Annotated in this window: 76 protein-coding genes and 1 riboswitch; of the genes, 42 read left to right on the plus strand and 34 right to left on the minus strand. The window is 72.8% G+C overall.

What is annotated here, in order from left to right; all coding sequences use genetic code 11:
* The first annotated feature begins 144 nt into the window (after positions 1-144).
* From ACZ6QO_RS25595 to ACZ6QO_RS25605, 3 genes are all read left to right on the plus strand, one after another.
* Entirely contained in the window at positions 145-525 is a 381-nt protein-coding gene (locus ACZ6QO_RS25595) for a SchA/CurD-like domain-containing protein (protein WP_465854139.1), read from the plus strand.
* 112 nt (positions 526-637) lie between these two features.
* Positions 638-1,174 carry a hypothetical protein gene (locus ACZ6QO_RS25600; RefSeq protein WP_465854140.1) on the plus strand — a complete coding sequence of 179 codons (537 nt, stop codon included), beginning with the start codon at positions 638-640 and terminating at the stop codon, positions 1,172-1,174.
* A 27-nt stretch (positions 1,175-1,201) separates the two neighbouring features.
* Positions 1,202-2,191 carry a tyrosine-type recombinase/integrase gene (locus ACZ6QO_RS25605; RefSeq protein WP_465854141.1) on the plus strand — a complete coding sequence of 330 codons (990 nt, stop codon included), beginning with the start codon at positions 1,202-1,204 and terminating at the stop codon, positions 2,189-2,191.
* A 78-nt stretch (positions 2,192-2,269) separates the two neighbouring features.
* Here ACZ6QO_RS25605 and ACZ6QO_RS25610 read toward each other — a convergent pair whose 3' ends face one another.
* A complete protein-coding gene (locus tag ACZ6QO_RS25610) occupies positions 2,270-2,821 on the minus strand; it encodes a GNAT family N-acetyltransferase (RefSeq protein WP_465854142.1) in 552 nt (183 codons plus the stop codon).
* A 425-nt stretch (positions 2,822-3,246) separates the two neighbouring features.
* On the opposite strand from ACZ6QO_RS25610, the gene ACZ6QO_RS25615 reads away from it, so the two are divergent.
* On the plus strand, positions 3,247-3,909 hold the full coding sequence (locus ACZ6QO_RS25615) for a lysophospholipid acyltransferase family protein (protein ID WP_465854143.1): 663 nt from the start codon (positions 3,247-3,249) through the stop codon (positions 3,907-3,909).
* A gap of 87 nt (positions 3,910-3,996) precedes the next feature.
* Complete coding sequence (locus ACZ6QO_RS25620) at positions 3,997-5,631, plus strand: penicillin-binding transpeptidase domain-containing protein (RefSeq protein WP_465854144.1); 1,635 nt, start codon at positions 3,997-3,999, stop codon at positions 5,629-5,631.
* A gap of 143 nt (positions 5,632-5,774) precedes the next feature.
* Here the strand turns inward: ACZ6QO_RS25620 and ACZ6QO_RS25625 are convergent, their stop codons facing one another.
* Entirely contained in the window at positions 5,775-6,053 is a 279-nt protein-coding gene (locus ACZ6QO_RS25625) for a DUF3040 domain-containing protein (RefSeq protein ID WP_465854145.1), read from the minus strand.
* Between the two features lie 137 nt (positions 6,054-6,190).
* Here ACZ6QO_RS25625 and ACZ6QO_RS25630 point away from each other — a divergent pair, with 137 nt between their 5' ends.
* The 9 genes from ACZ6QO_RS25630 to ACZ6QO_RS25670 all read left to right on the plus strand — a co-directional run bounded on the left by ACZ6QO_RS25630 (position 6,191) and on the right by ACZ6QO_RS25670 (position 18,694).
* Positions 6,191-7,225 carry an Rv2578c family radical SAM protein gene (locus ACZ6QO_RS25630; protein WP_465854146.1) on the plus strand — a complete coding sequence of 345 codons (1,035 nt, stop codon included), beginning with the start codon at positions 6,191-6,193 and terminating at the stop codon, positions 7,223-7,225.
* A 138-nt stretch (positions 7,226-7,363) separates the two neighbouring features.
* The gene (locus tag ACZ6QO_RS25635; RefSeq protein WP_465854147.1) at positions 7,364-7,504 is read left to right on the plus strand and encodes a hypothetical protein; all 141 of its coding nucleotides are present in this window, start codon (positions 7,364-7,366) and stop codon (positions 7,502-7,504) included.
* A gap of 240 nt (positions 7,505-7,744) precedes the next feature.
* Entirely contained in the window at positions 7,745-11,452 is a 3,708-nt protein-coding gene (locus ACZ6QO_RS25640) for a S41 family peptidase (protein ID WP_465854148.1), read from the plus strand.
* Between the two features lie 453 nt (positions 11,453-11,905).
* Positions 11,906-13,366 (plus strand): arabinofuranosidase catalytic domain-containing protein, encoded by a 1,461-nt coding sequence (locus tag ACZ6QO_RS25645; protein ID WP_465854149.1) that lies wholly within the window; start codon positions 11,906-11,908, stop codon positions 13,364-13,366.
* A gap of 553 nt (positions 13,367-13,919) precedes the next feature.
* On the plus strand, positions 13,920-14,942 hold the full coding sequence (locus ACZ6QO_RS25650; protein ID WP_465854150.1) for an ABC transporter ATP-binding protein: 1,023 nt from the start codon (positions 13,920-13,922) through the stop codon (positions 14,940-14,942).
* The gene (locus tag ACZ6QO_RS25655) at positions 14,942-15,667 is read left to right on the plus strand and encodes an ABC transporter permease (protein WP_465854151.1); all 726 of its coding nucleotides are present in this window, start codon (positions 14,942-14,944) and stop codon (positions 15,665-15,667) included. Before ACZ6QO_RS25650 ends, ACZ6QO_RS25655 begins: the two co-directional genes overlap by 1 nt.
* A gap of 21 nt (positions 15,668-15,688) precedes the next feature.
* Positions 15,689-16,843 carry a sensor histidine kinase gene (locus tag ACZ6QO_RS25660; protein WP_465854152.1) on the plus strand — a complete coding sequence of 385 codons (1,155 nt, stop codon included), beginning with the start codon at positions 15,689-15,691 and terminating at the stop codon, positions 16,841-16,843.
* A gap of 26 nt (positions 16,844-16,869) precedes the next feature.
* Positions 16,870-17,475 carry a response regulator gene (locus ACZ6QO_RS25665; RefSeq protein ID WP_465854307.1) on the plus strand — a complete coding sequence of 202 codons (606 nt, stop codon included), beginning with the start codon at positions 16,870-16,872 and terminating at the stop codon, positions 17,473-17,475.
* Positions 17,476-17,671: 196 nt separating this feature from the next.
* The gene (locus tag ACZ6QO_RS25670; RefSeq protein WP_465854153.1) at positions 17,672-18,694 is read left to right on the plus strand and encodes a pyridoxal-phosphate dependent enzyme; all 1,023 of its coding nucleotides are present in this window, start codon (positions 17,672-17,674) and stop codon (positions 18,692-18,694) included.
* On the opposite strand, the gene ACZ6QO_RS25675 is transcribed toward ACZ6QO_RS25670, so the two are convergent.
* Entirely contained in the window at positions 18,668-19,606 is a 939-nt protein-coding gene (locus ACZ6QO_RS25675) for an SGNH/GDSL hydrolase family protein (protein ID WP_465854154.1), read from the minus strand. The genes ACZ6QO_RS25670 and ACZ6QO_RS25675 overlap by 27 nt on opposite strands.
* A 233-nt stretch (positions 19,607-19,839) precedes the next feature.
* On the opposite strand from ACZ6QO_RS25675, the gene ACZ6QO_RS25680 reads away from it, so the two are divergent.
* Positions 19,840-21,069, plus strand: coding sequence for an isochorismate synthase (locus ACZ6QO_RS25680; RefSeq protein WP_465854155.1), 1,230 nt, complete (start codon positions 19,840-19,842; stop codon positions 21,067-21,069).
* A 194-nt stretch (positions 21,070-21,263) separates the two neighbouring features.
* On the plus strand, positions 21,264-22,004 hold the full coding sequence (locus ACZ6QO_RS25685; RefSeq protein ID WP_465854156.1) for a GntR family transcriptional regulator: 741 nt from the start codon (positions 21,264-21,266) through the stop codon (positions 22,002-22,004).
* Here ACZ6QO_RS25685 and ACZ6QO_RS25690 read toward each other — a convergent pair.
* The 3 genes from ACZ6QO_RS25690 to menB all read right to left on the minus strand — a co-directional run bounded on the left by ACZ6QO_RS25690 (position 21,971) and on the right by menB (position 25,240).
* Positions 21,971-22,624 carry a DedA family protein gene (locus tag ACZ6QO_RS25690; RefSeq protein ID WP_465854157.1) on the minus strand — a complete coding sequence of 218 codons (654 nt, stop codon included), beginning with the start codon at positions 22,622-22,624 and terminating at the stop codon, positions 21,971-21,973. The two genes, ACZ6QO_RS25685 and ACZ6QO_RS25690, sit on opposite strands and share 34 nt — an antisense overlap.
* A 61-nt stretch (positions 22,625-22,685) precedes the next feature.
* Entirely contained in the window at positions 22,686-24,341 is a 1,656-nt protein-coding gene (gene menD / locus ACZ6QO_RS25695; protein WP_465854158.1) for a 2-succinyl-5-enolpyruvyl-6-hydroxy-3-cyclohexene-1-carboxylic-acid synthase, read from the minus strand.
* Between the two features lie 77 nt (positions 24,342-24,418).
* Positions 24,419-25,240, minus strand: a complete 822-nt coding sequence (gene menB / locus ACZ6QO_RS25700) for a 1,4-dihydroxy-2-naphthoyl-CoA synthase (RefSeq protein WP_465854308.1) — start codon at positions 25,238-25,240, stop codon at positions 24,419-24,421.
* Between the two features lie 142 nt (positions 25,241-25,382).
* On the opposite strand from menB, the gene ACZ6QO_RS25705 reads away from it, so the two are divergent.
* The 3 genes from ACZ6QO_RS25705 (at position 25,383) to ACZ6QO_RS25715 (ending at position 28,838) form a co-directional block, all read left to right on the plus strand.
* Positions 25,383-26,516, plus strand: a complete 1,134-nt coding sequence (locus ACZ6QO_RS25705; RefSeq protein ID WP_465854309.1) for an AMP-binding protein — start codon at positions 25,383-25,385, stop codon at positions 26,514-26,516.
* An 82-nt stretch (positions 26,517-26,598) separates the two neighbouring features.
* Positions 26,599-26,943 carry a hypothetical protein gene (locus tag ACZ6QO_RS25710; protein ID WP_465854159.1) on the plus strand — a complete coding sequence of 115 codons (345 nt, stop codon included), beginning with the start codon at positions 26,599-26,601 and terminating at the stop codon, positions 26,941-26,943.
* A gap of 443 nt (positions 26,944-27,386) precedes the next feature.
* Complete coding sequence (locus ACZ6QO_RS25715) at positions 27,387-28,838, plus strand: RNA polymerase sigma factor (protein WP_465854160.1); 1,452 nt, start codon at positions 27,387-27,389, stop codon at positions 28,836-28,838.
* A gap of 138 nt (positions 28,839-28,976) precedes the next feature.
* Here ACZ6QO_RS25715 and ACZ6QO_RS25720 read toward each other — a convergent pair whose 3' ends face one another.
* Complete coding sequence (locus ACZ6QO_RS25720) at positions 28,977-29,354, minus strand: hypothetical protein (protein WP_465854161.1); 378 nt, start codon at positions 29,352-29,354, stop codon at positions 28,977-28,979.
* Positions 29,355-29,537: 183 nt separating this feature from the next.
* Here ACZ6QO_RS25720 and ACZ6QO_RS25725 point away from each other — a divergent pair, with 183 nt between their 5' ends.
* Together ACZ6QO_RS25725 and ACZ6QO_RS25730 are read left to right on the plus strand one after the other, a co-directional pair.
* Positions 29,538-30,164, plus strand: coding sequence for a TetR/AcrR family transcriptional regulator C-terminal domain-containing protein (locus ACZ6QO_RS25725; protein ID WP_465854162.1), 627 nt, complete (start codon positions 29,538-29,540; stop codon positions 30,162-30,164).
* A 326-nt stretch (positions 30,165-30,490) separates the two neighbouring features.
* Positions 30,491-30,691, plus strand: coding sequence for a DUF5999 family protein (locus ACZ6QO_RS25730; protein ID WP_465854163.1), 201 nt, complete (start codon positions 30,491-30,493; stop codon positions 30,689-30,691).
* Positions 30,692-30,694: 3 nt separating this feature from the next.
* Here ACZ6QO_RS25730 and ACZ6QO_RS25735 read toward each other — a convergent pair whose 3' ends face one another.
* Positions 30,695-31,288, minus strand: coding sequence for an alpha/beta hydrolase family protein (locus ACZ6QO_RS25735; RefSeq protein WP_465854164.1), 594 nt, complete (start codon positions 31,286-31,288; stop codon positions 30,695-30,697).
* A gap of 81 nt (positions 31,289-31,369) precedes the next feature.
* Between ACZ6QO_RS25735 and ACZ6QO_RS25740 the strand changes: the two genes are divergently transcribed.
* Complete coding sequence (locus tag ACZ6QO_RS25740) at positions 31,370-31,753, plus strand: hypothetical protein (RefSeq protein WP_465854165.1); 384 nt, start codon at positions 31,370-31,372, stop codon at positions 31,751-31,753.
* Between the two features lie 77 nt (positions 31,754-31,830).
* Here the strand turns inward: ACZ6QO_RS25740 and ACZ6QO_RS25745 are convergent, their stop codons facing one another.
* The 9 genes from ACZ6QO_RS25745 to ACZ6QO_RS25785 all read right to left on the minus strand — a co-directional run bounded on the left by ACZ6QO_RS25745 (position 31,831) and on the right by ACZ6QO_RS25785 (position 43,858).
* On the minus strand, positions 31,831-32,895 hold the full coding sequence (locus tag ACZ6QO_RS25745) for a ferritin-like domain-containing protein (protein ID WP_465854166.1): 1,065 nt from the start codon (positions 32,893-32,895) through the stop codon (positions 31,831-31,833).
* 581 nt (positions 32,896-33,476) lie between these two features.
* Complete coding sequence (locus ACZ6QO_RS25750) at positions 33,477-34,295, minus strand: tetratricopeptide repeat protein (RefSeq protein WP_465854167.1); 819 nt, start codon at positions 34,293-34,295, stop codon at positions 33,477-33,479.
* A gap of 102 nt (positions 34,296-34,397) precedes the next feature.
* Positions 34,398-37,256, minus strand: a complete 2,859-nt coding sequence (gcvP, locus tag ACZ6QO_RS25755) for an aminomethyl-transferring glycine dehydrogenase (protein WP_465854168.1) — start codon at positions 37,254-37,256, stop codon at positions 34,398-34,400.
* A 169-nt stretch (positions 37,257-37,425) separates the two neighbouring features.
* Positions 37,426-37,551, minus strand: a riboswitch (glycine riboswitch).
* Between the two features lie 194 nt (positions 37,552-37,745).
* Positions 37,746-38,369: a MerR family transcriptional regulator gene (locus tag ACZ6QO_RS25760; protein WP_465854169.1), complete on the minus strand. Its 624-nt coding sequence runs from the start codon at positions 38,367-38,369 to the stop codon at positions 37,746-37,748.
* 146 nt (positions 38,370-38,515) lie between these two features.
* A complete protein-coding gene (locus tag ACZ6QO_RS25765) occupies positions 38,516-38,986 on the minus strand; it encodes a bifunctional nuclease family protein (RefSeq protein ID WP_380846055.1) in 471 nt (156 codons plus the stop codon).
* Between the two features lie 131 nt (positions 38,987-39,117).
* Positions 39,118-39,801 carry a transcriptional regulator FtsR gene (ftsR, locus tag ACZ6QO_RS25770; RefSeq protein WP_465854170.1) on the minus strand — a complete coding sequence of 228 codons (684 nt, stop codon included), beginning with the start codon at positions 39,799-39,801 and terminating at the stop codon, positions 39,118-39,120.
* A 12-nt stretch (positions 39,802-39,813) separates the two neighbouring features.
* Positions 39,814-40,317: an FHA domain-containing protein gene (locus ACZ6QO_RS25775; RefSeq protein WP_380846061.1), complete on the minus strand. Its 504-nt coding sequence runs from the start codon at positions 40,315-40,317 to the stop codon at positions 39,814-39,816.
* Between the two features lie 365 nt (positions 40,318-40,682).
* On the minus strand, positions 40,683-43,184 hold the full coding sequence (locus tag ACZ6QO_RS25780) for a sugar phosphate nucleotidyltransferase (protein ID WP_465854171.1): 2,502 nt from the start codon (positions 43,182-43,184) through the stop codon (positions 40,683-40,685).
* 95 nt (positions 43,185-43,279) lie between these two features.
* Entirely contained in the window at positions 43,280-43,858 is a 579-nt protein-coding gene (locus ACZ6QO_RS25785; RefSeq protein WP_465854172.1) for a CDP-alcohol phosphatidyltransferase family protein, read from the minus strand.
* A 273-nt stretch (positions 43,859-44,131) separates the two neighbouring features.
* On the opposite strand from ACZ6QO_RS25785, the gene ACZ6QO_RS25790 reads away from it, so the two are divergent.
* Complete coding sequence (locus tag ACZ6QO_RS25790; RefSeq protein WP_465854173.1) at positions 44,132-44,722, plus strand: class I SAM-dependent methyltransferase; 591 nt, start codon at positions 44,132-44,134, stop codon at positions 44,720-44,722.
* Between the two features lie 81 nt (positions 44,723-44,803).
* Entirely contained in the window at positions 44,804-45,985 is a 1,182-nt protein-coding gene (locus tag ACZ6QO_RS25795; protein WP_465854174.1) for an acyl-CoA dehydrogenase family protein, read from the plus strand.
* A gap of 60 nt (positions 45,986-46,045) precedes the next feature.
* Here ACZ6QO_RS25795 and ACZ6QO_RS25800 read toward each other — a convergent pair whose 3' ends face one another.
* Positions 46,046-46,732 carry a gamma-glutamyl-gamma-aminobutyrate hydrolase family protein gene (locus ACZ6QO_RS25800; protein ID WP_465854175.1) on the minus strand — a complete coding sequence of 229 codons (687 nt, stop codon included), beginning with the start codon at positions 46,730-46,732 and terminating at the stop codon, positions 46,046-46,048.
* Positions 46,733-47,286: 554 nt separating this feature from the next.
* Between ACZ6QO_RS25800 and ACZ6QO_RS25805 the strand changes: the two genes are divergently transcribed.
* The 3 genes from ACZ6QO_RS25805 to ACZ6QO_RS25815 all read left to right on the plus strand — a co-directional run bounded on the left by ACZ6QO_RS25805 (position 47,287) and on the right by ACZ6QO_RS25815 (position 49,016).
* The gene (locus ACZ6QO_RS25805) at positions 47,287-48,510 is read left to right on the plus strand and encodes a globin domain-containing protein (RefSeq protein WP_465854176.1); all 1,224 of its coding nucleotides are present in this window, start codon (positions 47,287-47,289) and stop codon (positions 48,508-48,510) included.
* Positions 48,511-48,582: 72 nt separating this feature from the next.
* A complete protein-coding gene (locus tag ACZ6QO_RS25810; protein WP_465854177.1) occupies positions 48,583-48,705 on the plus strand; it encodes a hypothetical protein in 123 nt (40 codons plus the stop codon).
* Positions 48,706-48,710: 5 nt separating this feature from the next.
* Positions 48,711-49,016, plus strand: coding sequence for a ubiquitin family protein (locus tag ACZ6QO_RS25815; RefSeq protein ID WP_465854178.1), 306 nt, complete (start codon positions 48,711-48,713; stop codon positions 49,014-49,016).
* 7 nt (positions 49,017-49,023) lie between these two features.
* Here ACZ6QO_RS25815 and thyX read toward each other — a convergent pair whose 3' ends face one another.
* The 5 genes from thyX to ACZ6QO_RS25840 all read right to left on the minus strand — a co-directional run bounded on the left by thyX (position 49,024) and on the right by ACZ6QO_RS25840 (position 55,396).
* Positions 49,024-49,734: an FAD-dependent thymidylate synthase gene (gene thyX / locus ACZ6QO_RS25820; RefSeq protein WP_465854179.1), complete on the minus strand. Its 711-nt coding sequence runs from the start codon at positions 49,732-49,734 to the stop codon at positions 49,024-49,026.
* Between the two features lie 72 nt (positions 49,735-49,806).
* The gene (locus ACZ6QO_RS25825) at positions 49,807-50,559 is read right to left on the minus strand and encodes an ABC transporter permease (RefSeq protein ID WP_465854180.1); all 753 of its coding nucleotides are present in this window, start codon (positions 50,557-50,559) and stop codon (positions 49,807-49,809) included.
* Entirely contained in the window at positions 50,556-51,542 is a 987-nt protein-coding gene (locus tag ACZ6QO_RS25830) for an ABC transporter ATP-binding protein (protein ID WP_465854181.1), read from the minus strand. The genes ACZ6QO_RS25825 and ACZ6QO_RS25830 overlap by 4 nt, the downstream gene beginning before the upstream one ends.
* 76 nt (positions 51,543-51,618) lie before the next feature.
* On the minus strand, positions 51,619-52,968 hold the full coding sequence (locus ACZ6QO_RS25835; protein ID WP_465854182.1) for an amidohydrolase family protein: 1,350 nt from the start codon (positions 52,966-52,968) through the stop codon (positions 51,619-51,621).
* Positions 52,969-53,263: 295 nt separating this feature from the next.
* A complete protein-coding gene (locus ACZ6QO_RS25840; protein ID WP_465854183.1) occupies positions 53,264-55,396 on the minus strand; it encodes an anthranilate synthase component I in 2,133 nt (710 codons plus the stop codon).
* A 328-nt stretch (positions 55,397-55,724) separates the two neighbouring features.
* Here ACZ6QO_RS25840 and ACZ6QO_RS25845 point away from each other — a divergent pair, with 328 nt between their 5' ends.
* The 3 genes from ACZ6QO_RS25845 to mctP all read left to right on the plus strand — a co-directional run bounded on the left by ACZ6QO_RS25845 (position 55,725) and on the right by mctP (position 59,392).
* Positions 55,725-57,320 carry a CocE/NonD family hydrolase gene (locus ACZ6QO_RS25845; RefSeq protein ID WP_465854184.1) on the plus strand — a complete coding sequence of 532 codons (1,596 nt, stop codon included), beginning with the start codon at positions 55,725-55,727 and terminating at the stop codon, positions 57,318-57,320.
* A gap of 237 nt (positions 57,321-57,557) precedes the next feature.
* A complete protein-coding gene (locus ACZ6QO_RS25850) occupies positions 57,558-57,788 on the plus strand; it encodes a DUF3311 domain-containing protein (RefSeq protein WP_465854185.1) in 231 nt (76 codons plus the stop codon).
* Complete coding sequence (mctP, locus tag ACZ6QO_RS25855; protein ID WP_465854186.1) at positions 57,785-59,392, plus strand: monocarboxylate uptake permease MctP; 1,608 nt, start codon at positions 57,785-57,787, stop codon at positions 59,390-59,392. The genes ACZ6QO_RS25850 and mctP overlap by 4 nt, the downstream gene beginning before the upstream one ends.
* A gap of 94 nt (positions 59,393-59,486) precedes the next feature.
* Here mctP and ACZ6QO_RS25860 read toward each other — a convergent pair whose 3' ends face one another.
* A complete protein-coding gene (locus ACZ6QO_RS25860) occupies positions 59,487-60,113 on the minus strand; it encodes a TetR/AcrR family transcriptional regulator (protein ID WP_465854187.1) in 627 nt (208 codons plus the stop codon).
* A gap of 226 nt (positions 60,114-60,339) precedes the next feature.
* On the opposite strand from ACZ6QO_RS25860, the gene ACZ6QO_RS25865 reads away from it, so the two are divergent.
* The 4 genes from ACZ6QO_RS25865 to ACZ6QO_RS25880 all read left to right on the plus strand — a co-directional run bounded on the left by ACZ6QO_RS25865 (position 60,340) and on the right by ACZ6QO_RS25880 (position 65,843).
* Positions 60,340-62,112 carry a serine/threonine-protein kinase gene (locus ACZ6QO_RS25865; protein ID WP_465854188.1) on the plus strand — a complete coding sequence of 591 codons (1,773 nt, stop codon included), beginning with the start codon at positions 60,340-60,342 and terminating at the stop codon, positions 62,110-62,112.
* Between the two features lie 203 nt (positions 62,113-62,315).
* Positions 62,316-63,185: a hypothetical protein gene (locus ACZ6QO_RS25870; RefSeq protein WP_465854189.1), complete on the plus strand. Its 870-nt coding sequence runs from the start codon at positions 62,316-62,318 to the stop codon at positions 63,183-63,185.
* A gap of 20 nt (positions 63,186-63,205) precedes the next feature.
* Positions 63,206-64,315 carry a hypothetical protein gene (locus ACZ6QO_RS25875; RefSeq protein WP_465854190.1) on the plus strand — a complete coding sequence of 370 codons (1,110 nt, stop codon included), beginning with the start codon at positions 63,206-63,208 and terminating at the stop codon, positions 64,313-64,315.
* A 55-nt stretch (positions 64,316-64,370) separates the two neighbouring features.
* Positions 64,371-65,843, plus strand: coding sequence for a serine/threonine-protein kinase (locus tag ACZ6QO_RS25880; RefSeq protein WP_465854191.1), 1,473 nt, complete (start codon positions 64,371-64,373; stop codon positions 65,841-65,843).
* Here ACZ6QO_RS25880 and ACZ6QO_RS25885 read toward each other — a convergent pair.
* Together ACZ6QO_RS25885 and ACZ6QO_RS25890 are read right to left on the minus strand one after the other, a co-directional pair.
* Positions 65,838-66,749: an AraC family transcriptional regulator gene (locus ACZ6QO_RS25885; RefSeq protein WP_465854192.1), complete on the minus strand. Its 912-nt coding sequence runs from the start codon at positions 66,747-66,749 to the stop codon at positions 65,838-65,840. The genes ACZ6QO_RS25880 and ACZ6QO_RS25885 overlap by 6 nt on opposite strands.
* 9 nt (positions 66,750-66,758) lie before the next feature.
* Positions 66,759-67,595, minus strand: coding sequence for an alpha/beta fold hydrolase (locus ACZ6QO_RS25890; RefSeq protein ID WP_465854193.1), 837 nt, complete (start codon positions 67,593-67,595; stop codon positions 66,759-66,761).
* 284 nt (positions 67,596-67,879) lie between these two features.
* Here ACZ6QO_RS25890 and ACZ6QO_RS25895 point away from each other — a divergent pair, with 284 nt between their 5' ends.
* Both ACZ6QO_RS25895 and ACZ6QO_RS25900 read left to right on the plus strand, forming a co-directional pair.
* A complete protein-coding gene (locus tag ACZ6QO_RS25895) occupies positions 67,880-69,190 on the plus strand; it encodes an AAA family ATPase (RefSeq protein WP_465854194.1) in 1,311 nt (436 codons plus the stop codon).
* Between the two features lie 137 nt (positions 69,191-69,327).
* A complete protein-coding gene (locus tag ACZ6QO_RS25900; protein WP_465854195.1) occupies positions 69,328-70,134 on the plus strand; it encodes an SDR family NAD(P)-dependent oxidoreductase in 807 nt (268 codons plus the stop codon).
* 58 nt (positions 70,135-70,192) lie between these two features.
* Here ACZ6QO_RS25900 and ACZ6QO_RS25905 read toward each other — a convergent pair whose 3' ends face one another.
* From ACZ6QO_RS25905 to ACZ6QO_RS25920, 4 genes are all read right to left on the minus strand, one after another.
* Positions 70,193-71,311 carry a 5-methyltetrahydropteroyltriglutamate--homocysteine S-methyltransferase gene (locus ACZ6QO_RS25905; RefSeq protein WP_465854196.1) on the minus strand — a complete coding sequence of 373 codons (1,119 nt, stop codon included), beginning with the start codon at positions 71,309-71,311 and terminating at the stop codon, positions 70,193-70,195.
* A gap of 26 nt (positions 71,312-71,337) precedes the next feature.
* Entirely contained in the window at positions 71,338-71,886 is a 549-nt protein-coding gene (locus ACZ6QO_RS25910) for a hypothetical protein (RefSeq protein WP_465854197.1), read from the minus strand.
* Between the two features lie 125 nt (positions 71,887-72,011).
* Positions 72,012-72,944 carry a Ppx/GppA family phosphatase gene (locus tag ACZ6QO_RS25915; RefSeq protein WP_465854198.1) on the minus strand — a complete coding sequence of 311 codons (933 nt, stop codon included), beginning with the start codon at positions 72,942-72,944 and terminating at the stop codon, positions 72,012-72,014.
* A gap of 90 nt (positions 72,945-73,034) precedes the next feature.
* Complete coding sequence (locus ACZ6QO_RS25920) at positions 73,035-74,642, minus strand: MDR family MFS transporter (RefSeq protein WP_465854199.1); 1,608 nt, start codon at positions 74,640-74,642, stop codon at positions 73,035-73,037.
* A 127-nt stretch (positions 74,643-74,769) separates the two neighbouring features.
* Between ACZ6QO_RS25920 and ACZ6QO_RS25925 the strand changes: the two genes are divergently transcribed.
* Together ACZ6QO_RS25925 and ACZ6QO_RS25930 are read left to right on the plus strand one after the other, a co-directional pair.
* Positions 74,770-75,339 (plus strand): TetR/AcrR family transcriptional regulator, encoded by a 570-nt coding sequence (locus tag ACZ6QO_RS25925; RefSeq protein ID WP_465854200.1) that lies wholly within the window; start codon positions 74,770-74,772, stop codon positions 75,337-75,339.
* Between the two features lie 155 nt (positions 75,340-75,494).
* On the plus strand, positions 75,495-77,132 hold the full coding sequence (locus tag ACZ6QO_RS25930; RefSeq protein ID WP_465854201.1) for a sensor histidine kinase: 1,638 nt from the start codon (positions 75,495-75,497) through the stop codon (positions 77,130-77,132).
* An 18-nt stretch (positions 77,133-77,150) separates the two neighbouring features.
* Here the strand turns inward: ACZ6QO_RS25930 and ACZ6QO_RS25935 are convergent, their stop codons facing one another.
* On the minus strand, positions 77,151-79,253 hold the full coding sequence (locus ACZ6QO_RS25935; RefSeq protein WP_465854202.1) for a beta-galactosidase: 2,103 nt from the start codon (positions 79,251-79,253) through the stop codon (positions 77,151-77,153).
* 189 nt (positions 79,254-79,442) lie between these two features.
* Here ACZ6QO_RS25935 and ACZ6QO_RS25940 point away from each other — a divergent pair, with 189 nt between their 5' ends.
* The 4 genes from ACZ6QO_RS25940 to ACZ6QO_RS25955 are packed head-to-tail and all read left to right on the plus strand — an operon-like array spanning position 79,443 to position 83,582.
* The gene (locus tag ACZ6QO_RS25940; RefSeq protein WP_465854203.1) at positions 79,443-80,759 is read left to right on the plus strand and encodes an ABC transporter substrate-binding protein; all 1,317 of its coding nucleotides are present in this window, start codon (positions 79,443-79,445) and stop codon (positions 80,757-80,759) included.
* Positions 80,756-81,685: a carbohydrate ABC transporter permease gene (locus ACZ6QO_RS25945; RefSeq protein ID WP_465854204.1), complete on the plus strand. Its 930-nt coding sequence runs from the start codon at positions 80,756-80,758 to the stop codon at positions 81,683-81,685. The genes ACZ6QO_RS25940 and ACZ6QO_RS25945 overlap by 4 nt, the downstream gene beginning before the upstream one ends.
* The gene (locus tag ACZ6QO_RS25950) at positions 81,685-82,572 is read left to right on the plus strand and encodes a carbohydrate ABC transporter permease (protein ID WP_465854205.1); all 888 of its coding nucleotides are present in this window, start codon (positions 81,685-81,687) and stop codon (positions 82,570-82,572) included. The genes ACZ6QO_RS25945 and ACZ6QO_RS25950 overlap by 1 nt, the downstream gene beginning before the upstream one ends.
* On the plus strand, positions 82,572-83,582 hold the full coding sequence (locus tag ACZ6QO_RS25955) for a LacI family DNA-binding transcriptional regulator (RefSeq protein WP_465854206.1): 1,011 nt from the start codon (positions 82,572-82,574) through the stop codon (positions 83,580-83,582). Before ACZ6QO_RS25950 ends, ACZ6QO_RS25955 begins: the two co-directional genes overlap by 1 nt.
* Positions 83,583-83,679: 97 nt before the next feature.
* Here the strand turns inward: ACZ6QO_RS25955 and ACZ6QO_RS25960 are convergent, their stop codons facing one another.
* From ACZ6QO_RS25960 to ACZ6QO_RS25970, 3 genes are read right to left on the minus strand one after another with little or no spacing between them, the layout of a single operon-like run.
* On the minus strand, positions 83,680-83,883 hold the full coding sequence (locus tag ACZ6QO_RS25960) for a hypothetical protein (protein WP_465854207.1): 204 nt from the start codon (positions 83,881-83,883) through the stop codon (positions 83,680-83,682).
* The gene (locus ACZ6QO_RS25965; RefSeq protein WP_465854208.1) at positions 83,880-84,188 is read right to left on the minus strand and encodes a hypothetical protein; all 309 of its coding nucleotides are present in this window, start codon (positions 84,186-84,188) and stop codon (positions 83,880-83,882) included. Before ACZ6QO_RS25965 ends, ACZ6QO_RS25960 begins: the two co-directional genes overlap by 4 nt.
* Positions 84,188-84,694 (minus strand): MauE/DoxX family redox-associated membrane protein, encoded by a 507-nt coding sequence (locus ACZ6QO_RS25970; protein WP_465854209.1) that lies wholly within the window; start codon positions 84,692-84,694, stop codon positions 84,188-84,190. The genes ACZ6QO_RS25965 and ACZ6QO_RS25970 overlap by 1 nt, the downstream gene beginning before the upstream one ends.
* Positions 84,695-84,801: the final 107 nt, after the last annotated feature.

The raw sequence follows: 84,801 nt of genomic DNA on the forward strand, positions 1-84,801 counted from the left end.
CCCCCCCCCTCTCTCCCCCCCCCCCCCCCCCCCCCCCCCCCCCCCCCCCCCCCCCCCCCCCCCCCCCCCCCCCCCCCCCCCCCCCCCTCCCCCCCGCCAGCGTGCGGCGCCGCCCGGCGCCGCCGACAACGACGGAGGTATCCGATGCCGTACGCCATGATCACCTTCCGGGTGAAACCCGGGCACGAAGAGGAGCTCGCCGAGCTCTTCGGCGACTCCCCGCCCCTGGAGTCGCCCGTCGTCACCGACGAGCACGGCGAGGAGACCGCCCGGCTGCTCGGCACGGGGGTCTTCGTCAAGGACGACGTGCTCGTACGGCTCATCCACTACCAAGGCGACTTCGCCGGCATCGCCCGGCACCTGGCCTCCCAGCGGCACGTGCACACCATCGAGAAGGGCATCGTGCCCTTCCTCGCCGACGCGCGCGACACCGGCACCACCGAGGGCTTCGCGGCGTTCTTCCGCGACGCGATGATGCGCTGCGTCACGCAGTCGTCCAGCGAGACGCACGCGACCCCGCTGTGAGGCCGGCCAGGGCGTGCGCGGCAGGACCCGCACGCCCGGCCGGCGGTCGCGGGCGGTACGCACCTCTCCCGGGACCGCCCCCACGCACCCGGCGGCGCGAATGGAGCAGACCATGTCCCATGACGACGGCATCGACGTATCGGAGGCCGTGGAGCGCGAGACCGCCGGCCTGCTGGCCCAGGCCGACCGGCTGGTGGAGGCCCTGGCCGCCCGCGCGGGCCTGGACGCGGCGCGCTTTCGCTGCCTGGCCGTGCTGCGCCGCCACAGCCCGCTGCCACTGAGGCGGCTGGCGGCGCTGAGCGGGCTCACCGAGCGGGAGGCCGCCGACGCGGCGTCCCGCATGGAGCGCGACGGCCAGGTGACGCTGCGCGCCCGGCGCGAGGACGGCGAGCCGGACGAGACGCGCGCCGGACGCGGCCACGGCGGCGCCCGGACCGCCCGGCGCGCCCAGGTGCTCGTCCGGCTGAACTCCGCCGCGGACCCCGCCTGCCTGGAACCGGCCCTGCGCGAGCTGCGCGAGGCCTGGTATCCGCTGGTCAGAGGCCGATGCGATGATCTGACGCTCGTCGCGGGGTTCATGGCGCGCAGTCGCAGGCTGACCGACCTGGTGGGCACCATGCGGCGACCACCCGAGCCCTTTACATTGTAGATTCCATGCCGCCGGTAGGATCGGCGCGTGGACGTCCCCGCCGTACCCGACGACGGCCTCGGCGCCGTCACGCCCGCGGGCGATCCCTACGTGGTCTACCTCGGCGCCCTGACGGGCGCCGAGTCCCGCCGCACGATGCGCGGCTGCCTCGACAGGGTCGCCCGCGTCATCACCGGCGATCCCGGCGCGACCGGCGCCGGGCAGCCCTGGCACCTGCTGCGCTACGAGCACACCGTGCGCATCCGGGCCATCCTCACCGAGCGGGGATGGTCGCCCGCCTACGTCAACAAGCACCTGGTGGCGCTGCGCCGGGTCATGCGCGAGGCCTGGCGGCTCGGCCTCATGACCGCCGAGGACTACCACCGCGCCGCCGACCTGCCCCCCCTGGCGCACACCCGGCTGCCGGCCGGGCAGCATGTCCCGCCGGAGGTCGCCGGGGCGGCGCTGGCCGCCTGCGACCACGACCCCTCCCCCGCCGGAGCCCGCGACGGCGCCCTGCTGGCCGTGCTGTACTCCACCGGCTGCCGCCGCGCGGAGGTCGCCGGGCTCGCCCTGGCCGACTACGATCCCGCCTCCCGGTCGCTGCGCGTGCGCGGCAAGCGCGACAAGGAGCGCCTGGTCTACCTGACCGCCGAGGCGGTGGCCCGCACCGAGGCCTGGCTGGCCGTGCGGGGACGAGACCCCGGGGCGCTGTTCTGCCCGATCAACAAGGCCGGCCGGCTGCGCGCCCCCGCCGGGCGCCCGGCGCCGATGACGGGGCAGGCGATCGCCGACATCGTCGGCCGCCGCCTGGCCGCCGCGGGCGCCGCCAAGCGCACCCCGCACGACTTCCGGCGCACCTTCATCGGCGAGCTGCTGGACGCCGGGGTCGACCTGGCCACCACGCAGGCGCTGGTCGGGCACGCCTCTCCGGTCACCACCGCGCGCTACGACCGCCGGCCCGAGAGCCGCCGCCGCGAGGCCGTCGACCGGCTGCGCATGCCGGACGCCCGTCCCCTGCGCCCGGGCGCGCCCTGACACCGCCCCCCGGTCCGTTCGATCCCGCCCATCAGCCGCCGGGGCCGTCGTGGTGTCCGCGGGCCGGCGCCGGCGTGCTCAGGCCTGACGGGCACGCCAGGCGGCGGCGTCCAGGCGGTAGAGCACGTGACGGCGCAGCGGGCTGCCCGGCTCCACCAACGGGTGGTCGAAGTCGTCTGCGGGGTCTCGCGTCATGCCGAGGCGGCGCATGACGGCCTGGGAGCGCAGGTTGGTGGTGCTGGTCATGGACACCACCTGTGTCAGGCCGGCCGGGCCGAAGGCGTGGTCCAGGCTCGCCGTCGCCGCCTCGGTGGCGTAGCCGTGCCCCCACGCCTTGCGGGCCAGCCGCCAGCCGACCTCGACCGCCGGGGTGAAGTGCGCCTCGAAGCGCGGAACCGCCAGGCCGGTGAACCCGACGAACTCGCCGCTGCCCGCGACCTCCACCGCCCACAGCCCGAACCCGTGCTCGTCGAAGCCGGCCATGATGCGCCCGGCCATCGCGTCGCTCTCCTGCCGGGTCAGCGGGGCGGGGAAGTGCTCCATCACCTCGGGGTCGGTGTTCAGCTCGGCGAAAGGCCGCAGATCGTCCTCGCGCCAGCGCCGCAGGATGAGCCGCTCGGTCTCCAGCATGGTCCCCATTGTGGCGCACGGACGTCCCACCCCCTTCCGCCCCGGGGCGCGGGGGCGCCGACCGGCCCTTTCGCGGGGGCGGAGCCGCCGCGGCCGAGGGGTCCAGGGGTCCCCCTGGAGCGGGACGGGGTTCGGCCACGCTGACCTCGCGGGTGTCACGAGTGTGCTTAACTGTAAGCAGCCGATGTGGTTTGTGTCCCCCGGGCCGCAATTACCGCCTTCACGGAATACCGTTCGGCTGGAGCCGTGTTGTGCCTCTCGCCGAGGAGGCGACCGCCACATCGGCCTAAACGAAGCGCCCCGCAAGCCAGCCTTGCGGGGCGCTTCGTTGTACCACGATGTAACAGTTTGTAGGCGGGCGTAACACAAGGTTGTCCATCTGGGCCGTATGGTGGGCATTGGCCGTCCGCACACCGGGAGAGTCCGTGCTGTATCGCCTCACAAAGATCGTCAGCAGTCCCTTCCTGCGCCTGTTGTGGCGCCCGGAGGTGACCGGCGCAGGGAACGTCCCCTCCTCGGGGGCCGCCATCCTGGCCTCCAACCACCTGTCCATCCTGGACTCGGTGTTCCTGCCGCTCATGCTGCCCAGGAAGGTGACCTTCGTCGCCAAGTCCGAGTACTTCACCGGCAACCGCCTGATGGCCATGTACATGCGCGGCACCGGCCAGGTGTCCATCGACAGGCAGAGCGCCGCCTCGGCGCAGGCGATGCTGGACACCGCCGTGCAGGTGCTCAAGGGCGGCGAGCTGTTCGGCATCTACCCCGAGGGCACCCGCTCCCCGGACGGCAGGCTGTACCGGGGCAAGATCGGCGTCGCCTGGCTGGCGCTCACCACGGGCGCGCCGGTGCTCCCGGTCGCCATGGTCAACACCGAGCGCGTGCTGCCTCCGGGGGCCTCGGTGCCGCGGCTGGCGAAGATCGGCATGCACATCGGCGAGCCGATGACCTTCACCGGCGACCCGGCCAGGGCCAAGGACCGCCGGGCGGTCACCGACGAGGTGATGGCGGCCATCCAGCGCCTGTCCGGCCAGGAGTACGTCCCGGCCTACGCCGCGAGCCTGAAGGAACAGGCCGCGCGGGCCGCCTGAGTCCCCCCGGGTTCCCGGTGAAGCGGTGAGCGCCCCCGGCCGGCCGCGCTAGGCTCGTCGCGACGTCCAGACACCGGGGGGTAAGGCGTGCCGCGCGGCCGTACCATCGCGATCACCTCCGCCGTCACCGTGCTGGCGGTGGGAGCCGCCGCCGGCGGCGCCTACTACGTGCTGCACACCAGGGGCAGCGCCGAGCAGACCGCGAGCGGTTTCGCCGCGGCCTGGTCACGAGGCGACCTGGCGGCCATGAAGGCCGACCTGGCGGCGCAGGCGCCCGGTTTCGACGCCGCCTACGCCGAACCGGCCCGGGCCCTCGGGGCCGAGAAGGTCGCGGTCCGGCTCGGCACGGTGACCCCGGCCGGCGACGACCGCGCCAAGGCCGCCTACACGGCCACCATGACGCTGAAGGACATCGGCGAGTGGACCTACACCGGCTCCCTGGACCTGGTGGTGAAGGACCACTACTGGAAGGTCGCCTGGAGCCCGGCCGCCGTGCACCCGGCGCTCACCGGCTCCACCCACCTGGCGCTGAAGACGACCTGGCCCGAGCGCGCCGCCATCGAGGACGCCTCCGGCGCCCGCATCGACACCGGGGACGCCGGCGGCTCGGTGCAGCAGCTGGTGGGCTACCTCGACAAGGCCACCGCCAAGGACGTCGCCAAGCTGGGCTCCTCGTACAAGGCCGGCGACGCGGTGGGCAGGGGCGGGCTGCAGGAGACCTTCCAGCGGAGCCTCGCCGGCGTGCCCACCACGGCCATCACCGTGGTCGACGGGTCCAACAAGGCCGTCAAGACGCTGAAGACCATCGAGGGCTCGCCCGGCTCACCCGTGCGCACCACCCTCGACCCGGCCGTGCAGCGGGCCGCCGTCGAGGCCGTGCGCGACCTTTCCAAGCCGGCCTCGCTGGTCGCGATCAGGCCCGCCAGCGGCGAGATCCTCGCCGTGGTGAACAACCGCGGCGGGTTCAACCGCGCCCTGGACGGGCGCTACCCTCCGGGGTCGACGTTCAAGACCGTCACCGCCGCCGGCCTGCTCGCCGAGGGCCTCACCCCCGGCTCGAAGGTCACCTGCCCCAAGAAGGCCAGCGTCGGCGGGCTGTCGATCCGCAACTCCGACCACGAGTCGTTCGGCTCGCTGAGCTTCCTGGACGCCTACGCCCACTCGTGCAACACCACCTTCGCCCCGCTGGCCGCGCGCCATCTGAGCGGCGGCAAGCTGTACGAGGTGGCCTCCTCCATGGGGTTCAACCAGCCGCTGTCCATCGGCGTCCCGGCCACCAAGGGCAGCATGCCCAAGCCGACCAGCGAGGCCGACCTGGCGGCCGAGTCCTTCGGGCAGGGCCGCATCACCGCCAGCCCGCTGGTGATGGCGACGGTCGCCGCCGCGGTGGCCGACGGCACCTGGCGCCCGCCGACGCTGGTGCCCTCGATCAAGCAGAAGACCGAGCCGCACGCGCTGCCCGAGACGGTGACGGGCCCGCTTCGCACGATGATGTCGGCGGTGGTCACCAAGGGCACCGCCAGGAACGCCGGGCTGCCCAAGGGCACGGCGGGCAAGACGGGCACCGCCGAGTTCGGCACCGGGCCCAAGCTCGACTCCCACGCCTGGTTCATCGGCTTCCGCGGCGACGTGGCGTTCGCCGTGGTGGTGGAGGCGGGCGGCATGGGCGGCGAGGTGGCCGCCCCGGCCGCCGCCCGTTTCCTGCGCGGCCTGCCGGACTGACCCGCCCGCCGCGCGGCGGCGGAGACGCCCCGCGCGCACCCGCACGCCGCGGCATCCGGCCTCATGGCACGGCGGGGCGAGCGGGAGGGACATGACGGCCCGCACGGCGGGACGCGGGCGTGCCGGGCGGCGAGGCCCGGACGTCACATCGGCAGGGCCGCGGCGTCGTGGCGGAAGACCATGATCAGCAAGGTGGCGATCAAGGTGGCGATCAGCAGCCAGCTCACGAGAATGATGATCGTCGATCGGCTGGGACGGCGCCGGCCCCGGCCGGGCTCGGCGGCGCGCCTGCGCCGCTGGGTCTCCCTGCGCTCGACGCGCTCGTTGAACGACTCAAGCCGGGCGGCGAGTCGCGGATCCTCGTCGGTGAGGTAGTTCTCGATCTGGGCAAGCATTCGCTCCTCGTCCTGCGACCAGGCCATGCCGCACCTCCCGGCGACGCAAGCGGTGTGCCGACGTTCTGCCCAACCACGAAGATCTTTAGCCGTTTCGAGGGCTCCTTTTTGCCGCCACTTTGACGCGGTTGCGATCTGCGTCGAATGCCTGTTCTAATCAAGGCATGCGCTGGGACAACCTGCGCCTGACCGACGCCGGCCAGGCGCCCGCCGAGGCGCCGCTGTTCGCCCGCGGCGCGGTCGTCAGGAGCTTCGACACCCCCGAGTTCCGCGGCATGACCTTCTACGAGATCCATGCCCGCTCGATCGTCAACCGAGTGCCCGCGGCCTCCCATGTCCCGTTCGAGTGGACGGTCAACCCCTACCGCGGCTGCTCGCACGCCTGTGTCTACTGCTTCGCGCGCAAGACCCACACCTACCTCGACCTCGATTCCGGGCACGACTTCGATTCCAAGATCGTGGTGAAGGTCAACGCGGCCGAACTGCTGCGCAGAGAGCTGGCCGCGCCGCGCTGGGGCGGCCACCCCATCGCCATGGGCACCAACGTCGACTGCTACCAGCGGGCCGAGGGCCGCTACCGCCTGATGCCGGGCATCATCGCCGCGCTGCGCGACGCCCGCAACCCGTTCTCCGTCCTCACCAAGGGCTCGCTGATCCTGCGCGACCTCGACCTGCTGGCCGAGGCCGCCGAGGTGACCGAGGTGTCCACCGCCCTGTCGATCGGGTTCGTGGACGACGAGCTGTGGCGCTCGGTCGAGCCGGGCACGCCCCGCCCGGCCGCCCGGCTGGAGGCCTGCGCGGCGCTCACCGGGCGCGGCCTGCCGTGCGGGGTGCTGATGGCGCCGATCCTGCCCTATCTCAGCGACTCGCCGCGGGCGCTGGCGGCCGCCGTGGCGCAGATCGCCGAGGCCGGCGCCACCCACATCGTGCCGATCGTGCTGCACCTGCGGCCGGGCGCCCGCGAGTGGTTCCTCGGCTGGCTGGGCCGCGAGCATCCCCGCCTGGTGCCGCGCTATCTGGAGCTGTACGGGCGCGGCGCCTACGCGCCGAAGGCCTACCAGGCGCGGGTCGCGCGGCAGGTCCGCGAGCTGGCGCTGCGCGCGGGGGTCGGCCGCTCCGCCACGGCGGCCGCCCGCGGCGTCCGGCCCCCGGCCCCGGCGGCGCCGCCCGCCGGGCCGCAACAGCTCACCCTGCTCTGAAAACTGTGAGCGGTCTGTCCCATCAACAGCTATACGACCTATATGGGTGATTGGCTCCGCTGTTGGGTATTTACCGCGCGGGATGCGTCGAATATGACGCATTGTCGGTACAAGACTCCGTGAGATACAGGGGGAACCATGGCCGGAGCAGCGCGGAAGAAGTCCAACAAGGCCACTGGAAAGGCCAAGAAGGCCGCCATCAAGGCCACGCGCGAGACCAAGCAGAATAAACGCGAAGAAGAGGACCGGCGCGCGGCCGGGCCCGACGAGACCCGGTGACCACCGCGATGTTCCCCACCGGGCGGAACGGCGCCAGGCCTAGGTAGGACGCCCGGGTGACAGCCCTGATCAGGCGCCCGCCGCCCGCCGCCGGGCCCGGCGGCGCGCTCGCCGGCGGTGTCCGGCCCGCACCCGGGGCGGCGCCGCCGGACGGACCGGCTCCGGACAACGGCGCCGGCGGTCTCGACGCGGCGGGCCCGGGTGCCTGATCATGGGAGGCCCACCCGAACGCGAGGATCGATGTCCGTGTACGTGCGCTTCCCCACCATCTTCGGCGAGGTCGTCGTCTTCGCCGCCGAAGACGACCTGTGGATGGTGTCCGCCGACGGAGGAAGGGCCTTCCGCCTGACCGCCGGCGTCGCCGAGGCCGGCTATCCCCGTTTCTCCCCCGACGGCGCCAAGCTCGCCTTCGTGGGCCGGGAGGAGGGCCCCGAGGAGGTGTACGTCATGCCCGCCGAAGGCGGGGCCGCCCGGCGGATGACCTACGACGGGGCGCTGTGCACGGTCACCGGGTGGGACCCCTCCGGCGCGATCATCTACGCCAGCGACGAGGGCCAGCCGTTCGACCGGCGCAAGTGGCTGCACCGCGTCGACGCCGACGGAGTGGCCCGCCGCCTGCCCTACGGGCCGGCCAACTCCATCTCCTACGGCCCGGGCGGCGCCATCGTGCTCGGCCGCAACACCGCCGACCCCGCGCGCTGGAAGCGCTACCGCGGGGGCACCGTCGGCGACCTGTGGATCGACCGCGAGGGCGACGGCACGTTCACCCGCCTGATCTCCCTGGCGGGCAACCTGGCGTCGCCGTGCTGGGCCGGCGAGCGGGTGTACTTCCTGTCCGACCACGAGGGCATCGGCAACGTCTACTCCTGCACGCCCGGCGGCCAGGACCTGCGGCGGCACACCGACCACACCGACTACTACGCGCGCAACCTGGCCTGCGACGGCACGCGGCTGGTCTACCACGCGGCGGCCGAGCTGTACGTGCTGGACCCCGAGGAGGGCGAGTCGCGGCGGGTGGAGGTGCGCCTGGGCAGCTCGCGCACCCAGCGCAACCGCCGGTTCGTCCCCGCCGCCTCTTATCTGGACAGCGCCCGGCTCTCCCCCGACGGCAGCGGCCTGGCGATCACCACGCGCGGCAAGGCGTACTCCTTCGGCGGCTGGGAGGGGCCGGTGCGCCAGCACGGCGAGCCGGACGGCGTGCGCTACCGCCTGCTCACCTGGCTCGGGGACGGCAGGCGCCTGGTGGCCGCGGCCAGCGACGACGGCGACCGCGAGGTGCTGGTCGTGCTGACCGCCGACGGCAGCGCCGCGCCGGAGCGGCTGGCGGAGTTGGACACCGGGCGGGCCATCGGCCTGGAGGTCTCGCCGGCCGCCGACAAGATCGCGGTGACCAACCACCGCAACGAACTGCTGATCGTCGAACTCCCCCCGGCGGAGACCGCCCTGCCCGCGACCTCCCCAGCGGCGGCCGAGGCCGGGGCCGCGTCCAGACAGGCCGGACCCGCGACAGGCGAGGCCGGGGCCGTGGCAGGCGACGCCGGGGGCGCGGCGGGCGAGGCCGGGGCCGCGGCGGCCCTCACGGTAGCGGCCGGTGAGGCGGGGCGAGGGACGGAGCCCGCGTCAGGGGCGCCGGCGACCGTGGCGGCGCAGGACGCGCCGGGGCAGGGCGCCGCGGTGTCGGGAGAGGCCTTGACGGCCGGACCCGGCACGGCCGGCGGGGCCGCGCCCGTCGCGGCGCCGGGCGCATCCACCGGGACGGCGGAGGGCGCCGGAACCGCAGGCGAGGCCACGACGGCCTCCGGCGCGACCGCGCCGGAGGCGGGCGCGTCCGCGACCGGCACGGGCGGCACGGGGACGCGGGCCACGATGACCGTCGTCGACAGCAGCCGGTTCGGCCGCATCGAGGACGCCGTGTGGTCGCCCGACGGCCACTGGCTCGCCTACACCTGCCCCGACACCGCGCAGACCACGGCCATCAAGCTGTGCCGGGTCGCCACCGGCGAGACCTACCGTGCCACCCGGCCGGTGCTGCGCGACAGCAGGCCCGCCTTCGACCCCGAGGGCCGGTACCTCTATTTCATCGGGCAGCGGGTCTTCAACCCCGTCTACGACTCCCTGCAGTTCGACCTGGGCTTCCCGCTCGGCACCCGGCCGTACGCCATCACGCTGCGGTCCGGCGTCGGCTCCCCGTTCGTGCCGGAACCCCGCCCGCTGTCGGGGGACGCCTCGGCCGGCAAGGAGTCCTCCGCCGCCGGGAACGGCGCGCACGACGCCGGGCACGGGGACGGCGAGGAACACGGCCGGGCCGACGGCGACCAGGACGCGCCCGCGGACGACGAGGACGACGAGACGCCGCCGCTGGAGATCGAACTGGAGGGCATGGAGCGGCGGGTCGTCGCCTTCCCGGTGCCCGAGGGCCGCTACGACCGCGTGGCCGGCACCAAGGACAAGGTGCTGTTCACCTCCTTCCCCGTGGAGGGCAGCCGGGGCGACGAGTACGTCCCCGAGCCGGGCTCGGGAATCCTGCAGGCCTACGACCTGGTCAAGCAGAAGTGCGACACCCTCGCCTCCGACGTCGGGGACTTCCGCCTCGGCCAGGACGGCACGACGCTGCTCTACCGCTCAGGGCGGCGGCTGCGCGTGATCAAGGCGGGCGAGAACGCGCCCGACGACGACGCCCCGGGCCGCGCGTCCGGATGGATCGACCTGAACCGGGTCAAGGTGTCGGTCTGCCCGGAGGCCGAGTGGCGGCAGATGTTCCGCGAGGCCTGGCGGCTGCAGCGGGAGAACTTCTGGGTGCAGGACATGGCCGGCATCGACTGGGACGGGGTCTACGAGCGCTATCTGCCGCTGGTCGACCGCGTCGGCACCCGCGGCGAGTTCTCCGACCTGCTGTGGGAGCTGCTGGGCGAGCTCGGCACCTCCCACGCCTACGAGAGCGGCGGCGAGTACCGTCCCCGCCCGCACTACTGGCAGGGCAAGCTGGGCGTCGACTGGGTCTACGCCGACGGCGTGCACACCATCGCCCGCATCGTCGCCGGCGACCCCTGGGACCCGGAGGCCACCTCGCCGCTCAACCGCCCCGGCCTGGACGTGCGGGCCGGCGACGCGGTGCTGGCGATCAACGGGCAGCCGGTGGGGGCCGCGGCCGGCCCGGCCCGGCTGCTGGTCAACCAGGCCGACCAGGAGGTCGAGCTGACGATCAGGCGCGGCGACGGGCCGGCGAGGACGGTGACCGTCAAGGCCGTCTCCGACGAGCAGCCGGCCCGCTACCGCGACTGGGTGGAGGCCAACCGTGCCCGCACCCACGAGCGGACCGGCGGCAGGGTCGGCTACCTGCACATCCCCGACATGGGCCCCGACGGCTACGCCGAGTTCCACCGCGGTTTCCTGGCCGAGTACGACCGCGAGGGGCTGGTGGTCGACGTCCGCTTCAACGGCGGCGGCCACGTCTCCGGGCTGCTGCTGCAGAAGCTGGCGCGGCGGCGGCTCGGCTACGACTTCCCGCGCTGGGGAGTGCCCGAGCCCTATCCCGCCGAGTCGCCGCGCGGCCCGCTGGTCGCGGTCACCAACGAGTGGGCCGGCTCCGACGGCGACATCTTCAGCCACACGTTCAAGCTGCTCGGGCTCGGTCCGCTGATCGGCAAGCGCACCTGGGGCGGGGTGATCGGCATCTGGCCCCGTCACCGGCTGGCCGACGGCACGTTGACCACCCAGCCGGAGTTCTCCTTCGCCTTCGACGACGTCGGCTGGCGGGTGGAGAACTACGGCACCGACCCCGACATCGAGGTCGACATCACCCCGCAGGACTACGCGCGGGGCGTGGACACCCAGCTGGAGCGCGCGATCGACGTCGCCATGGAACGCCTGGCGCAGTCCCCGCCGCACACCCCCAACCCCGCCGACCGCCCCCGCCTGGGCGCGCCCATGCTCCCACCGCGCGCATGATCTCCGGGGGGCGCACAGTCCCCGGGAGCGAGGCGGGCACAGGTCGCGGTCCGCGACCGGCGCGTCCCGGCCTCCCTGTCACCGGCGTCCCTCACCGCTCATCCCGGTGAACGCAGGTCCGTCAGACCAGCGCCGCCCCTGCGAAACTTTCAGCACCGGGCGGATCGTGAGCGGTGCGACACGGCGTGGTCAGAGCCGGTGAGGCGGGCGCGCCGGAGGAAGCGGCGGGGAGGAGGGACTCGGGGCCCTTGACGAGGCAGGCGAGGTGCTGTGTGATGCGCGGGCCACCCCCTTCGGGCACCCGAATCAGAGGACCTTCGGCGCCCGGACCGCTGTTAGCGCTAACAACGATCTAGCGGCGTCCGAGGCTGAACGCCTATGTTCCGCGGTGAAGTGGACATCACGGCCGTCCACCGTGATGTTAGCGCTAACGTTCAGCGAGAGAGGCTCCCCATGATCCTCCGAAACTGGAAAAAGGCGGCCGTGACGGGCGTCGGCGTGCTGCTCGCCGTCGCCGGGCTGGCCGGCTCCGGTACCGCCCAGGCCGCGACGTCGCAGCCCTGCGACATCTACGCCTCGGGGGGCACGCCCTGTGTCGCGGCGCACAGCACGACCCGCGCGCTGTACGGCGCCTACAACGGCTCGCTTTACCAGGTGCGGCGCGCTTCGGACAACACCACGCGCGACATCGGCGTGCTGAGCGCGGGCGGGGTGGCCAACGCCGCCACCCAGGACTCGTTCTGCTCCGGCACGACCTGCTTGATCACCATCATCTACGACCAGTCCGGACGGGGTAACCATCTCACCCAGGCGCCTCCCGGCGGGTTCTCCGGTCCGGCCGCGGGTGGCTACGACAACCTGGCCAACGCGACCGCGGCGCCGATCATGGTGGGCGGGCAGAAGGCCTATGGCGTGTACGTGAACCCGGGCACCGGCTACCGCAACAACCGGACCTCGGGCATCGCGACCGGGGACCAGCCGGAGGGCATGTACGCCATCTTCGACGGCACCCACTACAACGGCGGCTGCTGTTTCGACTACGGCAACGCCGAGACCAACAGCCGTGACAACGGCAACGGCACGATGGAGGCCATCTACTTCGGCAACATCAAGGTGTGGGGCTACGGCGCGGGCAACGGCCCGTGGATCATGGCCGACCTGGAGAACGGCCTGTTCTCCGGCGTCAACCAGCGCTACAACGCCAATGACCCCTCCATCAGCCACCGGTTCCTGACCGCCATCATCAAGGGCGAGCCCAACCACTGGGCCATCCGGGGAGGCAACGCCCAGTCCGGCGGCCTGTCCACCTTCTACAACGGAGTACGGCCCAACGTGTCGGGCTACAACCCGATGAAGAAGGAAGGGGCCATCATCCTCGGCATCGGCGGCGACAACAGCATCGGCGCCGCCGGCACCTTCTACGAGGGCGTGATGACCTCCGGATACCCGACCGACGCCACTGAGGACGCCGTTCAGGCCAACATCACCTCTGCCGGGTATGCGGTGTCGAGCGGCGGAGGCGGGCAGAACGTCCAGATCGTGGGCGGCCAGTCCGGCCGGTGCGTCGACGTGCCCAACAGCAGCACCACCAACGGCACCCAGGCGCAGATCTGGGACTGCGGCAGCGGCGTCAACCAGCGGTTCACCTACACCTCCGGCAAGCAACTGCAGGTGTACGGCAACAAGTGCCTGGACGCCAGCGGACGGGGCACCACCAACGGCACCCAGGTGATCATCTGGGACTGCAACGGCCAGACCAACCAGCAGTGGAACGTCAACTCGAGCGGCACCATCACCGGAGTGCAGTCCGGGCTGTGCCTGGACGCCAACGGAGCGGCCACGGCCAACGGCACCAAGATCATCCTGTGGTCCTGCAACGGCGGAACCAACCAGCAATGGAGCCTGCGCGGCTGACCCGTCAGGCCAGGCCGATTCGGCGAGGACGCCACCAGCGTCACGCAGACCGGCGAAAGCCGCACATCTCGCGAAACCCCAGCTGGACGTCATCCCATGGCGCCCGGCCGGGGCGGCGCGCGGGACCGCTCACCGCACACGCCCCACCGGCCGGGCGCCGCCCGCAGGGTCAGCCCGACGTCACAGCGGCGAAGTAGGCATCAGCACCTGCTCCGCCCGGCCGGTCCTGAGGCTCTCGTGACCTGAACTCGCGCCGGCCCGGCGACCCTCACACCCGGGGGCCGCCGCCCGCGGACAGGCACGGCGCGCACATCGGCACCTCGGCCAGGCCGTTGGCCGGCGACTCGTGGGGATGGGTGTCGGCGGTCATGCCCTCACAGATGCCCGCCTGACCACCGTGCCTGGTGCCGCACAGGCAGAGGCAGGGGCTGAGGCCGTCCGCTCGTCTTTACATTGTAGATCAACAGTGCCCCCCTGGGTGGGACTTCTGTACCGGCGGGGAGCGGATCGCCGTTCCTACCAGCGGGTCCCGCCGATCTTTAACGTCGTGGGCATGAACGCGAACGCCGTTTCCCTCACCGAGGTGACCAAGAGCTTCGGGACGGTCCGGGCCGTGGACGGGCTGACCCTCGACATCCCGCAAGGCCAGACGCTGGCCCTGCTCGGCCCCAACGGCGCGGGCAAGTCGACCACGATCGGCGTGCTGCTCGGCCTGACCGTCCCGGACGGCGGGCGGGTGAGCGTCTTCGGCGGCGCCCCCCAGGCGGCCGTCCGGGCCGGCCGTCTGGGCGCGATGCCGCAGGAGGGCGGCCTGATCCCCCGGGTGACGGTGCGCGAGCTGATCGGCTTCGTCGCCGGCGCCTACGCCGCTCCCCTGCCCGTGGCCGACGTGCTCGCCGGCGCCCGGCTCACCGACCTGGCCGACCGCCGGGTGGACAGGCTGTCGGGCGGCCAGGCCCAGCGGGTGCGTTTCGCCCTCGCCCTCGCCGGGGACCCCGACCTGATCATCCTGGACGAGCCCACCGCGGCGCTCGACGTGGAGGCCAGACGGGAGTTCTGGGACGGCATGCGCCGCCACGCCGACCGGGGCAAGACGATCCTGTTCTCCACGCACTACCTGGAGGAGGCCGACGAGCACGCCGACCGCGTCGTGGTGATCGACCGGGGCCGGGTGGTCGCCGACGGCTCCAGCAGGGAGATCAAGCGCGCGGCCGCGCTCACCAGGGTGAGCCTGACGATCGACGGCGAGACCCGGTGGCTGTCGCGCCTGCCGGGCGTGACCGCGGTCGAGGTCCGCGGGCGGCGCGCCCACCTGCGCAGCAGTGACTCCGACGCGACCGTGATGGCGCTGGCCGAGGCCCGCGCCGTGCGCGACCTGGAGGTCTCCCCTGCCGACCTCGAAGACGCCTTCGTCGCCCTCACCGGCCGGCGCCCGGCCACCACCGGCCCGGCCGCCCATGACGCCGCCGCCCGCCACCTCACCGCCGGCGGCGCCTCCTCTGCGGCGCCCGCCGCCGTCCCCTCCGCCGCCGCACCCTCCCCCGCCCGTCCGGCCACCGAAGAAGGCGCTTTGTGATGCTCGGCTACGTCCGCCTCGAACTGCTCCGCGTCCTGCGGGACGTCACCTATCTCATCTTCGGCGTCGCGATGCCCGTCGTGATGTATCTGATCTTCACCAACCTCGGCCTCATCCCCGGCGACGAGAAGCAGGCCGCGCTGTTCGTCATGGTCAGCATGGCCGCCTACGGGGGCATGGGCGCGGCCTTCAACAACGGCACCGGGCTCGGCGAGGACAAGGCGCTCGGCTGGCTGCGTCAGCTGCGGCTCACGCCGCTGGCCCCCGCGACCGTGGTGGCAGGCAAGACGATCACGGGGATGGTCGTCGTGGTGCCGGCGATCGCCGCGATCCTGGCCGCCGGCACGCTGATCAACCACGTCTCCCTCGGACCGGGCCAGTGGGTGTCGATCACCGCCCTGCTGTGGGCGGGCACGCTGCCCTTCACGCTGTTCGGCCTGGGCAACGGCTACCACCTCACCGGGCAGTCGGCGGGCGTCGCCAACTTCGCCGCGAGCATGAGCCTGGCCGTCGCCGGCGGCCTGTGGATCCCGGTCGACCGCTTCCCCGGCTGGCTGAAGGGCGTCGCGGAGTGGACGCCCACCCACAACTACGCCGACCTGTCATGGCATGTCGCCTTCGGCCAGGCCCCCTCCCCGCGTTCGGTGCTCGTCCTGCTGGGCTGGCTGGCGGTCTTCGCCGCCTACGCGGTGCACGGCTACCGCCGCGCCGGCCGCACCACGTGAAACACCGGTTAGGTTGTGCCGATGAGCGAGCGGTGTCCTCCCCGTCCGGACGGCCCTGCCGGCCCCGACTTCGCGGCGCAGGGCCCTGACGCCAAGGGGTTCTCCTTCTGGCTGGTCCTGCTGGCCGGCCCGCTGTGGCAGGTGGTCAGCGGACAGGCCCGGCCGCTGTGGCTCGCGATCCCGGGCCTGGCGGCCGTGGCCGCGCTGTACCTGTGGACGGTCAGGCTCGGTTTCACCGCGCCCCGCCGGGCCGAGCGCGGACCGCTGCCGGCGCTGGGAGCGCTGACCGTGGTACTCGTCCTGACGCTGCACGACTCCTGGTACACGCTGTTCCCGCTGTTCGCCATCGCCTGCGGGGTCGCCGTCAAGGGACTCGGCAGGGTGGCCGCGGTGCTCGCGGTGACCATCGCCGTGGCCTGCGGCGTCTCGGTGGCTCCCGGCGGCGTCGCCACCGTCCAGGGCGCCGACTGGGGCGGGCTGCTGGCGCTGGCCTGGGGCACCTTCACCGCCGGCCTCGTCCCGGCGATCATGCTGAAGCTGTTCGAGGTGATCGGCCAGCTGAGAGAGACCCGCGAGGAGCTGGCCAGGACGGCCGTGGCGGAGGAGCGGCTGCGCTTCTCCCGCGACCTGCACGACCTGCTGGGCCACACCCTCTCGGTGATGGTCGTCAAGGCCGAGGCCGTGCGCCGGGTGCTGCCGGGGGACGTGGCGGCCGCCGCCGAGCAGGCCCGCGACATCGAGCGCATCGGGCGCGAGGCCCTGCAGGAGGTGCGCACCGCGGTCAGCGGGTACCGGGGCCGAGGTCTGGCCGCTGAGGTGGAGTCGGCGCGCACCGTCCTCGGCGACGCCGGAGTGCGCCTGGCCACGCGCATGCCGGTGGCCGAGCTGCCGCCGGAGATCGACGCGCTGCTCGGCTGGGCGGTGCGCGAGGGCGTGACGAACCTGATCCGCCACAGCGGGGCGCACGCCTGCGAGATCGATCTCAGCGTGGGCGACAATGGCACGGTGCTGGAGATCCGCGACGACGGCCGGGGCGGCGCCCGCCGGCCCCGTGACGGCAACGGGCTGAGCGGCCTGCGCGAGCGGGTGACGGCGGCCGGAGGCCTCCTGGACACCGGCGACGTGCCCTCCGGCGGCTTCCACCTCCGCGTGACCCTCCCCGGAGAGTCCTCGTGAACGGCCCCCGCCCGCCGGCCCCCGGGGTGATCCGGGTGCTGCTGGCCGAGGACCAGGGCATGATGCGCGGAGCGCTCGCCCTGCTGCTCGGCCTGGAGGAGGACATCGAGGTGGTGGCCCAGGTGGCCGCGGGGGACCAGGTCGTCGCCGCGGCGCTGGAGCACCGGCCCGACGTGGCGCTGCTGGACATCGAGATGCCCGGCCGCGGCGGGCTTGACGCCGCCGCCGACCTGCGCGAGCGCCTCCCGTCCTGCCGGGTGCTGATCCTGACGACCTTCGGCAGGCCCGGGTACCTGCGCAGGGCCATGGAGGCCGGCGCCTACGGCTTCATGGTCAAGGACGGGCCGGTGGAGGAGCTGGCCTCGGCCGTGCGGCGCGTCCTGGCCGGCGAGCGCGTGATCGACCCGGCGCTCGCGGCGGCGGCGCTGAGCACCGGGCCGAGCCCGCTGACCGACCGCGAGCGCGATGTGCTGACCGCGGCCGCCGACGGCGCGACCATCGCCGACATCTCCCGGCGGCTCCACCTGTCGGAGAGCACCGTGCGCAACTACCTGTCGTCCGCCATCGGCAAGACCGGCACCCGCAATCGCATCGAGGCGGCCGCCGCCGCCCGCCACAACGGCTGGCTGTAGTACCGCCCGCGGGCGAGCCGGCGCCGAGTTCGCGGGAGCGACGAGCCCCGGGACGGCGACTCGGTGGCGGGGTGCGAACGTGCCGCTGTGAGGTGGTGCGGGCCCGCCGGCGCCGGGGCCTCCGACGACTCCGCGGGCGAGCGGGCGGAAGGGGCGCGACTGGCGGCACGGCCGGGCGGCGGTGCATGGTCGGATCATGCACCCATCCCCCTCGGCGCGCCTGGCCGGCGCGCCCACCTCTGAGGACCTTCGTGCCGCCCGCCGCCTGGTCCGCGCCCACCTGGCCCCGACGCCGGTCGACGCCGGGGCGGGCACGGCGGACGACCCGTCGCTGAAGCTGGAGAGCCTCCAGCCCACCGGGTCCTTCAAGGCGCGCGGGGCGCTGGCCGCCCTGGCCGCCGCTCCCCCGGAACGGCCGGTCGTCACGGCGTCCGCGGGCAACCACGCCCTCGGCCTGGCGTTCGCCGCCCGTGCCCTCAGGCGGCGGGTCACCGTCGTGGTGCCCGCGAACGCCTCCCCCGCCAAGGTGGAACGGCTGCGCCGGCCGGAAGTGGACCTGGTCCAGACGGGCGCCCGTTTCGACGACGCCGAGGCGCACGCGCGCCGGCTCGCCCGCGACGGCGCCCACTACATCTCCGCCTACAACGACCTTCGCGTCATCGCGGGCCAGGCGACCATCGGCCCCGAACTGGACGCGCAGCTGGGCGCGCCGGAGGGGCCGCTGACGGTGGTGTGCGGGGTCGGGGGCGGCGGCCTGGCCGCCGGTCTCGGGCTGTGGGCGGCGGGCCGCCCGGGAGTGCGCGTCGTCGGCGTCGAGGCCGCCGCCTCCACCGCGCTGTCCGCGTCCGTCGCCGCGGGCCGGCGGGTGCCCGTCCAGGTGGGGCCGACCCTGGCCGACGGCCTGGCCGGCAACATCGAGCCGGACTCGGTCACCGTCGGCCTGGTCGCGCGGCACGTCCACCACCTCGTCACCGTCACCGAGCCCGAGTTGCACGCCGCGATGCGCTATCTGGCCGCAGAACGGGGCCACGTCGCCGAAGGCGCCGGGGCCGCGGCCGTCGCGGCGCTGATCTTCGGGAAGGTCGAACCACACGGGCGCATGGTGGCGGTGGTCTCGGGCCGCAACATCACCCTGGACGCCCTGGCGGCCGTGCTCGCCGCGCCGTCGGCCGGTTCGCCCGGCGCGCAGGGGTCACCTTCCGGCCGTGCCGGTCGCTGAGCGGGACAGGGCGCGCGGGTCGGGGGTGGCGGGCTGGGGCGTGGGGCCGGGGCCGGAGGTCAGGGTCTCCGGGGACGAGGGCGAGCGTTCCCAGGCGAAACCGTGCGGGAAGGTCGCGCGGGCGAGGGCGCGCTGGCCGTCGGCGTTGGGGTGGAAGTAGTCCCACTTGCTGATGTGGTCGAGGGTGAACGGGTAGGCGAACACCGCTCCCTCGTCGGAGCGGCACCCCGGGCCGTAGGCGGCGCACGCCTGCCGCATCGCCTCGTTGTAGTCCTGGACGCGCTCTCTGACCCGGTCGCGGCGGGCCTTGTCCTTCTTGGCGGTGGAGGCCGCGTTGGCCAGCATCGCCGGGCAGATGCGGCCGAGCGCCCAGAACGAGCGGGCCACCAGGTCGTCCTTGCCGATGCGCCACAGTCGCTTGACGTCGGGAATGCTGGCGACGAACACCTTGACGCCGGTGGGGGCGAGCACGGCCAGCGCCCGGTCGACGCGGGCGCGGTAGGTGGAGACCGGCGTCATGCGCGCCTCGCTGGACACGCAGGCGTCCTGCGCGCCGATCAGGATGGTGACGTAGGCGGCCTTGGCGGCCACGGCCTTGTGCGCCTGCCCGGCGAGGTCGGCGCTGGTGGAGCCGGCGACGGCGAAGTTGAGGTTGTGGCCCTTGACCGCCTGGCCGAAGCCGAGCAGGCGCAGGTAGTGGCTGTTCACCGAGGGGTGGTCCCCGGCCGACCACGACCGGGAGGTGCACGCGACGTACCAGCCGCAGGCGTTGAAGCCCGCGCTGATCGAGTCGCCCAGCGCCGCCATGACCGGCGGCACCTGCTCGGCCGCGGCCGGGACGGCCGTGCCGGGCACGCACACCGCCGCGGCGGCGAGAACGAGCGCGATCTTGCGGACCATGTCCACCTCCACCTGGAACGATCCATCCCGGCCGGGGAGATCGACAACCAAAGGTAGAGATCGGCATGGGGGCGCTCTATTACCTGCGGGGAACGCGTTGCTACCGTTGACCGAGTTTCTATCGCGGCTTGACAATCCGGGCCGCGCATGTAGACGCCGATGACGCGTGATCACCCGGGAGGGGCGGGGGCCTTGATGCGGGACCCGATGTCGAACGTGTTCAGTTTCCGCATAAGGTGGGCAGAGTGAGTGTCGCGCTCGGGATAACCCGCCCCCCGCTGGTTCGCACCATCCCCATCGATCACCCTGGAGATCTGGTCGCGCGACTGCCACAGGCTCCCCCCTACGCCTGGGTCCACCGCGGCGAGGGCCTGGTCGCCTGGGGCGAGGCGGCCCGGGTGACGGTGCCGCCCGGCCCCGGCCGCTTCGACTGGGCCAGGGCGTGGCTGGCGACGGCGTTCGGCGAGGCGCACGTCCACGACGACGTGCACGTCCCGGGGTCCGGGCCGGTCGCGTTCGGCTCGTTCACCTTCGACCCCGACTCCCCCGGCTCTGTACTGGTGATCCCGCGGGTCGTGCTCGGCCGCAGGAACGGCCGCGCGTGGCTGACCACGATCGGCGAGGCGCCGATGGAGCTGATGGCGCCGGGCGGCTCCCCCGGCCGCGTCGTCTACGGTGACGGCTCGCTGACCGCGCCCGAGTGGCAGCACGCCGTGGGCCGCGCGGTCGGCGAGATCAGGTCCGGACGGCTGGAGAAGGTCGTGCTCGCCCGCGACCTGGTCGCCACCGCCGAGCGGGACATCGACGTGCGCCTGCTGCTCGAACGGCTGGCCACCGCCTATCCCGACTGCTACACCTTCTCCTGCGCGGGCCTGGTGGGCGCCACTCCCGAGCTGCTGGTGCGGCACACCGGCAAGGCCGTCGAGTCGCTGGTGCTCGCCGGCACCACCTACCGAGGGGCCGGCCCGGCCGAGGACCGCGCCCAGGCCGCGGCCCTGTTCGCCTCCAGCAAGGACCGGCACGAGCACGCCTGCGCGGTCGCCTCCGTCCGCGAGGCGCTCACCCCGCTGTGCGCCTCGCTCACCGTGCCCGACGAGCCTGAGCTGCTGGTGCTGCCCAACGTGCAGCACCTGGCGAGCCGGGTGCGCGGCCGGCTGGCGGACGGCGCGTCGGTGCTCGACGTGGTGGCCGCCATGCACCCGACGGCGGCCGTCGGCGGCACGCCGACCGGCGTCGCGCTGGAGGTGATCCGCGAGCTGGAGGGCATGGACCGCGGCGGGTACGCCGGCCCGGTCGGCTGGATCGACGGCCGCGGCGACGGCGAGTGGGGCATCGCCCTGCGCTGCGCCCAGATCGACGGGCGCCGGGCGCGGCTGTTCGCCGGCTGCGGCATCATGGGCGACTCCGACCCGGCCGCCGAGCTGGCCGAGGCCCAGGCCAAGTTCCGCGTCATGCGCTACGCCCTGGAGGGCTGAGCGCCGCCCACGGCTCTGCCTTCCAGGCCTCCGGCGGCGGCGCCGTCCGAGGGCGGCCGAAGACCTTGCCGCTCACCGGTGCGGACGGCGTCGCGGGGCTGACGGGCGGGCGCCACGGGGTCGATATTTGTCAGGACATTCTGATGTCCGCTAGCCTCGTTCCAAAGCGATCAGTGACGGAGCCGGGAGACTGCATGGGCACTCGACTCGACATCGACCTCGATCGCTCCAGCCCGGTGCCGCTCTACTTCCAGGTGGCCGAGCAGATCGCCGAGGCGATCCGCCGGGGCGACCTGCCGCCCGGGTCGCGCCTCGACAACGAGATCCTGCTCGCCGACCGGCTGGGGCTGTCGCGGCCGACCATCCGCCAGGCCATCCAGTATCTGGTGGACAAGGGCCTGCTCGTGCGCAAGCGCGGCGTCGGCACACAGGTGGTGCACGGCCAGGTGAAGCGCACGGTCGAGCTGACCAGCCTGTACGACGACCTGCGCAGGGCCGGGCAGGAGCCCACCACCAAGGTGATCTCGCTGCATCCGGTCGGCGCCGACGATGAGATCGCCGCCGTCCTCGGCGTGCCGGCGGGCACCGAGGTGCTACGCCTGGAACGGGTGCGTTACGCCGCCGGTGAGCCGCTGGCCCTGCTGCACAACTGGCTGCCCGCGGGTCTAGGGCCGCTGACCGCGCAGGCCCTGGAGGAGCGCGGCCTGTACGAGCTGCTGCGCTCGGCCGGGGTGCGCATGCGGGTGGCCAACCAGCGCATCGGCGCCCGCGCGGCCACCGTCGGGGAGGCGCGGCTGCTTGATGAGCGCCGGGGGGCGCCGCTGCTGACGATGGTGCGCACGACCTACGACGACCAGGGCAGGGCCGTCGAGCACGGCTCCCATGTCTACCGGGCCTCGCACTACTCGCTGGAGGTCACGCTGATCGAGCGCTGAGCCGCCGGCTCGCCGGCCTCCGTGACTCGGCCGGCGCGGCGCTTGATGTACAGCGTGGTGCAGCAGCCGAACAGCACGGCCACGACCAGGCCGACCCAGCTGAACCCCTTGAGCCAGCGCTCGGCGACGATGCCCAGGTAGTAGATGACCGCGGTGGTGCCGCCCGCCCAGGTGATGCCGCCGAGCACGTTGGCGACCAGGAACCGCCAGTAGGGCATGCGCAGCGCCCCCGCGAGCGGACCGGCGAGGATGCGCAGCAGCGCGATGAAGCGGCCGAAGAACACCGCCCACATGCCCCACCGGTCGAAGGCCTTCTCGGCCTTGGCGATGTGGGCGGAGCCGAAATGCTTCGGGAAGCGCCTGGCCAGGCGGTCGAACAGGGGCTGCCCGCCCTTGCGGCCGATGGCGTAGCCGATGGAGTCGCCGATGATGGCCCCGGCGCTGGCGCACGCCCCCACCCACACCGGGCTGACGGCGTGCTGCGCCGACAGCAGCGCCGCGCTGACCAGGACGACCTCGCCCGGCAGCGGGATGCCGAGACTCTCGACGCCGATCACCACGCCCACGATGACGCAGATCCACAGCGGCGGGATCGCCATGAGCCATTCCTCGACATGCATGGCTCACACCTTATGCGGTGAGATGCCGTCGCTTTGCGCCCGCGGGGAACCCCAGGGACTTCTAAGGGAGATCCCTGAGGGCCGCGTGGGCCGCCTCGCGCATCGCCGCGTGGACGCGCGCGTTCTCGGCGCGGTCGGTGCGCACCTCCACGATGCGCGGCCCTTCGCCCCTGATCGCCTTGGGCAGGTCGCCGATGGAGGACAGCAGGGTGTGCGGGGTGCCGGTGGCGGCGGCCAGATAGGACAGGTTCACCCCGTGCGGGGTGCCGAAGACCCGCTCGAAGGAGTCGGGCAGCGCCGCCTGCGGCAGCAGCGAGAAGATGCCGCCGCCGTCGTTGTTGACGACCACGAGGCACAGGTCGGGCCGCGGCTCGCGGGGCCCGATCACCAGGCCGTTCTGGTCGTGCAGCAGGGTCAGGTCGCCGATCAGGGCGTAGGAGGGCCCGTTGTGGGCGAGTGCGGCGCCCATCGCGGTGGACACCAGCCCGTCGATGCCGGAGGCGCCGCGGTTGGCCAGCAGGCGCAGGCCGCGTCTGGGCCGCATGGCCTGGTCCAGATCCCTGATCGGCATGGAGGAGCCGCAGAACAGCAGGGCGTTGTTGGGCAGCGCCTCGGCCAGGTCTCTGGCGAGGCGCGGCTCGCTCGTCTCGGCCTCGTCCAGGACGGCGTCGACGGCCGGGCGGACCGCCGCCTCGGCGGCCCGCCAGGACCGCAGCCAGGCGTCGTCGCCGGCCGCGCCGGGGATCTCGACCGACTCGGCGACCTGGGTGGCCGAGCGGGTCGGGTCGGGCCAGCGGGACAGGTCGGGGGCGACGACGATGTGCTCCTCGGCCTGCTTGAGCCATGCCAGCAGGGGACGGGACAGGCTGGGGCGGCCGAGCGTGACCACCACGTCGGGACGGTGCGCGTCGGCGAACCCTGGGTCGCCGAGCAGGAAGTGGTAGGCCGAGATGGCGTGGTCGCCGTACCTGCCGCCGCCGGTGGGCTCCGACAGCACCGGCCATCCGGCCATCCCGGCGGCGGCGACGTACCTGCGCACGTTGGCAGCGCCGTCGCCGACCACCAGCACGCCGCGGCGGGTGGGCGTGACATGCAGCCCCGCCGAGGGCGGCGCGACGCGGGCCCGCACCCACGGGCCGTTCGCGCCGCTCTCCAGCGGCTCGCACCAGGTGGTGTCCCCGTCGGGGATGAGCGGCTCGCGGAAGGCCACGTTGAGGTGGACCGGGCCGGGGTCGCCAGGCCCGAGGGAGCGCTGGTAGGCGCGGCAGGCCAGCGAGCGCCAGTAGGCGACCTGGCCCGGCCGTTCCTCGGGCACGCCGATCTCGCCGAACCAGCGTACCGACGACCCGTACAGCTTGAGCTGGTCGATCGTCTGGCTGGCGCCGGTGCCGCGCAGCTCGGGCGGCCGGTCGGCGGTCAGCACGAGCAGCGGCACGCCCGACTCGTGCGCCTCGATCACCGCCGGGTGGAAGTTGGCGGCGGCGGTGCCGGAGGTGCACACCAGCGCGACCGGCCGCTCGGACCTGCGGGCCAGGCCGAGGGCCAGGAACGACGCCGACCGCTCGTCGATGCGCACATGCAGGCGCAGGCGCGGTTCGGCGTGCACGGCGAGGGCCAGCGGCGCCGAGCGCGAGCCCGGGGCCAGCACCACGTCGGTCATGCCGCAGCGCACCAGCTCGTCGACCAGGACGCCGGACAGCGCGGTGGCGGGGTTCACCTGCCCTCCTCGAACGGGGCCTGCCTGGCGGGCCGCCCGGCGGGGCGGCCACGCGGGGAAAGGGGGAAGGCCCTCATCTAGGGGCGGCGCGGGAAGCGGGAGAAGTCGGGGCGGCGCTTCTCCTTGAAGGCGTCGCGGCCCTCCTGCGCCTCTTCGCTCATGTAGTACAGCAGGGTGGCGTCACCGGCGAACTGCTGCATGCCGGCCGCGCCGTCGCTGACGGCGTTGATGGCGCCCTTGAGCATGCGCAGGGCCAGCGGCGACTTGTCCAGCATCTCGCGGCACCACTGGACGGTCTCCTCCTCCAGCCGCTCGAGCGGGACGACCGTGTTGACCAGGCCCATGTCGAGGGCCTCCTGGGCGTTGTAGAACCGGCACAGGTACCAGATCTCGCGGGCCTTCTTCAGCCCGACGGTCTCGGCGAGCAGCCACGCGCCGTAGCCGCCGTCGAAGGAGCCGACCTTGGGGCCGGTCTGCCCGAACACGGCGTTCTCGGCCGCGATGGTGAGATCGCAGACGACGTGCAGCACGTGACCGCCGCCCACGGCGTACCCGGCGACCATGGCGATGACCGGCTTGGGCAGGCGGCGGATCTGGATCTGCAGGTCGAGGACGTTCAGCCGGCCGATGCCGTCGGGGCCGATGTAGCCGTCGTCGCCGCGGATCTTCTGGTCGCCGCCGGAGCAGAAGGCCTCGGTGCCGGCGCCGGTGAAGATGATGACGCCGACGTCGCCGTCGTCGCGCGCGGCGTTGAAGGCGTGCTGCAGTTCGAAGAGCGTGGTCGGGCGGAAGGCGTTGCGCCGCTCAGGCCGGTTGATCGTGATCTTCGCGATGCCTTCGGCGGTCTCGTAGATGATGTCCTCGTAGTCACCCGACCGCTTCCAGTCGACAGTGCTCACGGTCACGCTATCTCCTCACTCACCTGCGCGTCGCCCCCGCAAGGCCACGGCCGGGGCCCCTCTCATCGGGACTAACCTTACGACCGTGACTGAGCGTCCTGTGCACGCGGTGGTTCTACCTCCCGGTCCTGACCTGTTCGGCATGGTTCGCGCGGCGCTGCTGGACGACGGTCCCGCTGTGCTGCCCCTGGCCCCCGACCTTCCGGCGCCGGCCCTCCGGGAGGCGCTCGAAGCGCTGCGCCCGACCCATGTGGTGACCGCCGAGGGCGTGCGGGCGCGCCCGGACGGGGTGCCGGCGGCCGGGGACACCGCGGCGATCATCGCGACGAGCGGGTCGACGGGCGTCCCCAAGGGGGTGGAGCTGTCCGCCGCCGCCCTGACCGCCTCGGCCACGGCCTCGCTGGACCGGCTCGGCGCGCGGCCGGGCGAGCGCTGGCTGTGCTGCCTGCCCGTCTCGCACGTGTCGGGGCTGCTGGTGCTGGTCCGCTCGCTGCTGGCCGGCGCCGAACCGCTGATCCACGAGCGGTTCTCCCCCGAGGCGGTCGCCGGCGGCGGCGCCGACCACGTCTCGCTGGTCCCCACCCAGCTCAGGCGCATGATCGACATCGGCGCCGATCTGTCGCGGTTCCGCACCATCCTGCTGGGCGGCGCCGCCGCGCCGCCGGACCTGCTGCGGCGGGCGCGCGGCTCGGGCGCGCGCGTGGTGACCACCTACGGCATGAGCGAGACGTGCGGCGGCTGCGTCTACGACGGCGTCCCGCTGGACGGGGTGCGCGTCGCGGCAGGCGCCGACGGGCGGGTGCGCCTGTCCGGGCCGGTGCTGTTCTCCGGCTACCGCCTGCGCCCCGACCTGACCGGCGCCGCCCTGCGGGACGGCTGGTACCTCACCTCCGACCTCGGCGCGCTGGAGGAGGGCCGGCTGCGCGTGCTCGGCCGCGCCGACGACGTGATCAACACCGGGGGGCGCAAGGTGGTGGCCGGGGTCGTGGCCGGCATCCTGTCCGGCCATCCGGGCGTCCGCGACGCCGTCGTCGTGGGGCGGCCGCATCCCGAGTGGGGCGAGGAGGTCGTCGCGGTGGTGGTGGCCGCCGACCCGGGCGCTCCCCCGGTCCTGGGCGAGCTGCGCGCCCTGGTGAAGGAGCGCCTGCCCGGGTACGCGGCGCCGCGCGCGCTGGCGTTGCGGGAACGGCTGCCACTGCTGCCGAACGGCAAGCACGATCTTGTAGCGATACGTGAGGATATTTCTGGTTTTGTTGGCGTACGTGATGTTCGTTGACCACAATGTCGCGTCAAGAGGGAACCGGAAGTCCCATCCAGCGCGTCATATCGTCAGCAGTGGATCTAGGAAGGACGCCTTGATGAACCCAACCCGCAAGATGTGGATCTCCGCCGGTCTGGTGGGAGCGGTCCTCGTCGGGGGTATATCCGTGGCTGCCGCGGCCGCCACCGGACGGGTCGAGTCCGATAAGGCCGGCCGGCAGAGCGAGAGCTCCGCCACCTACGCCCCGGGCGAGGCGCCGGGCCGGATCCCTGGACCCGACGTTCCCGCGAACGCCGAGCCCACGAGCGCGCCGTCGATGTTCGTCGACGAGCAGATGAACCGCGACCCCAAGAAGGTCGCGGAGTACTGGACCGAGAAGCGCATGGAAGAGGCCGAGCCGCTCCCGATCCCGGTGATCACCGGGGAGAAGAAGCCGAAGTAGGCCGCGAGCCCTTCGCCGGAGGCGGGCCGCCGTATGGCGCCCGCCTCCTTGCGTGCGCGGGCCGCGCCCCGAAGCCGCGCGCCGGCGGCCGGGGCCTTCGTCCCGGGCGGCTCGTCCGGGGGCGGCTCGTCCGGGGGCGCGCGGGCCGCGTGAAACGCGGGTCATCCCGTGTGGGACGGCCGTTCGCGGGCAGGGGAGATCCGGAACGCCGACGAGCCGACGAACGGAGGAACCGTGCAGCCCCGACACGCCGCGGCCGGCCGGGTCACCGGCAGGGTCACCGGCGGCGACCTGCGCGCTCGTCACGAAGCTCGTCCCGGCGACCATGCGTGCGACGGGAACAAACCGCGCCGCCTGACGTTATTGATACTGGTGCGCCGAACCGCTGACGCCGCGCCATCCCATGACCGAAATGACGACTCCGTGACGGAGGAGGTGTGCTCATGCCCCGAACTGCCGCGGCGACCTCGCCCTCGCGCGAGGCGACCACGACGACGCTCGCTCAGGTCCTCGACCGAGGGCGAGCGCAAGGTCACCTTTCCCTCGCGGAGCTCCGCGAGGCGTTCTCGTCAGCGCAGATCAGCCCGGCCAAGGGTCGCTCGATCTTGCGCGAGCTCACCGAGGCCGGCGTGAGCCTGGCCGCGGAGAACGAGCCCACCCCTGGCGGCCCGGCGCGAAAGACCCGTAAGAGCAGCGCAGTGAAGACTACCGCGAAGAGCGCAATGACACGCACCACGAGCACGACCGCGGATCCGGCGGTCACCGCCGAGACCTCCGAGGGCACCATCGCCACCCGCCGTCGCCACACCACCCGCCGCACCACCCGCAAGACCGCCGAGGCGGTGGCCTCCCCTGCGGTGGCCGCGCCCCAGCCCGCCGCGCCGCCGGCGGGCCAGGAGGACATCGCCGAGCCCGAGGACGCCTGGACCGAGCCGGACGAGAACGAGCTGCAGAACGAGCCGCTCGACCTCGACGACCAGTCCTCGGTCATGGGCGACTCGGTGCACACCTACCTCAAGTCGATCGGCCGGCGCACCCTGCTGACCGCGGCCGAGGAGGTCGAGCTGGCCAAGCGCATCGAGGCCGGCCTGTACGCCGAGCACAAGCTCGAGACCGACCCCTCGCTCACCGGAGCCCGGCGCGAGGACCTCGAGTGGGTCGCCGAGGACGGCAGGCGGGCCAAGGACCACATGCTGGAGGCCAACCTCCGGCTGGTGGTCTCGGTGGCCAAGAAGTACACCGACCGCGGCATGGCCCTGCTCGACGTGGTCCAGGAGGGCAACCTCGGCCTGATCCGCGCGGTGGAGAAGTTCGACTACTCCAAGGGCTACAAGTTCTCCACCTACGCCATGTGGTGGATCCGGCAGGCGATCCAGCGGGGCTTCGCCGACTCGGCCCGCACGATCCGGCTTCCGGTGCACGTGCTCGAGATGCTGTCCAAGCTGTCGCGCATCGAGCGCGACATGCACCAGCGGCTCGGCCGCGAGCCCACCCCCGAGGAGCTGGCGGTGGAGCTCGACAAGACCCCCGACCAGATCGAGGAGCTGCTGCGCACCAGCCGCCAGCCGATCAGCCTCAACGCCACCATCGGCGAGGACGGCGAGACGACGATCGGCGACCTCATCGAGGACGTCGACGCCCCCGAGGCCTCCGAGGTCGTCGACCGGCAGCTGCTCGGCGCCGAGCTGCGTGGCGTGCTCGGCAACCTCACCCCGCGCGAGGCGAAGATCATGGCGCTGCGCTTCGGCCTGATCGACGGCAAGCCGCACACGCTCGACGAGATCGGCAAGCACCTGGGTCTCACCCGCGAGCGCATCCGCCAGCTGGAGAAGGAGTCGCTGTCCAAGCTCCGTCACCCCAGCAACACGCGCCCGCTGCTCGACTGGGCGAGCTGACCACAGGTTCGCGCACGGCCTCCGCCCACCCGGGCGGAGGCCGTTCTCATGCGGCCGTTCCCAGGCCGCACGTCACGCCGCCGCCGCCACGCCGCCGTCGTGCCGGATACCGGGCTCGGCGGCGGGCGGCGGCTCTGTCTAGCGCGCGGCGGCGGAGGGGCGCGGCACGCGGGCGATGCCGGTCAGCCGGTGCTCCTCGCGCAGGGTGCGCAGCCGGTCGACCTCGCCGGTCCACTTGGCGCCCTCCGGCGTGGCGACGCCCTTGCGCCGGCGGATGCGGTCGTCGTACGCCTTGACGCCCAGGGTCGCCCGCTGGGCGGCCTCGGCGGCGCGCAGGGCGTCGCTCAGCGCGCGGTCGTAGGCCAGCCCGGCCGCCCGCAGCTCAAGGACGCCGGCCCCCTCGGCCTGGAGGCGGCGCAGCTCGCGCTCGGCCGCACGCGCCTGGTCGAGCAGCTTGGGGAAGCTCTTTCCGACCTCCTGGTCGGCGTGGTGCCTGACCTCCGCCTCACGGCTCACGCTCGGACGGAAAAACGCCATCGCCTGCCCTTTCTCACCACATCGCCGGTGTTCCGGCGTTCGTCGCTCGCCATAGCGTACGCCGCCCGCGGCACCGCCTCGCCCCCCGGTGTCCCCTGGAAGGGCGAGCGACACGGCGCGGCGCCCTTTACAAAGTAAGTCGCGGTCGGGATCATGCCTGGTATGCCAGCCAAGCGACCTCCGATCCCCCTGTCCCGCGAGCGCATCATCGAGGCCGCCCTGCACATCGCCGACGGCCAGGGGCTTCGCCGGCTCACCATGCGCCGCCTCGGCGACGCCCTGCAGGTGGAGGCGATGGCGATCTACCACCACCTCCCCCGCGGCAAGGAGGCGCTCATGGACGCGCTCGCCGAGCACGTCACCACCGTCGCCGTCGAGCCGGGCGGCGGCGGCTGGCAGGACGTCGCCCGCACCTGGGCCCGCGCGGGACGCGCCGCGCTGCTGGAGCACCCGGGCGTGCTGGCCCTCGCCCTGACCAAGCCCCCGCAGGGCACCGCGCTGATGGCGATCAGGGAGCAGGCCGAGCAGTTGGCCGCCTCCGGCTTCGGCGACCTCGCCGCCGCCGCCCAGGCCGTGCGGACGCTGCGCGCGTACGTCATGGGCAGCGTGGCCGTGGAGATCCAGCGCTCGGGCTGGGCAGCCCCGGCGGGCGGCGACGAGGACGGCGAGGCCCCGGCGGGGTCGCGGGCGCCGGGGCCGGCGGGCGGCGGCGCCGAGCCCGCAGAGGAGGCCCTCGCCGCCTTCGAGCGCGGCCTTGCGGCCCTGTTGAGAGGCCTCTCGCGCCCGTAACCGTTCGTTTATCGGTTCGGCGGCGAGTCGTGCTTGGACCGTTATCTTCCGTGGGGCAGGCTTGTGTGGCAGGTCACACCATGGAACCAGCCCTGCGGGGCCCCCGCGGACCCCCTAATAGAAGGATCCAAACCGTCCCAATGGGCTATGTCGTACGCGTGTGACCCGCAGCACACTTACTCTGTAGATGTGCGGTAACGCACACGCCAACCACAGAGCGCTCGTCCCCGTGCGGCGGGGAATGGGGGAATCGGCGCGGGGCAGCGGTGCCTGGCGATGACGCCCTCGCGAGCCCCAGACCGAGAGAGAAAACCGGAGGCACGCCAATGTGCCCGCATGAGCCGTCCTGTCCGAGCACCAACGCGCCGGACCGCGAAGCCGCCCGCACGATCGCGGCGCACCCCGAGCAGGGGTGGAGCCTGTTGTGCAACGGCATCGTGCTATTCGAGGACACCGGGGAGCTCCTGCCCAACGGCGCGATCATCGCACCGCACCGTCCCACCGACCTGGCCATCAGCGCGGCCTGAGCGTCACGAGAACCGAGGGCCTAGCCAGTCCGCGACGACCTCGCCCACCCGGGCGGGGTCTCTGTTGAGGTCATGTCCCTCACCCGCGAGCACCACCAGGCGTGCAGCGTCCGCCTGATCGGGGATTCCGAAGCGGTCACGGTCACCGCTGACCACCAGCACGTCCACGCCCGCCGCGCGCAGCTCCTCCACCCGCGAGCGTTCGGGCCGGCCCGGCGGGTGCAAGGGGAACGCCAGCGCCACCACCGCCGCCGCACCGACGGCGCGGGCCGTCCGGCAGGCCACCCTGGCCCCGTTGCTGCGGCCGCCCTGCACCAGGGCCAGGCCGGGGAACCGCCGTCCGAGCGAGGCCGCCAGCGCCGTCCACGCCTCGTCCTGCCTGGCGGGCGACCCGGGCGCCCGGCCGCCCGCGACCCTGAACGGCTGCAGCACCCGCGCGACGGTGCCGCCGATCGCCACCACCGCGTCCCGCACCGACAGCAGGTCGGGCGAGTCCACCCCGCCCGCCGACCCGTGGGTGAGGATGAACAGGAACCTCGGCGCGGGCGCCTCGTCGACCTCCACGATCGCCGCCCCCCGCGGCGTCATGATCTGCATGGCCGACACGGTACTCCGGTAGTAGGCCTTTACTTCTCACGGGGGATGTCACGGGCCGCGCGCCTGTGCCAGATTAGGGAGGTGCCTGACAAATCACTCCCCCGCGACGAGCTCCGCGCCACCGTCGAGGCCCGCCGGGACCTCGGTCCCGACTACGAGCAGGCGCTGATCGAATCGTTCCTCGAGAAGATCGACGCCTCGATCGACTCCCGGGTGCGAGCCGAGGTGGCCGCGCAGAACGGATACCAGCAGCCGGCCCAGCCGTACGCGGCGCCGCATCCCGGCCCGGGCAGGCATCCCAAGCAGGTCGACAGCACGATCCCGATCGCGCTCGGCTCGCTCGGCATCGGCATCCCGCTCACCGCCATCGCCGCCGGGGAGGCCGGGCCGGCGGGGCTGTTCCTCGCCTGGACCGGCATCATCCTGGTCAACGTCGCCGCCGCGTTCGGCCGCCGGCGCCGCTGACCGGCCGCCGCGGCCCCCACCGGGCGGCGTACGGGACTCGCGGGGCGCGATGGCCGGCTCGGGCCGCCGGCGCTCGGTCAACGCGACTCGGGCGGCAGGTATTCGAAGGTCGGCCCGGCCGTCGCGCCGTCCTCGTCGGGCATTCCCATCAGGGCCTGGGCCTGGGCCTTGAGCGCGTACATGGCGCGCGTGGCGTCCGCGAGCAGTTCGGGGCGGCCGTTGAACGCGTGTTGCAGCAGGTGCAGCAGGTCGCGGTAGGCGTGGTTGAACTCCTCCTGGGCCGTGCGGATCGCGCTGCCCGCGGCGTGGTCGGCCATCCGCGGGTTGCGCCGCATCGGCCGGACGCCGGCCGGATCCACCGAGATCGTCTCGCCGGTGGGCCCCGACCGCGGGGTGTCGCCCCGCCGGTAGCGCCGGCCGGCCTTGAGCTCCTGGAAGCGGTAGTAGTGCCCGACCTCTTCCCGGTCAGGGTGGAAGACGTCCTGATCACCGTCCCAGACCTCGCCGTGGGAGGCGCCCTCGCCCTGCTCGACGATCTCTTCCAGCGCCGCCAGCGCGGACTCCAGACCGTCGACCGCGATCAGCCGCCCCGCGGTGTGCCTGAAGTGGGTCGCGCTCACCTGGCGGGCCGGATCGCCGCTGAAGACCGCCCGCTCGCCGAGCCGGTCGCACAGGTGGCGCAGTCCTTGTTCGATCGCGGCGTAGAACTGCCCGATCGTCTCGTAGTCGTCACCCTCGGCCGGACCGCCGGGCGGCGCCGGCCGTTCGAGACGCAGGAACATCTCCATCGCCCCGGCGCCGAAGGGAAGCAGCGACAACTCCAGGGACCGGTCGCCGTGCGGCAGCCGCCGGGGGTGCGGCGGCAGCATCTCCGGGATGTCCAGCCGCGGCCGGCCGCCAACGGCGTTGAGCAGGTTGGCGGCCAGCACGAGGTGCAGCATCTCCTCGACGAAGACGCCGCCCACCACTTCGACGGCCTCCGGATTGCGCTCCGGGTCGAGCGAGTACAGCGCGCACAGGTACGGCGGCAAGGTCGCGTGTTCCAGCTCGATCGCCCACTGCAGGTGCTCGCGGAGGCCATCGAGGGTGTCGATCCGCGCCGACGAGGCGGCGGCGGGCTTCTGCTGTCGTGAATGTTCCATTGGTGTCATACCTCGGTCTGTCGGAAGGGGACGGATCGCGCCGCCCCGAAGGAGCGCCAGGTGCCCGTCGGCGGTGTCACGCGACGTGGTCGCCGGGCCCGGCCCGGGACGGTTCCGCCTCGACGTCCGCGGGCATCGGGCGACGACCGCCGAAAGCCCTGGTCAGGCGCCGGATCTCGCGGGCGTGCCTCGCTGAGCACCGCGCTTCGTCCCGCACGGCGGACACCTGCTCGCTTTCGATCGCCAGCTAAGACAGGACAGACGTACGGCGTGTGACAGACCTGCGAGGGATTTTGCGACTGATCGGGGTGGCGGCCCGCCGGTCCGCTAGCGCGCCTCCATGGCGTCGCGGACGGCGGCCACGGCCTCCTCCTGCGACACGCCCAGTTCGCCGGCCGCCCGGGCGAAGCGCTCGGCGGCCTCGCGCAGGCGCAGGCAGCTCGGCGCCCGCCGTCTCGACGGCCATGGCCGGCGGCAGGGCCGCCGGCACCGGGGGTCCGCGGCCTGGCGTAGGAGACCGTGAAAACGTTGACGCCACGTCAACGTCGATCGCCGCGGGCCGCCCGGACGGCCGTCCGGCGTCAATGCCCGGGCGGCGGTTCCTCGTCGCGGTTCAGGCGAAGGCGCACCTGCGCGGCCACGGTCTCGTCGGGGTGGCCGAGCCCGTAGGCCCACACCGTCTCGGCGTCGGCGTCGCGCCCGCGCAGGGGCAGCGTGCGGGCCAGCAGCTCGACGGCGAGGGCGACCCCGTCGGCGTCGCCCTCGCCCTCGGCGGCCGCGGCGAACTCCCCGCACGCCATGTCCAGATGCGCCATGCCGAGCAGCACGCGAAGCCGCCCGGCGTCGGGCACCTCGGGGACTTCCAGGGCGTCGATGAGCACGTCGGCCGCCTCCCCCGGCTCCCCCTCGTCCAGCAGCGCCTCGGCCAGCAGCTGCGCGGCCTCCGAACAGGCCCGCGGGTCTCGGGTGGCGAGCGCGGCGCGCAGGGACGCCTCGGCCTCGCGGCCGTCGCCCTGCTGTTCGGCGATGCGGGCCAGCGCCAGGTGGGCGGCGGGCAGGTAGGCGGGGGTGCCCACCCCGATCACCGCCTGCCAGGCGGCGCGGGCCTGGTCGGCCATGCCGTCCTTCTCGAACCCGCGCGCCAGGTGGCAGGCCGCCTGGGCGGCGTACTCGGGGTGGCCGGTGGCCAGGGCCGTGCGGGCGGCCGCCCTGGCCCCGGTGACGTCGCCGCCGCGTTCCAGCACCAGGGCCAGGCCGACGGCCGCCTGGGCGCGGTCGGTCTCGCGCTCGTCGGCCGCCAGCTCGGCGAAGATCTCGGCGGCCGCCTCCAGCTCGCCGCTCTCGGCGAGCCGTCGCGCGTCGTCGATCGACCGCCCGGACCGGACCTCGTGCGCCGCCATCGGGACCTCTTCTCCGTCAGGAATCCCCGGGCCTCGCGACGCGGGCGCGCCGTCGCGCGCGACATATTATGCCGATCCAGACGGGCCGCCGAGGACGGTCGCCTAGTCTTCGTATGCCTCCAGCGGGGGGCAGGCGCATACCAGGTTGCGGTCGCCGTAGGCCTGGTCGATGCGGCGGACCGGCGACCAGTACTTGTTCTCGCGCAGCGACGGCAGCGGGTAGGCCGCCTCGGCGCGGGTGTAGGGGTGCTTCCAGTCGTCGGCCAGCAGGCAGTCGGCGGTGTGCGGGGCGCCCCGCAGCGGGTTGTCCGCCCGGTCGTACCGGCCGGAGGCGACCTTGGCGATCTCCTCGCGGATGGCGACCATGGCGTCGACGAACCGGTCCAGCTCGGCCAGGTCCTCGCTCTCGGTCGGCTCGATCATGAGCGTGCCCGCCACCGGGAACGACATGGTGGGCGCGTGGAAGCCGTAGTCGATGAGCCGCTTGGCGACGTCGTCCACGGTGACCCCGGTCTCCTTGGTGATCTGGCGCAGGTCGATGATGCACTCGTGGGCGACCAGGCCCTCGCGGCCGGTGTAGAGCACGGGGTAGTGCGGGGCGAGGCGCCGGGCGAGGTAGTTCGCCGACAGGATCGCCTGCTCGGTGGCCGCCTTGAGCCCTTCTGCGCCCATCATGCGGACGTAGGCCCACGAGATCGGCAGGATGCCCGCCGACCCGTACGGCGCGGCCGAGACCGGGCCCACGGGCCCGCCCTCGAACGGGTGGCCGGGCAGGTAGGGGGCCAGGTGGGAGCGTACGGCCACCGGGCCGACGCCCGGGCCGCCGCCACCGTGCGGGATGCAGAAGGTCTTGTGCAGGTTGAGGTGGGAGACGTCGGCGCCGAAGGACCCGGGCTTGGCCAGGCCGACCAGCGCGTTGAGGTTGGCGCCGTCGACGTACACCTGCCCGCCGGCCTGGTGCACCAGGCCGCAGATCTCGGTGATGGTCTCCTCGTACACCCCGTGCGTGGAGGGGTAGGTCACCATGATGGCCGCGAGCCGCTCACGGTGCTTCTCGATCTTGGCGGTGAGGTCGGGGACGTCCACGTTGCCGTTGTCGTCGCAGGCCACGACGACCACGCGCATGCCCGCCATGACGGCGCTGGCGGCGTTGGTGCCGTGCGCGGAGGACGGGATGAGGCAGACGTCGCGCTCGTGCTCGCCGTTGGCCTTGTGGTAGGCCCGGATGGCGAGCAGGCCCGCGAACTCGCCCTGCGAGCCGGCGTTGGGCTGCAGCGAGACCGCGTCGTAGCCGGTGACCTCGGCCAGCCAGCGCTCGAGGTCGCCGATGAGCCGCAGGTAGCCCTCGACCTGGTCGGCGGGGGCGTAGGGGTGGACGCCGGCGAACTCGGGCCAGGTGATCGGCTCCATCTCGGTGGTGGCGTTCAGCTTCATCGTGCACGAGCCGAGGGGGATCATCGACCGGTCGAGGGCGATGTCCTTGTCCTGCAGCCGGCGCAGGTAGCGCAGCATCGCGGTCTCGGAGCGGTGGGCCTGGAACACCGGGTGCGTGAGGTAGCCGGTGGTGCGCAGCAGCGCGGCCGGCAGGGCGTCGGCGGTGGAGGTGTCGACGTCGTCCAGCACGACGCCGGTCACGCCGAACGCCTCCCACACCGCCGTCAGGTGCGCGCCGGTGGTCTTCTCGTCGCAGCTCACGCCCACGTGGTCGGGGCCGGCCTGGCGCAGGTTGATCCCGCGCTCCAGCGCCGCGGCGACGACCTCGGCGGCGCGGCCGGGGACGCGGGCCAGGACGGTGTCGAAGAACTCGTCGTGGACGATCTCGACGCCGCCCTCGCGCAGCCCGGCGGCGAGAACGGTGGCGTGCCGGTGGGTGCGCTGGGCGATGCGCCGCAGCCCGTCGGGGCCGTGGTAGACGGCGTACATGCCGGCGATGACGGCCAGCAGGACCTGGGCGGTGCAGATGTTGCTGGTGGCCTTCTCGCGGCGGATGTGCTGCTCGCGGGTCTGCAGGGCCAGGCGGTGGGCCGGGTGGCCGTCGGCGTCCTGGGACACCCCGACCAGACGGCCGGGCATCTGCCGCTGCAGGCCTTCGCGGACGGACATGTAGGCGGCGTGCGGGCCGCCGAAGCCGAAGGGGACGCCGAAGCGCTGGGAGGAGCCGACGGCGATGTCGGCGCCCAGGGTGCCGGGGGCCTCGATCAGCGTCAGCGCGAGCAGGTCGGCGGCGGCGACCACCAGCGCGCCGCGCGCGTGCGCCTGCTCGGCCACCGCGCGGAAGTCGGTGATCCTGCCCGCGGCGCCGGGGTACTGGACCAGCACGCCGAACAGCTCCCCGTCCGGCAGGCCGGCGGCCAGGTCGGCCTCCACGACCTCGATGCCGAGCGGCTCGGCGCGGGTGGCGAGCACGGCCTTGGTCTGCGGCAGGGCGTCGGCGTCCACGACGAACACCGGGCTCTTGGCACGACCCGCGCGGCGGGCCAGCGTCAAGGCCTCGGCCGCGGCGGTGGCCTCGTCCAGCAGCGAGGCGCCGGCGACGTCCAGCCCGGTCAGATCGGACACGACGGTCTGGAAGTTGAGCAGGGCCTCAAGACGTCCCTGGGAGATCTCGGGCTGGTAGGGGGTGTAGGCGGTGTACCAGCCGGGGTTCTCCAGCAGGTTGCGCCGGATGACCGCCGGGGTGATCGTGTCGTGGTAGCCGAGGCCGATCATCGAGGTGGGCACCTTGTTGCGCGCGGCCAGGGCGCGCAGCTCGGCGAGGGCCTCCTCCTCGCTCGCCGCCTCGGGCAGGTCGAGCGGCTCGCCGGAGCGGATCGCGGCGGGAACGGCCACGGCGATCAGGTCGGCCACCGAGGCGTAGCCCACGGCCTCCAGCATGCGGGCCTGGTCGAGGTCCGACGGGCCGATGTGCCGGGTGGCGAAGGGCGGTGCGGAGAGGTCGCGAAGCGGTGACCGATCGGTCATGGGGCCCTCCTACAAGGGGTAGAGACCGGCGCTGAGCGCGCGCGTATGCCGGATCTCCCCCTCTGTCAGCGCGACATCCTCATCGCGACCTGAGAGCTTCATCCCTGCATACGGGATTTGCACCGTCGGTGAGACACGCCTGGAGGGCACGCCTACTTTCCAGAGTCGCCTCACCTGTGCGGTACGGAGGCCTGAGAGATTCCGGGGAGGTTGCTCCTTCGGCGCCCGGGTCACTCACCGGCGCCGCACGGGGTGCGCAGCCGGCCCGTGCCCAGGTCTCTCCCGCACAGGGTCAACAGCCTTTCCCGGCAATCGTACCGTCCCACCCCGAGTAGGGAGTTACCCCTACATTTCGGTTTTGCCGGGTTTTATCCCTGGACAGCGGGTATGAAGCCATCCCACCCGGCCCCGTAGATCTTCAGGGATATGCACGCGACAGCCCCGGCCCCCTCTCACAGGGGGAACACACCCCGTCCGGAACCTTCGGGATCAGCCCGTCTTGCGGGCCTTCCTGCGCCGGGCCAGCTCGTCACCTGGGTGGTCCTCCGAAGAGTCACGGCCGGCCGGCTCCGCGCGTTCCCCCGGCAGCTCCGCCAGGGAACCCTCGACCTCGCGCCACACTCCGCCGAGGGCGATGCCGAACACGCCCTGGCCGCCCTCCAGCAGGTCGATCACCTCGTCGGCCGAGGTGCACTCGTAGACGCTCACCCCGTCGCTCATCAGCGTGATCTGCGCCAGGTCGTTGACCCCGCGCTCGCGCAGGTGCTGCACGGCGGTGCGTATCTGCTGGAGCGACACGCCGGTGTCGAGCAACCGCTTGACCACCTTGAGCACGAGGATGTCGCGGAAGCTGTAGAGCCGCTGGGACCCCGACCCTTGCGCCGCGCGAACCGACGGCTCGACGAGCTGCGTGCGCGCCCAATAGTCGAGCTGACGGTAGGTGATGCCGGCCGCCGAGCACGCCGTCGGGCCGCGGTATCCGACGTCGGCGGGCAGTGACGCCGGCCGGTCGTCGAACAGCAGGCCCTGCTCGCCCGCGCGTTCCCGCGCCGACTGACGCTGGGCTGGATCGTGCTGGCCGGCCGTCTTACCCTCGCCGCTGCTGACCGCCACTGCGGACCTCCGGCTTCCTCTCATCCCACGGTCTGATCTGGGGGTTCATGAATTACAACCGTGGGTTCCCTTGCACCGTAGGACTGGCGCGATGCTCAGTCAACGATCCCGCCCGGCGCGTCGTGAAGCGTAAATGCCCGAAATGGCTAACCCGCACGGCCGAAGTCCTCAGGGGTGATCGTGTCAAGGAACTCACGGAACTTCTCGACCTCGTCCTCCTGGTCGTCGGGGATGATCACACCGGCCTCGCGCACGACGTCCTCGCTCGCGAAGATGCTGGCGCCGGTGCGCAGCGCCAGCGCGATCGAGTCGGACGGCCGGGCGCTCACCTCCACCCCGTTGGAGAACACCAGGTCGGCGAAGAAGATTCCGTCGCGCAACGCGACGATGTTCACCGCCTGCAGCCGCACGCCGAGGGCCTCGATGACGTCCTTGAACAAGTCGTGCGTGAGCGGCCGTGGAGGCGGCTCCTCCGCCTGTGCCAGCGCGATGGCCGTGGCCTCGGTCATCCCAATCCAGATCGGCAGATATCGCTCGCCCTTGGCCTCCTTGAGCAGGACTATGGGCTGGTTGGAGGGCATCTCGACGCGGACCCCCACGACCTCCATCTGCAACACAGGCTGCTCCGTCTCATTGGGTCGCCGGCCCGCTCCGGGCCCGTTCCCTCGCGGCTCTCGGCTCGCGGCGTGACCATCGCCGCAAAATTCAACGTAACATCCCCGCACCCCGAAATGTCCGGGCGGCTCCGTCAGCGGCCCAGAATGCCGCGCAGGCCGGTGCGGACCAGGGCGGTGTGCAGCTCCTGGAGCAGGGCGGACAGCTCTCTGGCGGCCTCCTCGGCCCGCCCTGCGGCGCCCGGCGCGCGCCGCCGCAGCAGCGGCGCGACGGCCTGTTCGACCAGCCCCGCCTCGCGCTCGGCGGCGGCCTTCAGCACTCTCAGGTGCCGGGGGTGCAGGCCGAACCTGGCCAGGGCGCCCGAGGCGCGGGCCACGGTCAGGGCTTCGGCGTCGTACCAGCGGGCGACCGGGGTGAGCAGGCCGTAGTCCTCCAGCTCGGCGAGGGTCTCCTCGTCGAGCTCGGCAGCCGTCAGCAGCTCGGCGCGGCTGAGCCGCACCTCGGCGACCGGCGCCTCACCGCCCACGGCGCGCGGGCGGGCCGGGCCGCCCGCGCCGTCGTGCTCGGCGGTCTCCAGATGGTCCTTGATCACGCGCAGCGGCAGGTAGCGGTCGCGCTGGGCGGTGAGGATGTAGCGCAGGCGCTCGACGTCGGCGTGGGTGAACTTGCGGTAGCCCGACGGGGACCGCTGGGGCTCGATGAGCCCCTCGCCCTCCAGAAAGCGGATCTTGGAGACGGTGACGTCGGGGAAGTCGGCCCGCAGGACCTCGAGGACCTCCCCGATGCTCATGAACGCCCTGGCCGCCTGCGCGCTCATCACCGCTCCTCCTCACCCACGCGTGAGGAACACCAGCCGGAACTTGCCGATCTGGACTTCGTCGCCGCCCGACAGCGGCAGCTCCTCGATGCGCTCTCTGTTGACGTAGGTGCCGTTGAGGCTGCCGACGTCCCTGGCGGTGAAGTAGTCGCCCCGCCGGTAGAACTCGGCGTGCCTGCGGGACACGGTCACATCGTCCAGGAAGATGTCGCTCTCGGGATGGCGGCCCGCTGTGGTGAGGTCGCTGTCGAGCAGGAAGCGGCTCCCGGCGTTCGGCCCGCGCATCACGACCAGCAGGGCCGTGCCGGGCGGCAGTTGCTCGACCGCCGCCCGATCGGGGATGAGCGTCTGTCCCGTCGCCTCGCCGTCCATCGCCTCGATCCCGCTCAGGGAGATCGTGGAGGTGGTGTCCCCCGGCGTGTTCTCGACGCGGCTCAGCGGCGACCCGCACCGTGAGCAGAAACGGGCGTCCTCAGGGTTGGCATTCCCGCACTGCGTGCAGTAGACGCTCGGCATCGATCGGCTCGGCCTCCTACCGCGAAGTCGCGGCGACGGTGCTCTGGGCGGCGTGCCTCGGTTCTTCGCTTCTCATGATTGCTCAGACTGCGAATGCCGCAACTTACGCTGATGAGTCGCAAAGGTCAAGATGAGGGCAGGCTCGCGCGTTCGGACATGCTGCTGACGCCAGCTCGCTCGGGTCTCGCAGGCGGGGGGCTCGCGTGTGCGGTTGACGGCGCTCGCCCCTCGTTCCCCTCCGACTCGGCTCGCCGCGCCGGTCCAAAGTTACCGCCCAGGCAGGCCTCCGGTCCATGCGCCGCGCCGTTCGAATGTGACTGGAATCGGGCGGTTCGCGGCAGAACATCGCCTCGACATCGCCTCGGTCAGGTGCCGACGGCGTGCTCCACGACGCGGGCCCAGCGTTCGAGGAGGCTCTGGGCGACGTCCAGGTCCTCCCCCTCGGCCCACAGGTGGGTCACCGCCTCGGTGGGGTCGGGCAGGATCAGCGCCCAGCCGCCGTCCTCCTCGACCACCCGCACGCCGTCGGTGGTGTCCAGGCGGTGGCCGTCGGCGGCCTCCACCACCGAGCGCATGACCGCCCCCTTGGCCGCCCACGGCGTCGGCACAGTGCGCTTGAGCATCTTGGCCTGCGGGATGCGGGCGTCGATCTGGCTGAGCGACAGGCGGGTGCGGGCGACCAGGCCGAGCAGGCGCAAAAACGCGGCCAGGCCGTCCACCGTCGGGGCGAACTCCGGGACGATGAACCCGCCGCGCCCGTCGGCCGCGAAGATCAGTTCGGGGTCGGCCGCCGCCGAGGTGAGGGCGTCCAGGGCCGTGGAGGTCCACTGCACCTGGGCGCCGTGGAAGCGGCACACCTGCTCGGCCACGCGGGTGGTGGTCACCGGCAGCGCGACCCGCCCGCCGCGCCGCTCGGCGGCGACCAGGTCGAGCACGACGAGCTGCGCGCGCTCCTCGCTGATCAGCTGGCCCATCTCGTCGACCAGCGAGATGCGCTCGCCGACGGGGTCGAAGCGCACGCCGAACGCGGCCCGGGAGGAGGCCACCAGTTCGGCCAGGCGCTGCAGGTCTCTGCGCCGCTCGGCCAGCGTCTCGGTGGGCGAGGCGTCGTCCAGCCTGTTGTTGACCGTGAGCACGTCGACGCCGACCCGGCCGAGCAGGCTGGGCAGCACCAGGGAGGAGGTGCCGCCGGCGCAGTCGATGACGACCTTCATCTCGGCGTCACGCACCCCCGACATGTCGACCCAGCGCAGCAGCTCGCGGGTGTAGTCCTCGACCGCGCGGGCGGGGAAGCTCAGTTCGGCGATCTCGCCAGGGAAGGCGCGCCGGAACTCCTGGCGGGAGAAGACGCGCTCAAGCTTGCGCTGGGCCCCCTGGGAGAGGTCGGCGCCGTTCTCGTCCATGAAGATGATGTCGACGCTCTGCGGGTCGCCCGGGGTGGTGCGCAGGGCGATGCCGCCGGAGGCGGTCTCGTTGGAGGTGTGGAAGCGGGCGACCGGCAGCGGCGCGGCCTCCAGGTCGAGCACATTGATCGCGCTGGCGGTGAGCGCGCTGATCACGGCCCGCTTGAGCGCCCGGGCGGCCCGCGAGGAGTCGCGGGAGGTGATGACCGAGGCGCCCTTCTTCAGGGTGGTGGCGTAGGCGCTGGCCAGGCGCACGCACAGCTCGGGGGTGATCTCGACGTTGACCAGGCCGGAGACCCCGCGCGGCCCGAACAGGCTGCGCTGGCCGCGCGACTCCCAGATGACGCTGGTGTTGACCACCGCGCCGGCCTCGATCGTCTTGAACGGGTAGATCTTGACGCCGGAGGAGACGTAGGCCTCGGCCTCGATGACGCACTCGTCGCCGACGATGGCGTTCTCCTCGATGCGCGCGCCGGTCATCACGTCGGTGTTCTTGCCGATCACGCAGCCGCGCAGGTGGGCGCTCGGCCCGATGTAGACGTTGTCGTGGACGACGGCCCGGTGCAGGAAGGCGCCCTCCTTGACCACGACGTTGTCGCCGAGGACGGTGTACTCGCGCAGCTCGGCGCCGGCCTCGACCTTGGCGTAGCCGCCGATGTACAGCGGGCCCTTCAGGATGGCGTCGGGGTCGACCGAGGCGCCCTCGGCCACCCAGACGCCCGGGGACAGCTCGAAGCCGTCGGCGTCCAGCCGCACCCGGCCCGACAGGGCGTCGGCCTGGGCCTTGAGGTAGCTCTCGTGGGTGCCGACGTCCTCCCAGTAGCCGCCGGCGACGTAGCCGTACAGCGGGGCGCCCCTGGCCAGCAGCTTGGGGAACACGTCGCCCGACCAGTCGACCGGCACCCCCGGGGCGACCTCGTCCAGGACCTCGGGCTCCATGACGTAGACGCCGGTGTTCACGGTGTCGGAGAACACCTGGCCCCAGGTGGGCTTCTCCAGGAAGCGCTGCACCCTGCCCTGCTCGTCGACGATGATGATGCCGAACTCCAGCGGGTTCGGCACCCGCTTGAGGCCGATGGTGACCAGGGCGCCGTTCTCCTCGTGGAACCTGATCATGTCGGTGAGGTCGACGTCGGTCAGCGCGTCGCCCGAGATGACCAGGAAGCGCTCGTCGCGCAGCTTGTCGGCGGCGTTCTTGACGCTGCCGGCGGTGCCGAGGGGGATCTCCTCGGTGGCGTAGTGCAGGCTCATGCCGAGCTCGCCGCCGTCGCCGAAGTAGTTGCGCACCAGGGCGGCCAGGAACTGCACGGTGACGACGGTCTCGGTGAAGCCGTGCCGCCGCAGCAGGCGGAGCACGTGCTCCATGATCGGGCGGTTGACCACGGGGAGCAGCGGCTTGGGCTGGTTGGCGGTCATCGGCCGCAGCCGAGTGCCTTCGCCGCCCGCCATCACGACGGCCTTCACAGATCACCCTCCGCCTGTCTCGTCACGGTGGGCACACGGTCACGCTCGCGCGGGCACTCGCCGCCGGGACCCGCCGGGGCGCGTCCCGCGATCGTTCATGCCCGGCTCGCCCCTCCGATGAGCCGGCGCCCCTGAACCACGTACAGCGCCCCCGCCCACCAATACAGACCTGTTCCCCAGATGGCAAAGGCCCATCCCATGATCCGGGACACGTCGGCGTACCAGCCTTCGTGCGAGGCCAGGAACAGCAGCGGAAAGGCGTAGAGCAGGCAGGCGGTGGCCGCCTTGCCCAGGAAGTGGACCGGCAGGGCCGGGCCGAAGCCGTACCTGCGCAGGACGGGCACGCCGAGCATGAGCACCACGTCCCTGCCGATGATCAGCGCGGCGAGCCACCAGGGCATCACCTCGCGCAGGGTCAGGCCGATCAGCGTGGCCAGGATGTACAGGCGGTCGGCGACCGGGTCGAGCAGCCGCCCGAGCTTGCTGGTCTGGTTCCAGGCCCTGGCGAGCTTGCCGTCCAGCCAGTCGGAGATGCCGGCCAGCATGAGCAGCACCAGCGCCCAGCCGTCGGCCTTGGGGCCGAGCACCAGCCACAGGAAGACCGGCACGCCGAGCAGCCGCAGCATGCTCAGGATGTTCGGAACCGTCCAGATGCGGTCCTCCGCCGATTTCACCCGTGACTCCCCTCCGTGAACCTGGTGCCGACCCTACCCGGGGCCGGCCGCTGACGGCGGAGGGGGCGAACCCGGCCGGTCGGGTCGTGCGGCCGGGCGCCGCGGCCGTATCGTGGGGATGGCGTGGCGCGCACGCCGCCGGTTCGGTCAGATGGCTACATTTCCGGCAAAGTCGGCATCCTCCCCAAGGCGGAGATGGCATCCTCCTGGGGACCACGAGATCGGCCGGACGGCGGAAGTGAGCGGACCGTTTTGGGCTTTAATGTCAGTGCCATGGCCAACGATGCAGCGCTGTTCTTCGGGCAGTTCGTCAAAGCGCCCGGCACCACGGGGGCGGTGGCGCCCAGCTCGCGCCGCCTGGCGAGGGTCGTCTCCACTCCGGTGCCCGAGGGCGGCGATCCGGTCATCGTCGAACTAGGCCCGGGGACGGGCGTGTTCACCGACGAGATCCAGCGGCGGCTGGGCGGCCGGGGTCACCACCTGGCCGTCGAGATCAACCCCGCGCTCGCCGCGCGGCTGGCCGAGCGCCACCCCGGGGCCAGGGTCGTGGTGGCCGACGCGGTCAACCTCCCGCAACTGCTGGCCAAGCACGACCTCGACCGGGCCGACGCGGTGATCAGCGGGCTGCCGTGGGCGGCCTTCCCCGCCCTGCTGCAGGACAGGCTGCTCGGCGCGATCACCGAGACGCTCGCCCCCGACGGGGCCTTCACCACCTTCGCCTACGTGCACGCGCGCACGTTGCCGCCCGCCGTCCGCTTCCGCCGCCGCCTGCTCGAGGCGTTCGAGGAGGTCGTGGCGAGCCGCACCGTGTGGGGCAACGTGCCGCCCGCCTTCGTCTACCACGCGCGCCGGCCGCGCCGCTGATCCCTTCTCCCCCGGCGCGGCCCTCGCCCGCGGACCGAACGGCGTTCTACCATTGCGGCCGACGGGATAGGAGTGATCAAGGTGGACTTCACGCTTCCGGAGAGCGCCCAAGAGGTTCAGCGGGGCGTCGCCGCCATCTGCTCGCGCTACGACATGGACTACTGGCAGCGCTGCGAGGCGGAGAAGCGGTGGCCGGAGGAGGTGTGGGCCGAGCTGGCCAAGGGCGGCTGGCTGGGCCTCGCCGTGCCCGAGGAGTACGGGGGCGGCGGCCAGGGCCTGCTGGAGCTCGCCGTGGCCACCGAGACTCTGTCGGCGTCCGGCTCGGCCGGCGGGTCGGCGTTCACCTACGTGCTGACGCCCGGCTTCGGCGCGCTGACCCTGGCCCGCCACGGGACCGCCGAGCAGAAGGCCGCGCTCCTGCCGAAGCTCGCCACCGGCGAGGCCGAGACGTGCTTCGCGCTGACCGAGCCGGACGCGGGGTCCAACTCCCTGGCCATCTCCACCTTCGCGCGCCGCGACGGCGACGAGTACGTGATCAACGGCCAGAAGATCTGGATCACCGGCGTCCAGCGGGCGAGCCGGATGCTGCTGGTCACCCGCACCATCCCCGCCGCCGAGGCCAAGCCCCGCACGAACGGCCTGACCGTGTTCCTGGTGGACGTCCCGGAGGCGGTGGCCGCGGGACGGCTGTCCTACCGCCCGATCCCCAAGATGGGCGCCAACACCACCCCGTCCAACATGGTCTTCATCGACGATCTGCGCGTGCCGGCGTCGAGCGTGGTCGGCGAGGTCGACCAGGGCGCCCTGGTGCTGTGGGACATCCTCAACCCCGAGCGCGTCCTGCTGGGCGCCAGCGCGCTCGGCGCGGCGGAGGTGGCGCTGCGCGTGGCGGTCTCCTACGCCAAGGAGCGTGAGGTGTTCGGCCGCCCGATCGGGGCCAACCAGGCCATCGCCTTCCCGCTGGCACAGGTCAAGGCCAAGATCGAGCTCGCCCGGCTGATGCTGTATAAGGCGGCCTGGCTGTTCGACCGGAACCTGCCCTGCGGCACCGAGGCCAACATCGCCAAGCTCGCCGCCTCGCAGGCCGCGTGGGAGGCGGCCGACCACGCCTTCCAGACCCACGGCGGCATGGCCTACTCCCTGGAGTACCCGGTCGCGCGGCTGCTCGCCGACGCCCGCATCGGCCGGGTGGCGCCGGTCACCGAGGAGCTCCTGCTCAACTACCTGGCGACCCAGGTGCTCGGCCTGCCCCGCAGCTTCTGACCGCCGCCGGCGCCGCGCTCCCGGGCGGGGCGGACGGCCCGGCGGCCGTCCTCGCCGGGTTCAGGGCATCGCCGCCTCGACCAGGGCGTCCACCAGGCGGTTGTCGTCACCGCGCTCGGGGTGCCACTGGACGCCGACGCAGAACCGGTGGCCCTGGAGCTCCACCGCCTCGATGATCTGGTCGTCGGCCCACGCCACCGCCAGCAGCCCGTCGCCGAGCCGCCTGAGGGCCTGGTGGTGCGGCATGGCCACCTCCATGCGGTCGCCCACGGCCTTGCCCACCTTGCTGGACACGCTGACCTGGAGGACATGCGGGGCGGCGGCGGCGTGCCGTTCGTGGTGCACCGCGTCGGGCAGCCACGGGATCAGCGTGCCGCCGAGGGCGATGTTCAGCACGTGCATGCCGCGGGCCACGCCGAGGACCGGGATGCCGGCCTGGATGGCCGCGGCGGCCAGCGCGATCTCGAAGCGGTCGCGCCGGGGCTCGGGCTCCTCCACCCGCTCGTCGCGCTCCTCGCCGTAGGCGGCGGGGTCGACCTCCACGCCTCCTGCCAGGATGAGCCCCGAGATGCCGCGCACGTAGCCGTCGATCGCGCCCAGGCTCAGCGGAGGGATCAGCACCGGGGCGCCTCCGGCCTTGTCCACCGCCTTGGCGTAGGCCGGGGGCGACAGCACCGCCTCGCGCACCCAGGTGCCCCAGCGGGCGGCGTCGAAGTAGGTGGTGATACCGATCAGGGGTCGGGACATGCGGTCTCCAGGGGCTCGCGCAAGGTCGTACCGCCAAACCGCAGCGGCACTCAGCCCGTATGCAGTGGCGAACCCATCATGGCGCACAACATTTCGGGTATGTCACGAATCCCGGTATCGAGTACGTCACTTCAGCATCTTCTGTCCCGTTCGCCACACCGGCACCATGCCCGCGGGCGACCGGAGGGGGCGTCCGCGGGGCCGCCACGGGCGACGTCCCGCGCGGCGGCCCGGAGCGCGGCCGGCGGTCGCGTCGCTTTTGACCAGGCATTGTCGAGAGCCGGAGAATGTCCGGTAAACGCGAATGCGATTCCTTTTCACTTCTCGTTCGAGCGGCCGGAACCGCCGATTACCCGCAATCACGCATCGATTACGAACGGTTCCCTTTCACGGCACCTTGTGGTGAAACGGTTGTGAGGCGCATGAGGGAATGGAAGACTTCATTTCGAGCGACCGGTAGTGCCGGGGCCGCCGACGCTCACGACCCGGACCGTCAGGGAGGTGCGACAACAAGATCGGACATCGAATCCGATCAATTAGGGTGGCATCAACAAATGTCGTTGAATCCGCGTCTCATCAAGGAAAGCTTCTCGGCCATCGAGCCGGTCATGGGCAGGGCCGTCGCCTACTTCTACGGGCGGCTGTTCGCTGAGAGCCCACAGTTGCGCAGCATGTTCCCTCCCGCCATGGACGTTCAGCGCGACCGGCTCTTCGCCGCCCTGACCCGCATCGTGTGGAGCCTGGACAGCCCCGGCAGCCTGAGCTCCTATCTGGGACAGCTCGGCCGGGACCACCGCAAGTACGGCGTGCTCGCCGAGCACCACACCGCCGTGGGCAACGCGCTGCTCGCGACGATCCGGCGCTTCTCCGGCGACGCCTGGACCACCGAGGTCGAGGCGGCCTGGGTCGCCGCCTACACCACGGCGGCCAACATGATGATCGACGCCGCCGAGGCCGACGCGGGGGTCTCCCCCGCCTGGTGGCTGGCCGAGGTCGTCGACCACGAGCTGCGCACCCCCGACATCGCGGTGATCACGCTGCGTCCCGGCACGCCGATGACCTTCGTCGCGGGGCAGTACGTGGACGTGCAGGTGGCGCGCTGGCCGAGGGTGTGGCGCACGTACTCCATCGCCAACGCGCCCCGTCCCGACAACACCATCCGGCTGCACGTGCGGGCCGTGCGCGGCGGCTGGGTGAGCACCGCCCTGGTCTCCCACACGCGCATCGGCGACACCGTCCTGCTCGGCGCGCCCGTCGGCACCATGGCCCCTCCGCCCGAGGACCCGGCGCGCGACATCCTGTGCGTCGCCGGCGGCACCGGCCTGGCCCCGCTCAAGGCGATCATCGAGCACGTCATCGCCTCCGGCCGCCGTTCCAACATCCACCTGCTGCACGGCGCGCGCACCGCCGCCGAGCTGTACGACCTGGCGGACCTGATCCGCATGGAGTCCGGCCACCCCTGGCTGCGCGTGCTTCCGGTGGTGTCGGGCGAGCCGGCCTACGACGGCATGCGCGGGACGCTGCCGGACGTCGTGCGGCGCTTCCACTCCTTCGCCGACCACGAGGTCTACGTCTGCGGCCCGCCGGCCATGGTGCATGAGACGGTGCGCCGGCTGCAGCAGGACGGGGTGCCGCCGGCGCGCATCCACCGGGACCTCGACCAGACCGAGCGCCTGCCCGTTTCCCTTCGCCAACCAGATACTCCAGGAGAATCCCGACGAACCGATCGCCCAAATCCCGAGGACTCCGGCGAGCACTGGCGCGACGTGGCACGATGATGCCGATCCGCGCGCAGCGGCCACCACGTCTATCGGGTCTATCGGGTCACCACGCCGGCCGGGGGACCGGCGATGCGTGTCCCGGCACCGCGAAAGGAAGGGGCGATCATGCGGCGCACGCTGCTCGCCGCCGTCACCAGGCGGCCCTCTCCCCCCGTCGGCAGGTTCCTTCTCATCGCCCCGGCGGTGCGCTGACTCCCATGGCCCGACCGGTCACGCTCGTGACATTCGTGCTGCCGAGCATGCTGGGGCACTGGGGTGGCGGGGCGACGGAGGTGCGCGTCTTCGCGGTCGCCTACGCGGGCGAAGAGCGTCCGACGCTCGGCGCCGCCCTGGACACCCTGCGCCGCACCCACCCCAAGCTCGAACGGCGGCTGTGCGACGAGTACGGCGGCATCCGCCGCCACATCAGCATGTTCGTCTGCGGAGAGAACGCCCGCCGGCTGGGCGGCCTGTCGTGCGCCTTACCCCCGGGGGCCGAGGTCTACGTCATGCCGGCCCTGTGAGGGCGGCTCAGGGGGCGACGCGGCCCGCGGCGTTGAAGGCCGCGTGCGTGAGCGGCATCAGCCCGGCCCAGATGGCCTCCATCTTCTCGGCCACCATCTCGATCTCGCGTTGCGGGAACGACGGCACGCTCGCGCGCTCGTCCTTGGTGCGCAGCGACAGGAAGTGCATCAGCGACCGGGCGTTGCAGGTGGCGTACATGGAGGAGAACAGCCCGACGGGGAGCACGGCGCGCGCGACCTCCCGGGCGATGCCGGCCTCCAGCATCTCGCGGTAGGCCTCGTAGGAGCGCCGGTAGGACAGCTCCATCGCCTCGGTCACCAGCTTGTGCTGCTCTTCGTCGCCCTCGACGAACTGGTAGCGCCCGGGCTTGCCCTCCTGCACGAGCTTCCGCTCACCCCCAGGCACATAGAAATCAGGCTGAAGCTCCCTATATCTCCCACTCTCCTCGTTGTACGACCATCCCGCCCTGTGGCGGTGGAACTCGCGGAAGACCATGATCGGGGCGTGGATGAAGAAGGTCATCGAGTTGTGCTCGAAGGGGCTGCCGTGGCGGTCGCGCATGAGGTAGCCGATCAGGCCCTTGGAGCGCTCGGCGTCCTGGCCGACCGCCTGGAGGGACTGCTCGCCCGCCGTGGACACCCGGGCGGCCCACACCACGTCGGAGTCGGCGGCGCTGTGCCTGACCAGCTCCACCGTCACGTCGCTGAGAAATCGCAAAAGCCCTGCCCCCTCGCCTGTCCTTCGTGGCCGCCCACATCGTAGTCCAGGGATAAGCGCAGGTGAGGCGGGTCAGGTGATGTCGCGGCGCATCGTGGTGACCGAGGCGACGGTCGCGAAGACCAGCGCGTAGCCGATGAGCAGCGCGGCGCCCGCCCACGCCGGAAGGTACTGGCCGCCGAGCGGCGAGGCCACCCCGTACACCGCCTGCGCGGCCCCGCCCGGCAGCCACTTGCCGACGCTCGGCAGCAGGGCGACCAGCAGGCTCTCCAGCACGTAGACCCAGCCGATCCCCACGACGATCGCGGCGATCTGGTTGCGCAGCAGCGACCCAAGGGCGAGCCCGAGGACGGTGTACAGGGCCATGGCCGCGACCACCCCCAGGCACAGGCGCGCCACGTCGCCGCCGATCAGCGACAACTCGCCGCCCTTGATGAGGATCGCCGGGATGCCGAGGGCGAAGGCCAGCGCGATCCCGGCCAGGCCGAACAGCACGCCCACGACCGAGCAGGCCAGAAGCTTGGCGGCGACCACGCGCCCGCGGCGCGGCGTCACCAGGAAGGTGTGGGTGATGGTCTGGAAGCGGTACTCGCCGGTCATGAGCAGGGTGCCGATCACGAAGGAGAACACCAGCCCGGTGCCGGCCTGGCTGAACAGGTTGAGCACCCCCTGGGGTTCGGTGATCTGGGGGGTGCCCTGCTGTCCCGAGAAGACGCTCAGCGCGACGAGGCCGATCGCGGTGAAGCCCAGCGACAGGGCGAGCATGCCCCACACCATGCGCGTGGTGAAGACCTTCTGCAGCTCGGCCCTGACCAGCCTGATCATGACGTCCCTCCGGGGGTCTCGGTCAGGGCGGGCGCCGTGCCCCCGCCGTCCCCGCCGTGTCCGCCGGACCCGGCGTCCGCGCCCGGCGGCGGCGCCGGGTCGCCGGTGAGTTCGAGGAAGACCTGTTCGAGGTCGGAACGCCGCCTGGCCAGCTCGGACAGCACGACCGCCTCGTCCAGAGCCGCCTGGCCGATCGTCTCGGGCGGCACGCCGCGGACCCACAGCACCCCGTTCTCTGGGGACTCGACCGTCGCGCCGGCCGCCTCCAGGCGGGGACGCAGCCGCTCGGCCTCGGCCGCGGCCACGCGCACGCCGTTGTCGCCGCCGGCGGTCAGCTCCGACAGCGTGCCCTGCCTGATCAGCCGGCCCCGGGCGATGATGACGATGTCGTCGACGGTCTGCTCGACCTCGGCCAGGACGTGGCTGGAGACCAGCACGGCGCACCCCTGGTCGTCGGCGAGGTACCTCAGGAAGCCGCGCAGCCACTGGATGCCCGCCGGGTCCAGGCCGTTGGACGGCTCGTCGAGTATGAGGACCTTCGGGGTACCGAGCAGCGCGGTGGCCAGAGCCAGGCGCTGCCGCATGCCGAGGGAGAACCCGCCCACCCGCTTGGCCGCCGCGTCGGCGAGGCCGACCTGTTCGAGCGTCTCTCCGGCGCGCGCCGCGGGCAGCCCGGCGGCGGTGCACAGCACCTTGAGGTGGTCGCGGGCCGTGCGGCCGGGGTGGAAGTTCGTCGCCTCCAGCACCGCGCCGACCTCCGACAGCGGCGCCGCCAGGTCGGCGTACCCGCGGCCGTTGACGAGCGCCCTGCCCGAGTCGGGCGTGACCAGGCCGAGAAGGCAGCGCAGCGTGGTGGTCTTGCCCGCGCCGTTGGGGCCGAGAAACCCGGTGACGGTGCCCGGCTCGACGGTGAAGGACACGTCGTCCACGGCCCGGACCGAGCCGAACGACTTGGACAGGTTGTGGATCTCAATGGCAGGCATCAGGCCTGATTATTGGGCAAGTCGATCGACGTGCACAGCGGTTTCCGCTGATTTACGCCACAACGATATGGATCGTCTACAGCCGGTAGACGCGGCGGGCGTTGCCGGATCCGATCATGTGGGCCACGCGGGCGGCGTCGGCGGCGCTCCACTCTCCGTCCCGCAGCCGCGCGGCGAGCGCGCGGGTCAGGCCGCGCCGGAAGTACAGGGCGCCGAGGTGGCACGTCTCGGCGACGCCATGGCAGCCGGAGCTGAACATCAGCTTGTGGTAGGGCGCCAGTTCCAGCAGCTCTCCGATGGTCGCCGCCGAGCCGGAGGCCGTGGAGGCCGGCGCCGGTCCGACGTCGACGTACACGTGGGGGTGCACGCCGGCCAGGTAGGCCGCCTGCCGGTGGTAGGGGTAGCAGTGCAGGATCACCGGGACGCCGGACGGCAGCGCCCGGAGGAAGCCGGTCATCAGCGCCGGGTCCGACCGGTGCGGGTCGGCGCACGCGTCGCCGTACCCGGTGTGCACCTGCAGCGGCAGCCCGCGTTCGCGGGCGATGTCCACCGCCGTCCAGAGCAGGTGGCGCAGCAGGTCGGGGTCGGTGAGCGGGCCGGCGGGGCCGGCGAGCCTGCGGGCCGCCGCGGCGATGACGGCGCCGCGGCTCGGGCGCGAGTGCGTGGAGTCCAGGCCGCAGCGGTGGGCGACGACGGTCTTGAGCCCGACGGCCCTGGCCGCCCGCGCGGCCAGCCGTTCCTCCAGCGCGTCAAGGTAGCCGACGCAGGTGAGGCCCTCGCGGGCGACGTCCTGCTCGACGCGTTCCAGCCGGACGATCTCGTCGGCGGCGGCGCCGCCGAGCCGTCCCATCTCGGCCGCCGTCAGCAGTTCACGGCCCCCGTGCCCGCCGTGTCCCCCGTGCCCGCCGTCGACGAGGAAGGCCACGACGCCGGCCGCGCGCAGCAGCCGGGTGTTGGCCTCCCGCGCGCCGAGCTCGGCCCTGCGCTCCAGGTAGACGGCCGCCGGGGCGTGCGGTTCGAGGCCCAGCACCGGCCCGCACCAGCGGCGGACGGCCGTGCCGGCCGGGGTGTCGAAGTGGGTGGTGCCGGGTGGCGCGGGGGTGTCCGCCTCGGTGATCAGCAGCTCGAACTGCGCCCGGGTGAGCTCGTCGCGGCGGACGCCGTGGCAGTGGTGGTCCACCAGCGGTGCCAGCACCGCGGCCCGCACCACGTCCGGAACCGAGGCGGACAGCGGATCCCGGAGGCCGGGGACGACGGACAGCGGATCCCGGAGATCGGGGATGGCGGACAGCGGATCCCGGAGGTCCGGGGCAGCGGACAGCGGATCCCAGAGGCCGGGGACGGCGGACGACGGGGCCCGGGAGTCCGGGACGGCGGCCGGCGGGGCGCTCGGGGGCTCGACCGGCGGCGTCCCGGTGTGATGCATCGGCCACCTCGCCCCGCTCGTCGGTCCTGTGGCGCGCCCGAGACGCCGGGCGGGCCGGGACGTCCTCCCGCCCGGCCGCCCGGCCCGCGCCGCCTGTGGACTCTACGGCCGCGCCCGGCCGCCGGAGCCGGGTTCGCCCGCCCTTTACCCAACCCCGGCACACCCGCGACCTGACGACCCGGTCCCGCCTCCGCGCACCCGCGATCCGACGGGCCGGCTCACTCCCGTGCGGTCGCGGCGTCCGCCCGGCGTGGCCGGCCGGAAGGCGTCCGGGCCGGCCTCGGGACGCGGAGCGTCACCCCCGGCACAGCCGCAGGACGTTGGCGACGATGCGGGCTCCGGCGCCCGCCTCGGCGGTGAGGATGGACTCGGGGTGGAACTGGACGGCGAAGCGCCGGTTGCCGGTGTCCTCGATGGCCATGACGGCCCCGTCCGGGGTGAGCGCGGTCACCGTGAAGCCGCGCACGCCCTGCCGCTTGGCGTGCAGGGAGTGGTAGCGGGCGGCGGTGAACTCCTGCGGGAGGCCGTCGAGCAGGGCGCTGTCGCCCACCCTGGCGACGCGGCCGCGCTTGCCGTGCTCGGGTTCCGGCAGCAGTGACAGCTCGCCGCCGGCCTGTTCCACCATCGCCTGCAGTCCGAGGCACACCCCGAAGACCGGCAGGCGGCGGGCGTACAGGGTCTCCACCAGGGCGGCGCAGCCGAAGTCCGACGGCCAGCCGGGGCCGGGCGACAGCACCACCATGTGCGGCGCGATCTCGTCCAGCATGGCCAGGGGGAAGCCGTGGCGCAGGGTGACCACGTCGGCGCCCTGCTGGCGGAAGTAGTCGGCCAGGGTGTTGACGAAGGAGTCCTCGTGGTCCACCAGCAGGACCTTCATGCCGTCGCCCGGCCGCTCGGGCGCGCGACGGCGTTCCGCGGCGGCCTGCGGGGACCCCACGGCGGCGAGCGCCCCGAGCAGCGCGCTCGCCTTCAACTCGGTCTCGCGCTCCTCGGCGGCCGGGTCGGAGTCGAACAGCAGCGTCGCCCCGGCGCGGACGGTGGCCACGCCTTCGCGGATCTGGGCGGTCCGCAGCGTGAGACCGGTGTTCATGGACCCGTCGAAGCCGAGGTAGCCGACGGCGCCGCCGTACCAGCGCCGGGCGGTGGCCTCGTGGTCCTCGATGAACTGCATGGCCCAGGTCTTGGGCGCGCCGGTGACGGTGACGGCCCACATGTGGGTGAGGAAGGCGTCGAGGGCGTCGAACTCCGGGCGCAGGCGGCCCTCGATGTGGTCGACGGTGTGGATGAGGCGGGAGTACATCTCGATCTGGCGGCGCCCGATGACCTGGACGGTGCCGGGGACGCAGATGCGCGACTTGTCGTTGCGGTCGACGTCGGTGCACATGGTCAGCTCGGATTCCTCCTTGACCGAGCTGAGCAGGGTGCGGATCGCCTCGGCGTCCTCGACCGGGTTGGTGCCGCGGGCGATCGTCCCGGAGATCGGGCAGGTCTCCACGCGGTCGCCCTGGACCCGCACGTACATCTCGGGTGAGGCGCCGACGAGGTGCTCGCCCTCGCCGAGGTTGAACAGGAACTCGTAGGGGGCGGGGTTGATCAGGCGCAGCCCCCGGTAGAACCCGGCCGGGTCGGCGCAGGGGGCGTGGAAGACCTGGCCGGGGACCACCTCGAACAGGTCGCCGCGCCGGAACTTCTGCTTGGCGGCCTCGACGACGGCGGCGTACTCCCCCGGCCGGGGGTTGTCCGGGAGGGTCGCGGGCGCGGGCGACAGCGGCAGGGTCTCGCCCGTGCGCCGCAGGCCGCGGGTGGAGACGCCGTCGACGGTGAACTCATAGAGGTACTCGCGGCTGGTCTCGCGCTTGCGGTCGATGACCATGACGCGGTCGGGCAGGTGCAGCACCAGGTCGCGCTGGTCGTGGGCGCGGTCGAGCGTCTGCCGGATGGGCTCGAACTGGAAGGCGAGGTCGTAGCCGAAGGCCCCGTACAGCCCGAGGTGCTCGTCGTCGCCGGCGAAGGCTGCGATCACCTCGCGGACGGCGGTGAACACCGTGGGACGGCGGCTGCGCATCTCCTCGGGAAGAATGTCCTCGGACTCGGCGACGTACACCTCGACGTGGTCCAGCGTCGGCTCGGTGGTGGTCTTGCCCGCGGCCAGCAGGCAGGAGGTCACGGCGGGCAGCACGACGCGCCCGCGCTCGTTCAGCGCGCGGGCCGAGATGCGGCGGCCGCGGGCGACGATCTCCAGCACGGGGTCGACGTAGGCGAGGTGCCACCGGCTGTACCGGCCGGGGTACTCCATGCCCGAGGACAGCACGCCGCCGCGGCGCTCGCCCAGGGAGGAGACGACCTCCTCCAGCACGGACTCGGGAACGTCAGCGGTCGTGACCTCGACCTCGATGCCGCCCGCGGTGGTATATCCGCTCGTGTCCACCTTGCCTGCCCCTCTGATCGTGAATGGGCCCCGGGGCGGGCATGGAAAAGGCCGCCTCCCGGGGCGGCCGTGGGTAAAAAATGCGAAACTCGCGCCGCCTACGAGCGGCGCCACCACCGAGCAGGTGAAATGGTTCGCATGGCTGCATGCTAGCGGCATCCCGGGGCCCGCCGCCAGTTGTTCGGAGGCTGCGCGCGCCGCGCCGTCACACGTGTGGGGTGACCTGCGTCACAGCGTCCCACGGCCACATAGCACTAGCATGTTACCAGGGAGTAAAGCGCTGCTTACATCAATCGGGGTAGGTCTCCGCTTACAGCGAGGAGCGCGCATGGGCAGGAATCCGTTCAGGGTGGTCGTCCACAAGGACCTGCGGGTCCCGATGCCCGACGGTGTCCTGCTGCTGGCCGACCGCTACGTCCCGATCGGCGCGAACAACCCGCCGACGATCCTCATCCGCTCCCCCTACGGCAGGCGCGGCCTGTTCGGCTACGCCTACGGCAGGGCCTTCGCGCGCCACGGGTTCCAGGTGATCCTGCAGAGCTGCCGGGGCGGGTTCGGGTCGGGCGGCGAGGCCTGCCCGCTGGACGAGCAGGACGACGGCCTGGCGACGGTCGAGTGGATGCGCGCCCAGCCCTGGTACGGCGGCAGCTTCGCCATGCACGGGCCGAGCTACCTGGGTCACGCCCAGTGGGCCATCGCGCCGTACGCCGGGCCCGACCTCAAGGCGATGGCCACCCAGGTGACCGCCTCCCAGTTCCGTGACGCCGCTTATGTGGGCGGCTCCTTCGCGCTCGAGGCGACCTTGAGCTGGAGCACGCTCACCGCGATGATGTCCGGCCCGCTCAGCGGCGCGGCGGTGTTCTTCGCCCCGCGCCGCACCCAGCGCGCCGTGCTGTCGGGCCGGCCGCTCGGCGAGCTGGACCTGCTGGCGGCCGGCCGCTCGCTGCCGTTCTTCCAGGAGGTGCTCACCCACCACGCCGACCCGTCCGTGCCGTTCTGGAAGAAGCGCGACTTCTCGGCCACGGTGGGCGAGGTGGACGCGGCCGTCACGATGACCGGCGGCTGGTACGACGTCTTCCTGCCCTGGCAGCTGAAGGACTACGCCGCCATGCGGGCCGCCGGGCGGCAGCCGTACCTGACGATCGGGCCCTGGCACCACGCCGACGTGCGGCACGGGCGCATCGCCAACCTCGACGCGCTGGCGTGGTTCCGCGCCCATCTGCTCGGCGACGCCTCAGGGCTGCGCGCGAGCCCGGTGCGCGTGTACGTCACCGGCGCGGGCGAGTGGCGCGACTACCGCGACTGGCCGGTGCCGGGCATGCGGCGGCGGCGCTGGCACCTGCAGCCGGGGTTCGCGCTGGGACGGGACAACCCCTCGCGGTCGGACCCCGACCGCTTCCGCTACGACCCGGCCAGGCCCACCCCGGTCGTCGGCGGGCCGACGCTGCTCGGCAACTCGGCGCCGCGCGACAACCGCCGGCTGGAGGCGCGCTCGGACGTGCTGGTGTACACCGGCGAGGAGCTCGGCGAGGACGTGGACCTGATCGGCCCGGTGACCTCGGAGGTGTACCTGCGCTCCAGCACCGAGCACACCGACCTGGTCGTGCGCGTGTGCGACGTCCACCCCGACGGCTCCTCGCTCAACGTCTGCGAGGGCGTGCGCCGCCTGGTGCCCGGCACTCCCCCGGCCGACGAGGACGGCGTGCGGCGGGTCGAGGTGGATCTGTGGCCGATCGCGCACCGCTTCAAGCGGGGGCACCGCATCCGGGTGCACCTGGCCGGCGGCGCCTACCCGAGGCTGGCCCGCAACCTCGGCACGGGCGAGCCGCTGGGCACCGGGCACAGGGGGGTCCCGGCCGACCAGGAGATCTTCCACGACCCCGGGCGCCCGTCGGCGATCATCCTGCCCCACATCCCCGGCTGAAACCGTGCTCACTCCCGCGAAGCGGGGATATCGGCCTGATCTCACCAGCCCCGAAGGAACCGAAAATGGCCGCCGACCGCGCGATTTGACTGAGTGTCACCACTCGGCGCGCCAACAGGTCCGTTCGGCGATTGGTGATCCGCCCCACAGCGCGGCGTAATTACGCTTACCGGTCAACCGAATGACTAGCCTCATCAGGCTAGTCACGTTTGTCTTCCTTCTCCCTAGGAGAGTGCGTTGACCACGCCATCCAGCGATCAGCGTCCGGCCCGCGACGATCGCAGCCCGTGGAACTGGCTGCTTCTCGTGCCCATCGTGATCCCGCTTATCCCCGCCTTGTACAACGCGGACGAGCCGCGTCTGTTCGGATTCCCGTTGTTCTACTGGCTCCAGCTCGCCTTCATCATCCTCGGCGTCACCGCCACGACGATCGTGTATCAGACGGGCAAGAGGAGGAACGGGCGATGAGCGACCACATCACCGAGCTCGTCGTCTTCGCGATCCTCTTCCTCCTCGTGAGCGGCATGGGGTTCGTCGCCGCCCGCTGGCGCCGTCCCGACAACCTGGCCAGCCTGGACGAGTGGGGCCTCGGCGGCCGCAAGTTCGGCTCGTGGGTCACCTGGTTCCTGGTCGGCGGCGACCTGTACACCGCCTACACGTTCGTGGCGGTCCCCGCGCTGCTGTACGGCGCCGGGGCGACCGGGTTCTTCGCGCTGCCGTACACGATCGTGACCTATCCCCTGGTGTTCCTGGTGCTGATCAGGCTGTGGTCGGTGTCGCACGTGCACGGCCTGGTCACCCCGGCCGACTTCGTGCGCGCGCGGTTCGGCTCGCCCACCCTGGCCCTGCTGATCGCCATCACCGGGCTGGTGGCGACGATGCCGTACATCGCGCTGCAGCTGGTCGGCATCGAGGCCGTGCTGAAGACGATGGGCGTCACCGGCGACCTGCCGCTGATCATCGCCTTCGCGATCCTCGCGGCCTACACCTACCAGTCGGGGCTGCGCGCGCCCGCGCTGATCGCGTTCGTCAAGGACTCGCTGATCTACGTGGTGATCCTGGTCGCGATCATCTACATCCCGGCCAAACTGGGCGGCATCGGATCGGTCTTCGACGCGGCCCAGCAGAAGTTCGCCGGCACCCCGGCCCCCGGCGACGGCATCCTGCTCAACGCCAACAACCAGCTGCAGTACATCAGCCTGGCGCTCGGCTCGGCCATGGCGCTGTTCCTGTACCCGCACAGCGTCACCGGCGTCCTCGCGGCGCGCAACCGCGGCGTGATCAAGCGGAACATGTCCGCGCTGCCCGCCTACAGCCTGCTGCTCGGCCTGATCGCGCTGCTCGGCTACATGGCCATCGCGGCCGGGATCAAGCCGATCACGACGAACGGCAAGGCCGACGCCAACACGGTCGTGCCGCAGCTGTTCGACCAGATGTTCCCCGACTGGTTCGCCGGCGTGGCCTACGCCGCCATCGGCATCGGCGCGCTCGTGCCCGCCGCGATCATGTCCATCGCGGCGGCGAACCTGTTCACCCGCAACGTCTACAAGGAGTTCATCAAGCGGGACGCCACCGACGCCCAGGAGGCCGCGGTCAGCAAGATCGCCTCACTGGTCGTCAAGGTCGGCGCGGTGCTCGTCATCCTGCTGATCGACCCGCAGTTCTCCATCGACCTCCAGCTCATCGGCGGCGTCATCATCCTGCAGACGCTGCCGTCGGTGGCGCTCGGCCTGTACACCAGGTGGTTCCACCGGGCCGGCCTGATCGCCGGCTGGGCGGCGGGCATGACCGCGGGCATGGTGATGCTGTACAACATCGCCAACCCGGCCATCAACCACGCCCACTTCGGCGGCTCGGCCTTCCCGCTGGCCAAGCTGGGCCTGGACACCAAGATGACCGTCTACGCGGGCTTCCTGGCCCTCATCGTCAACCTCGTCGTCGCGGTCATCGGCACGCTGATCGCCCGCGCCGCCAAGGTCTCCGACGGCCCGGACGCCACCCGCCCGTCGGAGTACTACGCCGACGAGGGCGACCCCCGCGTCCACGAGATCGAACTCTCCGGCACGCACTGACCCACTCACCGGGGCGGCCCCCGGCCTCCCCCCTTGTCCCGGCGGTCCCCACGGACCGCCGGGACGTCCCGCTTCTGGGGGTGAGAAAGGCGGCTCAGACGCCGCCGGGCGTCCGGCGGCCGGGCGGTGCGGCGCCGGTCATGGTGGCGACGACGGCGTCGGTGAGGGCGTCGACGACCTTGGAGCGGTCTACCGTCTGGTGCTCCAGCCACCAGTCGCCCGTCGTCTGGACCATGCCGACGAAGGCGTGGCCGAGGATCTGGGCGCGCACGGGGTCGGCGACCGTGCCGTCGGCGGCGATGACCGCGCCGAGCTCCTCGCCGAGGCTGCGCACGATGGCGGCCATGTGGGAATGGGTGCGGGTGTCCTCGGCGCCGGCGCGGTGGAACAGGAAGCGGTAGAGGTTGAGGTTGGCCGAGATCATGTCGAGGTAGGCCTCGATGGTGGCCCTGGCCCGGACGCGCAGGTCGGCGCGGGCCTGGGCGAACCGCGGTCGCAGGAGGTTGACGACGCTGCGCGCGTGCCGGTCGGCCAGGGCCTGGTACAGGCCGCTCTTGTCGCCGAAGTGCCGATAGAGGATCGGCTTGGTGATGCCCGCCTCGGCGGCGATCGCGGCCATGGAGACCTGCGGGCCCTCGCGGCGGATCACCCGGTCGGCCGCGTCGAGAAGCGCCCGCCGCCGGTCCGGATCTCGCCCGCCGTTGCCCGCCACGGTCGCCATGCCAGACAGCATAGGGGTGCTTCACCGTCACATACCGCTGCCGGGAGCAGGCGTCCCCGCGAACCCGGCGACGCCCCGCGCGACCGGCGACCGGCCGTTCCGCGCGCGCGGAGGTGTGGCGCGCGATGGTGATCGGGGCGATCTTTCGGCGCGCGTGATCCTTGGCCGGATATGAGACGGATCGTTCCGGTAGTGTGCCGCTCTCTGACCTTGTTGGAGGTGGAAGGTGGCCGAGCCTGGAGCACCCGAGGTGCCGGGCTACGAGGTGCTCGGGATCCTCGGGCAGGGGGGCTTCGGCGTGGTGTACCGCGCCCGGCAGCTCGCCGTGCGGCGCGAGGTGGCCCTCAAGGTCGACAACCGCGTGCTGCTGTCCGAGCGGGACCGGCGCCGGTTCATGCGCGAGGTCAGCTCGGCCGGCGCCCTGTCGGGGCATCCGCACGTCGCGGACGTGTACGACGCGGGCGTGCTCACCGACGGGCGTCCGTACATGGTGCTGGAACTGTGCCCGGGCGGGTCGCTGGCCGACCGGCTCCGCGCCGAGGGCCCGCTGAGCCCGGCCGAGGTGCGCGACATCGGCGTGCGCATCGGCGACGCGCTCGCCGCCGCCCACGCGGCCGGGGTGCTGCACCGCGACGTCAAGCCGGCCAACATCCTGGTCAACGGCTACGGCATGGTGGCGCTGACGGACTTCGGGCTGGCCGCCGCCGCGCACGCCGACGGCGACATGTCGGTGACCCGCGAGTCGCTCACCCCGGCGTTCGGCCCGCCGGAGGCCTTCGAGCTGGCCGCGCCCAGCCCGGCGGGGGACGTGTACTCGCTGGCGGCCACGTTGTACGCCCTGCTGAACGGCAGGCCGCCGCGTTTCCCCGAGGGCGGGGTGGTGAACATCGCGATGATCATGGCGATGCACCGGCGGCCGATCCCGGAGATCCCCGGGGTGCCGGCCGAGCTGACCGCCGTGCTGCGCGCGGGGATGGCGACCGATCCGCGCATGCGCATCCCGTCGGCGGCGGCTCTGCGCGACGCGCTGTCGGCGCTCCCGGCCGCGGTCCTGTCCTCCCCCGGCGGCCGGAGCGCGGCCCCGGCCGGGCACGGGAGCCCCGTCCCCCACTCGGCGCCCGCAGGTCGGCCGTCCCACCCGCACCAGGGGCCGCTCCCGCCGGGGTCCTCCGTGCCCGGCGGCCGGCACGGCACCGGGGGGGCGGGCGGACGGCCAGGTGCGCCGGCGTCCGGCGTTCACGGGCATGAGACGGGCTCCGCCGGGCCGGCCGAGCGGACCGGGCCGCGCGGCAGGGCCGGGCTGACGACGATGCCGCCGCCCGCGCCGAAGCACGCGCAGACGGGTCTGTACCTGGCGGTGGCGGGGGTGTTCGCGCTGCTGCTGACCGTCGGGACGGGGATCATGATCTGGGAGGGCCGCGTCCCCTGGACCGTGCCGACGACCACCGGGCCGAGCGTCCCCGCGGGAAACACGGCGGGAGACACGGCGGGCGAGTCGGGGGGCGAGTCGGCCGGTGAGCCGGTGTCCACGCCGGCCACCTCTCCGGCCGCCGTTTCGCAGGGCCCGTTCGGAACGGTCCCGACGACCACCGTCGCGTGCGCGGCGGCCGCCGTCTCCGGCGCGAAGGCCGCGTGCAGCCAGAAGGCCGAGTGCTGGGGCGGCATGGTGGTGACCGCCGGGGAGGTGACGATCGCCCGGCGGGGCTGTGAGTCGGCCCACACGTGGGAGACCTTCGCCGTCGCCCCTCTTCCCCCCGACGGTCTCACCTACAACATGCAGGAGCTGGAGGCCCACCCGGTGGTCAAGCGGCTGTGCTCGCTGCCGGTGCTGCGCCGGTCCCTGTACAACTCGGCGAGGACGGGCTCGTCCGCCGAGTGGCTGGTGTCCGTGCTGCCGCCCACCCCCGAGGCGTTCAAGAACGGCGTCCGGGTCTACCGCTGCGTGGGCGGCGTACTGGGTGACGAACGACCGGGCACCCACTTCAGACCCCTGACCTGACCCGCCGAGCGTTCAGATCCCTTACCTGAGCCGCCCGGCCGAGCGCCGTACAACGGCGCCGGCATCACCGCACCACGACCCGCCGAGCCGGCGCCGACACACCCAGGACACACACGGGACAGAGAACAACACCCGGCGCCGCGCCGGTTGGGGGAATGCTGGAAATCACTGGAACTCCAGGGAACCACTGGTACGCTCCGGGCGTGAGTGAAAGGCTGGACGATCTCGAACGGCGCATCGACGCGCTGCGCCGGGAGATCCGGCGCGCCGTGCGCGCCCGCGAGACCGTCCTGGCCAGGTCGCTGCGCGGCGAGCTGCGGCGGGCCGAGCAGGCGTGGGACCAGGCCATCGCGGCCGACGAGCCGCCGGACGGCGAGCACGCGCCCGGCTCCCTGGTGCCCATCCGCGAGCAGGTTCACCAGGCGCTCACCGTGCTCGGCGTGCCCGCCGCGGCGCGGATGATCGTCGCCGTGCACACCGCCCTGCGCGCGGGCTCGCTCAGAAGCGCCCAGTTGACGAGCCTGCGCCGGGACGAGGAGCGCTCCTTCCGCGTCGCGCCCTTCACCCGTCCGTACTACCTGTGCGCCGCGCTCACCGACCGGCTGTCGGCCTCGCGCGGGCTGCTCGCGGTCAGCACCTGGCCGCTGGAGCGACGGGTGATCGGCCCGCTGAGCCCGCGCGTCGACTTCCTCACCACGGCGATCCGGGTGGCCGAGCACGTCACGCGGGCGGCCGAGGCGGGCGAGCAGGCCCCGCCGAGCGCCCGGCGCCTGCTGGGGCGGCTGGCGCACAACATCCCCGGCGCCTCGGCGGAGGGCGAAGCCCGCGGGCGGGGCCTTGCGCCGGTGGACGCCCTGGCGTCCGGTCCGGGCGCCGGGCGGGCCGATCCGTTCAGCGACGGTCTCGACGGGCCCGACCCGGCGGTGGTCGCCCGGGCGGCGCGCGCCGAGCTGGAGGTCCACGCCGCCGCGGACGCCGCGGCGCGCGCCGAGATCGCCGGCCGGGCCCGCGAGCGGCTCGGCGACGCCGAGCGGCTGTTCGGCGGCACCGTCCTGCGAGTGGCCAGGGCGTGAAGGTGAAAGAGAGGCGTGAGGTGGATCCACTCGACCGGTTGCGCGGCCCGGTGCCGCCGCGTCCCCACGACGCGCGGGCCATCGCCGCCCTGGCGGCCAACCCCGGGTGCGCGCGGCGCGCCGTGCTGGACGCCGCGGGCGTCGACAAGGACGCCACCGCGACCCATCTCGGCTTCCCCGCGCCGTTCGGCCAGTCGCCTTTCGCCATCACCCGGGGCAACGCCTTCGAGTCGCTGGTCAAAGAGAGCGGCTGCGCCGAGCTGCTGAGGCTGCTGCGCGAGCTGCTCGGCCTGCCGATCGCGCAGGCCGCCTACGCCGACCTCGGCGACGTGGCGGGCAACCCCTCGGCGCACCTGCGGCACGGCCACACCCGCACCCTGCTGGACCGCGCGGCGCACGACGGCGACGACGCCGGCACCCTGTACGACCACCCGCTGCTGCGGCTGGAGATCGCCGGCCAGAGCGCCTACCTGGAGCCCGACGTGGTGGCGTTCCAGCTCGGCGGGCGTTTCCACATCGTGGAGATCAAGTCGTTCGCGGTCGTCGACGGGCAGGCCGAGCCGGACAAGGTGGCGGCGGCGGCCCGCCAGGCCGCGGTGTACGTGCTGGCGCTGCGGAACCTGCTGGAGGACCTCGGCCATGATCCAGCCCGGGTGTCGCACGAGGTGGTGCTGGTGTGCCCGGAGAACTTCGCCAACCGGCCCACCGCGACGCTGGTGGACGTGCGCAGGCAGCTCGCCGTGCTGCGGCGCCAGCTCGCCCGCATGACCCGCGTCGGGACGATCGTGGACGCGCTGCCGCCCGAGCTGACCTTCGACCTGGCGCGCGACGCCGGCGGCGCGCCGACCCGCCCGGTGGCCGAGCTGCGCGCAGCGGTGCGCGGGGTCGACGCCCGGTACGCGCCCGACTGCCTTTCGACCTGCGACCTGTGCTTCTTCTGCCGGGACGAGGCCGCCGCCGAGGAGTCCACCGACCTGCTGGGACGGCAGGTGCGCGACGCCCTCGGCGGGGTCGCCACCGTGTCGGAGGCGCTCGGCCTGGCGGACGGCTCGCTCCCCCCGGGCGAGGGCCAGGAGGAGATCGCCCGCCTGCTCCGCCTGGCCGACCGCATCTACGCGGAGGTCTCGTGAGCGGGTCGCGCGCCCCCGAGGGGGCGACCGGGGGCGCGAGCCGGCCGGGGGCGCGGTGAGCACGCTCGCGGCCCTCGCCCGGCTGCGCGCGCTGCGCGCCGGCACGGCGCAGCGGCTGGCGACAGTGCGGCACTGCCACCTGTCCGAGCGGCCCATGGTCCTGATCCCGCTGCGGCTGGCCGGCGAGGCGGCCGCGCCGCTGGCCGCGATGGCCGGCACCGACCCCGGCCATCCGCGGCTGCTGGTGGTTCCGCAGCCGCGCGACCGCGACCTGCGGTTCGCCTTCGCCGCCGAGCTGGCCGAGGTCCTGCTGCCCTACATCGAGAGCCTGCAGAAGGACACCGAGACGGTCGAGCGGCGCGGCGCCGAGCCGTACGAGCGCTGCGTCGACGCGCCGCAGCTCATCGTCCCCAACCGGGAGGCGGCGGCGTTCGTGCAGGTGCTCGGCCGTTCGACCCGGTTCCGCCGCGCCGAGGGACCCTACGCCGTGCATCCGTCGGTGCCGGTGCTCGGCCGGTGGCTCACCTTCCTCGCCCAGCGCGGCCGCTACCCCGGCTCGTCGCTGCTGCTCGCGGCCACCGAGGCGCTGTCGCTGCACTGGGCCACCGGGCAGAGCGCCCTTGAGGACGCCAACCTGGCGTCGCTGGTCGGCTGGATCGACCCGCCGCCGGGCATGAGCGGGGTGGCGGCGGCCAAGGAGGCCGAGGACCCGCTGATGTGGCCGCCCGCCGGGCCGGCGACCGACCCCGGCTTCGACGCGGAGGTGCTGGCCCCCGCCATCCGGGCGTACGAGGAGACGCGCGGCGAGCACGCCGAGGCCCGGGTGCGCGAGGCGGTGCGCTCTCAGCTGGAGCCGACGTGGCGGCTGATGTGGCGGGCCGTCGGCCTGCTCTCCGCGCTGCCCGCCGGTCCGGGCTGCGCCGGGCGCTGGGAGGCCGACCGGGCGTCGTTCACCTCCTTCGCCGCGCAGCTCGCCGAGGGCGCGCCGCCGCAGCCCAAGCGGGACGGCGCCGTGAGCGCCGCGTCCCGGCTGGCCCGCATGGAGCGCGCGCAGGCCTCCTACGACGCCCAGCGCGCCTATGACGACCCCCTGGTCATGGCGGGGTACCGGCTGACCGGTGAGGCGTTCACCGGCACGGTCGTGCACGCAGAACCCGACCGCACCGAGGGCGAGGGGCGGGGACGCAAGCTCCGGCCGCTGGTCACCGTGCGCACCACCGACCCGGTGCGCCTGGCGCCCGGCACGCGGCTCGGCACCCCTGAGCGGCGCGGCCAGCAGGCCGACCTGGTGGCGATCGAGGGGGAGCACGTCACGTTGAAGATCGTCAAGGGGATGGGGCGGGGCATGACGGCGACGCCCGGCGCCGTGCCCGCCGCCGGCGAGCGGGTGTGCTACGCCGCGCTCACCGACGAGTTCCAGCCGCCGGCCGCGCTGCCGCCTCCGGAGGAGACGCCCTGGACGCACGGCGGCCCGCCGCCGGAGTACGAGCCGCCCTCCGACGAGGAGCCGGACGAGGACTGGTCATGACCTCGAACGCCGGTCGTCCCGGCCGAGGCCGTAGGCGACAAGGTGCCGGCGCCGTTCGGAGGAGCCGGGCGGCGATGAGGCCGGCCACGCGACGTCGTCGATCGCGAGCCACGGCGCGACGGCCACGGCCGCGGGCGTGAGCCCGGTGAACGTCCTGACCTCGCGGTGGAGGTGGGACTGGTCGGCGTAGCCGCTCTCGGTGGCGGCGCCGGCCGCGGCGTGTCCGGCCACGAGAAGGTGGGCGGCGTGGTCGAACCGCACGAGCCGAGCGGCGCGTTTGGGGGTGATGCCGAGCTGGGACCGGAAGCGGGACCACAGGCGCTTGCGGCTCCAGCCGACCTCGTCCGCCAGGCCGTCGACCCGCACCCGTCCCCGGCCGGTGAGCATCCGCCGCCAGGTGTGGGCCACCTCCGGATCGACCCGCCGGCGGCCGCCCAGCCGCCGGCCGAGGATCTCCGCCGTGATCGCGAATCGTTCGTCCCACGAGGAGGCGGCGCGAAGCCGGTCCTCGGCCCGTCCGGCTTCGCGGCCCCAGACGTCCGCCAGCGACACCAGCGTCCCGCCGAAGTCGGCCGGCGGGCCGAGCACCGCGGCCGCCGCGGCCGGCTCCAGCCGGATCTGCAGGCACTCGCCCGCTCCGCGGCCGGTCGCCCGGAGATCACCGGGGAGGAGCCCGACGACGACACTGCCGCGCTCTCGCCGACCGGGGACGTCGTAGACGATGCGCTCCCCCTCGCTCAGGTCGAACAGGAGGGTGACGGACGGATGCGCGACCATGGCGATGTCCACGAGGGCCGGGGAACGATGGCTGAACCCTGCCATGACGACCCCCGGCAGCCGGTCTGGGAGGCGCGGGACCGCGACGTCCACCCGCGCCCAGTCCAGTGCTGTCCCGGTCGAGGGCACGTGACCACCCTACGCCTCGGGGATCACCGGCGCGGTGCCATGGTCCGCCAGCGTGAAGGCCGGCAGCAGTCCGCCGATCGTGTCGGGCGCTTCCAGCATCGGCAGGTGCCCGACGCCGGGCAGCCACTCGACCCGCGCGCCCGGCACCGCCTCGTACCGGTGTGCCGACGAGGGGTCCCAGCGGGGGTCGGCGGCGCCGAAGACCACCAGCACCGCGACGTCCAGGGCGGCGAGACGCTCGGGCACACTCCGCTCGGCGATGTACGCGGCGTTGTGGCGCAGCACCGCCCTGATCATGCGGTAGGTGACACGCCGCAGGTCGGCGATCAGATCGTCCGGGACGTCCACCGGGCGGGCGGCCGTCGCGAGGATCCCCTCGCGGATCCTCGCGTCCGAACGCCTCGCCCACAGCAGCGCGCCGAAAGGCGGGGACAGCAGGACCCGGAGCAGGAGCGGCTGCGGAAGGAACGCGCCGGGATCCGGGCCGGTGCTGATCAGCGCGAGCGACCTCACCAGGTCGGGGCGTCGTTCGGCGAGCGCGGTGGCGACATAGCCCCCTGCCGAGTGCCCGGCCACGGCGATGCGACGCAGCCCGAGGTCGTCGAGCAGCGCCGCCACCCGGCCCGCCTGCACGGGCACGTCGTACGGAGGCGCGGGCGGGGACTGGCCGCAACCGGGAAGATCGACCCGGATGACGTGATGGTGACGGGCCAGCGCCGGCACCACCGGGATCCAGGCACTGCTCGAGAACCCCGATCCGTGGACGAGCAACAGCGGCGGCGCCTGCCGCGGGCCGTCGTGGACCACGTGCATCCCGTGCGAGTGTTCGATGTCGTACTCCCTCATGCGGGCGATGATGCCCGGGCCGCCGGCCATCGGTCTTGAACGAATGTCGTCGCGGAGCCGGCGACCGCCCGGCTCCGCTGCCCCCCGCTCCGCTCGGCTCCGCCCGGTGAGCCGGTGCCCGTCTCGGGTGACGCACGCTCTTTCCGGGTGACGCGCCTGGTCAGCCGGGCGGTCCGTATGATCGTTCCCATGAGGTTCTCAACGCGCCCTTGGACGGGCGTCCTGCGACGCGGGCGGGACGGGCGGGCGGCGGGCTGTGGCGGCGTCCGCGTTCCAGGGCGGCGATGACGCCGATGCCCCTCTCCCCCGCCCGGCAGGCGGCGGCCGTGGTGGACGCCGTGCTCGCCGACCTGCCCCGCCACCGCGGCGTGGTCGTCGACTCCCCGCCCGGAGCCGGCAAGTCGACCCTGGTGGTGCGGGCCGCCGGCCATCTGGCCGCGACCGGTGACCCGCTGATGATCATCGCGCAGACCAACGAGCAGGTGGACGACCTGATCGTCCGGCTGGCCGAGGAGCACCCCGGCGTGCCCGTCGGCCGGCTGTCGGCCGCCGACTACGCCGTGCCGCAGCGCATCGTCGGAAAGGCCGCCATCGGCACCAAGCTGCCCGACCTCGGCGACCCGGCGATCGTGGTCGCGACGGCCGACAAGTGGGCCTGGGCGGGCGGGCGCACCTGGCCGTGGGCCATCGTGGACGAGGCGTACCAGATGCGCTCGGACAAGCTGCTGCGGGTGGCCGGGCTGTTCGAGCGGGCGCTGTTCGTCGGCGATCCCGGGCAGCTGGACCCGTTCTCGATCGTGGACGGCGACCGCTGGGCGGGCCTGTCCTGGGACCCGCTGCAGAGCGCGGTGTCGGTGCTGCTGCGGCACAATCCCGACCTTCCGGTGCACCGGCTCCCGGTGTCCTGGCGGCTGCCCGCCTCGGCGGCGCCGGTGGTGTCGGAGGCGTTCTACCCGTTCACCGGCTTCCGGGCGGGCACCGCGCCAGGCGAGCGGCGGCTGTCGTTCACGGCGGACGGCATGCGCACCGCCTACGACCGCGCGCTGGAGGAGGCGGCGCGGTCGGGCTGGGCGCTGTACGAGCTGCCGAGCCGGCACACGGTGCGCACCGACGCCGAGGCCGTCCAGGCGGTGGCGGCGCTGGCCACCCGGCTGCTGCAACGGGCTCCCGTCGCCTTCTCCGAGCGCGGCGAGCGGCCGGTGACCGCCGACCGGGTGGCGGTCGGCGCGGCGCACCGCGACCAGGTGGCGGCGATCCAGGCGGCGGGCCTTCCCGAGGGGGTCACCGTGGACACCGCCAACCGGCTGCAGGGCCGGGAGTACGACGTCACGATCGTCCTGCACCCGCTGTCGGGGCGCAGGGACGCCACCGCCTTCCACCTGGAGTCGGGTCGGCTGTGCGTGCTGACCTCGCGGCACCGGCACGCGTGCGTCGTCGTGGCCCGCGCCGGGATCCCCGAGCTGCTGGACGCCCATCCCTCCGCCGAGGCGGTGCAGCTCAACGTGCCGGTGAAGTTCCCCGACGGCTGGGAGGCCAACCAGGCCGTACTGGCCCACCTGGGGAAACACCGTGTCGAGGCCGCACCGCCCCGCTGACGCCGGCCGTCCCCGGCGGGCCGGCGGCCCGGAATGCGACGTCCGGAATCCGCTGCCAACGCTGGTCCGATCACCGCCAGCTCTCGTACGGGCGTTCGAACTACCTTCGTGAACGCAACGCGAACGAAGGAGTGATCATGGATTTGCAGCTTGCCGGCAAGGTCGCCGTCATCACCGGCGCCTCCAAGGGGATCGGGCTGGCGGTCGTCCGCGCCCTGCTGGAGGAGGGCGCCCACGTGGTGGCCGTCTCCCGTAAGAGCACCCACGAACTGGACGCGCTGTCCGGGCCGGGCCTGGAGCACGTGGCCGCCGACCTCATGGATCCGCAGGCGCCCGCCTCGGCGGTGGCGCGTGCCGTCGAGCGGTTCGGCGGGCTGGACGTGCTGGTGAACAACGCGGGCGGGCCGCCGCCGGGTACGCGGCTGCCGCGCTTCTCGTTCGAGGGGCCCACGGACGCCGACTGGCGGGAGATGTTCGAGTTCAACCTGTTCGCAGTGGTGCGCACCATACGAGCGGCGCTGCCCGAGCTGCTCGCCCGGGGCGGCGGCGCGATCGTCACCATCTCCTCGGGCGGCGCCCGGCACCCGGCGCCGATGAACGTCGACTACAACGCGGCGAAGGCGGCGCTGAACACACTGACCAAGGCGCTGTCTGAGGAGTACGGCCCGCGGGGCGTGCGGGTCAACACCGTCTCCCCCGGTCCGGTGCGCACGGCGTGGTGGACCGAGGAGGGCGGCGCGGCCGACATCCTGGCCGCTCAGACCGGCGCCGACCGCGACAGCGTTATGGACGCCGTCGCGCCGCAGATGATGAACCTCGTCACCGGCCGGCTCGTCGAGCCGCGGGAGGTCGCCGACGTGGTGGCGCTGCTCGCCTCCCCGCGTTCGGCGAGCACCACCGGGGCGGACTTCGCCGTGGACGGAGGCTTCCTCAAGGAACTGTGAGAGAGCCGGCCGGCGCCCGCCGCGGACGCCGGCCGGCCGTGTCCTTCGCCCGGGCCGGTCAGGAGCCCCAGACCTCCTCGGCGGTCTCGACGATCAGGCGGAGCTTGGCGAGCTGCTCCTCCCTGGTGAGGGAGTTGCCCTCGACGGTGGAGGAGAACCCGCACTGGGGCGACAGGCAGAGCTGGTCGAGGTCGACGTACTTGGCGGCCTCGTCGATCCGCCGCTTCAGGTCGTCCTTGGACTCAAGGGCGCCGCGCTTGGTGGTGACCAGGCCGAGGACGACCGCCTTGCCCTTGGGCACGAACCGCAGCGGCTCGAACCCTCCGGAGCGCTCGTCGTCGAACTCCAGGAAGAAGCCGTCCACGGCGAGCTCGCCGAACAGCGCCTCGGCCACGAAGTCGTAGCCTCCCGAGGCGACCCAGGAGGAGCGGAAGTTGCCCCGGCACATGTGGGTGGTGACCGACAGGCCCTCGGGCTTGTTCGCGAGGGCGTTGTTGATCTGCTTGATGTACCTCAGGTGCAGGTGCTCGGCGTCGTCCCCGCGCTCGGCGATCTCGGCGCGCTGGCCGGGGTCGTTGAGGTAGGCCAGGCTGGTGTCGTCGAACTGCAGGTAGGTGCATCCCAGGTCGGCCAGGCGGCGGACCTCCTCGGCGTAGGCGGCGCTGAGGTCGCTCCAGAACTGCTCCATGTCGGAGTAGACGCCCGGGTCGATGGCCGCCCGGCCGCCCCGGTAGTGGACCATGTTCGGCGAGGGGATGGTGAGCTTGGGGGTGGCCGTGGTCACCTGGTCGCGCAGGAAGGCGAAGTCCTCGCCGAAGATGGTCTGGCCGAGGCTCACCCGGTCGTGCACGCGCAGCGCGGCGGGAGCGAACTCGATGACCCCGTTCTCGTTGCGGAACTGCACGTTGATGTGCTCGTCGGCCGCCGCGCCGATGCCGCCCAGCCGGTAGATGAAGTCCATGTGCCAGGAGGCCCGGCGGAACTCACCGTCGGTGGCCGAGCGCAGGCCCACTTCCTCCTGGGCCCGCACCACCTCGCGGATCGACTCGTCCTCGATCTCCCGCAGCCGTTCCGCGGGAATGGTCCCGGCGGCGAACGCCGCACGCGCCTCCAGCAGCGCGGGGGGACGGAGCAGGCTACCGACATGGTCAGCGCGGAATGGGGGCTTTGTCCGCATGGCAATCCTCCAGTGATCGAATACGACTACCGTCCTATCAGCTTTTGGGCGGTTTCGCCGTACCGGCGAAGCGGATGTATCCATGCGTCACGGGCATACGCCACTCCGTGCGGCACCCAGCCTGCCCGCGGCATGCCGAAGGGCCACAGCAGGACCTTCACTCCCCCAGGGGCCCCCTCCCCCGCCTGCCGCGGCGCGCCATCGCGTTCCCGCCTCCCGGGCCGGCCGGCACGCGCCGGCGGCGCCTCGGCGGTCTCCTCGGCAATCTTCTCTTGGGTCTTCGCCGGAATCCTCTCGGGAGTCTTCGCCGGAGGTTTCTCCGGGATCTTCTCCGCGGTCCTCTCGGCGGGCCGCGCCCTGGACGCCTCCTCCGCCGCCGCGCGGGCGGAGGCGAGGCCGCCGGCCGCCGGCCCGGGCACCGGCCGGCCGTCCGCGCCGAGCTTCGGCTCGGGGCTGGTGGTCGAGGCCAGCAGGGCCAGCGAGATCAGCCCCATCACCGCGATCAGGATCAGCGCGAGTCCCATCAGCATCAGAACGGCCAGCAAGGTGTAGACCGCTCCGATGAACGCCATCATCGCCGTTCCTCCTCTTGTGCCGTCGCGGTGCAACCGTGCCCGCAAGGGGCACGGTCACACGTTTCCTGCCATAGGCGGACGCACCGATTCTCCCCTGTCCGCCGGGTGCCCGCGCCGGACGCGCGTCAGGCGCCGGGCATGGTGTCCAGGCGGCGGAGGATCACGCCCTCGCGCAGGGCCCACGGGCAGATCTCGACCTCGGAGACCTCGAACAGGTCCATGGTGGCGTCGGCGACGATGGCGCCGGCGAGCAACTGGGCGGCGCGGCCCGCGGAGACGCCCGGCAGGCCGGCCCGCTGCGCGTTGTCCATCTCGGCCAGCCGCCCCGTCCAGTGCGACACATCCTCGTGCCGCAGCACCCTCTTGACGTACGCGCCCTCACTGGACGACGCCGCGCCGGCGATGCGGGCCAGTTGCCTGAAGGTCTTGGAGGTGGCGACCGCGTGGTCGGCGCGGCCGTACTTCACCACGTCGCCGACGACCCTGCCGATCTGCGCGCGCACCTGCTTGCGCATGCCGCGCGTCTCCTCTGCGGGCGGAGGGTCGCCGGTGAACCACTGGCGCGTCATGCGGCCGGCGCCGAGCGGCAGGGAGATCGCCACGTCGGGCGCCTCCTCCATGCCGGAGGCGATCTCCAGGGAGCCGCCGCCGATGTCCAGCACGAGCAGCCGGCCCGAGGACCAGCCGAACCAGCGCCGCACCGCGAGGAACGTCAGCCGGGCCTCGTCCTGCCCGGACAGCACCCGGACGTCGACCTGGGTCGCGGAGCGCAGACGGGCCAGGACCTCCTCGCCGTTGGCCGCCTCGCGGACGGCCGAGGTGGCGAAGGCCATGATGTCCTCCACCCCCTTGTCCTCGGCGATGCGCAGCGAGTCCTCGACGAAGCGCCGCAGCTCGCGCTCACCTTCAGGGGACAGGATGTCGCCGTCGTGCAGGTGCTCGGCGAGCCGCAACTCGACCTTGTGCGAGTAGGCCGGCAGCGGCTGCGCACCCCTGTGGGCGTCCACCACGAGAAGGTGCACCGTGTTGGAGCCGATGTCGAGAACGCCGAGTCGCATGAGCAGACGCTACTACCCGCGCGAGACGCGGCGACGGCCGTGGCCACGGAGGTCACGGCCGTCGGGGTGAGGCGGGGACGGGCGGCGATGTCAGTCGAAGGCCGCCACGGGGGCCGACTGGGCCTGGTCGCCGTCCTTGGGCGCGGCGCCCGGGGCGGCCGGCCCGCTGCGCAGCGGGATCTCCTTGACCAGGGCCGCCAGAACCGGCACCAGGACGGCGAAGAAGATGGCCCAGAAGAAGATGCTGGAGATGGAGGAGGCCAGCGACTCCAGGAAGCCGGTGCGCACCTGGGCGGGGAGCCGGGCCAGCGACGCCGGGTCCAGGCGCCCGCCGCCGCCCTCGGCCATCTGCGCCGCCTGCGGGCCGAGCTTCTCGGTCAGGCTGGCGGTGAGCTGGTTGTTGAAGATGGCGCCGAACAGCGACACGCCGAAGGAGCCGCCGATCGAGCGGAAGAAGGTCGAGGCGCTGCTGGCCACGCCCAGGTCCTTCTGCTCGACGCTGTTCTGCGCGATCAGCATGGTGGTCTGCATGAGGCCGCCCATGCCGAGGCCGAGCACGGCGATGAACACGCCGGTCTCCCAGCGGGCCGTGTTGGCGTCCATGAGCGACAGCAGCCACATGCCGACGACCATGACGGCGCCGCCCGCGATCGGGTAGATCTTGTACTTGCCGGTCCTGGTGATCGCCTGGCCGACGAAGAGCGAGACCACCATCATGGCCGCCATCATCGGCAGCAGCAGCAGGCCGGAGTTGGTCGCCGAGGCGCCCTGGACGGTCTGCTGGAACAGCGGCAGGAAGTTGATCACGCCGAACATGGCGAAGCCCAGCAGGAAGCCGATCAGCGAGATCAGCGTGAAGTTGCGGTCGCGGAAGACGTGCAGCGGCATGATCGGCTCGGCGACCCGGCGCTCCACCGGGACGAAAAGGGCGAGCGACACCACGGCGACCGCCACCAGGCCGAGGATCTGCCAGGAGCCCCACTCGTACTCGTTGCCGCCCCAGGTGGTGATCAGCACCAGCGCGGTGATGCCCACGGCGAGCAGGCCCGCGCCCAGCCAGTCGATGCGGTGCTCGGTGCGGTACTTCGGCAGGTGCAGCCGGAAGACCAGCAGGACGAACGCCACGGCGCCGATGGGCAGGTTCACGTAGAACGCCCAGCGCCAGTTGAGGTGGTCGGTGATGAATCCGCCGACCAGCGGGCCGGCGATCATCGCCAGCGACATCATCGCCGCCATGATGCCCTGGTAGCGCCCGCGCTCGCGAGGCGGCACCAGGTCGCCGATGATGGCCATGGCGTTGACCATGAGACCGCCGGCGCCCAGGCCCTGCAGGGCGCGGAAACCGATGAGCTCCATCATGCCGTCGCCGGTGCCCCCGAACAGGTCGGAACCGGCCATGCCGCACAGCACCGAGCCGACCATGAAGATCGCGATCGACGACAGGAACACGTTCTTGCGGCCGTAGAGGTCGCCGATCTTGCCCCAGATAGGGGTCGACACGGTGGTCCCCAGCACGTACGCGGTGACCACCCAAGAGAGATGGGCCAAGCCGCCCAGCTCGCCGACGATGCGCGGCATCGCCGTCCCGACGATCATGTTGTCGAGCATCGCCAGGATCATCGCGAGCATCAGCCCCGGCAGGACGAGCATTACCTCCCGCCGGCGGCCGGGAACTGCCTCGGCCTCGGTCTCCGTCATGTTTTTGAGCCCCCTTGGTGAATGCTTACTTACTTGCCGACCGGCTAGTGACTATACTGCCCAAGCTAGAGTGCTTACTTGCCGGCCGTCAAGTTAATTAGGGGAACTAAGGAGCGTCTGAAGACATATGAGGCCACACAGCGACACGCGAGCTCGCATCCAGGAGATCGCCTTGCGGCTCTTCACCGAGCAGGGATACGAGGCGACCTCGCTGCGGGAGATCGCCGAGGCGCTCGGGGTGACCAAGGCGGCACTGTACTACCACTTCCGCACGAAAGAGGACATACTCGCCAGTCTGGCCACGGACCGGCAGGCCACCATGGAGCGTCTCATCGAGTGGGCGCAGGGGCAGCCCCGGACGGTCGAGACCCGGCGGGAGTTCATCAGGCGTTACGCCGACGAGGTCCACAGCGGCCATCACCACGCGTTCGTGCGGTTCATGGAGCGCAACCAGACGGCGCTGCGCGGCCATCCGAAGTTCGACAAGATGCGCAACCTCATGGGCAACCTCGGCGGCGTGCTCTGGGACGAGGACGCCACGACCGCGCAGCGGCTGCGAGCCTCGATGGCGATCTTCACGCTGCACGCCACCTGGTTCCTGCTCAAGGACGAGAACATCTCCGACGAGGAGCGCAAGGAGGCGGCCCTCGGCCTGGCGCTGGAGCTGCTGGAGTCCGCTCAGCCCGCCACCGGCTGACCGCGCCGGCGGCCCCGGGCACCGGGCCGCGACCCCGCCGCCGGGACCGAGAAGGCGCCACGAGGTTCCGCTCCTCACCGGGCGTGCGTGAGGGTTGGACGAGGTGATATCGGTAAGGTCGTGGCGAGCTGGGCGAAGCGAAAAGGAGTGACCCGGTGAGCATTTCCGGCTACGGCCGCGCCGCCACGTGGCCGCGACTGAGCACGCGTTCCTGGTTCACCGCCACACTGGCGGTCATGGCGCTGCTGCTGGCGATCTCGGCGGTGATCGGCACCTGGGCCCTCAGTCGCAGCACCTTCACCTTCGACCAGATGACCCAGCGCATCGTCCCCGGCCTGCTGTCGGCCGAGCGCCTGCGCGCGGCCCTGCTCGACCAGGAGACCGGCGTCCGCGGCTACGTCGTCAGCGGCCAGCAGGAGTTCCTCACCTCCTACGAGGAAGGGCGCGCCGCGGAGCGGGCGGCGGTTGGCGAGATGCGGCGGTCTCTGGCGGGCGGTTCTCCGCTCGCCGACCTCGACGTCATCGAGCTGCGCGCGGATTCCTGGCGCAGGGGGTACGCCGAGCCGATGATCGCGGCGGTGCGCGCGCGGGGGCCGGGGACGGCCGACCCCGTGCGGGCCGGCGAGGGCGAAGCGCGGTTCGACCGCATCAAGGCCGCCCTGGACGAGCAGGTGACGAACCTGCGGCGGGCCCAGACGCGATCGGCCGCGGACATCGCCCAGGCGCGCTTCTGGCGCAACACCGTGCTCACCACCATCCTGATCATGTTCGTCGTCACCCTGCTGATCGTGGGACTGCTGCTCCGCTACGCCGTCCTTCGTCCCCTCGACCGGCTCGGCGCGGCCTCGCGGCGGGTGGCCAACGGCGACTTCGACCACGCGATCGACATCCGGGGGCCGAAGGACCTGACGATGCTGGCGGCCGACGTCGACGCCATCCGGCGGCGCATCTTGGCCGAGCTCAGCGTGTCGCAGGACGCCCGGCGGCGCCTGCAGGAGCAGGCCGACCTGCTGAGCGAGCAGGCCGAGGAGCTGCGCCGTTCCAACTCCGAGCTGGAGCAGTTCGCCTACGTCGCCTCGCACGACCTGCAGGAGCCCGTGCGCAAGGTGACCGCCTTCTGCCAGCTCCTGCAGCGCCGCTACGCCGACCAGCTCGACGAGCGCGGCAACGAGTACATCGCGTTCGTGGTGGACGGCGCCAAGCGCATGCAGTCGCTGATCGCCGAGCTGCTGACCTTCTCCCGGGTGGGACGCCAGCAGAACGATCGGACGCCCGTGCCGCTCGCCGAACCGCTCGACCGCGCGCTGGCCAACCTGGAGACGCTGACGGACGAGACCGGCGCCGTGGTGCGGCGGCCGGAGCTGCCCAAGGTCGTCGGCGACCCCGCCCTGCTCACGATGCTGTGGCAGAACCTCCTCGGCAACGCCATGAAGTTCCGGTCACCGGACCGGGCGCCCGAGATCGAGATCACCGTCGAACGCGCCGGCGACATGTGGGAGGTGGCGGTCGCCGACAACGGCATCGGCGTCGAGGCGCGGTTCGCCGACAAGATCTTCGTCATCTTCCAGCGGCTGCACAACCGCGCCGAGTACGAGGGCACCGGCATCGGCCTGGCCCTGTGCAAGAAGATCGTCGAGTACCACGGCGGGCGGATCCGCCTGGACACCGAGCGCACCGAGGGCACCCGCTTCCTGTTCACGCTGCCGGCGGCCTCCGGCGGCGCGGACGCCCCGTCGGCCCGCGCGGACGCCTCGCCCGTCTCCGAGCCCGAGCGCGAAAGCACCTCCCGCTGACCCGGCCGCCGCACGTCCCTAACGTTCCCGCACGACGGTGACGCCGCCGGCCGGGACGGTGGCGGCGCCGGTGTACTCCACCCCGTCCAGCACGCCGCTACCCGTCACGCCCGGGACGGTGACCGGCTCCTCCGCGTGATTGATCAGGAACAGGTGCCCGGCGCGCCGGACGACCTCCAGCGTCTCGGGCAGGTCGCGCGGCCGCTCGACGCCCGCGGCGTCCAGCGCCTCGGCCAGCAGGGGACGCGGGTCGGCGACGCCGGTGGCCAGGTACCAGGCGGCGCCGGCTCCGAGGTCGTGACGGGTGAAGGCGGGATGGCCCGCGTCGGGCCCGCCGGCGAAGGTCCACAGCGCGCGGGCCCCGGCCGGGCGCACCCGCTCCGACCAGATCCGCCCGGAGAGACCCCGCCCCGGTTGCGACGAACGCGTCCCGGACCCGGCCGGAACCGGTGCGGACCCGGCCGTCTCAGGCTGAACCGGAGCGGACCCGGCAGCCGCGGACCCGGGCGATACAGACCCGGGCGCTACAGACCCGGCCGCCTCGGGCGGCGTGGACGGGGCGAGGGCGACGCTCTCGCCGTCGCGCAGCGGGTGGAACTCCTCGACCGTCAGGCCGAGCACGTCGCGCAGCGCCCCCGGGTACGGCCCGGCGTGGACGGTGTCGTGCTCGTCGACGATGCCGGAGAAGTAGGACACCAGCAGGTGGCCGCCCGCCTCGACGTACCGGCGCAGGTTCTTGGCGCCCGCCTCGGTGAGCAGGTAGAGGCTCGGCGCCACCACCAGCCGGTATCCCGACATGTCAGCGGCCGGGGGGACGAAGTCGACGGTCACGTGCGAGCGCCAGAGCGCCTCGTAATAGGCGTCCACCCGCTCGCGGTAGGACAGGTCGATCGACGGGCGCCACTCCAGTTCCAGCGCCCACCACGACTGCCAGTCCCACACGATGGCGACGTCGGCGCGCACCGACCCGCCGCGCACGGCGGAGAGCTTGGCGAGGTCGGCGCCGAGGTCCTTGACGTCGCGCCAGACGCGCGAGTCGGCGCCGGCCTGCGGGACCATCGCCGAGTGGAACTTCTCGGCCCCGAAGCGCGAGGCGCGCCACTGGAAGTACAGCACCGAGTCCGAGCCGCGGGCCACGTGGGCGAGGCTGTTGCGGCGCATCTCCCCCGGCCTCTTGGCGATGTTGCGCGGCTGCCAGCTCACCGCGCCGGTGGAGTGCTCCATCAGCATCCACGGCCCGCCGGCCAGCGACCGGGTGAGGTCGGCGGACATGGCAAGGTCGATGTGGTTGTCGGCCCGCTCGGCCGCAAGGTAGTGGTCGTTGGAGACGACGTCCACCTCGCGGGCCCACGCCCAGTAGTCCATCGACTTGCAGTTGGTGGTCATGAAGTTCGTGGTGACCGGCACCGCGGGGGTGATCCGCCGCAGGATGTCGCGCTGCAGGCGGTAGCAGTCGAGGTGCTCGTCGGAGGTGAAGCGCATGAAGTCGAGCCGCTGGGCCGGGTTGACCACGGTGTGGTTGGCCCGCGGGGCGTCGATCTCCTCCCAGGCGGTGTAGCGCTGGCCCCAGAAGGTGGTGCCCCACGCGTCGTTGAGCGACGACAGGTCCTGGTAGGCGCGGCGCAGCCAGCGGCGGAACGCCTCGACGCTGTTGTCGCAGTAGCACTCGCCGAGCGGCGCGCCGTACTCGTTGTGGACGTGCCACAGCGCCACCGCCGGATGGCCGGCGTAGTGCTCGGCCAGCGCGGTGGCCAGCCCCGCGGTCGCGGCGCGGTACTCCGGCGAGCTGGGGCAGGCCGACTCCCTGCCGCCCACACCGATGCGGTGGCCCTCGCGGGTGACCGGCAGCGATGAGGGGTGCATGCGCGAGAACCAGGCGGGCGGGGCGGCGGTGGGCGTGCCGAGGCCGACCTGGACGCCGGTGGCGTGCAGCCGGTCGACGATCTCGTCGAGCCAGCCGAACTCGTAGGCGCCCGGCGCCGGCTCCATCAGCACCCAGCCGAAGATGCCGACGTTGACCAGGTTCACCCCGGCCTCGCGCATGAGCCGCAGATCCTCGCGGCGGGTCTCCTCCGGCCACTGCTCGGGGTTGTAGTCCCCTCCGTACGCGATGCCCCGCATCGGTCCCCCTCGATTTCCACTCTGTGAACGTGCACAGTAACCGAAGACCCGGCAACCCGGAAGCGCCGCCCAAGACCAGGTGCTGTTTAACGACCCCGTAACGGCTCTTGACGTAGCCGTATCGGTCTTCTCACCCTGTGAACGTTCACAGAGATATGTGCGCACCCGAACTCGGACATGGAGCTACGCATGGGAACACGACGGCTCTCGGCGGTGGCGGCGGTCGCGCTCGCCGCCGCGCTCGCCGCGGGATGCTCCGGAGGGACGACCGGTGACGCCGGCTCCCCCGCCGCGTCGTCCGGCGCCCCGGCCCGGCCGGTCAAGCTGACCTACTGGACCTGGGTCCCGAACATGGACAAGATCGTCCAGGCCTGGAACGCCTCGCACCTTGACATCCAGGTCACGGTGAGCAAGCAGGCCGGCGGGGACGACGCGGCCGCGAAGTTCCTCACCGCCGCCAAGGCCGGCAACCCGCCCGACCTGGTGCAGGCCGAGTACCAGATGCTGCCCTCGTTCGTGGCCGCCGACGCCGTCGCCGACATCACGGCCGAGGCCGGGCCCGCCAAGGCGGAGTTCGGCGAGGGCATCTGGGGCCTGGTCACCCTCGGCACCGACGCCGTGTACGCCATCCCGCAGGACAGCGGGCCCATGATGCTCTACTACCGCAAGGACCTGTTCGAGAAGTACGGCCTGGAGGTGCCGAAGACCTGGGACGACTACGCGGCCGCCGCCCGCGCCGTGCACAAGGAGCACCCCAAGGTGCTGCTCGGCACCTTCTCCAGCAAGGACCCCGGCGCGTTCGCGGGCCTGGCCCAGCAGGCCGGCGCCCAGTGGTGGTCCATCGACGGCGAGTCGTGGAAGGTGGACATCGCCGGCGAGGCCACCCTCAAGGTCGCCGACTACTGGGGCGGCCTGGTCAAGGAGGGCGTGATCGGCGACAAGCCGTACTTCACCCCCGAGTGGAACAAGGCGCTCAACGACGGCACGCTGCTCACCTGGCCGTCGGCCGTCTGGGGGCCGGGCGTGCTGTCCAGCAACGCCCCCGACGGGAAGGGCAAGTGGGCGATCGCGCCGCTGCCGCAGTGGAACGCGGGCGAGCAGCACACCGGGTTCTGGGGCGGGTCCTCCACCGCCGTCTCCGAGAAGTCGCCGAGCAAGCAGGCGGCCGTGCGGTTCGCCACCTGGCTGAACACCGACCCGCAGGCCCTCGCCCTGCTGGTGAAGGAGGGCTCGGTCTACCCGGCGTCCACCAAGGGGCAGCAGTCGCTCTCGCAGGCCCCGGACTACTTCGCCGGCCAGCCCGACTTCTGGCAGACGGCCGCCGAAATCGGCGCCACCGCGCGCGGCTTCACCTTCGGCCCGGACGTCAACGTCACCTACAACGCCTTCAAGGACGCCTTCGACAAGGCCATCGAGAACCGGTCGGACTTCTCCGCCGCGGTGCGCACCATGCAGGACGCGACCGTCGCCGACATGCGCAAGTCCGGGTTCCAGCTCACCCCATGAGCCCGCGCCGGACGGCAGGCGCCCGCACGCACCGTGCGGGCGCCGCGCCCTACCTGTTCCTCGCGCCGGCGATGACGCTGTTCGTGCTGTTCATGGCGCTGCCCATCGGCTACACCGTCTACCTCAGCCTGCGCCGCACCAAGGTCTCCGGCCTCGGCCTCGGCCTCGGCAAGGGCGCCAGGAAGGAGGTCTTCGTCGGGGCGGCGAACTACGCCGCCGTGCTGGGCGACGGCGAACTGTGGGCCGGGTGGCTGCGCGTGCTCCTGTACGGCGCGCTGGTGCTGGCGGTGATGCTCGGCCTCGCGCTGCTCTTCGCGCTGCTGCTCGACTCGCTGCACGTCCGCTTCGCCCGTTTCTCCCGCATCGCGATCTTCCTGCCGTACGCGGTGCCGGGGGTGGCCGCCTCGCTGCTGTGGGGCTTCCTCTACCTGCCGGGCGTCAGCCCGGTCAGCGACGCGCTGTCGGCGCTCGGCGCCGAGGTCGACCTGCTCGCGGCGGGCACGGTGACGTTCTCGATGGCCAACGTGGCCGTCTGGGGCGGCGTCGGGTTCAACATGCTGGTGCTGTACACCACGCTGCGCGCCGTGCCGCGCGAGTTCTACGAGGCCGCCCGCATCGACGGCGCGAGCGAGACGCAGATCGCCCTGCGGATCAAGGTGCCGATCCTGGCGCCCGCCACCATCCTCACCACCGTCTTCTCGGTCATCGCCACGATCCAGGTGTTCACCGAGCCCATGACGCTGCGCCCGCTGACCAACACCATCAGCACGACGTGGAGCCCGCTGATGAAGGTCTACCGGGACGCCTTCGTCACCGGCGACCTGTACTCGGCCGCGGCCACCGCCGTGGTCATCGCCGCGATCTCGGTCGTGCTGTCGTTCGGGTTCCTGCGCGTCGTGCGCGCACGCGCCTTCGGGGAGGGCTGATGACACCGACCGGCGTGGCCGTGCCGGCCGGGAGGACGGCCGCCGCCGGACGCCGCCGCGGGGCGCGCGGCGCCGCGCCGACGGCGGTGCTGGTGCTCGGCGCGCTGTACTGCCTGTTCCCCGTCGGCTGGGTGGCGATCGCCGCGACCAAGTCCAGGTCCGAGCTGTTCGCCACCTCGACGCTCGCGCCCGGCAGCGGCCTGCCGTCCAACCTGGCCGACCTCGCCGCCTACCGCGACGGGGTGTTCTGGCTGTGGATGCTCAACACCGCGCTGTACGCGGGGGCGGGGGCGCTGCTGTCGACCGGCGTGTCGGCCGTCTCGGGGTACGCGTTGGCCAAGTTCCGCTTCCCCGGCCGCGACCTGGCGTTCAACCTGCTGCTCGGCGGCATCCTGGTCCCCGCCGTGGTGCTCGCCGTCCCGCAGTACCTGCTGCTGTCCAAGGCGGGGCTGGCCGACACCTACTGGTCGGTGCTGCTCCCGCAGATCCTCAGCCCGTACGGCATCTACCTGGCGCGGGTCTACGCCGCGGCGGCGATCCCGGACGCGCTGCTGGAGGCGGGGCGCATCGACGGGGCCACCGAGGGACGGCTGGCGCGCGAGGTCGCGCTGCCGCTCATGCTGCCCGCCATGGTGACCATCTTCCTGTTCCAGTTCGTCGCCATCTGGAACAACTTCCTGCTGCCGTTCATCATGCTCGGCGACGACCACAAGTTCCCCATGACGGTCGGCCTCTACACGATGCTCGCCGCCGGGGCGAACCAGCCCTCCCTGTACAACCTGATCATCACGGGCACGCTGCTGTCGCTCGTCCCGCTCGTCGCGCTGTTCCTCACCATGCAGCGGTACTGGCGGACGGACCTGTCCGGCGGCGCCGTGAAAAACTGATGCGCGTGTCCAGAAGACGTCCCACCATCCACGACGTGGCCGCCGCCGCCGGCATCTCGCGCGGCACGGTCTCGCGTGTGCTCAACGGCGACCGGTATGTGAGCACGGCGGCGCGCGCCGCGATCGAACGGGCCATCGCCGAGACGGGGTACGTGGTCAACCGCCACGCCCGCAGTCTGGTCACCCAGCGCACCGGCTCGGTGGCCCTGGTGCTGTCGGAGCCGCAGGAGAAGCTGTTCGAGGATCCGAACTTCGGCGTCCTGCTGCGCACCGCGACCCAGCGGCTCGCGCAGCGGGACGTCTCCCTCGTCCTGATGATCGCCGGGGACGCCGGCGACCGCGAGCGGGTGGGCCGCTACCTGCGCGGCGGGCACGCCGACGGCGTCCTGCTGCTCTCGACGCACGCCGGCGACCCGCTGCTCGACGAGCTCGAACGCGCCGGGGTGCCCACTGTGGCCTGCGGGGCCGTCCTGGGCAGGGAGGCCCTCATCCCCTACGCCGCCGCCGACGACCGCGAGGGGGCGCGGCAGATGACCCGATACCTGGTCGACCAGGGGCGCAGGCGCATCGCCACGATCACCGGGCCGCTGGACACGCCGGGCGGGCTGCGGCGGCTGGAGGGCTTCGCCGACGTGCTCGGCCGGCGGGCGACCAAGAAGCTGATCGCCCACGGCGACTACACCAGGCGCGGCGGCGAGCTGGCGATGGCGGAGCTGCTCGAACGGGCGCCCGGCCTCGACGCGGTGTTCGTCGGGTCCGACCTGATGGCGGCCGGCGCGCTGGCCGCGCTGCGCGCCGCGGGGCGCCGGGTGCCCGACGACGTCGCGGTCGGCGGGTTCGACGACTCGGCCGTGGCCGTCTCCACCCACCCGCCGCTCACCACGATGCGCCAGCCCCTCGAACGGGTCGCGCAGGAGACCGTCCGCCTCCTGCTCGCCCTGGTGGACGGCGCCGAGAGCGTGGAGCCGGTGGTCCTTCCCACCGAGCTGGTGATCCGCGAGTCCGCCTGACACCCGGGGCGCCTCGGCGATGGCCGTCCGCGAGCGAGGACCCGACGCCGTACGGCCCGTCCTGCCGGGACCGCGCCGGGCGGGCGGCTTCGCGGGGTCAGCGAGCGGGCAGGCGCGGACCATGACACCGATGAACTGGCCGTCCCGCACGAAGCCGAAGGGCCGCCGCCTCGGCGAGCGTCAGGAAGGCGTAGCCGACGACCCCTCCGGGCGCCGGCCGCCAGGTCAGCGACATGGCCTCCGCGGCGGCCGAGGCCAGTTCGCGGGTCCCGGTCCACCGGCTCGCGCCGGGGTCGCTCATGCGGTCGAGGCGAGGGGAAGGTCCTCCAGGCGTCCGCCGGCGGCGACGACGTGGTGATCGGAGTCGAGCAGGTACAGCGCGGGGGTCCAGGTGTTGCGGAACGCGCCCGACACCGGTTCGCCGTCGACGGTCGTGGCGGCGAACGCGCCGATGGCCGAGCCGGGCCCGAGCACGAGGGGAGGCCCGGCGTGCTGGGCGCCTCCCCCGCCGATCCGCCGCAGCCGGCGGACGAGGCCGAGGGTGAGGATCAGGTTGAACACGCAGAGCACGCCGACGAGCACGACGGCGGCGGTCAGGTAGGGCATCAGGCGTTCCTCGCGAAGAGATCGGCGATGTCGTCGAGGGAGGCGATCAGAAGCGCCCCGATGAGTCCCGCGGCGCCCGCGATGACCGCCCCCGCGAGGGCGGGCGCGCCGCCCGGCAGCAGCCCGCCGAGGACGGCCGCGGTGATCAGGAGGCCGTTGCGCACCAGGTGCCGGGGGCCGAGGGGGGCGGCGGAGGCGCCGAAGCAGCGGCAGGGGGCGGTCTGCCCCCGTCGCAGCGCGCGGGCGATCGCGGCGGTGAACGCGACGAGCAGGGCGCAGGCGAGCGCGAGGCCGTACGAGGTGACCGGCGGCACCGCTACCGTGATCGGGACCAGCGCCTCCAGCGCGACGACCGCCATCGCCAGCGGCCGGAGGTGTTCGCGCCGGGCCGGGACGAGCGCGGGCAGGGAACGGCGGAAACCCTCGAGATCGCGCAGCTTCGACACCGCGCTGATCGCGAAGACCAGTGCGACCAGGCAGGCGCATCCGACCCGTACGTACTCCATCCACGCACCTCCACCGCCGTGGGGGGGGGGGGGGGGGGGGGGGGGGGGGGGGGGGGGGGGGGGGGGGGGGGGGGGGGGGGGGGGGGGAGGGGGGGAAGGGAAAGAGA

The sequence above is a fragment of the Sphaerisporangium sp. NPDC049457 genome, assembly GCF_055586705.1.

What these genes read in the sequence shown, in the direction of transcription:
- ACZ6QO_RS25595 (WP_465854139.1), top strand. Translation starts at nt 145, where the DNA reads ATGCCGTACGCCATGATCACCTTCCGGGTGAAACCCGGGCACGAAGAG.
- ACZ6QO_RS25600 (WP_465854140.1), top strand. Translation starts at nt 638, where the DNA reads ATGTCCCATGACGACGGCATCGACGTATCGGAGGCCGTGGAGCGCGAG.
- ACZ6QO_RS25610 (WP_465854142.1), bottom strand. Translation starts at nt 2,821, where the DNA reads ATGCTGGAGACCGAGCGGCTCATCCTGCGGCGCTGGCGCGAGGACGAT.
- ACZ6QO_RS25625 (WP_465854145.1), bottom strand. Translation starts at nt 6,053, where the DNA reads ATGGCCTGGTCGCAGGACGAGGAGCGAATGCTTGCCCAGATCGAGAAC.
- ACZ6QO_RS25630 (WP_465854146.1), top strand. Translation starts at nt 6,191, where the DNA reads ATGCGCTGGGACAACCTGCGCCTGACCGACGCCGGCCAGGCGCCCGCC.
- ACZ6QO_RS25635 (WP_465854147.1), top strand. Translation starts at nt 7,364, where the DNA reads ATGGCCGGAGCAGCGCGGAAGAAGTCCAACAAGGCCACTGGAAAGGCC.
- ACZ6QO_RS25640 (WP_465854148.1), top strand. Translation starts at nt 7,745, where the DNA reads ATGTCCGTGTACGTGCGCTTCCCCACCATCTTCGGCGAGGTCGTCGTC.
- ACZ6QO_RS25645 (WP_465854149.1), top strand. Translation starts at nt 11,906, where the DNA reads ATGATCCTCCGAAACTGGAAAAAGGCGGCCGTGACGGGCGTCGGCGTG.
- ACZ6QO_RS25650 (WP_465854150.1), top strand. Translation starts at nt 13,920, where the DNA reads ATGAACGCGAACGCCGTTTCCCTCACCGAGGTGACCAAGAGCTTCGGG.
- ACZ6QO_RS25655 (WP_465854151.1), top strand. Translation starts at nt 14,942, where the DNA reads ATGCTCGGCTACGTCCGCCTCGAACTGCTCCGCGTCCTGCGGGACGTC.
- ACZ6QO_RS25660 (WP_465854152.1), top strand. Translation starts at nt 15,689, where the DNA reads ATGAGCGAGCGGTGTCCTCCCCGTCCGGACGGCCCTGCCGGCCCCGAC.
- ACZ6QO_RS25670 (WP_465854153.1), top strand. Translation starts at nt 17,672, where the DNA reads ATGCACCCATCCCCCTCGGCGCGCCTGGCCGGCGCGCCCACCTCTGAG.
- ACZ6QO_RS25685 (WP_465854156.1), top strand. Translation starts at nt 21,264, where the DNA reads ATGGGCACTCGACTCGACATCGACCTCGATCGCTCCAGCCCGGTGCCG.
- ACZ6QO_RS25690 (WP_465854157.1), bottom strand. Translation starts at nt 22,624, where the DNA reads ATGCATGTCGAGGAATGGCTCATGGCGATCCCGCCGCTGTGGATCTGC.
- ACZ6QO_RS25705 (WP_465854309.1), top strand. Translation starts at nt 25,383, where the DNA reads ATGGTTCGCGCGGCGCTGCTGGACGACGGTCCCGCTGTGCTGCCCCTG.
- ACZ6QO_RS25710 (WP_465854159.1), top strand. Translation starts at nt 26,599, where the DNA reads ATGAACCCAACCCGCAAGATGTGGATCTCCGCCGGTCTGGTGGGAGCG.
- ACZ6QO_RS25715 (WP_465854160.1), top strand. Translation starts at nt 27,387, where the DNA reads ATGCCCCGAACTGCCGCGGCGACCTCGCCCTCGCGCGAGGCGACCACG.
- ACZ6QO_RS25725 (WP_465854162.1), top strand. Translation starts at nt 29,538, where the DNA reads ATGCCAGCCAAGCGACCTCCGATCCCCCTGTCCCGCGAGCGCATCATC.
- ACZ6QO_RS25730 (WP_465854163.1), top strand. Translation starts at nt 30,491, where the DNA reads ATGTGCCCGCATGAGCCGTCCTGTCCGAGCACCAACGCGCCGGACCGC.
- ACZ6QO_RS25735 (WP_465854164.1), bottom strand. Translation starts at nt 31,288, where the DNA reads ATGCAGATCATGACGCCGCGGGGGGCGGCGATCGTGGAGGTCGACGAG.
- ACZ6QO_RS25745 (WP_465854166.1), bottom strand. Translation starts at nt 32,895, where the DNA reads ATGGAACATTCACGACAGCAGAAGCCCGCCGCCGCCTCGTCGGCGCGG.
- ACZ6QO_RS25750 (WP_465854167.1), bottom strand. Translation starts at nt 34,295, where the DNA reads ATGGCGGCGCACGAGGTCCGGTCCGGGCGGTCGATCGACGACGCGCGA.
- gcvP (WP_465854168.1), bottom strand. Translation starts at nt 37,256, where the DNA reads ATGACCGATCGGTCACCGCTTCGCGACCTCTCCGCACCGCCCTTCGCC.
- ftsR (WP_465854170.1), bottom strand. Translation starts at nt 39,801, where the DNA reads ATGAGCGCGCAGGCGGCCAGGGCGTTCATGAGCATCGGGGAGGTCCTC.
- ACZ6QO_RS25775 (WP_380846061.1), bottom strand. Translation starts at nt 40,317, where the DNA reads ATGCCGAGCGTCTACTGCACGCAGTGCGGGAATGCCAACCCTGAGGAC.
- ACZ6QO_RS25790 (WP_465854173.1), top strand. Translation starts at nt 44,132, where the DNA reads ATGGCCAACGATGCAGCGCTGTTCTTCGGGCAGTTCGTCAAAGCGCCC.
- ACZ6QO_RS25800 (WP_465854175.1), bottom strand. Translation starts at nt 46,732, where the DNA reads ATGTCCCGACCCCTGATCGGTATCACCACCTACTTCGACGCCGCCCGC.
- ACZ6QO_RS25805 (WP_465854176.1), top strand. Translation starts at nt 47,287, where the DNA reads ATGTCGTTGAATCCGCGTCTCATCAAGGAAAGCTTCTCGGCCATCGAG.
- ACZ6QO_RS25810 (WP_465854177.1), top strand. Translation starts at nt 48,583, where the DNA reads ATGCGTGTCCCGGCACCGCGAAAGGAAGGGGCGATCATGCGGCGCACG.
- ACZ6QO_RS25815 (WP_465854178.1), top strand. Translation starts at nt 48,711, where the DNA reads ATGGCCCGACCGGTCACGCTCGTGACATTCGTGCTGCCGAGCATGCTG.
- ACZ6QO_RS25825 (WP_465854180.1), bottom strand. Translation starts at nt 50,559, where the DNA reads ATGATCAGGCTGGTCAGGGCCGAGCTGCAGAAGGTCTTCACCACGCGC.
- ACZ6QO_RS25830 (WP_465854181.1), bottom strand. Translation starts at nt 51,542, where the DNA reads ATGCCTGCCATTGAGATCCACAACCTGTCCAAGTCGTTCGGCTCGGTC.
- ACZ6QO_RS25835 (WP_465854182.1), bottom strand. Translation starts at nt 52,968, where the DNA reads ATGCATCACACCGGGACGCCGCCGGTCGAGCCCCCGAGCGCCCCGCCG.
- ACZ6QO_RS25845 (WP_465854184.1), top strand. Translation starts at nt 55,725, where the DNA reads ATGGGCAGGAATCCGTTCAGGGTGGTCGTCCACAAGGACCTGCGGGTC.
- mctP (WP_465854186.1), top strand. Translation starts at nt 57,785, where the DNA reads ATGAGCGACCACATCACCGAGCTCGTCGTCTTCGCGATCCTCTTCCTC.
- ACZ6QO_RS25860 (WP_465854187.1), bottom strand. Translation starts at nt 60,113, where the DNA reads ATGGCGACCGTGGCGGGCAACGGCGGGCGAGATCCGGACCGGCGGCGG.
- ACZ6QO_RS25890 (WP_465854193.1), bottom strand. Translation starts at nt 67,595, where the DNA reads ATGAGGGAGTACGACATCGAACACTCGCACGGGATGCACGTGGTCCAC.
- ACZ6QO_RS25895 (WP_465854194.1), top strand. Translation starts at nt 67,880, where the DNA reads ATGACGCCGATGCCCCTCTCCCCCGCCCGGCAGGCGGCGGCCGTGGTG.
- ACZ6QO_RS25900 (WP_465854195.1), top strand. Translation starts at nt 69,328, where the DNA reads ATGGATTTGCAGCTTGCCGGCAAGGTCGCCGTCATCACCGGCGCCTCC.
- ACZ6QO_RS25905 (WP_465854196.1), bottom strand. Translation starts at nt 71,311, where the DNA reads ATGCGGACAAAGCCCCCATTCCGCGCTGACCATGTCGGTAGCCTGCTC.
- ACZ6QO_RS25910 (WP_465854197.1), bottom strand. Translation starts at nt 71,886, where the DNA reads ATGATGGCGTTCATCGGAGCGGTCTACACCTTGCTGGCCGTTCTGATG.
- ACZ6QO_RS25915 (WP_465854198.1), bottom strand. Translation starts at nt 72,944, where the DNA reads ATGCGACTCGGCGTTCTCGACATCGGCTCCAACACGGTGCACCTTCTC.
- ACZ6QO_RS25920 (WP_465854199.1), bottom strand. Translation starts at nt 74,642, where the DNA reads ATGACGGAGACCGAGGCCGAGGCAGTTCCCGGCCGCCGGCGGGAGGTA.
- ACZ6QO_RS25925 (WP_465854200.1), top strand. Translation starts at nt 74,770, where the DNA reads ATGAGGCCACACAGCGACACGCGAGCTCGCATCCAGGAGATCGCCTTG.
- ACZ6QO_RS25935 (WP_465854202.1), bottom strand. Translation starts at nt 79,253, where the DNA reads ATGCGGGGCATCGCGTACGGAGGGGACTACAACCCCGAGCAGTGGCCG.
- ACZ6QO_RS25940 (WP_465854203.1), top strand. Translation starts at nt 79,443, where the DNA reads ATGGGAACACGACGGCTCTCGGCGGTGGCGGCGGTCGCGCTCGCCGCC.
- ACZ6QO_RS25945 (WP_465854204.1), top strand. Translation starts at nt 80,756, where the DNA reads ATGAGCCCGCGCCGGACGGCAGGCGCCCGCACGCACCGTGCGGGCGCC.
- ACZ6QO_RS25950 (WP_465854205.1), top strand. Translation starts at nt 81,685, where the DNA reads ATGACACCGACCGGCGTGGCCGTGCCGGCCGGGAGGACGGCCGCCGCC.
- ACZ6QO_RS25955 (WP_465854206.1), top strand. Translation starts at nt 82,572, where the DNA reads ATGCGCGTGTCCAGAAGACGTCCCACCATCCACGACGTGGCCGCCGCC.
- ACZ6QO_RS25960 (WP_465854207.1), bottom strand. Translation starts at nt 83,883, where the DNA reads ATGAGCGACCCCGGCGCGAGCCGGTGGACCGGGACCCGCGAACTGGCC.
- ACZ6QO_RS25965 (WP_465854208.1), bottom strand. Translation starts at nt 84,188, where the DNA reads ATGCCCTACCTGACCGCCGCCGTCGTGCTCGTCGGCGTGCTCTGCGTG.
- ACZ6QO_RS25970 (WP_465854209.1), bottom strand. Translation starts at nt 84,694, where the DNA reads ATGGAGTACGTACGGGTCGGATGCGCCTGCCTGGTCGCACTGGTCTTC.